The following is a 115,343-nucleotide window of genomic DNA, read 5'->3' as shown; positions in this document are numbered from 1 at the left end:
GACAATGGCCAGCTCTCACCAACTACTTTTGCATATGGAAGTGCTTGCTTTAATATAATCGTCTTTTCTCCGTCATCTAATTTAAACACGTAATTTAAATTTCCATCCCCAATTTCATGACAAACTACATTTGCTTTCTTTTCAAAATAACCGTGTTCTTTCGCATATTGTATAGCTGTTGTTTCAGTTAATGAATAATATCCCATCGTCTTCTCCCCCTTTTAATTCAGAGGTTTTTCTGACGCAGAAAAACCTCTTTCCATAAAGAAAGAGGTTTGAAGTTTATCTTCTCCCCTCTTATCTGCCAGAAAGTAAACTTTCTGCTGGAATTAGCACCGTGCCTTTTGGCGTCATAAACGCCCCATTTCACAATGGTATTACGGTCGGTTGCTGGGCTTCATCGGGCCAAATCCCTCCACCTGCTCTTGATAAGAGTTGTATAATTTTTTGAATTTTTAACTTTATGTTGAAGACTATACCAAGAATAAAAATCACTTGTCAACATTTTATTTGTATAATTCTGGACGACGATCTGCAAAAACAGGAATTCCTTTACGTACCTCGTTAATTTTCTCGAATGTAAGCTCTCCAAATAAAATTGATTCTTCTTCATTCGCTTCTACAACAACTTCGCCCCAAGGATCGGCAATTAAAGAATGACCCGCAAATTTATTATTCGGATCCTTTCCTGCCCTATTACATGCAACAACATAACACTGATTTTCAACTGCTCTTGCTTGCAATAGCAAACGCCAATGTGCTAAACGAACTAACGGCCATTCTGCTACAACAAATAAAACTTTTGCACCTTTAGCAGTATGAACGCGCATCCACTCCGGAAAACGAATGTCATAACAAATCGCGCCGGCGCACTCTACATCATCTAACTTAAATTCGCCTGTACTATTTCCAGCGATTAAATATTTATGTTCATCCATAAGCTGAAATAAATGCACTTTACTATATTCATTGACTAGCTGACCTTTATTAGTTACAACATACATTGTATTTGTAACACCTTGCTCTGTTTGCTTTGCTATGGAACCACCTACAATATGTACACCATATTGCTTCGACCATTCTTTCAACTTTTCTTTCGTCTCTACTCCATCCCTATCTGCGATTTCAGAAAGTCTGGTTAGATCATATCCTGTTGTCCATAGCTCTGGTAAGACGATAACATCTGGTCTTTCCTTCATCGCTTCACTTATTTTATTTTTAGCATTCTCAATATTTTTTTCTACATCTCCAAAGACAATATCCATTTGAATACATGCGACTTTCATTTTGTCAGCCCCATTCTTAATTTTTTTCTTTACAAAATACTGGAAAGATTATATCATTTGTCACTAGAATTGTAACAACTTTCAAAAGAGGTGGAAAGTATGAAATTATTTCAACCTTCTGAGATAGTAACATCATTGCCAACACAATTTTTCGCTTCACTTGTTGCAAAAGTTAACAAAGTCGTTGCAGCTGGTCACGATGTTATTAATCTAGGTCAAGGTAATCCAGATCAACCAACACCGCAGCATATCGTAAAAGCTTTACAAGATGCTGCAGAAAAGACCATTCATCATAAATATCCGCCATTTCGCGGACACGAAAGCTTAAAAGAAGCTGTGACAACATTCTATAAACGTGAATACGGCGTAGAATTAAATCCAAAAACCGAAGTTGCTATTTTGTTTGGCGGAAAAGCTGGATTAGTAGAATTACCAATTTGTTTTACAAACCCTGGTGATACAATTCTCGTTCCAGATCCAGGCTATCCAGATTATTTATCAGGAGTTGCTTTAGCAAAAGCACAATTTAAAACAATGCCGCTTATTGCAGAAAATAAATTTTTACCAGATTACACGAAAATTGATGATACTATCGCTGAGCGTGCAAAATTAATGTTTTTAAACTATCCAAACAATCCTACTGGTGCTACTGCATCAAAAGATTTTTTTGATGAAACCATTCGTTTTGCTAATAAACATAATATATTAGTTGTTCATGATTTTGCTTACGGTGCTATTGGGTTTGATGGTCAAAAGCCGGTTAGTTTCTTACAAGCAGACGGTGCCAAAGATACAGGAATTGAAATTTATACTTTATCAAAAACTTTCAATATGGCTGGATGGCGTATTGCTTTTGCAGTAGGGAATGAAAGTGTTATCGAAACAATTAACTTATTACAAGATCATATGTATGTTAGTATTTTTGGTGCAGTTCAAGATGCTGCCCGCGAAGCACTATTAAGTTCACAGTCTTGCGTAATAGACCTTGTAAATAGTTACGAATCTCGAAGAAACGCTCTTATTTCAGCTTGTCACTCAATTGGTTGGAATGTAGACATTCCAACAGGATCATTCTTTGCATGGCTTCCTGTACCAGAAGGTTATACATCTGAGCAATTTTCTAATATTTTACTAGAAAAAGCACACGTTGCAGTTGCTCCTGGTGTTGGATTTGGTGAGCATGGTGAAGGGTATGTCCGTGTTGGTCTCTTGCATACAGAAGATAGATTACGAGAAGCCATTAATCGAATTGATAAATTAAATTTTTTCAAAAAGTAATTGACAACATGAAAAATATCTGACAAAATTCAGTTATCTTAAAAATTTAAACATTTCTAAATACTTCTTATCAAGAGCAGGTGGAGGGACGAGCCCGACGAAGCCCGGCAACCGATCTACAATTGTAGACACGGTGCTAATTCTCGCAGCGTTACGCTGACAGATAAGGAGCTGGTTGTAAAAAAACCTCTCCTTAGCTGAGAGGTTTTTTTATTTAACTAGGAGGTTATAACAATGAGCGGAATTATAGCGACGTATTTAATCCACGATGATTCTCACAACTTAGAAAAGAAAGCGGAACAAATTGCAATTGGTTTAACAATTGGCTCGTGGACTCATTTACCACACTTACTACAAGAACAATTAAAACAACATAAAGGCAATGTCATTCACATTGAAGAGTTAGACGAACAAGAACATATTAGCTCTTACCTTGGCAAAAAAGTATCACGTGGACTCATTAAAATTCATTATCCATCGCTGAACTTTAGCCCCGACTTACCAGCCATTTTGACAACAACATTTGGAAAACTTTCGTTAGATGGGGAAATTAAACTAATTGATTTAACATTCTCAGACGAATTAAAAAAACAGTTTCCTGGACCGAAATTTGGAATTGAAGGCATCCGAAATCTTTTACAAGTTCAAGATCGCCCTCTTCTAATGAGTATTTTCAAAGGGATGATAGGACGAAATATTGGATATTTAAAAACTCAACTACGCGATCAGGCAATTGGAGGCGTAGATATTGTAAAAGATGATGAAATTTTATTCAAAAACTCATTAACACCACTTACAAAAAGAATTGAATCTGGGAAAGAAGTTTTACAATCTGTATACGAAACTTACGGACATAAAACTTTATACGCAGTAAATTTAACAGGTCGAACTTATGATTTAAAAGAGAACGCGAAACGTGCGGTGGTAGCTGGAGCAGACATTCTTTTATTTAATGTGTTTTCTTACGGATTAGATGTACTGCAAGCACTTGTAGAAGACGATGAAATTCCAATTCCTATTATGGCACACCCTGCTGTAAGTGGCGCATATTCGTCATCGAAACTATACGGGTTCTCTTCTCCATTACTACTTGGAAAATTACTACGTTACGCTGGTGCTGATTTCTCTTTATTCCCATCACCATACGGCACCGTTGCATTAGAAAAAGAGGAAACTCTTCTCATTACAGAAGCATTAACTGAGGAAGACCACTATTTCAAGAAAAGTTTTTCTGTTCCGTCTGCTGGTATTCACCCTGGTTTCGTTCCCTTTATTCTACGAGATTTCGGTAAAGATGTTGTTATTAATGCTGGCGGCGGGATACATGGACATCCGAGTGGGGCGCAGGGCGGCGGTAAAGCTTTCCGTACTGCCATTGATGCTACTTTGCAAAATACACCACTCCATGAAGTAGATGACATAAATTTACATAGCGCACTACAAATATGGGGAAATCCCTCTCATGGGGTGAAATTATGAGTATTCAAGTATTTTGTGATTTCGATGGCACGATTACAAATAATGATAACATTATGTCCATTATGGAAAAATTCGCACCACCAGAATCCGAAGAAGTAAAGAATAGAATTTTATCACAAGAGCTGTCTATTCAAGAAGGTGTTTCTCAATTATTTCAATTAATACCTACTAGTCTACACGATGATATGATTCAATTTTTAATAGAAACTGCTGAAATCCGTAGTGGTTTTCATGAATTTATACAATTTGTAAATGAAAATAACATTTCTTTTTACGTTATATCAGGTGGAATGGATTTCTTCGTATATCCACTCTTACAAGGAATCATTCCAAAAAAGCAAATTTACTGTAATGAAACAGACTTTTCAAGTGAATTCATTACAGTTAAGTGGCCTCATCCTTGTGATCATCATTGTCAAAATCATTGCGGATTATGCAAATCATCTTTAATCCGTAAATTAAGTGATACGAGTGACTTCCATATTGTGATTGGAGATTCAATTACTGATTTACAAGCTGCAAAACAAGCAGATAAAGTATTTGCCCGCGACTTCCTTATTACAAAGTGTGAAGAAAATCATATTGCTTATATACCGTTTGAAACATTTCATGATGTTCAAACTGAATTAAAACATTTGTTGGAGGTGAAATCATGAAACAACTTTTTCGTCAATGGTATGACTTAAGCGAGATAAAAAAAGAATTAACAACACGAAATTGGTTTCCAGCAACGAGTGGTAATATTTCTATAAAGGTTAGTCATGAGCCACTCACTTTTCTTATTACAGCAAGTGGTAAAGATAAAACAAAAACTACTCCTGATGATTTTCTATTAGTGGATCATCTAGGGGTTCCCGTATTAGAGACTGAATTACGCCCTTCAGCAGAAACAATATTGCATACACATATTTATAACAATACGAATGCCGGGTGCGTACTTCATGTTCATACAACTGATAATAATGTCATCACAAATTTATATAGTGATGCAGTCACCCTTCAAAATCAAGAAATTATTAAAGCTCTCGATATTTGGGAAGAAGGTGCAACAATTAACATTCCTATTATCGAAAACGATGCCCATATCCCAACGCTTGGAGAAAACTTCCGAAAGCATATACAAGGAGGTTCGGGAGCAGTATTAATCCGTAACCATGGTATTACCGTATGGGGCCGAGATAGCTTTGATGCAAAGAAAAGATTAGAAGCTTATGAGTTTTTATTCCAATTTCATATAAAACTATTATCAATTCAAGGAGGCGTTTCTAATGGCGCAAATTCGTATTCATGAAGTAAATACTCGTATCGAAAATGAAGTGGAAGTATCTAAATTTCTACAAGAGGAAGGCGTTTTATATGAGAAATGGAACATCTCTAAGCTTCCTACTCATTTAAATAAAAATTATTCGTTAACAGATGAAAACAAGGCTGAAATATTAGCTGTGTTTTCAAAAGAAATCGCTGATGTTTCAGCGCGCCGAGGTTATAAAGCACATGATGTAATTTCACTTTCAAATAGCACACCTAACCTTGACGAATTATTAATTAATTTCCAAAAAGAACACCATCATACTGACGATGAAGTTCGCTTTATTGTCAGCGGTCATGGCATCTTCGCTATTGAAGGAAAAGATGGTCGATTCTTTGACGTTGAACTTGAACCTGGTGATCTTATATCTGTACCTGAAAATGCAAGACATTATTTTACCTTACAAGATGATCGCCAAGTTGTAGCTATTCGTATTTTTGTTACAACAGAAGGTTGGGTTCCAATTTATTAAGGTAGCTAGTTGAATAAAAGATTGGAACCCCTTTTCCAATCTTTTATTCACTCTACATATATACATCCTCCTATGGAACAGGCTTATTTCATAACATTGAAGTAAGCCTGATTTTTTATTCACTAAAATAATTTGTCCCTTTCGTTTGTTCAAATCAAATATCTCAAATCACACTTCCACTTTATCAAGTACATTTCGGAACACTTTTTGAACATTTATTGAACTTTTTTTAATTTTTTCTGAAAATTCTGTTTTGTGTATGATATACTACAACTAATAAGAAGGAAAAGAATATTGCAAGCAGAGGGGGATAATCATGAGTTTACTTATCGCACTTATACTAGGAGTTTCATGTGGAGCTATTCCTGTCATTTTAGGAGCTATTATGGAAGAATTAGAAGTTGGTGTTTTAGGTTTTGTTGCATCTTGTGTAAGCGCTTTATTTTTCGGTTTGTACGGTGCTATTCCTGTTGCTATCCTGTGCGCATTTTATATAGTACGCCATGCTCGCGCGAAACAGTTTGGTCCTAATCACATTGCACAAGTTATTCCATTCCCAATTGAACGATGCCGCCGCGCTTCCAGCCTATAAATTATCCAACTTAAATATTATGCCTGCCTAAATAAATAAAAAGTCCTCAAATGAGGACTTTTTATTTATTTTCTTCTAGAAATTGAAACAATTCTTGCAAATGAAGTGCATCTTCACTATAGCTAACGGATACGTGACATGTCCCTTCAATCTCAGCATGCATATAAAGGGCAATTCCATCTCGATCATATTTCAATGCCAAATAAAACTCCATTTCCTCTAACATCTTTTTTGAAGTTCGGATAACATAATGCCCTTTCTCATCTCGTCCATATTCGAAACTTGGCTCAAAATCGTATTTTTGTTTAAAAGCTTCTTTTTGCTTATCATTAATCTGTACACAAGTTGATTGCTGCACAGCATCAATTATCTCGTCAAATTTTTGGAGATCCATCTCATTTACCCCTTTATGTATTTTTTGTATAATACTTGTGTTCCGCTATTCTCTTCTCCATCTGCGATTAGTTCCTCATACAATTCCTTCGCCAAAGTTAAACCAGGTACTGGTAATTGTAATTTTTCAGCTTCATCTAAAGCAATCTTCATATCTTTCATAAAATGCTTCACATAAAAACCAGGTTCAAAATCTTCCTTTAACATTCGAGGAGCTAAATTACTTAATGACCAGCTGCCTGCTGCGCCTGTCGAAATACTCTCTAATACTTTATCTGCATTAAGCCCAGCCTTTTTCGCATATGCCACCGCTTCACATACACCTATCATGTTAGAAGCAATTGCAATTTGATTGCACATCTTTGTATGTTGTCCACTGCCAGCAGGACCTTGCAACTGAATATTTGTTCCTAGTTTTTCAAATAGCGGTAAACAACTATCATATATTTCTTTCTCTCCACCAACCATAATTGCTAGTCTAGCTTCTTTAGCACCAACATCTCCTCCAGATACTGGTGCATCTAGTGTATATATATTCTTACTCTTCGCAAACTCATGGATACGTTTTGCCAATGTCGGTGTAGATGTTGTAAAGTCAATTGCTATCGTACCCTCATTCGCATGTTCTAAAATTCCATCTATCCCAAAATACACTTCTTCTACATCATGAGGATAACCAACCATTGTCATAACAACATCAACTTGCTTTACTAACGCTTTCGGTGTATCGCACCAATTGGCACCATCTTGCACTAAAGAAGCTGCCTTCGCTTTCGTTCTATTATATACATATACTTTATGACCGCCTTGCATTAAATGATGTACCATACTTTTTCCCATTACACCTATACCGATGAAACCTATTGATAAAGTTTTACGTTCCATTTTCTCATCCCCTTTGTTCTAATAAATCATTTACCATCTTTCGGAACTCTTTATTAAAATCATCATCCATACTATTTTTCACATTTGAAAATAAAATAACAAAAGTTCCTTTTTCTTTATTAAAATTATTGAAAGTGTTCCAACCAGATAATACACCATGATTATGAAAATAGTCCGGATATATATAAAAACTAAATGCATACTTCCGTTCTGCTGAAGGTGTAAACATCGCTTGTATACTTTGTTCAGAAAGAAGCTTTCCATTTATAATCGCTTCATCTAATTTCTTCATATCTCCTACTGTCGTATACATCTCACCAGAGCCATATAACCAGTCCATCCCTAATTTTTGCGCTGGTACAAGTTCTTGATCTTTCTTCACATAACCCTTCGTGAAGTTTTTATCTCCAGGCACCATATTTCCCATACCTGATTCATGCATCTCTGCCTTTGTAAATATATTTTCTTTTATATAATCTCCTAAAGGCTTTTTCGTTATGTTTTCTATAATATAAGCAAGTACCATATAATTATAATCCGTATACTTCCAACCTGTTCCTGGTGGAAAATCTAACTTTTGACTTCCAATCCAATTTATTAAATTGATACGTGAAGCTACATTAACCTTTCCTTTCCCATTTTCCGGTAAACCAGATGTATGCGTTAACAAGTGATATAACGTAATATTTTTATCTGCTGGAAATGAAGGAATGTATTTATTTACATTATCTTGGATATTTAACTTCCCTTGTTCTTGTAACTGTAAAACGGATGTAGCAACAACTGTTTTCGTAATAGAACCGATACGATATTTTGTTTGAGGCGTATTTTCTATTTTATTTTGAACATCAGCATATCCATATCCTTTATTCAATATAACATGCTCTTTATCTGTCACCAAAACTGTCCCATTAAATTGCTTTCCTACTAAATATTGATCTAACTTTTGAGATATACTAGCATAATCGATTTTTTGTACTTCTTCTATATTATCCTGTACCTCTGACTCAATAGCGGGAGTTACCTTTGTTGTTAATACTACTTGTTCCTTTAGATCGGGACTATAGAGAAAATAGTATACTCCGCCGCAAACTACAGCAGACAATGAAGCCATAATCATTATTTTTTTTTTCATATTGTTCCTCCATAATTACTTCGTGAAGAATGGTCCCCCACATTCTATTATCAGGCAATAAAAAAAATCGCAACAATTTGTTGCGAAAAATCACATTTTTTCCTTTCTATATATACATACTTGATTTTTTCCCATTTTTTTTTGCTTCATATAATGCAATATCCGCTCTTTGCATTAATTCCTCTTTAGTAATTCCTTGCTCATATAACGCAACTCCAAAACTCGCTGTTAATTTCGAAATTCCAGAGAATTGCTTTGTTTCAATGAAAAATCGTAACGATTCCGCAACTTGAAACGCTTCTTTTTCTACCGTATCTGTCACTAATATTATAAATTCTTCTCCTCCCCACCTTGCAAATATATGTTGATGTTCAACTTTAGATTTCATAAGATCTGCAAGTTGTACTAATGCTAAATCGCCAAAATCATGACCATGTGTGTCATTTACTGATTTAAAGTTATCTATATCAAACAAAATAAGTGCTATTTTTTTATCATTACGTATTACATTCTCCCACTCTGTCTCCAATATTTGTTGGAATTTCAAACGATTATATATTTCTGTCAATGAATCTATCATAGCCAGTCTTTCTTGCTCTTGATAGATTTCATCTAATTCTGTAATCTCTGTGCATTTTACTATAAATCGCGATAAGTCTTCTGGTAATGGTGTCGCACGTAATAAAAAGATAGAAGCTTCCCCTTCATAATTGTGCATCTTAATTCTTCTTCCATTTGATAAAGTATCATCCAGCCATGTTACATCGTGAGTCGTCGAATAATATCCGGTCTCTCTTATAAGATGTTCTGCAAACACTAAATGTTGTTCACGATAGGTAAATAAATTATCATATCCGAAAAACTCTAAAAAATTTGTATTACAATCAACAATCTCATCATCTTCTACTATAAATAATAAATCATTTTGAAAATCAAACATCGTTTGAAGTAATTCCTGTTGTAAACTTACTTGTCGCACTAAAGAAAGCTGATATAAACTCTTATTCACTTCCTCCAGTACTACTTGTGGGGTTACTGGTGCTATAACAATATTACGTATTCCTAACAGTAGTAAATCTGCAAACTCATTGTTTATCTGTTGATCCCAAATGATAATGAATGTGCTCTGTGAATTATATATATTCTTTATATATTTTATTTGAGCAAAATCTGTTACATACATAATTACAATATGCGGTCTAGTTCTATGAAACAACATTTCTCCTTCTTCAAAACTATTTGCTATAAACATACATTTTGGATGGACGTTTTCTATCGTTTGTTGATGTGTACATCCATCTTCTATATAAAGGACATTCAACTGAAGATCTTGTAATACATTTTGGAAAACAGTATTCTCTAATAAAAAATGTAGTATGTTCATCACTAGTCTTCACTCACTTCATATATCTTGTTCTACTGAATTCCTCGCAATCATTTTATAAAAAATAGTTCTCAAAAAAATCCGATTAGTGAGGAATGCATATTAACAAGCTAATTGAGAATGTTATCTTCGCTTATCTACTCTGGAAATTCCTTTTTTAGTTTATGATTATAGGAATTGTATCGTTTGTATGAATGCCCCATCTCGTTACTTAAAACTTGACAATTAAAATAAAGTTATTATATTCTTAAATTCAATAACTTACAAAATGTAAGTAGAATATATTACATTTATTTTATATTAAGTTGATATGTAATTTGGAGGATATATAATGACAAACAATGACTTTTTTAACGTTTTATATGAACGCACATCTACACGTGCATTCAACCCTGAAAAAGAAATTTCATCTACAGAATTACATGAAATTTTAAAAGCCGCTGCACAAGCACCTTCTGCTTGGAACTTGCAACACTGGAAATTCCTTGTTTTCCAAGGCGAAAACGTACAAAAACGATTACATCCAATTGCTTATAACCAACAACAAATTCTTGATGCTTCTGCCGTAGTCGCTATTTTAGGTGATTTAGAAGCATATAAAAATGTTGAACCTGTTTACGGTCCAATTGTTGAACAAGGATTTATGAAAGAAGAAGCAAAAGAGCGCTTAGCTAAAAACATTGAATCTGCATATACTCGTGAGCAATACCCACGAGATGCTGCCTTTTCAAATGCTGCTTTAGCAGCAATGCAACTTATGCTTGCTGCTAAAGCAACTGGTTGGGATACTTGCGCTATTGGTGGCTTCAACCCACAAGCACTAATGGAAGAATTTAATGTTTCATCTCGTTACGTACCAATTATGCTTATTACAATTGGTGAATCCACTTTAAAAGGTCACCCTGCACCGCGCATGAGCGTAGAACAAGTGAGTGAATGGGCGAAATAATAAAAAAACGAAGGTAATTTCATTACCTTCGTTTTTTTCAGAGTGTTGGGAAACCCTTTAGGGTTCCCAACACTCTGAAATCTTTTTGATTTTAGCAAATGAAAACAACATAAAATAATAGAATTTAGAAAAATAGCCCTCCACCAGACCCTTTTTGGTCAGATGGAGGGCTATTTTTTTCATATTTTGACAAGCTGAGGTGAGATAAGCCTGCATTTGGACAGACTTCAGCCCCCGAAACCGAGCATATCGATAGCCATGGAGTTCTTTGGCGTCCGCAAAGCTTCGCTCTATAGTTGAACAGCGTACTTTATACAACTTTTTCCCTGTAACTGTTAGCTTGTTTTTTCTAGCGATATCTTTATATTTCTCCCATACATGATGAGTGATAACTTTTTGTTTCTGTTTCTTTGAAAAGCACACCTCACGTAGCGGACAAACAGCGCAGTCTTCTGGATTCGATTTATATTGACGATATCCTTCGCGATCCGTTGTCGCATACTCTAAAATACATCCCATCGGACAAGCAAATGCATTCATTTCTTCTACATATTTAAATTGGCTTTTCGGTACTTCTTTATTTCGCTTTCCAAATCGGCGATACCCCATCACCATAAATATATTTCTTTCTGATAATTTCTTACAGATATAACCTGTAAAATAGCCTGCATCAAGAGCTACAGCTTCCACCTTAAATCCGAATTTATTAATTTGAGCTTGTAGACGTGCTAAATACGGCTCGGAATCTGCCATATTTCCAGCCGTTATATAGGTATCTGTAATGATATTGTACTTCGCATCAGTTGTACGATGATCTAAGAAATGAAAACCGTTCGGTTTTCCATCTCTCATTAAAAATCCACTATCTGGATCCGTAGTGCTTATACGAGTTTTTTTAGTAGGGGTATCACTTTCCTTTCTAGGTTTTAATTCTTTTTTCCGTGTACCTCACGATCTTCGATTACCGCAGCTTCTAGTTCATCTATATAAAACTTTGCCTTTTCTTTTTTATATTTATGTACAAATTTATTTTTATTAGCATTGGCCTTAATATGTGTAGAATCTGTCATCAGTGCACGTCCTCCCACCATCCGGTTCTCCGTCGCTTGCCTCACAATCTCATCAAAAATTTCTTCGAAAATATTTGTATGAATAAAACGGGTACGGCGATTCCAACTGATTGTAGAATGATCTGGAATAGTATCTGATAGAGAAAACCCTAAAAACCAACGGTAGGCGATATTCGTTTTAATCTCCTTTTCCAATTGACGCTCAGAACGAATACCATAAAAATATCCAATAAACATCATTTTGAATAAAACGATAGGATGGATTGACGGACGTCCATTGTTTTCACAGTAATAAGGGCGTAACTTCTCCTCAATAAAATCAAAACGAATTGTCGCTTCAATCGCACGAAGGAAATGATCTTGTGGAACTAACTCTTCTACAGAAACAGATACACGTTCATCGCGATGATTTTTTAAAGCACCCATCATAAGAAATCTCTCCTTTTCCTCTTTTTTATCAGTGTTGACACATAAAAAGAGGTTCAGACACAAAAACAGGCTGTGGAGAAGACTTTCTCCACAGCCTGAAAAAAACGAAGGTAATTTCATTACCTTCGTTTTTTTATATTCTGTTACACATCCGTAATATTACAATGTATTATTCGACATCTATACGTAGAGAAATCGTAATTTTCATGCTATCCCCATAAACAAATATGGCGTTTTGTGTCGAAATTTGTTAAACCACCGAAAGATAACCGTGTGTTTTTGTTACAATTGTGATACAATGATAACAAATAGATAACAAGAGAGGGATTTTCATTGAGTTCATACGGAAGCTTTATCGCACTTTTAAGTTACATAGTAACTGTACTACTGCTATATTTTATTGGCGATGCTGCAAACATATCAGTGTTACAATTCCCAAAAGAAGAAGTGTTCCAATTAGAAGCAGAAAAACATACTGCACGATCCATTGCACCACTACTCCTAGCTCTTCCTGTATATATCATCGTTTTATATAAAAGCAAAAAAGTGTAAAGGCTACCTAATTTATTTCATTTCGGTGGTCTTTACATTTTTTTGTGATATTCCCCCTATTTTAAACATCATTCCATACTAAATACCCATCTAGTCATTTAAAATGAGAAAATCCCCTAGAAAAATTTTCATTATCTGTCCAGTCACCGACTACCGAACTTACATAGATTATAAGTGTGAAGGGGGTGATGAGGATTATGTTTGGATCATTTGGATGCTGTGATAACTTTAGAGAATGTCATCATCGTGAAAGAGAGTGTGACCATCGCGATCATCGCGAGAAAGAGAGAGAAGAAGTTAGACCACAACGACCTGCTGTATGTCACGTACTTGCTAACATCTCAGTTGGAACAGAAATTTCTCTTTTAAGCATTAGAGGCGATGGATCATTCCGTAATTTAATTTTTGAAGGTTTCGCTAACGGTGTTGCTCTTTTCTCTGCTTTAGCTCGTAATAATAACGACAAAGATAATAATAATAATAATAATAAAGACGATAAGAACAATCAAAATCAAAATACTTTTACTGGCATTTTACGTGTATGCCCAACTGATATCGTTGCAATCGCTATCTAATTCTGTTCTTTATCCTTAATAGCCGCAAAATAAGATTTACTTTTCTCATAGAAAAAACCTGAGATCGATTTCGAATCGTCTCAGGTTTTTTTACTATTATATGCTTTTAACTAATTCAACAACTTCTTCAGCAGTTGACATTGTTAATGCTTTTTCTGCTAATGTTTCCATTTCTGCTTTTGACAACTTGCTTAGTTGTGTTCTTGCAGGAAGGATAGATGTTGCACTCATACTGAACTCATCTAAGCCTAATCCTAATAATAACGGGATAGCAAGTGAATCTCCCGCCATCTCACCACACATACCAGCCCATTTGTCCTCTTTATGAGCAGCGTCGATAACCATTTTTACAAGACGTAAAATAGATGGGTTATATGGTTGGTATAAGTAAGCTACTTGTTCGTTCATACGGTCCGCAGCCATTGTGTATTGGATTAAGTCGTTTGTTCCGATAGAGAAGAAATCAACTTCTTTTGCGAATTGATCTGCTAATACTGCTGAAGCTGGAATTTCAACCATCATACCAACTTCAATAGAATCAGAAACAGTTGTACCCGCTTCTACAAGTTTTGCTTTCTCTTCTAATAAGATCGCTTTCGCTTGACGGAACTCATCAAGAGTTGCAATCATTGGGAACATAATTTTTAAGTTACCGTATACGCTAGCACGAAGTAATGCACGAAGTTGTGTACGGAACACATCTTGCTCATCAAGACATAAGCGAATTGCACGGTATCCTAAGAATGGGTTCATTTCTTTTGGTAAATGTAAGTATGGAAGCTCTTTATCTCCACCGATGTCAAGTGTACGAACAACGACAGGTTGACCTTCTTTTACACCTTCAAGAACTGCTTTATACGCATCGAACTGCTCTTCTTCTGTTGGAAGATTGTCACGGCCCATGTATAAGAATTCTGTACGGTATAAACCAACGCCTTCTCCGCCATTATCGATAATACCTTGTACATCATTTGGTGTTCCGATATTAGCAACAAGCTCAACGTGATGTCCATCGCTTGTTACAGTAGCTTGGTCTTTTAATTTTGCCCATACAGCTTTTTGCTCTTCAAATTTCGCTTTCTTTTCTTCAAACGAACGAAGAGTTTCTTCTGATGGATTTACAATTACTTCTCCATCTAAACCGTCAATGATTACGATATCGCCGTTTTGGATTTTCTCCATAACAACTTTCGTACCAACAACAGCTGGAATTTCCATAGAACGAGCCATAATTGCAGAGTGAGATGTACGTCCACCGATATCAGTTGTGAAACCTTTTGCATACTTACGGTTTAACTGAGCTGTATCAGATGGTGTTAAATCTTCAGCAATAATGATTACTTCTTCAGAAATTGTACCAGGATTTGAGAAGTTAATTCCTAGTAAATGTGCAAGAACGCGTTTTGTTACGTCGCGAATATCCGCAGCACGTTCTTTCATATATTCGTTATCCATGTTTTCAAACATAGAAATAAACATTGATGCAACTTCATCCATTGCAAATTCAGCATTTACTTTTTCGCTATTTACTTTATCTTTTACTGGATTTACTAATTCCGGATCATTTAATACTAATAAATGTGCTTCAAAGATAGCAGCTTTATCAGCACCTAGCTCAGCAAAAGCGTGGTCCTTAATAGCTTCTAGTTCAGATTTTGCTTTCTCAAGCGCAGCGTCTAAGCGTGCAATTTCAGCAGCTTCGTTCGTAATTGATTTCTTTTCAATGTTAAATTCAGGATTCTCAAGTCTGAAAGCCTTTGCAATAGCAATCCCACTTGATGCAGCGATCCCTTGGATATTAAGAGTCATTATTCTCCTAATCCTTCGTTTTTCATAGTTTCTTCGATAGCTGCTAGTGCTTGAGCTGCATCATCACCATTTGCAGTGATCTTAATTTCCGCGCCTTGTTGAATTCCTAAAGACATAACACCCATGATTGATTTTAAGTTAACGTTTTTTCCGTTATACTCTAAGTTAATGTCAGAACCAAATTTGCTTGCAGTGTTTACAAGTAGAGTTGCTGGACGAGCATGAATTCCTGAATCGCTAGTTACTTTAAAGATTTTTTCCATGATAATTTATCTCCTTTAAATTACGTATTTTTTTAGTTGTATAGACGTGAGTACTACATCATCTATTGTATATAATAGGCGATGTTCGGTCAACCACATCGCCTATTATAATTATAAACATTTTGCGTCAAATTCCTATTGAATGTCAATAATAGCGTTTTCGCCCTTTTTAACATTTCCATCTTTTTTCAATTCGACTTGTTGCCCTTGTTGTAAATTCGTAAAGACGATTGGTGTAATAATAGATGGTGCATTTTCTTTTACAAATGCAAGGTCTACTTTTAATAATGGTTGTCCTTGCTTCACTTTATCACCTTGTGCTACAAGCGCTTCAAAGCCTTCACCATTTAATTTTACAGTATCAATACCAAAGTGGATTAAAATTTCTTTTCCACCTTCAGACTGAATACCAATCGCATGTTTTGTAGGGAATACATTTACAATCTCACCATTAACTGGAGAAACTACTGTTCCTTCTGTTGGCTCAATCGCAAATCCATCTCCCATCATTTTCCCTGAGAATACTTGGTCAGGTACTTCTGTAATCGGTAAGATTTTCCCTTCAATTGGTGAAACGATTGTTTCATTTTCATCAACTTGTTGAGGAGTTTCTTCCACTTTTACAGGCTCTTCTTTTTCAACATGAGGTGTACGACCTGACATAATATCATGAATTTGTGATTTTAATGTGTCAGATTTCGGTCCAAAAATAGCTTGAATGTTATTTCCAACTTCAAGTACACCAGCTGCTCCAAGCTCTTTTAAGCGGTCTTTATTTACATTCTTTTGTTCGTTAACTTGTACACGTAAACGAGTAATACAAGCATCTAAAGAAGCGATATTTTCTTTACCACCAAGTGCTACTAATACTTCACGTGGAAGTTCACCTGCTTCTGTTTTTCCTGCACCGTCATTCGCATTTGCTACTTCACGACCAGGTGTTTTTAAATCCCATTTACGGATTGCAAAGCGGAATCCGAAGTAATAAATAACTGCTAGTACAAGACCAACAATAATTACCCACCACCATGCTGTACGGCCTGGTAGTACACCGAATAAGATAAAGTCGATTAAACCACCAGAGAATGTCATACCAATTTTAACACCTAAAATTTGCATTGTCATAAATGATAGACCAGCGAATACTGCGTGAATTCCGAATAATACTGGTGCTACGAATAAGAATGAAAATTCAAGTGGTTCTGTAATACCTGTTAAGAAAGATGTTAATGCAGCAGATCCTAAAATACCAGCTGCTAATTTTTTATTTTCTGGACGTGCTTCATGGTACATTGCTAAAGCAGCAGCTGGAAGACCGAACATCATGAACGGATACTTACCAGTTGTAAATGTACCTGCTGTTAATTCTACACCATCTTTTAACTGTGCCATAAAGATTTTTTGGTCACCACGGATTAATTCGCCAGCTGCATTTGTATACTGACCGAATTCGAACCAGAACGGTGAATAGAAAATGTGATGTAGTCCAAATGGAATTAATGAACGTTCGATTAAACCGAATATAAATGCTGCTAACGTTCTATTTGCATCAATCATTTGATGTGAGAACGTATTTAAGCCACCTTGAATGTATGGCCAAACGAAGCACATGATAATACCTACTACTAAAGAGAATGTTGCAGTTGCGATCGGTACGAAACGCTTACCTGCAAAGAAACCTAAGTATGATGGTAATTCAATGTTGAAGTATTTATTATAGCAATATGCAGCTACTATCCCGACGATAATACCACCAAATACTCCTGTTTGTAGCGTTGGAATTCCTAATACGTTTGCATATGCTGGATCTGCAAATCCAATTTTCACTGGATCTGTTCCAGAACTTGTTACTTTCACTAGCTTATCTACTTCTAAGAACACACTCATCGTTTTGTTCATAATTAAGTAGCCGACGAATGCTGCTAAACCAGCTACTCCATCTCCACCAGCTAAACCAATTGCTACCCCAACTGCGAATAATAATGCAAGGTTAGCAAAAATAATATCACCCGATTGTTCCATAATTTTTGCAACCATTACGAACCAATCTGCTTTTAAAGCAGGAATAACATTTGTTAACTGTGGATTTTGAAATGCATTACCAAATCCAAGTAAAATACCTGCTGCCGGTAAAATCGCTACTGGAAGCATAAGCGCTTTTCCGACTTTTTGAAGAACACCAAAGATCTTCTTAAACATGGAAACCCTTCCTCTCTTATCTATATTGATACTTTTCGACAAACGCCAAAAAGGCATGAGGAAACAAAAGATAGAACGATAGCTATACAAAGGGTAGTATGTCCCTTTATTTAGCTTACATTCCCAACTTTTCTCCACTCATGCCTGATCGAATCAGTAACACGTGTCAAAAATAGGATTACGTATAAGTTCACTATAATTAAGGCAAACGTTTTCGTTACTTACCTTAATGTGTTTGTCGAATTTTGTATAACTTTGCAATAGTTATTATACATAACTATTGTAAGCGATTCAATCATTTTTTTTAACGTTTTCATTTTAGACAAAAATATATGTCTTTTTACACATGTTCTGCTTTCACTAATCGTTGTAAATGCATCGTTAAATAAATACTCTCCGCTTCATATACAGGAAGTTGCAATTCTTTCTGCATTACTTTGACTAGTTTCCACGCCAAATTATAACAAACTGGATATTCCAACTTTAATAAATCAGCAAAACTCTGTGCTTCTTCTATTTTTTCTCCTTTTTTCACCCGCTCAATAGCATATTGTAAATGGCGAATAAGGCGTAAATAATGAATGCTTTCTTGGTCTAATGTAATTTGTAGGCTTGTCTCAATTAAAGACACAAGTTGTGCAATAAGACGGGAATTTTGATTAACAGAAGATAAATCAGAGTTTGTAAGCGAGCTGTAAATGTGAAGTGCAATAAAGCCAACTTCCCCTTCTGGCAATGTAATTTGCAAACGAGAATTTAAAAGTTGCACAACGCCTTCAGCAATTTCATATTCCTCTGGATATAGCATTTTCGTTTCAACTAAAAAAGGATTATCTATTGTAAGTCCTTGTTTCAGCCTTTTAATTGCAAAAGAAATATGATCTGTTAAAGCGATATGAATATGTTCATTTAATGGAGATTCCGCTTTTTCTTGAATATATAACATAATATCATTCATCAATTCAATTAGCTTTTCACTCACATGTGGTACTAAAAGTTTGTATTGTTCTCGATCACGTTCATTTTTTAAAACAAACATTTTCTCAATTTGTTCTTGCTCCAACACATCTTCAGCCTTTTTCCCAAATCCAATTCCTTTACCGATCACTACTACTTCCTCGTGTTCAGGATGGCTAGCAATGATAACATTATTATTTAAAACTTTTTTAATTTCTAGATAATTACTCATATAACACCACCCTCGTACTTAAATAGCCTGCTTTTATGTTACAGAATATTCTTCTTTGTCGTCAATGTAAAACATCTACCATTTAATAAAAATTCATTTTTTTAGACATGTTTATATATGATGCGTATAATGTAAGAGCAACTGTACATAGAAAGGAGATAGCAACATGATTAAAATGTTTGTAAGTGATATCGATGGTACAATGATGCAACACGGAGGTCTTATCGACGAACAGGATGTTATGGCTCTACGCAGTTTAGCTGAACAAAATGTAATTCTTTGTTTCGCTTCAGGAAGACTTGATAATGAAATTGCAGATTTGATGAAAGCAGTTAATACAAATTTCCACCGCATTAGTGTGAATGGTGTATTTGTGTATACAAACGATAATAAACAACTACTATCCGCTACATTCGACTCTAGTATTTTACCTGATTTATTAGCGATGACAAAAGAAGATCCTTACTTCCGTTATGTAAGCGATGAACATAATTACTACATTGAAGAGAAGACACCTTTTATACATGAATTAGAAAAACAAATAACAATGACTTCTATTGAAGAACCAAATTTATTACAAAAAATTGATGATACCATTTATCCAAATAAAATTTCTGTCGGTGGAACGAAAGAGGATTTACAAGTTCTTCAGGAAAAGATTGACGAAAAATTCAATGGAAAAGTTAGCACTTTCATTTCAGCAGAACAATGTTTAGATGTGATGCCACCAAATATTAGTAAAGGTTCTGCTATTTCTATTTTATTAAAAGAATTTCAAATACAACCAGAGGAAGTTGCTTGTATAGGGGATTCTTATAATGATATTCCAATGTTTTCTTTAACCCCTCACAGTTTTGCTATGTCTCAAGCAGATGAGGCAGTAAAAAAGCATGCTCACTATGTAGTAGATACAGTCAAGGATGCTGTTAACCACGTGATTGCTCATAATAAAAATACGACTCGCTCCTTATAAGGATGAGTCGTATTTTTATTTCTTTACACGTTGAAAACATCAAAGTTCACTGTACTTCACAAACTGAAATATATTACTTGTTACGTGCGATGTTCGTAATAAACTTATAACGGTCACCACGATAAATACATTTCACATACTCTAACGGTAACTCACCTTCTGAATAAGACCATTGACGCATTACAAGTACAGGCGCCTTTTTAGGAATATGCAGATGTTCAGCTTCGTTATCCGTTGCAATTGAAGCCTCAATTGACTGAGTAGCGCGAACTAGCTTAAAGCCCAGTTTTTTCTCTAAATGTTCATATAAAGATTGTTGCAATATTTCTTCGTTAATATCTTTCACAAGAGTTGGCGACAAATATGTCGTCTCAAATGCAATCGGTTCGTCATCAGCTAAGCGAGTACGCCTCACCTCATAAACCGATTCTCCCTCTTGTATTCTTAGCCGGTCTGCTATTTTAGCAGTAGCTGGAACTAGGCGGAAACTTAATAACTGGCTGCTCGGTTTCATACCACGAGAAATCATATCTTCTGTGAATCCCGTCATCCCTTGCAACTTTTGCTCCACTTTCGGAAGTTGGACGAACGTTCCAATTCCACGCTTCCGGTATAAATACCCTTGTTCCACTAAGTTATTAATTGCCTGTCTGATTGTCATACGACTCACTTCGAACTTATCACAAAGTTCATTCTCAGATGGAATTTTATCTCCCGGCTTCCATTCGCCGTCCTCAATTAGCTGTTTCACCCACTCTTGAATCTGATAATAGATCGGAAATGGTGAATACTTGTCGATGTTCATCAGCAATCGCCTCACTGCATAAAGATAGAGCTTCTGGATCTGCGATTACGGTTACATTCGGATGACGTTGTAAAACTGTAGCAGGACACGCCTCACTATATTCACCTTGCAATAATTCTTTAATAGCTTCTGCCTTTTTAGATCCCATAGCAACAAGTAGAATTTGTTTCGCTTTCATAATGCTTCCAATTCCCATTGTAATCGCATGAGTCGGCACATCTTCTTCATTTTCAAAGAAGCGAAGATTTGCTTGGCGTGTAGATTCTGTTAATTCCACAATGTTAGTTGGAGAATTAAATGGTGTTCCTGGCTCATTAAATCCGATGTGACCGTTTTCACCGATTCCAAGAATCTGTAAGTCAACTGGGTTAGCTGTTAGAATGCCTTCATAACGCTTGCACTCTTCCTCTAAATCACTTGCCATCCCGTTTGGTACATAAGTTTGTTTAAATGGAAGATGATCAAACAACTGTTCTTGCATGAAATAGTGATAGCTGTTTTTATCTTCATGTGGTAAATTTACGTACTCATCTAAGTTTACAGTGGTTGCATGACTTGTATCAAGTTTATTTTTTCGCATTTCTGCATAAATACCTAATGGAGAGCTTCCTGTAGCCATTCCTAATGTTGGATTTTCTTTTGATTTTACAACCTCTTCAATTAACTTATAACCTGCTTCTGCTAATTCTTCTGGGGTTTTTACAACAAGAATATTCATTTAATTACTTCCCTTCCTTCATATGAATTCCTAAACGCACCGTATCATATACATGTAATTCTTCAGTCATAACAACAAAGTCTGCATCTTTACCTACCGCTAACGCACCTTTATTATTTAATCCAAACTCTTTTGCTTGGTTAACCGATGTCATGAGTACTGCATCCTCGATTGAACATCCTGTAAATTCAATTACATTTCGGAAAGCTTGATCCATTTTCAAAATACTACCAGCTAACGTTCCATCTTCTAATCGGGCACTACCATCTTTTACATGTACTGGCTGTCCGCCAAGCTCATATAATCCATCTTCAAGACCTTTTGCACGCATTGCATCAGTAATGACACTTACTTTTTTTGGTCCTTTTAATTTATATGCTAATTTCACCATATCAGGGTGAATATGAATACCATCTGTAATTACTTCAACCATTACATCTGGATTTAATAACACATGACCAACAACTCCTGGTTCACGGTGATGTAATCCACGCATTTGATTGTATAAATGTGTTGCATGTGTAATTTTTCTATTTTTCAGTTGTGCATCAATCGCATCTGTATGTCCCATTGTGCCAACAACGCCAGTTTCAGCAAGATACTGTTCAAACTCTAACGCACCTTCTTCTTCCGGCGCATATGTTACTAATTTAATTAGATTACCGCTTGCTTCCTGCCATTGTTTAAATTGCTCGATACTTGCAGGAACAATATGTTCAAGTGGTTGTGCACCCGCACGTTTTTTTGAAACATATGGTCCTTCTAAGTGAATATATTCGAAATGTGCTCCCTTATCTTTCGCTTCCTTGGCAGCAGTTAACGCTGCTTCAATCGCTTCTGGAGCTTGTGTCATCGTTGTTGGGAAGTAAGTTGTAACTCCTTCTTTTAACATTTCTTTACCAAGAGTTACTAATCCATCGCTATTTGCATCCATCGCATCAATATCGTATCCACCATGAATATGAACATCAATCATACCTGGAATCACAATCTTCCCTGCCGCATCTAAAACAGTTTCATTTTCTTGTGATACATATTGAGCCATCAAACCAATTTCTTTAATTGTTTCTGCGTAACGAATAAATCCGTTTTCCACTACTTCTTGACCTGTATAAATTTTGGCATTGATGACAACTTGCGTTTTCATTTTCATCGACCCTTTCCCATGAAATACCTACTTGTTATTATTACCTTATTCGCCTAATTCCATCTTAATATACACACGAGTAGTTGTCTATACATTCTAATGAAATTTCCTCTTTGTTCAGCAAAAAAGGAAATTAATTGTTTCTCTCTCAATTATAATATATGTTATTCATTTTTTTCCAAAAAGGGAAAATAACCTCTTATATAATTAGTTACTTAAGTAATGGCATCAAGCCGCTCGACCACATTGCAATATGTTCACCATCTGTTTCTATTTCTACTGTTCGTTTGTTTGTTCCATATAGCATTATACCGTGCTGTTTTAATCGTTTCACTACACTTTGGTGTGGATGCCCATACGGATTTCTACTCCCGTACGAAAGAATAGCGAATTGTGGATCTACTTTTTTCAAGAACGTTTCACTCGTTGAAGTATATGAGCCATGATGCCCCACCTTTAATACATCTGCATGTACATCAAATTGCTCTAATATTTCATTTTCCGTCCGTACATCAGCATCACCCATTAATAAAAAGTCCGCTTTACCATATCGAATCTTTAACACAATTGAAGACTCGTTATTCTCATCTTTCGATTTTCCATTGTTCAATACTTGTATAGAAACATGTGGATCTAGCGGTATGTATTGTCCTTCCTTCACTGGAATGAAAGGAATGCCCCTTTTTTTAATGTTATTTCGATACGTATGATAAGTAAATGAACTATATGTTTTTCCGCTATCTAATACGAGGGAAACTGGCATTTGCTCTACAATTGGAATAAGTCCTCCTATATGGTCCATATCAGGATGAGTACTTACAATTACATCTAAATGATTAATTCTTTTTTCAATTAGTTTTTGAATAATGACCTCTCCCGCTTCATAAGGACCCCCATCTATTAACATCGTTTGACCATTTGGCAATGTAATAAGTGTCGCATCACCTTGTCCAACTTTTAAAAAACTCACTTTCATTTTACCAAAATGTTGCCGCTGCATATGTATAGAAGACGCAGTATGAATAGACATCATATATCTTTTAGCCGATGCGCTGTTTAACGAAAAACATAATAAAACAGAAACCAACAATAGAATATTCCGTACACCTCTCATAACTCGTCTCCTTTTTTCATTTAGTATGGCACGCTCTGTAATTGATATACAAAAAAAGCTTAGCAAAATGCTAAGCTTTTATTTTGATAATTCCTGTAAAGAACCGAAGAATAAATCTGCTTCATTCATTTGTTCATTTTCTTCAGAAAGGGCTGGTAAATCATCTAACGTTTTTAATCCAAACGTGTCCAAAAACTCTTTCGTAGTTCCGTATAAGATAGGACGCCCTGGGCCTTCCGCTCTTCCCGTTTCTTTTATAAGCAAGTGCGAAACTAACGTTTGTAATGCCTTGTCTGTTTTCACTCCTCGAATCTCTTCCATTTCTGTCCTTGTAATCGGTTGACGGTACGCAACAATTGCCAACGTTTCAAGAGCTGCTTGAGAAAGTGAAGCCGCTGTTGGCGTATCTATTAATTTTTGATAGTACGAAGCATGCTCTTTCTTTGTTGCAAAACGATATACTTTTGCATATTGCACAATTTGCAAACCGCGATGCGATCCTTCACATTCCTTCTGCATTTCCTCTATACTGTTTATTACTTCTTCCACTTCAATTTCAAGAACTTTCGCTATTTGTTCTGGATAAATACCTTCGTCACCCGCAACAAATAAAAGCCCTTCAATAATCGCTTTTTGTTCTCTTCTATCCATTTTACGAACTCCTTCCTCCTATTTCCCTATAAAAATACACATAAAAAAACCGAATCACAGTAAATGCGTTCGGTTCAATATTTCTTCTCTCGTTCCAAACGATACATTAAAACCTAACATGAGATAAAATATTTCTACCCCACCTTCACATGCTGGCTCTATACGGATTTATTAGAGCTTGATACGAAAATTTCATCAAAATTATGTTCTTGCTCGATTATGATTTGTTGATTTTTCATCAGTTCAAGAACCGCTAAAAATGTTACAACCATTATTTCACGTTCTTCATCAGCAAACAAATCATAAAAGCTTTGACGACCGCCTTTTACTTCTAACTGCTGTAGTATATCAGTCATTCGCTGTGCAATTGGTATTTCTTGACGAGTAATTCGCGTCGTTACGGGGGTCTTTGCTTTTTTACGGCGCATTAGCTTTTGAAATGCCGCTAACATATCATATAACGTAACATCAAGAGGTAAGCTCGTCTCCTCTTCTTGTTGAAATGATGTAAAATCAATTGGCGGACGTGTATATAGCTGTGCTCTTTCTTGTTCTCTTTCTTTTAACTCAGTAGCAACTTGCTTATATTTCTTATATTCAATTAACCTCTCCATCAATTCTTGACGAGGGTCGTCTATAAAGTCATCACCGTTATCAGGTACATCTTCTTCTTGTTTCGGTAGCAACATTTTACTTTTAATTTGTAATAACGTTGCAGCCATTACTAAATACTCACTGGCAACATCTAATTGTAGTTCTTTCATCGTATGGACATAAGATAGATATTGCTCTGTAATTTCCGCTACAGGAATATTATATATATCAATTTCGTAACGATGTATTAAGTGTAACAATAGATCTAAAGGCCCTTCAAAAGCCTCTACTTTAAAATTATACTGCACAAAGCATCCCACCACATTTTTTCTATAACAACATAAGTATAGAGCATACTCATGTTCTATCCAACCTTTTTAAGAAATTTAATTAAAAATAGACCTATGCCCATGTCATAATGCCCACCGCTTCATATGATAACAATGTAGTAAGAACAATGTAGGAGGTCAAAAAACTATGGGTCACGTTGATTGCGGTTTTAGCGGTGGATTCGCATTACTTGTTGTACTGTTCATTTTACTAATCATTGTAGGAGCAGCTTGCTTCTGCTAATATGAAGCAATAAAGCGACTAGGGATATTTCCCTAGTCGCTTATTGTTAATATTTCTATGATACACTGTACATATAACCGTTAGACAGGAGCGAAAAAAATGTATCCTACCGAGTACATACAATTTTTAATTCATTTTCACGGAGACTATGATTATTTTGAATGTCATGAAATACTTGAAGAGTATTGGAAATTAAAGCCTAGAGGAGAACGTGACAATTACTTAGTCGGTCTCATTCAAATTGCTGTTTCCTTATACCATCATAGACGATACAATTGGAATGGTGCAGAGAAGATGATAAAAAGCGCAATAACAATTTTAGAAAAGAACAGCGCGCAATTACATCAATTCGGAATAGATCATAAACAACTTACATTCTTATTAAATGAAAGATTACAATCTATCCACAAAAAGGAAAATTTCGCCCCGTTACTTTTACCATTATTAGACGTATCGTTAGAAAAACAATGCATACAGTTATGTAAGAAACAAAACCTCTCTTGGAAAGATGCGAACGTCATTCCTGGTGAATACATCATAAATAAGCACACATTGCGTGATCGAACAGAAGTCATTTCTGAACGACACGAACAACTACAAAAAAGAAAGCAGAGATAATAAACTACTTATCCCTGCTTTCATGAATGTATATTTTGTTCAAGCTCTTTACACTTTTTGCAAAAACTTGCTGTTTGCTCATTTCCGCAAATTGTAAACTCAAGAAATTTACTCTTAAGCTCTTGAACCATCTTCGTCCCAATACCCATATGACGGTGAGACGGATTCACGCTCAAATGCTGAATTTCCAATACCTGATCTTCTTTTTTTATAATCCCCATTATCCCAACAAAATCTTCATTTTGTTTCCACAAATACAATTGCCAATCCTCTTTCGCCTCATACTCTTTCATTGTCAATTGTAATGTTTTCACATCTTTTTCAGTTGGCATAAATGAAAGAAGCCCCATTGCAATTTTTTCATAACTTTTTTAAAACGAATTAACATAACCCTTATCCCTTCTTACAAAAGTTACAAACTATTTATCCCCTCAGTCACTCTTTTCATATCACATTCATTCTACAATATTTTTAACAGAGTGAGAAGAGGCTGAAACAACTTGATAATCATACAAAGCGTTAAGAAGAAAGTCAAATATATGTTTCCACGCTATTTTTTTCTATTATACCGCTCAGAAAAGAGACAATACTGTATAGAAACTAAAAGGAGAATCCCCCTGCTCATCACATTTTATTTGAACGAAATAGTTCTATTAAAAACAATATGTTGAGAGAAATCCATTTATTGCAGCATATAATCGGTACTCCATTCTATGTATTTTGTTAAAATTGTGTTCTCCTGAACAATATATTTTAACGTTAGTAGCCGTCCTATTTGCATCATATATTTCGAAATATATACCAATTACTGTTTATACGAAATAAAAAAAGAGAGCACAATTGCTCTCTTTTTCTCGTAACTTATTCTTCCCAAACTTTAACTTCTTTCATTACATCGCCTTGACGCATGCTTAATACTGTTTCAATACCGCTTGTTGCTTTACCGAATACAGTGTGTACGCCATCTAAATGCGGTTGTGGCTCATGAACAACAAAGAATTGGCTACCGCCTGTGTTACGGCCAGCATGTGCCATAGAAAGTGAGCCAACAAGATGTCTATGAGGATTTCCATCAGTTTCACATGGAATAGAGTAACCTGGACCACCTGCTCCTGTTCCTGTTGGGTCTCCACCTTGGCTTACGAAGCCAGGAATAACGCGGTGGAATGTCACACCATCATAAAATCCTTGCTCTGCTAATTTTTTAAAGTTTTCTACTGTTTTTGGTGCCTCTTCTGGGAAAAATTCTAATTCGATTTTTTCACCATTTTCCATTAATATGTATCCTAAAGTTTTCATACGTATATGTCTCCTTTCAACTATCTCAGCACTATATTACCACATCCATGACTAGAAACAAAAAGAATCCGACAATCTACATACTTCTTTTTTGAAATGTGGAAAAAGCTAGGTGACAAATAAGAAATATATACTATAATAACTGTGTTGCCCGAAAATTTTAGAAAGAGAAAGGGAGCGATCTTTCGTGAAAACGAAATTACTAGCTCTGCTATTAGCTGTAACGGTATTTATGATGCCAACAGCTTCATTTGCAGACATCATTGAGGGAGAATCAATTGTCACACTAGGAGAAAACTTATCTGAACAACAAAAACAAGATCTGTTAAAAGAAATGAAAGCGCCAAAAGATGCTACAATTATTACTGTGTCTAATGCGGAAGAACATAAATTTCTAGAAGGAATTGTTCCAAAAGCACAAATTGGTACGAGAGCAATTTCCTCTTCTATGATTACATACACAAAGCCAGGATCTGGCCTTATTGTACGCTCAAAAAATATTAATTCGATAACAGATGCTATGTACACAAATGCACTTATTACAGCGGGTGTGAAAGATGCAGAGATTCAAATTACTGCACCTTTTAAAGTTTCAGGAACTGCTGCTTTAACAGGTTTAATGAAAGCCTATGAAACAACATCGAACAAAGAAATTCCAGAAGATGTTAAAAAAATAGCTAATGAAGAAATGGTACAAACAGCAAAACTTGGTGATAAAATCGGTGAAGAAAAAGCAGTTCAACTCGTTGCAAAAGTTAAAGAAGAAATTGCAAAAGAACAGCCAAAAACAACTGAAGATTTACGTTCATTAATTAAAAAGATCGCTGATCAACTCGGCATTACATTAACAGATGAACAGTTAGATAACTTAGTAGCGTTATTTGATAAAATGAAAAATCTTAATATTGATTGGAACCAAGTTGGTAGCCAATTAAATAAAGCAAAAGACCATGTATCTGCCTTCTTAGGATCTGAAGAAGGGCAAAGTTTCCTAGATAAAGTAAAAGATTTCTTCTCTAGTATCATTGATTTCGTTAAATCTCTATTCAAGTAAAAAGAAGCTCGCCAGTGACGAGCTTCTTTTTTATACAAGTAACGGTAATCTCATAACAGCTTCTTCAACCGAACGAACAACATGATTTGCTTTCTCCTTCACATACGGATGAGCATGATGGAGGGTGAAGGAGTGCGGGGTTACTTCAAACATAGAAATATCATTGAAAGAATCTCCAATACATGCAACTTCATTTGCTTCAATTTGCAGATGTTCCATTAATCGCTTCAGAGCGCTCCCTTTACTTACACCTCTTGGCATAATGTCAACATAGCGCTTACCCGATATAAAAACTTCCGCTTCGCTATGAAATGTATCTCGCAACTCTTGATCTAATGCTACAATTTTTTCTTCTTCTCCAAAAACAAATAATTTTGCAGGATGTACAGTTTTCCCAAATTCCTCTTCTAACGCTTCGATTTCAGCGATATGTACCCCCATATACTCTTCAAAAGTATGATGATTTTCATTCTTTCTTTTTGTATATCGCTGCTCATTTGCACAAACAATATCTGCTAGTCCCTTGTTATGTATATATCGATATATTTCCTGGGCAACTCTATCTTCAAAATTTGATTCATGAAATATTTTTCCGTTTGGCAGTAACATTGTCGCCCCATTTAAACCAGTTGTGTAATACGGGAATGAAAACCTTTTTACGACTTCATCAATTCGGTGAGTAAAGCGGCCAGAGGCAAAACAAATATTTGTCCCTTTTTCAGCCAGCCAACAAAGTGCACGTTCATCTTCTTTTTGCATATCATTCACATTGTAAACGAGCGTGTCATCTAAATCACTTACAAATAATTTAATCATGTCCTCTTCCCCTCTCATACACAATATCTACTCTAAGTGTACACAAAAAATGTTTGGTTTTTGTTAAAAAAAAATAAATTTTCAATAAAAAAATAAACGGGAGCATAATCCCGTTTATTTTTGTCTTCTTACATTTTGAGGTCGTACAATACTAGGACGCACTTTTAAACTCGACATAGTTGGGCGGAGTAAAATTTTCGTTAACGCACCCCAATCAAACGGTAAAAACGGCCATAAATACGGTGTTTGTAAACTTTTTATGGACGCTAAAAATAAAATCAACATCGTCATTCCGATTACAAATCCCATCTCATGAAAGATGCCGGTTAAAATAATGACAAATAATTTTCCTACCTTATTTCCAAGTCCAAGTTCATAACTCGGCGTTGCAAATGATCCAATCATAGAAACCGCTACATACAAAATAACTTCTGGTACAAATAAACCTACATCAATTGCAATTTGACCAATTAATATAGCTGAAATCAAACCTGCTGCTGACGACAATGGTGTCGGTGTATGAATAGCAGCCATCCTTAAAAATTCAAGTCCAATTTCAGCCATCAAAACTTGTAATAAAATAGGTAAATGTGTCATCTTATTTGGTCCAATGAAAGCGAGTTTCTCCGGTAAAAGCGTTGGATCAAATACAAACACTAGCCAAAATGGCAATAAGAATAAGGAGAATATAACACCTAGAAAACGTACCCAACGTAAAAATGTACCTACAGCTGGATTTTGTCTAAATTCTTCAGCATGTTGTAGATGGTGAAAATATGTTGTTGGCGTAATCATCGCACTCGGTGACGTATCAACGAGCACTAGCACATGCCCTTCTAATAGATGATTTGCTGCTACATCGGGCCTTTCTGTATATCGAATAAGCGGGAATGGATTATAACTTTGCTTTACAACAAATTCTTCTACCGTTTTATCCGCCATCGTAATCCCATCTACTTCAATGCTATTTAATTCTTGTTTAATAATCTTCACTAAATCCGGATTTGCAACATCTTGTACATATGTAATACAAATATCCGTTTGCGATCTATCCCCTACTCGAATCATTTCATTTCGAAGACGTGGATCGCGTATCCTTCTACGAATTAACGCTGTATTTACAACGATATTTTCAACAAAGCCATCCCTTGCACCACGTACTACCTTTTCTGTATCTGGTTCTGTCGGTGTCCGCCCCGGGTAACTACGAACATCTATTGCGAACGCTTCCGTTTCACCTTCTACAAATATAACAATAAGTCCTGATAATACTTGGAGCATTACATCATCCATCGTTTTTACTTTACTTACTTGTTGATGAATTAAACGATTTTCTAAAAGCTTTACTGTATCTTCTTCTACATCCCTTATTTCATTTGTATCCACTGCTTCTTCTAAAATAGGGATAATATAATTTGTATCACAAAGTCCATTTACAAATAACACACCAATTTCTTTATTTAAAATTTGAAATTTACGAATACCAACATCATATGTAACACCTAGTCCAACCGTTTGCTTTAAGTAATTTTCATTATCACTTAAAAAAGATGAGATCGGGATATTCACTTTTTTAGGCTTCGTCATAAAACCCACTCCTTTCCAAAATTAATTGAATTGCTTTTCTAGTAATAGGTGACCCTCTCTCCCATTCATCATTTCCACACATCTTGCCAATATCACCGACTCCCACGATAACAGGAACATTCAGACCATCTAAACAATAAATTGTATCCCCACTAATCCTGCCAATTTCACCATCTGGAAGTCCAAACTTATCAACACCGTATTCTGTTAAATTCCCATTCCGATCTACACTTACATCTACACGGGCCCATTCCCAATGATGTGTATTCGACGCTACCGCTAAAATGCCAAGTACATCAATTTGTTTATGCGTTGCCACGTACTTTAACGCTTTTTCACCTGATCCTTCTCCTATAAATCCGCTGTCATCAAACATGACAAATACAGGGTCATATGGCGTTTGCATAATAAGCTCAACAACTTTCTTCCCTGTCAATTTGGTCGGATTACTTTGCGATGCTGAAATACACCTTCCCCCAAATTCCTTTGTTAAAAGCTCAATTGTCCGCTTTGCATATTCATCTCCATCTGTGACCAAAACAACCCTTCGTCTCATTTAATTTATCCTTTCGGTTTACATATAAGTGCAACAAAAAATGAAAATAATATCGCCGCTGAAATCCCCGCTGACGTTAAGCTAAACATACCGATTCCAATCCCTAAATATCCATGTTTTTCTGCCGCATGCATTGCCCCGTGCAATAGTGAATGTCCAAAACTTGTAATAGGGACCGTTGCCCCAGCACCTGCAAATTTTATAAGCTTATCATACAATCCGAATCCGTCTAAAATAGCTCCGGCGACTACAAAAGTTGCCATTAAATGTGCCGGTGTTAATTTTGCAAAATCTAGCAACACTTGTCCAATGACACAAATAGCTCCTCCTACAAGAAATGCATATATAAAATCCACAATTCACTCCCCTTTAACTCTTTCAAACACAACACCATGCGCAATCGTTGGAATCGTTTCCTTCTGCTGCATCATCATCGGGCTTAATAAAGCTCCAGTTGCAACGACAAAAATTCGTTGTAAGTTCCCTGTTTGCATTTCACGCAATAAATGACCGTATGTTACAACAGCTGAACAAGCACAACCACTACCACCTGCAAACACTTCTTCTTGATTTGAATTGTAAATCATTAATCCACAATCGTTGTATATATGCCCAAGATCATACCCTTCCTCAAGTAAAAGTTGTTTCGCAATTGGTGTCCCCACAGCTGATAAATCACCAGTAACAATAAGGTCATAATCAGCGGCACTTCTTCTTAAATCTTCAAAATGCTGTTGAATTGTATGAGCAGCAGCTGGCGCCATTGCCGATCCCATATCTAGAGGATTAGCAATTCCTAAATCTTGTACTTTTCCGATTGTTGCTGCTGTTATTTTAATTGCACTTTCTTCATTGCTAATTAATATGGACCCTGCTCCGGTAACAGTCGAGTTTGCTGTCCCAGGCTTTTGTCCCCCGTACTCTGTTGGATTACGAAATTGTCTTTCAGCCGTCGCATTATGACTACTTACTGTCGCTAAGACACGATTCGCAAATCCACCATCTATAAATGCTGATCCAACCGCCAAAGTTTCCATTGACGTCGCACAAGCACTGAACATCCCTAAAAAAGGAATACCACAATCTCGAGCAACATAATTTGCTGTCACTGTTTGGTTTAATAAATCACCTGCTAAAAAGAAATCAATTTGTGATGGTTTTATATTTCCTTTTTGCAACGCTTGTTGAATCGAGTCTGACATTAACCTTCGTTCAGCAAGTTCCCAGTTTTCCTCTCCACAATGTAAGTCTGAATATGAAATATCAAAATCCTTTCCAAGAGGGCCTTCAGCTTCTTTCGGACCGACAGCGGTACCAGTTGCATTCACGAAGATATCATTTTGAAATACCCACGTTTGTTTTCCTGTCAATCTCATACCTATCCCTCCTTTAAGACATTAAAATTTGAAATGTATATCTTATTAATCCGATAATGTATGCACCGACCACTCCAAACACAATGACGCTTCCTGCGAGCTTAAACATATTTGTAGCGATTCCTAGAACAATCCCTTCACTCCTATGTTCTAGCGCAGCACTTGCCATAGAATTCGCAAATCCAGTAACTGGTACTGCTGATCCCGCTCCAGAAAACTGTCCGATTTTATCATAAACACCACATCCTGTTAAAATCGCTGATAGTAAAACGAGAGTTGCAACTGTAGGGTTTCCTGCCTCTTGCTCACTAAAGTGAAAGTAATGTATATAAAATTTCATCAATACTTCTCCGACGGTACAAATGAATCCCCCAACAAGAAATGCCTTCACACAATTTATTAAATAGTTCGGTTTCGGATGGTACTCTTTCACTTTATTTATGTAATCATCTTTCAGTTTTCGCCCTGCCATATATATATTGCCTCCTACTTTACGAAATAAATCCAGTGAAACAATGAGCCTATTACTTTTCCAAGTACAAGAGCAACGAGTAAAATAATAATTTTCCCCTCTACCCCTACCCGTTTCGCTAAAATAGGTAAAACGTTTAACACTTCCGTTAACGCCGCAGCTAGCATTCCAATGAATGTGCCACAAAATAACCCTAATATTACGAGCCAATATTGCGACGTTTGAAATGTAATATTCTTCAAACTACACCAAGCCCCTGTTAAAGTACCTGTAATGACTGCCCACTCAAAATATTGAATATGCTTTCCACTTCTCGTTAATTGAGCTAAACGAGGGATTATACCAAGTACAGCTAAAAACGCAACATATCCGCTACCTACTGCAATCCCTCCAGCTAAACCAATTAAAATCACGAATCCAGACTCAATCATCGGTAAGCTGTTTCATATTATCCTTGTTTTCATGAACAATTACATATTGATCAAGCGACTGTTGATATTGAAACATCTCAACTTCTAACGGACTAGGCTCTTCATTAATTCGCTTTTGAAATACATGATTAAAAAATAAAACCATACCTAACCCAAGACCTAATGAATAAGGAATTTGAAATAAAAGTGGTTGCGCCTTAAATTCTCCAGTAATCATGTAATATAACCGTTGGTGTACTTGTTGCATACTTACATCTTCATGAAAATAAATAATTGCAAGTGCTGCTCCAATGAAGAGTAACAACCATACAAGTCCGAAGAAAACCGGATGCACTTTCTTTTTTTCATATATAATTTCAACAAGAGTTTGTCCAGAACCAAGTAAATTAATTTGTAAGTGAGCCGCTTTTTGTTGAACAATCTCAATCACTTTCATAACATCAATTACAACATGTGTTTTATCATGCGCTGTTATTTTGTAAATTATCTCATTTTGTAACGACTCAACTACCAAAGAATCTCCAGCAAGTTGAGCAACATCGCTCAGTTTTACTTCATACGTAGGAGACACTTTTAATCGATTGCGCATTTTAATATAAATCGTTTGTTCCAATTTTCATTCACCCCTTCACTCTTCCTCGTAGTTGTAGTATGGTTATTGGAATTTTTTCTAATACAATTTTTTCATAAAAAAACATCTGTACCGTTTTGGTACAGATGTTTTTCTGCTAAGCCTTTTTCTTAACTAAATTTGCAATGCTTAATGCGAGCCCTCCCCAAATGACTACCATACCTATAACCATCATCATAATCGCTGATCCGCTCATCATGAAACACCTCGATCCTTCCATTCTTTTTCAAGCTGGGCAGAGTCTGAATGTATTTGTGCATTCCATTTCTTCAGACTAATGACTAGTGCAACTATAAGAAATGCTGCTGCAATTGACCAACCATACGTTACAACAAACTCGGTTGGATAATCTCCGTAGTTCTTTTTAATATTTTGGATTGTGCCATCAATTAACATATACCCTAACATAAGCGGGGTAATAACGAGTAAACTCACTCTCCAAAACGTCCCTAACTTTATATCAGATACAAAGTTTGCGTGATTTTGATAAACTGGTAAACGGCGCAATATAAGACCTATTGCAACTACTTCAGCTAGTGCAATTGTAATCAACCCAAAATTGTTAGCGAAATAATCAACAACGTCTAAGAACATAAGTCCACCACGCGTTGCAAAAACAAGAGAAACTAACACGAGAAGTGTTCCCATAATTCCAATCGTCTTTGGACGACTTAAGCTGAATTTTTCAGATACAGCAGCAAAGCATACTTCCGCAAGTGAAATGAGTGATGTAATTCCAGCAACGGTTAAAGATAAGAAAAATAATACTCCAAATAACGGTGACATCGGTAGTTCATTAATAATTTGCGGGAATACTACGAACGCAAGTCCCACACCAGCACTAGCTACTTTATCAACCGGTACCCCCATGTTATTCGCCATAAATCCAAGCGCTGCAAAGACCCCAATACCTGCTAATAATTCAAATCCTGAATTTGCAAATCCAGTAATAAAAGCATTATTTGTTGTATCTGAGTTTTTCGGTAAATAACTAGAGTACGTAATCATAATTCCGAATGCTAAAGATAAACTAAAGAAAATTTGTCCATAAGCAGCAAGCCATACTTTCCCATCAAAAATACGACTCCAATCTGGTTTAAAGAATGCATCTATCCTTGCATCGCACCTTCCATTGTCACTGCACGAACAACGATAATAAGAAACATAACAACTAATAACGGAATAAAAATGCGGTTAACAACTTCGATTCCTTTCTTAACGCCTTTAAATGCAACACCAAGTACAATAATCCAAACGAGCGCTAATGGAATTAATACTTCTGGTACAAGCCCTCCAAACTGCCCTGGCTTATCTGCAACATGTAAATATTCTTTAAATAAAAATGATTCCGTGTCTTTCCCCCATGCTCCAGTAATCGCAAAGTATGTATACGAAATAGACCAAGCAATAATTACTGCATAATATGTTGAAACGATAAATGTTACACACATTTGCCACCATCCAATAAATTCAGCACGTGGATGAATACGGAAGAATGTAAGTGGTGCCGAACCACGATGACGATGCCCAAGAGCAAACTCGAATGCTAATAATGAAATACCAGTTGTTAATAATGCGAATAAGTACGGTAAAAAGAATGCGCCTCCTCCGTTTTCATACGCTGTATAAGGAAAACGCCATATGTTTCCTAATCCAACGGCAGAGCCGATCGCTGCGAAAATAAATCCAGCCCTCGTTCCCCATTGTTGCCTCGTTTCCATGTTTCCTTCCCCCTTTGTGACAAGTTCATACTTGGATTATATTTTAAATTAACTAAATTACCAATAAATTCTGTGAATTTTTAACAATAGTTGGAATCTTTCCCTTTTCATGACAACAAAAAAAATCGAATAGATAGCTATTCATCTATTCGATCTTTCATCTGTTTCAATATTTTCTTTTCCAGTCTGGAAACTTGTACTTGCGAAATGCCTATGCGCTCCGCTACTTCTGATTGGGTTTGGTCTTTATAGTAGCGCAAATACACAATTAGACGTTCTCGTTCATCCAATTCTCTAATTGCTTCTTTTAAAGCAATTTTATCAAACCATTTCGTTTCCGATTGATCTGCAATTTGATCTAAAATAGTAATTGGATCTCCATCATTTTCATACACAGTTTCATGTATTGATGAAGGAGCACGACTCGCTTCTTGTGCCAGAACAACTTCTTCTGGTGTTAGTTCCAGAGCCTCCGCTACTTCATTAATCGTTGGAGCCCTTCCGAACTCTTTCGAAAGCTCGTCTCTCATCTTTCGAATTTTGTTTCCTGTTTCTTTTAAGGATCTGCTTACTTTCACTGATCCATCGTCACGTAAAAATCGTTGTATTTCACCAATAATCATTGGAACTGCATATGTTGAAAATTTCACGTCGAAAGATAAATCAAATTTATCTACCGATTTTAAGAGCCCAATACATCCAATTTGAAATAAATCGTCTGGTTCGTATCCTCGATTAAGAAACCGCTGCACAACCGACCATACGAGACGCATATTACTTTGAACGATTGTATCTCTCGCTTGTTGATCTCCATCTTGACTTTTTTGAATTAACGCTTTTAGCTCGTGGTCCTTTAACTGAGGTTTCTTCTTCTCTTTTCTGACCTCTATGTCCATTGGCTATTCTCCTTAATTGCATAGAGCGTTACTATTTGATAAGTACTTTGTCAAATGGATTGTTGTCCCGAAAGATTCGTTTGAAATAACTTCTACTTCATCCATAAAATTTTCCATGATAGTAAATCCCATTCCGGAACGCTCTAATTCAGGTTTAGTTGTAAAAAGGGGTTGTCTTGCTTCATCTAAGTTAAAGATACCAATCCCTTCATCTCGAATCGTGAGTTTCACCATTGCTTCTTCCAAAATCACTGAAATATAAACAACACCTTCTGCATTTCCTTCATACCCATGAATAATTGCATTTGTAACCGCTTCTGACACAACTGTTTTAATCTCTGTTAATTCTTCCATCGTCGGGTCTAATTGTGCAATAAAAGCAGCTACTGTAACACGAGCGAATGATTCATTCTGACTTAACGCTGAAAATTGAAGGTTCATTTCATTTCTCATTTATGCCACCCCCAACGTCGCGAGCGCGTGCGCTTCACTTTCTTCTAAACGAACAATTTTGAATAGGCCTGACATTTCAAATAAACGTTTAACAGGCGGTGAAATTGCACAAACAACCATCTCTCCACCTAATCCCTTTACATGTTTATATCGGCCTAATATAACACCTAAACCAGAACTATCCATAAATGATAAGTTCTCCAGGCTCAAAACAATATGATGAACACCATGTGTCTCAATCATATCTGTTACTTTCGTTCGCAACTCTTCAGCAGTATGATGATCTAATTCACCCTCCAGCCTCACACATAAGACGTCACGTTTTACTTCTAAATGCATGGAAAGACTCACACGATTTCCTCCTTATGCTCAAACTTTACTCATTAACATAAGATTTTCGTGATATAAAATAAGAATCCTTCCTACTGACAAAAGAAGAACTATTTCGTCATAATGTGAAACCGTTCAGCAATTATTACGGTACATACGAACAGAAAAGCGGCAAAATTTTTGCCGCTATTTTGATGTTGAAAACATCCCAAAACTTCTTTTAAATAACTCCCACCAACTCGCTGCAGCAACATCTTCTTTCGCTACAATAGTTTGTTTTAATAAAACATCTTTATCTTTTTTAATAACAAGTGTTCCAAGCGCGTCACCTTTTTTAATCGGTGCCTTCACTTTCTTTTCAGCGATTACTTCTTGTTTTACTTTGTCCATATTTTCGCCCTTCTTCATAAGAAGAGATACGTTGTCTGACGCAACTAAATCTACTTTTTCTTTTTTCCCTTTTCCTACTTGTACAGTCTTAATTTTTTCACCACGTGTATACAATTTCTTTGTCATATATTGTCCAAACGCATAATCAAGAAGCTTCGTCACTTGATTGTTCCGCTCTTTTGATGTAGGTGCTCCCATAACAACTGAAATAACACGCATTCCATTCTTTTCAGCTGATGCAGTTAAACAATATTTCGCTTCTGTCGTAAAGCCCGTTTTCACACCATCTACTCCAGGATAAAAACGTACTAACTTATTCGTATTAACAAGCCAAAACTTCTTATCCGTATCTTCACGTAAATAGTCTTCATATTTACCTGTGTATTTGCGAATAAGTGGATACTTCATCAATTCTCTCGCCATTATAGCCATATCATTTGCTGTAGAATAATGATCTTTGGCCGGGAGACCTGTTGGGTTTTGAAAATGTGTATTTTTCAGTCCTAAATCTTTCGCTTTTTTGTTCATCATACTTACGAATCCTTCTTCTGAACCAGCGATATGCTCAGCTACTGCAACAGATGCATCATTTCCAGATGCAATGGCAATGCCCTTTAGCATTTCATTTACGGTCATCTCTTCCCCAGGTTCTAAAAAGATTTGTGATCCACCCATTGAAGCTGCGTGTTCACTTGCTCTAACTTTATCGGTCAGTTTTAGTTTTCCTTTTTCAACTTGTTCCATAATTAATAGCATTGTCATAATCTTCGTCATACTGGCAGGTGGTAACTTTTCATTCGGATTTTTATCAAATAAAACTTTACCTGTATCTTGCTCAATTACGATTGCTGACGACGCTTGTTCCGCTAACTTCGGCGTGGTTTCTTCTGTTTTCTCCTGCTTCGTTTTCTCAGATTGTGCAAAACTAACTGAAGTACCAGAAAGAAATAACATGAAACAAACAAGTATTCCAAAAACTCGCTTCATGACTAACCCTCCATTCTATATCAGACCTATTTTTTCCAATTTATTCATTTTTAATACCATATTTTTCTATCATTTTCAGTTGACAAATAAATTCATTACTTATATTGTATTAAGTGTATTACACACAGTAGTACACTTAATACTCATCAGGAAGGAGACATTGCTCTTGCATATTCAAATTGATCCAAGAAGCAACACTCCGATATGGGAACAAATTGTTCAAAATATAAAAGAACTCGTATTAAAAAACATGTTAGCTCCAAGTGATAAACTTCCTTCTGTGCGCGAACTCGCTTCTTTACTCGTTATAAATCCAAATACAGTTAGTAAAGCGTACCAAGAGTTAGAACGCCAAGGGATTATTGAAACATTGCGAGGAAAAGGAACATTTGTATCCCAATCGATTACCCCAACATTAGACGAAAGGAAAATCGCTATGGTTGAAAAGCAGTTTCATCAATTACTATTAGAAGCCTCTTATCTCGGGATTACGAAAGATAAAATTCACGATTGGATAGATTCATACTACAAAGAGATTGGAGGAAATACAGATGCTGAAAGTGACAAGCTTGAAGAAAACAATTGATAATCAAACGATTTTAGACGATGTTTCTTTCACATTACAAAAAGGTAGTATCGTCGGATTACTCGGAAGAAACGGTGCGGGGAAAACAACTTTATTACGAACGATGGTCGGCATTTTAGACCCTGATGCAGGAACTGTTACATATGAGGATACGGATATTCATAAGCATCCTGAAATGAAGCAAAAAATCGTATATGTTCCGGATTCTACTAACATACTGAACGGATATACAGTGAAAGAAATTGTAAGGTTTTATAAAGCTGTTTATACAGCATTTGATGAACAGTATTTCTACGAATTATTAGAGCGGTTCAATTTACCAAACAAGCGAATTCGTAGTTATTCAAAAGGAATGAAAGCACTACTTGCAATCATTTTAGCCGTTGCTGCAAAAGCAGAATATATCATTTTAGATGAACCGACAAACGGATTGGATCCTATCGTTAAAAGACAAATCCTCCAATTTCTCATTGGAGAAGTTGCTGAAAAAGAGATTACTATTTTCATCTCAACTCATCATTTAGATGAAGTTGAACAAATTGCAGATACAATCATTATATTAAAAGGCCATACTATAGCTTCTATTACATCACTAGACGATGCAAAATCACGATTTGCAAAAATACAAGTAGCTTACGAACGTTCATTACCTCAAAAACTAGAAAACTTAAGCAATATTAAAATATTAAATCAAACAGGAAAAGTATATACAATCTTAATCGAAGGAAATATTGCTACAACGCTTGAGAAGTTTTATAAAGAGCAACCAATTCTCATTGAAGAATTAACAATGTCGCTTGAAGATGTCTTCGTTACGACACTTGAGGAGGATGAGTATGTTTCATAAGGCGTTGTGGATGTGGAATTGGAAACGCGGGAAATATGCTGTGTTACTCTTCTTCTTTAGTTCGCTTTACTTGTTATCTTTTGGCTACTATAAAAGTGCTCAGAGACAACTTGCTGAGTATTACGAGTTACAAGAAAAAGGTAAACAGTATTATTATTTTTATGGCTTTTCGCCAGGGGAAGGTAATAGTTTTTGGTTAACTGTTCTTATCATTGCTTTAGCCTGCTTATTGATAGGATGGGAACGTAGCAACCAATCTAATACACTACTTATGACGATGCCTTTTAAAAGAAAAGATGTCTTCTTATCTAAATGGGCTTTCGGTTCCTTTTGTATTGTAAGCGCGTTACTTATAAATTGGATTCTTATGTATGTTATTTATAGAACAACTATTCATTTTGATTATCAATCATTTAGTCCATTTCATCGATACTTTCTTTATGCAATTGTTTCTTATGTTGCAGTATATACAGCTGCACTATGCATCGGTACTTTTACTGGAAGCGTTGTTTCGCAGCTTGTTTTTTGTATTCCTTGGTTACTAATGGGGCTTACATTTATTCCACTAGTGTACACTTTTACGATAAATCACTTAGAAGCTACCGATACTAAAAATTATAAGTTATATGAACAATTTTACGAAATTAATCAAAAAACAAATATAGTTGCACCAATATATAATTTCACGATTTATTACGATTATGATCCTGAATTACGTAAAAAAGAAAAGGACTCAACTGCTTTAAGAGATCCAGCATCTTATCACTATTATTCAGCTAAATCGATGTTAGTCCCTATTTTTTATACAATAGTTAATTTACTACTTGGCGCATATTTATATACACAATCGCCAAATGAAAACACTCAAAAAATATTTATTTTCCAAAAACATTTAAAAATATGGGTATGGGGGACAACCATTTACTTTGCATTACTAGGTGGCTATAAAATAAATCAATTTAGTTTCGTATTTAGCTACTATATCGGTTTGTTTCTCGCTGGAATCATTACTTATGTTGTATTATCACGACTAACAAATTATAAAGTTTTTTAAAGGAGAGATCCTATGTTTCAAAAAGCACTATGGCTAAGAACGTATCAACAAAGTAAATATGTTGTATGGCTGTTTTGGTTCGTTAGCTTCTACAATTTGTCATACAAATACTATTTGGCATCGATTGAACAACAACACCTTCTGAAGATGCAAAAAGAAGGGGAATATGTATATCATTACAATTTTGGTTTATCACTTATGGACCCTGTCATCTTTCAAGGTGGTGCACTTATCATTCTGGCCTGTACGTTAATCGGCTGGGAAAGACAAAATAACTCTAGTGACTTGTTATGGTCTATGCCATTTAAACGTTCACACCTTTATATAACAAAATGGTTGTTTGGAATCTGTAATATCGCCACTGTTGTCGTTTTAAACTGGGGACTATTTGCTATTATGAAAAAGTTGACTTTTCATAATAAATATCAAGTATTCTCCCCATTTCCTAGTTACTTTATATACATGTTAATTGTATTAATCGCTATTTATACACTTGCCTTATGTGTAGGTACAATTACAGGGAATATTATATCGCAAGGATTTCTCACTGCAGCTATATTAATCTTCCCAGCTTTACTTCCATCACTTATCTCAGGAGTCTTTGCTGTTCACTCAAACACTGACTTTCATGAGAACAATGGCCATATACATGATGTGATGGAAAACATCCGTATCTCTAATCCAGCAGAAGGTTTCAATATTGACTTTAATTATGATCCACAAAGTCATTATACCGATTCAGATGGAGTGCGTCATAACGGACCAAACTTTACAAAGATTCCATCGGTAAAAACATTGCTTGGACCTATTGCACATGTCATTATTTTATTACCACTCGGTATATATTTATATGTTCGTTCAATCAATGAGCGGAATGGTAGTTTCTTACTATATCCAAAGCTTCAAAAAACATTTATGGTCTGCGCTATTTTCTGTATTGGAATTAGCGGCGGTTTAATAATTGGAGGGACCCATTCTTTGCTTAATTTTTACGTTGGTTTGTTCGGAACAAGCGTAATTAGCTATTTTCTTCTATCTAAAATATTGAGATTGAAGGTCTCTTGGAATTTCAAATAAAATAACCTCCTCACTAAGAGGAGGTTATTTTATATTCTCTCTCCTATCTCCATACACCATCTCTTCTTTCATCCCAAACCCATCACCATTTTGCACAATTTGCTCTGTTGGTGCGACTACACTTTCAGCAATTTTCCATTCCCCGCGCTCTTTCATAAATACTTGCAGAAAATAGTTCATGCCATTTAGCTGATATGCATTTTCTTTTTTCACATTATAGTGCACCGCAATGTAGTACACTTGAATGTTTTCTTTCCCTGCTTTTGATACGTATTGCGATAATCTTGGAATGTACATTGATGCTTTCTTAAATGGTAAGTGCTTCGCTTTAACGAGCGATGAACTTGTTACATTACGTAATGTGTCCTGATTACGAATGTTATCACTATGATGAAATAATACTGCATTTTGCATAGAACGAACCCATAATTTTGAATACAAGACAGTATTATCATTTTCAATATACTTCACTTCTTTTTGCACCACTTGAATAGGGGTATCGGCGTACATGAATGTATGAAAGCAGAAAAAGCTTCCAAGTAAAACGGTAAGTGCCGCAATATATTTCATAATCTTTCCTCCGATCTTTTTAATTAAAGTATCGGAGTTTCAAAATATTTTTATTCAAAAGAAAAAGGATAGGAAAGCTCTTGCTTCCTATCCTCATTTATTATAAGACGCGGCCAAATAGTTCTAAAACCATTTCTATCTCTTGGTCGCTCCAACCTTTAAATCTCTCTTTATAATATTCTTTACGCACAGCTTCAAGTTTTTCAGTTACTTCTCGTCCGTTTTCTGTAATTTCTAAGTATACGATACGACGGTCTGAATTTGATCTCTTTCTTTCAACAAACCCTTTTCGCACGAGACGATCTGTTACAGCTGTAATATGACTGGAGGTTACGTTTACTTCACTCGCAATTTGCGAAGCCATCTGTGGACTTTTTAAAAATAACGCACGTAATACAGAGAATTCATTATATGGCATATGCTCTGAAAAACGTGTATTAATATCATTTTGTAATAAACGTATCATCTTTCGAAATGATGCAGATAAATCTAAAATCAGTGTTTCTCTATTTTCGTTCACTAGCCTCGTCCCTTTTTTATCATATTTATACATATTATAATCTATAAATACCTATGTTGTATATGCTTTCTTCCCTTAACATTCTCATTTATGTAACTTTTTTCATACGATTTTCTTTTTTGTTCACACATATACATGTAAAAAAAGGATGGTGAACATAAATGCAAAGTGGAATGAATCCGTATTTACATAATATCCGTACGACAAATACTGGTAAAGAAGCTACTATTACTGTACAAGGAGAAGGCATTATAAAAGCCAAACCAAATGTTGTCATATTAACACTAGGCATTCGAACAGATAGTAAAAATGTAAAACAAGCGCAAGAAGAAAATGCAGTGCAATCGAAACAATTGCTTGATGCACTCAAACAGCTAGGTATTGCCGATAAAGATATAGAAACTATTTCTTATACGATTACCCCTCAATACGAATATGTAAATGATAAAGCCTTACTACAAGGCTACCGTGTGGAGCATTTGTATGAAATTACCGTTTTAAATGTACAAAAAGCAGGGGAAGTATATGATATAGCCGTGACGAATGGTGCAAACGTAGCAAAAGGGTTACGTTTTCGAATATCTCATCCAAATAAATATTATGAGCAAGCTCTCATTCAGGCTCTGCACCAAGCAGTAGAAAAAGCTCGTGCTATTGCGAGTACCTACAATTTAAACATTAATCCTGTTCCCCTCTCACTCGTTGAAGAATCTGCCCAATTACCACGGGAGGTTGCATCCTATGCTACTTTACATGCACAAGCAGCCCCGCCCATTCAATCTGGAGAACTAGAAATTATTTCAACCATACGAGCCATTTTTACGTATCTATAAATAATTTCGTTTATAAGTAAACGTTATCATTTTCGTTGTTGTAAAAACATGATGTTCTGATATAATAAAGGACGGTGAGCTCTTACAAAAGAGATATCACGGGTGGGAGAGGGATATGAAAAAGAAGGTTTAACATGAAAGGAATACTTGAAAGAACATTTAAATTAGACTTACACCAAACATCACCAAAACAAGAAGTTTTAGCTGGAGTCACGTCATTTTTCACGATCGTTTATATTATGATTGTAAATGCATCAATCTTATCAGATGCCGGCATTCCTCTTGAAGCTGGAATTTTAGCAACTGTTTTTAGTTCATTTGTCGGATGTCTACTTATGGCATTTTGGGCAAATGCACCTGCTATTCTTGTCCCAGGTATGGGTGTAAATGCATTCTTCACGTACACTGCTGTGCACACGCTCGGTCTAGCTTGGCAAGAAGCATTAGCAGCTGTTTTTATCGCCGGTATTATTTTTGCAATTGCTGCTTTTACACCGATTGCTCGCGTGCTTTCGGTATCGATTCCAAAGTCATTAAAGGAAGCGATCACTGTCGGTATCGGGTTATTTTTAGCTTTCATCGGCTTGCAAAAAGGTGGTTTAGTCGTTTCGCATCCTAATACTGCTGTTGCAATGGGGAAATTAAGTAGTCCTGTCGTTCTTGCAACACTACTTACTCTTATTGTGGCACTTGTGCTATTTGTGCGTAACGTACGTGGAAACTTTTTATGGACGATTGCAATTGGAACTGGTATTGCATGGCTATTTGGCCTTGTTGATACGAGTCAAGTGGGCAATAGTTCGTTTTCATTCGCTAATTACGGCGATGTGTTTGGAGCTATGTCATTTGGGAAACTTTCTTCCTTACCATTTTGGATTGCAACATTCTCCTTAAGCATGGTGCTTATTTTTGAGAACATGGGACTACTGCACGGTTTATTAGAAGATGACTGTAAATTCCCACGTGCTTACCAAGCAAATGCAATTTCAGCAATGACATGTGGTCTATTTGGCACAAGTCCTACCGTTTCAACAGTAGAGAGTGCCGCAGGTATTACTGCAGGTGGAAAAACAGGTCTGACGTCTATCGTTACAGGGTTGTTATTCTTCGCGTCACTGTTTGCACTTCCGTTTGTCAAACTAATTCCTGATAGTGCCATTGCACCAATCTTAATTATTATTGGCGGCCTGATGATTACAAGCATTCAACAAATTCCTCTGAACGACTTTTCAGAAGGATTTCCAGCGTTTTTAATTATCGTTATGATTCCGCTCACATATAGTATCGCTGATGGCATTGCATTCGGATTTATTGCTTATCCTATCTTGAAAGTTGCTATTGGAAAGCGTAAAGAGGTTGCACCATCCATGTATATCATTACATGCTTATTCTTAGCCATGTTCGTATTACACGCTATTGGCTAGTAAAAAACACCGAGGAAAAGCTCTCGGTGTTTTTTTACTTAAACCATCCTTTTTTATAAAACCAAGCCATCATTCCCCCGCCAATTAACGCCATTAAAAATAAACAGATAAAATAACTATACTTCCCGCCAAGCTCTGGCATATGTGAAAAGTTCATGCCGTATACCCCTGCAATAAATGTTAACGGCATGAAAATAGTTGAGAAAACAGTTAATGTTTTCATAATGTTGTTCATATGGTGGGAATTCAGTGAAAAGTAACTATCTCGAATATCTGCTGTTAATTCACGGCTTGCTTCAATCATCTCTGTCAGTTTAAGCAAATGATCATGTATATCTTTAAAATAAATTTCATGATCGCTTATACCGTAAAAACGAGTTGAATTTAAAATGCGGTACAATAAATCACGCATCGGAATAATCGTACGCCTTAGTTTAGATAAATCTGCACGAATATCAAATACCTCTTCTAGCACACTTCCTGCTGTCTCACCCGTTAAATTATCATCAATTGCATTTAAATGGTCTTCAATGTAATAAACAGGTGCGAAATAATCATCTACAATTTGGTCAATAATTGTATGTGCTACATTTAAAGGGCTCTTCTTAATACGTTTTTTCTCACCGAGCGTTTTCCATACTCTTTCAATCGCATTATTATGAGAGAAGTGGAAAGAGACTATATATCGATCACTAACAAATAAATCGATTTCATGCGGTTCTAATCCGTCTTCTCCGAATGCATGGAGAACTAAAAAGTTATATCCATCATAAAAATCTACCTTTGGCCTCTGTACATACTCTACACAATCTTCAATCGCAAGGGGATGGAACTTGAAGTGATCTTGTAAAATATATGTATACTCCTCTTTCGTCGGCTTATATAAATCAAGCCAATACCATACGATGTTTTCTTTTTTCGTGTCTTCCAGCGAAACATCATATAAAACTTCATTTTTTTTCGTTATTGCACAAATTCTAATCATAATTTCACCCATTATTATTATAAACAAAAAATAGTAAAAAAAGCCAAGGAGAAATACTCCTTGGTTCTTCTTTATTATTTAGTAACGATGCCGTGCACTAGTGTCGGCGCATCTACATGGTCTTTAGCGATTTTCATGTTCTCATAAATTTTCGCTTTTACATCTTCAACATTTTCGCGGTTTGCGTAAATTGTAACAAGAGAGTCACCTTTTTTCACGCTATCGCCTACTTTTTTGCGAAGCATTAGACCAACTGCTAAATCAATTTCAGACTCTTTCGTTGCACGCCCTGCTCCTAAAAGCATTGCTGCTGTTCCGATTTCATCTGCAACGATTTCCGATACGTAACCGTCTTCTTTTGCTTCCACTTCAATTTTAAATTGTGCTTGTGGCAATTTAGAAGGATCATCAACAACAGATGCATCGCCGCCTTGCGCTGATAAGAACGTTTTAAATGATTCTAGCGCTTTACCATTGTTCATTACTTCAATTAACTTTTCACGCGCATCTTCTAAAGATGAAGCTTGTCCAGCAAGGTACACCATCTGACTTCCAAGTGTTAAACATAACTCTTCTAAATCTTTCGGTCCCTTACCTTGTAATGTATCAATTGCTTCTTGTACTTCTAATGCGTTACCAATTGCTTCACCAAGCGGCTGACTCATATCAGAAATAACCGCCATCGTATTACGACCAACGTTATTACCGATGCGTACCATCGCTTCTGCTAAACGCTTTGCATCTTCATCCGTTTTCATAAATGCTCCTGCTCCAGTTTTTACATCAAGAACAATTGCATCTGCACCAGCAGCAATTTTTTTACTCATAATCGAGCTTGCAATAAGCGGAATTGAGTTTACTGTTGCCGTTACATCACGAAGTGCATACAATTTTTTATCAGCGGGTGTTAAGTTTCCACTTTGACCGATAACAGCAATTTTATTTTCATTTACAAGACGCATGAATTCATCATTTTCAATTTCCACATGGAATCCTGGAACTGCTTCTAATTTATCAATTGTACCACCAGTATGTCCTAAACCACGTCCAGACATTTTCGCTACTGGTACACCTAAAGCAGCTACTAATGGACCTAATACAAGTGTCGTTGTATCACCAACACCACCTGTTGAATGCTTATCTACTTTTACCCCTTCAATGGCTGATAAATCAATTGTATCACCGCTATTTACCATTGCCATCGTTAAATCTGCACGTTCTTGATCATTCATATCTTGGAAGAAAATTGCCATTGCAAGTGAACTTACTTGATAATCGGGAATATCACCATTTGTGTATCCTTCAACAATAAAGTTAATCTCTTCTGTCGTTAATGCATGTCCATCACGTTTTTTTGCAATTAGGTCCACCATTCTCATTGTGAAGTCACCCCTTCATTTGTTTTACGATTGCTTTTACTAATGCTAAGAAGTTAGCTTTAACACGTTCTGTCGTTTCAATTACTTCATCATGGTGAAGTGGCTGATCTAAAATACCAGCTGCCATATTTGAAATACAAGAAATACCAAGTACTTTCATACCAGCATGACGAGCTACAATTACTTCAGGTACTGTTGACATACCCACTGCATCTCCGCCAAGTGTACGAAGCATACGAATTTCAGCAGGTGTTTCATATACAGGACCTGTCATTCCAACATATACACCTTCTTGTACTTTAATATTTAAATCTGCTGCAACTTGTTTCGCCATTTCGCGAAGTTCTGTCGTATAAGATGTAGACATATCAGGGAAACGTACACCCATTTCAGAATCATTTGGTCCGATTAATGGATTCGTACCCATGAAGTTAATGTGGTCTGAAATTAACATAAGATCGCCTGGTTCAAATGATGTATTTACACCACCAGCTGCGTTCGTTACAACAACTGTTTCTACCCCTAGTTCTTTCATAACACGAACTGGGAATGTTACTTTTTGCATGTCATATCCTTCGTAGAAATGGAAACGTCCTTGCATTGCTACTACAGTTACACCTTGAAGTGTACCGAATACTAATTGACCTGCATGTCCTTCTACAGTTGAAACTGGGAATTCAGGGATTTCACTGTATGGTACTGTTACCGCATTCTCGATTTCATCTGCTAATACACCTAGTCCAGATCCAAGGATTAGTCCTACTTGTGGTGTTTCTTGAAATTTCTCTTTTAAGTATGAAGCTGATTTTGTAATAAGTTCACGATTCATTTGTTTATCCCCCTATTTCTTTAGCTCGTTTAAGAAGCTTGTTCCGTATTCTGGCATTTTCACACCGAAGTTTTCTGCTACAGTTGCACCAATATCAGCAAATGTTTGACGAAGTGATAATTCTTGTCCGCCTTCATTCATGCTTGGGCTATATGCTAATAACGGTACATATTCACGTGTATGATCAGTACCAGGATGTACTGGATCATTACCATGGTCTGCTGTAATTAATAATAAATCATCTTCTTTAAGTTTTTCGAATACTTCTGGAAGACGTGCATCATATTCTTGCAGAGCTTCTCCATATCCTTGTGGATCACGACGGTGACCGAATAATGCATCAAAGTCAACTAAGTTTAAGAAGCTAAGACCTGTAAAGTCCATGTTTAATGTATCTACAAGCTTATCCATTCCATCCATGTTAGACTTCGTACGAAGTGATTCCGTTACCCCTTCGCCATCATAAATGTCAGAAATTTTACCGATAGCAATAACATCGTAGTCACTATCTTTTAATTCATTCATTACTGTGCGACCAAATGGTTTTAATGCATAGTCATGACGATTTGGTGTACGTGTGAATTTTCCTGGTTCTCCAACGAACGGACGAGCGATAACACGTCCTACCATGTACTTCTCATCTAACGTTAGTTCACGGGCAATTTTACAAATTTTATATAACTCATCAAGTGGCACTACTTCTTCGTGTGCTGCAATTTGTAATACACTATCAGCAGAAGTGTAAACGATTAAAGAGCCTGTTTCCATTTGCTCTTGACCAAGCTCATCAAGAATTTCTGTTCCAGAAGCTGGCTTATTACCGATAATTTTACGGCCCGTTTTTTCTTCTAATTCATCAAGTAATTCTTTCGGGAATCCTTCAGGGAATACTTGGAATGGTGTATCAATGTAAAGGCCCATAATTTCCCAGTGACCTGTCATTGTATCTTTACCGGTAGATTTCTCTTGCATTTTTGTATAATATCCAAGCGGTTTCTCTACTTTAGAGATCCCTTTCATTTCACGAATATTACCAAGACCTAATTTCACCATGTTTGGCATGTTTAATCCATTCATATGTTCAGCGATATGACCAATTGTATCAGAACCTAAATCACCAAACTGCTCAGCATCAGGTGCCTCACCGATTCCCACAGAGTCCATCACGACTAGGAAAATACGTTTATATTTATTCATAACTGCAACCTCCTATATGTTCAGTTCTACTTCTTGTAGTATGTTCAAAACGCTATAAAGTGAAACTGTTATCAATGGGAATTATCTTTCGTCCTCATTATTAAACAGTACTGCTTTAAATCATTCTCTAACTTTTTCGTTTTACTTTCAAACGAATCAAAAAAATTTCTAATTTTTTCTAAGTCAGATGTCAGACATCTGATATTGATATCATAACATGTTTACGCTTTCTTTTTAATACATTTTCGTAGAATTTCTTATTTTATTCACACTTCTATTGTAATCCATTCTGCGAAGAAGTGCTAATTATTTTATAACATATTTCCTAATATAAAAATAAAAAGCAGCTCTAAAGAGCTGCTTTTTATTTTACTTCTACTGTTTCTTCTTTGTGTTCATGTAATTCGCCTTTTCTTACATGAACTTTCACTTTATAAGCACCATTCTCTTTGAAAGTATGCTTACTTTCATATTCGCCTTTATTCCCCTCTTTTGCTGGAATAAATTCATGCTTTTCAACGCCGTCTTTCCAAATTTCAAGTTGTACTTCAGCACCAGTTAGTGCTTCTTCTTTTTGTTTTAAATGAACTTTCATTGTTGATTCAGCATTTGCTTTTATGTCACCAGCCATAAGGTGAATCATTGTGTCACTTTTATGATCACCGTGTCCTGCACTGTGATCGCTATTTTCTTTTTTCGCATCTTCAACTTTCGCATTTCCCACAGCCACTTTTACTTCCGGCATAACATGCATTTCACGTGCATTTGTATGAGCAATAATATGATATACTCCATCAGTTTCGAACGTTTTCTCTACCGCATAAACACCTTTTCCTTTATGCTTACCATCTAACATCTCGTGTTTTTCGTCGCCTGTTTTCCAAATTTCAAACTTTACATCATCAGCATCTGTTACTTTTTCTTTTCCTTGTGTAACAAGTGCTTGTACTTCTGTTTTTTCACCAGGTTTAATTTCCTTCGGATTCGTTTGAACTGCTACTTTTACAGCTTCAAGTTTCTGTTCTTTTTTCGGTTCTTTTTTCGATTCTTCTTTGTTTGTATTACAGCCAGCCAATGCTAGCATCGCGATAAATAGCGTCATAATAAGTTTTTTCATCATCATTTCCTCCTTCATACTTTCTTTAGTATAGAGGAAATACATTGTAATATTCCAGTCTTCTGCTGAAAACAATATACGAAATGTTTGTGAAGTTTCTGTGAAACGGTTTGCTCTTCTTAATCTATGAAAAAAGAGCATAGTAACTATGCTCTCGGATGAAACTGTTTATATACATCTTTTAATCTAGTTTTTGAAACATGCGTATAAATTTGTGTCGTTGAAATATCTGCATGTCCAAGCATTTCTTGCACGGCACGTAAGTCTGCCCCATTTTCTAATAAATGCGTAGCAAACGAGTGACGCAACGTATGCGGTGTAAGCTCTTTTTCAATATTTGCTTCTTTCGCTAATCGTTTTAAAATTTTCCAAAACCCTTGTCTTGATAATCGATTACCATGATGGTTTAAAAAGAGTGCATCCACTGCTTTTTTACCCATCAGTTCTCTTCTTCCTTTTTCAATATACCTTTGAATTGCTTCCGTTGCTAAGCTTCCTAATGGAATAATTCTTTCTTTATTCCCTTTCCCTATACAGCGGACAAATCCCATAGTCAAGTGTACATCTTCTAAATTTAATGCAATTAATTCTGAAACACGAAGTCCTGTTGCATACAATAACTCCAACATTGCCTTATCACGAATCCCAAAAGCACTCACCGCTTTCGGAGTCTGAAGTAATGCTTCTACTTCGTCAATCGATAATACTTTTGGTAATTTCCGTTCCCCTTGCGGCGTTTCAATATGTACCGATGGGTCATGCTCCACCGCTCGTTCACGAAGTAAAAATTGGTGAAACGAACGAATCGATGCAATATGACGTGCCAATGTTTTTGAAGATTTTCCGTTTTCTTTTAAATACTGCAAAAAGTTAACAATGTGTATACGCGTCACTTCATGAAATGTCTTCGTCTGTTCTACATTTTGTAAATACTTCACATAGCTTTTCAAATCACGTTCATAAGATACAACTGTATTTTTCGCTAACCCTTTTTCAACAATCATATAATGAATAAAATCTTTTAATTGATCTTCCAATATACACTACTCCCCATTTTCATAGAAAAACATCATTCTATTTACGAAAGCATCCTTTGCCGGCTCCTCATTCCCTGATACTTTTTCTACAGTCTCTTCTTTTGGCTTTTCATATCGATGGTAACTTTCATATTCTTCATTTATCCATAGTATAGCGAAATAAAACAAAATCGTACAACTCGTAAATAATAAAAATACTTTCATCCCATCAAAAGTTAATTTTAAAGCTCGGCGCATTGTAAATTCCTCCAAAATATAAGTTATTACAACATATGCCAAGCTTTCACCAATTTATACCTTATTCAAATAAAAAACCTCTTCCTAGTTAAATAGGAAAAGGTTATTTTTCATCCGTTTCATTTTCTTGACAACTTTTACAAATCCCATGGAATGTTAAACGATGATCTTTCACCTTAAAGCTCCAGTCTCGTTCTACTTTATTCTCCACTTCACCAAGTAAATCTTCTTGTATTTCTTGTACAGCACCGCATTGTGTACAGATTAAATGGTGGTGGAAACGCTGTGCACCTTCTTGGCGTAAGTCATAGCGTGAAACACCGTCTCCGAAGTTAATCTTATCGACAACTTTTAACTCAGACAATAACTCTAAAGTTCTATAGACGGTTGCTAATCCGATCTCTGGCGACTTTTCTTTTACAAGGAGGTATACATCTTCTGCGCTTAAATGATCTTCTTCATTCTCTAGCAGCACACGAACTGTTGCTTCACGTTGTGGTGTCAATTTATAGCTCGCTGCATGTAATTGCTTCTTAATTCGTTCAATTCTTTCTTCCATTCGGTACTACTCCCTCCTCGCCACTCTTACACCATTATATCAGAAGAAGGGCTTCTGTCAAAAGAAAAACAATAAAAACAAATTGATAATTATTCTCAAAAAGTATTTATTGTTTATTAATAGCTTCCACGACTTCTTTCATTAAAACTGGTGATGCATATGCTTCGATACTAGAAGCAATAGCTAACACCGCTCCAATCACTAGAAAAAAGCATGTATAGCGAATTAGTAACGGTAATAGTGGCTCGGTTATTTTCCGGATAAATTGGTGCCTAATCATTCTCAAAGAAAAGCTTGCAGCAATTGTTGTCATAACGAGAAATACAGGAATTATAATTAGATTTTGTGGTAATACAGATACAAATGCTAATAATAGTCCATTCCATCCGTGCTGACTTACTAAAAAACCTACTGTAAATCCAACAACTACTCCTTTCAAAAATAGTAAAATAAAAATGAGTGGTAACCCAATAATCGAAATCCCCAAAATCCAAATAAAGCCGATGTATTTTAATTGCGAAAAGTAACTTTCTCGAAACATTTCGCCCGCAATAGCAAATTCTCCTTTAGAAACTTGTCCAAAAAAACGCTGTAAATAAAATGATAAATCTTGCTTTTGGTTTATTTGTAAACTATTCACAAGAATTGCTCCAAATATTACTCCCATCAATAATAAAACAGCATTAAATATATATAATGAAGAGTTTTCCTGTATGTGAGACATTACACGGTCTTGCCAATTTTTTCGCCACATTTTCCTTCCCTCCGTTCACACTCTTACTAAAAATGTATGAAAGAAAGAAAAAAAGTATGACGAATTAACATTGAAATTCCGCTCTACTTTGCTAAACTAAATAGTAGAGAATAGGAGGGATTTCTCTTGAAACCATTATTATTAGATTTTCCAACATTATTTCAAACTGAGCGCTTGCAAGTACGTAAGCCGTTTCCAGGTGACGGTACAGAAGTATATGAAGCAATCCAAGCTTCTCTAGAAGACTTATTACCGTGGATACCAATTACAGCTGAAACAGAAGAGAGTGCGGAAGAAATTGTTCGCGAAGCTCACGGACAGTTTTTACTTCGTGAAACACTTGATTTTCACTTATACGATAAAGTATCTGGTACATTCATCGGAGCTATTACTCTTAAGCCTGAAAACTGGGACATTCCAAAGTTTTCACTTCACTTCTGGTTACATAGCGCCTATACAAAACAAGGCTATATGACAGAAGCTGTTAAAGGTGCGATTCAGTTCGCTTTTGATAAGCTAGGTGCTAGAAGAATTGAAATTCGTACTGATGCAACAAACGTGAACGCATGTAACTTAGCAGAACGTCTAGAATTTATTTTAGAAGGTACTATGGAAAATGATTTCCTAGCACCAGATGGTAGCTTACGCGATGCACGTGTATATGCAAAAATTAATTAAAAAAACACTCGCCTAAGGCGAGTGTTTTATTTTTGTAATTGTAAATATTGCACAGCGAACATCGTCTTCGCATCATGAATGCGAAGATCTTTCATAAGATCAATTGCTTCTTCTAATGACACTTCCATTAACTCCACAAATTCATCTTCATCTAAAGCTGCTTTATTTTCTTTTTGTTTTAATCCTGTCGCCTTATATACATATAAAATCTCATCTGCAAAACCAGGTGATGTATAAAAAGATGTAATAAGCTCCATATTTTTCACATACATATCCTGTTTCTTCTTCTAATTCACGAACTGCTGTTACTTCTGGCTTTTCTCCAGGTTCTAACTTCCCAGCAGGGATTTCCACAATTGCCTTTTCAAGAGCTTTACGATACTGCTCGACAAGTACAATTTTCCCTTCATCAGTAATAGCAATAATAGCAACTGCCCCAGGGTGATTTACGATTTCACGTTTACTCATTTCTCCATTTGGTAATACTACTTCATCAACACGAACTTTTATAACTCTACCATCAAAAATCGGTTCAGTTTTTACTGTTCTTTCTGCAAGATTACTCATACTACTTCATCTCCCTGTTCTATTTCCTATTCTTTCCTCATACATTTTACCACATTGAAAGGAGCGTGATAGAAATGAAAGTTTATATTTTACCAAATCGCGTCACTTTAGTCGGAAAAGCATGGCAAATTCGTCATAAGCTAAAACAATACGGCAAAGAGTATACAACTGTACAAGAGTGGATTACAGCAAGTAAAAAGTAAACGTTTGTCAACCTCTTTTCCCTTGCGTACAATAAAGATAAGGAGGTTGACCTATGAAAAAACGTCAATTAGGAAATTCAGATTTGTTTGTTACAGAAATGGGACTTGGCTGTATGTCTCTCGGTACATCTGAGGCTGAAGCTATGCGTATTATCGATGAAGCAATCGATTTAGGAATCAATTTTTTTGATACAGCGGATTTATATGATTATGGATTAAACGAAGAATTTGTTGGAAAAGCCTTAAAAGGGAAACGAGACCAAATTGTTCTTACAACGAAGGTTGGAAATCGATGGACAGAAGAAAAAAACGGCTGGTCTTGGGATCCTTCTAAGGATTACATAAAGGCTGAAGTGAAAGAAAGTTTACGTAGACTTCAAACTGATTATATTGATCTTTATCAACTTCACGGCGGGACGATTGAAGATCCTATAGATGAAACAATTGAAGCCTTTGAAGAATTAAAAAAAGAAGGTATCATTCGCCATTACGGTATTTCTTCTATACGTCCAAATGTCATCCGTGAGTATGCCAAACGTTCAAATATCGTTAGTGTACTAATGGAATACAGCCTTTTAAATCGTCGCCCTGAAGAATGGTTCCCACTTCTAAATGAACATCAAATTAGCATTATTGCTCGTGGACCACTTGCAAAAGGAATTCTAACTGACAATAATGCAAGAAAGATAGAAAGAGTAAAAGAAAAAGATTACCTTTCTTATTCTTACGATGAATTATATACGACACTCGCGAGTGTAAAAGAAATAATTGGAGAAAGCTCTTTAACAGGAACAGCTATTCAATATTGCTTACATAACGAAACTGTTGCAGCTGTTATACCTGGTGCAAGCTCTATTCAACAATTGCAGGAAAATGTACAGGCTAGCCAACAGTTATCTTTAACAAAAGAAGAATATGTACAACTTCAAAAAATTGTTAAGTATGATTCATATGCTTTGCATCGCTAAAATATTGATACCGATAAAAGCAAAAGACTGCCCCCAACACTAGGCGGCAGTCTTTTTTTATAACGTATCATATTTATCAGGATTCGTTCCTACATGTAAATTACGATTTAACTTATTAATTTGATCCATCTCTTCTTCAGTTAATGAGAAATCAAAAATAGTAAAGTTCTCTTTAATACGAGATGGCGTAACAGATTTAGGAATAGTCACAATCCCACTTTGAATATCCCACCTTAATATAACTTGTGCAGGTGTCTTCTCATATTTTTTAGCAATATCCTGAATAATTGGATGCTGGAATACTTCGCCGCCTCTCATTAAAGGACTCCAAGCTTCCATTTGAATTTGCTCACCTTGACAGAAATCACGCAATTCAAATTGTGCTAACATTGGATGAAGTTCCACTTGGTTTACCATCGGCTTCACTTTGCAATTTGGTAATAACAGTTCTAAATGATGTCTATGAAAATTAGAAACACCAATGGCACGCACTTTCCCTTCTTCGTATAGCTTTTCTAGAGCACGGTACGTATCAACATACTTCCCTCTTATCGGCCAATGGATTAAATATAAATCTACATAGTCCATTTGTAATTTCTTTAAACTTTTTTCAAACGCCTCAAGAGTCTCCTCATACCCTTGATCGTCATTCCAAACTTTTGTTGTAATAAACAAGTCTTCGCGCGGGATTCCAGATTCACGAACTGCTTCTCCGACACCGCTTTCATTTTCATATACAGTTGCTGTATCAATCGAACGGTATCCAACTTCTAACGCTGTTTTTACTGCTTGTTTAACTTCGTCGCCTTCTTTCGCTTTATAAACGCCTAGACCAATCATCGGCATTTTCACACCATTATGAAGTGTAGTTGTTGGAATATGCACAGTCTTTCTCCCTTTCATTCTTACATTTTTATAAACCATAACTTTATTTCAACAAGATTCATTCAAAATGTCAAAACATACGTACAGTTTACATAATAATTTTATACCCCTTTAGAAAGTAACATGAACTCAGTCGTTCACGTTACTTTCTATCCATTCTTTCGCTTTTTCATCAACATCACGTACAAATTCATTTTTTCCTTCTGTATACAACGTGCCATCATATGTATATTTTTCAGCTAGTTCTTTCTTTAAAGTCGCATACGCTTCTGCTTCTTCACAATGAACCATCATATAATCACGAAATGCTAAATGCCTTGTAATCTCAGGATTTCCTTTTTCAAATACATGCAAATGATACGAGCGTTTCTCCTCAGTTCCATGAATAAAAAAACGACGACCTGAAATACCATTTTCTCCTTTCACAATGTAACCAAGCTCATCAAACTTTTCATTCCAATGATCTACTCTTTCAATACTATCTACTTCCATTATCATATCAATGATAGGCTTTGCCGCAAGTCCTGGCACTGATGTACTACCAATATGATGGATTTTCACCGTTTCTGGCATTGCCAATTTTAATCTCTCGGCCTCCATTTGAAATTTCTCACTCCAATGATTTTCATACGGAACAACTACAATTTCCCTCATTCTAACTCCCCTTTTCTTACAAACTCGTCAAAAAAATGATCAGTGGCATCTCACTGATCATTTTTTATTATTTAAAGTCTTTCCAAGTAAGGCTACTTTCACTTAACAGTTCTTCAAATGATTTATTCTTTTCACGTTCTTTTTGTTCTTTACGTTTTCTTTCTTGCTCTGCTGCCTCTTTTTTCTCTTCTCTCACTTGCAACTCTTTTTTCTTATTCTTTAATTGTTGCATTAACGAATCGTTCAATTGATCACCTAGTGTAAGCGATTCTTTCTCTGGTTGATTCATTTGAGAGTGTCTTTGCATTTGTCTTTGCTTCTTTTTCTTCATACTACTCACCTTTTACTTTTTTCTCCATTATAGAGGATACACAGTGAAATCGACAATAAAAAAGGGGTATTACTCCCCGATTCTCTATTATTCTTTTTTTGTAAATATGTTAATTTTTCGAAAAAACTAAATTTTATTGTAGATATAATCCTAGTAATCTATTAAAATTATGTCGTATGATGTCAGATTATAAAAAAAGGAGAAATTAATTATGTGGAAAAAAATTATTCCTGCTGTCACTATTTTAAGCACCATGACTTTTTCAAGCGTGTTCGCCGCTCCTCCATCTCAGACTCCTGCTGAACAAAACCGATACATAGACGTACAAATGCTTGGTATTAATGATTTCCATGGACAACTAGACACTGTAAAAAAAATTAACAATAAAGAAGCTGGCGGCGCTGATTATTTAGCTACTTATTTAAAAGAACGTAAAAAACAAAACCCTAATACACTTCTCGTACATGCCGGTGATATTGTCGGCGCCAGCCCACCAGTTTCCGCATTATTACAAGACGAACCAACAATTGAATTTTTAAATGACTTAAAGTTTGATGTTGGTACAATCGGAAACCATGAATTCGATGAAGGTATCGATGAAATGAAACGCCTCATTTACGGTGGTTACCATGAAAAAACAGGGAATTTCAAAGGAGCAAACTTCCCTTATGTCGCTGCAAACTTCTATAACAAATCAACTGGCCGCTTATTTTTACCACCATTTACTGTAAAAATGGTTGACGGAGTTCCTGTAGGATTCATTGGAGTTGTTACAACGGATACGCCAAATGTCGTTATGCCTACTATGCTTAAAAATGTAGAAATCACTGACGAAGTAGAGGCTATTAATAAATCAGCGCAACAATTAAAGCGTCTCGGCGTTAAATCTATCGTAGTCCTTGCGCATGTCGGCGGAACAACTGATGAGTCTGGTGTAACAAATGGAGACCTCACTCGAATTGCAAATGAAACAGATCCAGAAGTTGATGTTATTTTTGGTGGACATAGTCATACGTATGTAAATGGTACAGTTAATAATAAACTTATCGTCCAAGCGAACTCTTACGGAACGGCTTTCTCAGATGTAGATGTAACAATTGATCGTAAAACAAAAGATATTGTTAAGAAAAAAGCTGAAGTTATTACAACATATCATGAAGGTGTAGAGCCTGATAAACAAGTAAAACAAAAGCTAGACCAATATAAAGAAAAAATCGCACCGCTTGTAAATGAAGTTGTCGGAAAATCTACAGCAGCTATCGACCGTAAACAAAACGATGCTGGTGAGTCTACTCTTGGAAATGTAATTGCCGATGCACAGCGACAAACAATGCAAGCGCAAATCGCTCTTATGAATCCTGGCGGCATTCGTAATGACTTAGACGCTGGAGATATTACATGGGGCGAATTATACGGTATTCAGCCTTTCGGGAATCAATTAATTAAAGTAGATTTAACAGGTCAAGATATTCGCGAGATTTTAAATCAACAATGGCAAAAAGGTGCAACGAGAATGCTCCAAATCTCAGGTATTCAATATACTTGGGATGCAAATAAACCGAATGGTGAAAAGGTTACTAATATCCGTTTAACAAATGGTGAAGAATTAGTTTCCACGAAAACGTATAGCGTAGTTGCAAATGCTTTCCTAGCTTCGGGTGGTGATGGATTCGTATCATTTAAAAATGGAAAAAATGCTGAAACGGGTCCAAACGACTTTGAAGCGTTAGTCGATTATGTAAAACAATTGAAAGAACCAATTCAGCCAATTATTGATGGACGGATTCAAAAATTAAATTAAATATTTTTCAAATAACTGTATGTGCTGTAACTGGGAAATGTCGTTCCCTATAAAAGGAGCACTTTTCATTACAAATTATACGCACATACCCTTTAACTTTTTCGTAATATACATGAACCTGAAAAAGGATACTCGTTCTTACTTTGAACATAGTATCCTTTTCTTCATTTATCTAAATGTGACACCTCATTAAAATCATATCGTTGCAAAAATTCCTGTAGTGCCTCTTCTACAATTTTAGACTTTTGAATCCCTTTAACTTCGGATATAACATCTAATCTCGCTAATATTTCCGTATTAATAGAAAAGGTTCGTTTCTTTTTCTCTGAAATTCCACTTATAATCGGCACGCTTACTTCTTCTCTTTTTCTTAACAATTCATAAATACTTTGCAATTGTTCATAAATTAGTAATTGATAATCCGTTTTTGCATATTGAAGGGCAGTAGCTTCTTGGAGTTGCAAATGACGCGGTTCTTCTCCATCGCCTATAAAGACACGCTTTTTCTGCTCCCCATCATATTCATATCCAATCACCCTTAATTTTTTGGATAAAGTATAAGGGCTCATTTCAAGACGTTTCGCTATAATAGCGATTGATTCGCGTCTATTTAAAGAATCAATAATTTCTCCAATCGTCACATTCTCCCTCCTCCCTTAATTACCTAAACTTGAAATCACACCAGTATGTTATGATACAATGATTTTCTAGTAGTATATGCAACAGAAAGAGCCTGTGCGATTCATACCATTTAAGAAAAGGAGGTTTACATATGCTTTTTCGTAGCTATACACCTCAGTTTTATAACGAAAAGAAGCAATTAATCCCTAACAGTATCGCTACGATAGAAAGCGTTATGATTAATGACCGGAAACAATCTCTCCTTATACGCGGGCAAAACGTGGAACAGCCTATTTTATTATGCTGTCACGGCGGGCCTGGTATGGCACAAATTGGCTTTATTCGTCATTTTCAAAAAGAGTTAGAAAAGCACTTTATCGTTATTAATTGGGATCAACGCGGGGCTGGTAAATCCTTTTTATGGCGAGATATCCAAACAAATTTTACGATTAATCAATTTGTTTCAGATGCAAAAGAAGTCATTCAATATCTTCTTAAAAGGTTCAATAAGAAAAAATTAATTCTTGCCGGTCATTCATGGGGAAGTATTATCGGACTAAAAGTCGCTAGTCAATGCCCTGAATATATAGAAGCATACATCGGCATCGGTCAAATCGTACACATGAAGCAAAACGAAGAATTACTATATCAACATTTAATTAGCTCTGCAAAAAGACATGACCATAAAAAAGCATTAGCTTCTCTTTTAAAATTAGGGAAACCGCCCTTTTTAGATACACGACGTCTCATCATTCAAAGAAAGTGGCTTGGCACATTCGGTGGAGCAATCCAAAACGGATCTTCCTTTTCTTTCATACGAAAAGGTTTCTTTTCTCCTGAATATACGCTATTAGATTGGTTCAAATTTCTCGCAGGAAATTTAAAGTCAGGAGTTTTATGGGAAGAGATGCTAACAATCGATTTCTTTTCGTCTATTTCAAGTTTATCTGTTCCGGTTTATTTTTGTTCTGGTCGCTATGATTATCAAACTCCTTACGCACTCGTTCAACAATATTGCGATATTATTCACGCTCCGATAAAAAAAATGATTTGGTTTCCAAACTCGGCACACTCTCCAGATTTAGAAGAGCCTGAACTATTCGCTCAATCTTTACAATCAATTAAACAAGAGCTATCTTTTCAACATGCATAACGACAGGCTCTTTTACATTTCATAAAAAACATTTTATAATAATATGTCGCAAGTATATGTCACTGCAAACATTTGCTTGCCTTAACAGAATAAAAATTAGGGAGATTACATTTATTATGAACGCTGTACTCATCGCAGTAGCAGTCATGCTAGCGCTTAGTTTATTACGTGTCCAAGTCATTGTCGCCATTATCGTTGGAGCTTTAACAGGTGGACTTATCGGTGGACTCGGTATTTCAGAAACAATTAGTACTTTTACAAGCGGTCTTGGGAACAGTGCTCCTATCGCATTAAGCTACGCAATGCTCGGTGGATTTGCTATTTCACTTTCAAAAACAGGACTTCCTGATGCAATGATCCAATCAGCTTTAAAATGGATCGGCAACGAACAAGACACGAAAAAACAAGTCTATTCTAAAATACTCATATTATTTATCATTTTAACAATGGCTTGTTTCTCACAAAATATTATCCCTGTTCATATCGCCTTCATCCCAATCTTAATTCCAGCACTTTTAAAAGTATTAAATGAGCTGAAGGTGGATCGTAGGCTTGTAACATGTCTTATTACATTTGGATTAATTACCCCTTACATGTGGGTCCCAGCAGGATTCGGAAAAATTTATCATGACGTATTGCAAACAAATGCTGCGCAAAGCGGGCTTACATTTGATGTCGCTCTTATTCCAAAAGCAATGACTATTCCAGCAATCGGTATGATTATCGGATTATGTGTAGCGGTTTTCATTACATACCGAAAACCACGTACGTATGAAACGGAACAAGTTCATGCTACACAAAATGAAATCGTTCCCTATACAAAAAGAAGCATTACTTTTGGTTTATTATCAATAATCGCTACATTAACTGTTCAATTAGCAACCGAATCAATGATTTTCGGTGCTTTAGCAGGTATTATCGTCTTATCAGTTAGCGGTAGCCTCCCTCTTAAAGAAGCTGATGCTATTTTAACGAGCGGAATGCGTATGATGTCCTTTATCGGATTTGTTATGATTTCTGCCGCTGGATTTGGCGCTGTTCTTCGAAAAACTGGACATGTTGAATCTCTTGTGCAAACGAGTGCACATATAATCGGAAATAATAAACCGCTTGCTGCATTTCTTATGCTCATTATTGGACTTCTCGTTACGATGGGAATTGGTTCTTCCTTTTCAACCATCCCAATCTTAACAACAATTTTCGTACCATTATGCGTCCAGCTTGGATTTAGTCCAATGGCAACAATCGCAATTATCGGTACAGCTGGTGCACTAGGTGATGCAGGTTCTCCAGCATCTGATAGTACACTTGGACCAACGTCCGGTTTAAATGCTGATGGTCAGCACCACCATATATGGGATACGTGTGTTCCCACTTTTCTTCACTATAATATACCGTTACTTATATTCGGCTTTATTGCCGCAATTACACTATAAAAGGTGCGTTTTATCAACGCACCTTTTACTTTGTCGTTTCTCTCTCAATACATCTAAATTCTGTTTCCACTTCTTCTTGTCCCACTTGTTTCTTCTTTATTCTTCCTATTAACTGCTGAAATGCTATCTCCCCATTTTCTTCGATATAACTTCCAATCGTCGTTAATGATGGGCTTATCCATTCACCCTCTGCACTTCCGTTAAATCCAATGATTTGCAACTTATCTGGTATATGAATATTAAGCGTTTTCGCCGCCCTGATTAGCTCAATAGCGATCTTATCACTTGAAGCTACAACCCCATCTATGTATGGATGTTTTTGTAACAATTCAAGAAACTGTTGATTCGTATACCCTTGTACAATTTCCTCTCGATAAGAAAGTCCTTCTTTCCAAGCAGTATCTAAAAACCCTGCCACATGCTCCTCCATTTCTTCACTTTCTACTCCCTCGCCAATATAAGCAAGAAACTGGCAGCCTTTCTCTTTTAATAAAGAAACAGCTTTCTGCCCACTTTCATAATAACTAGTCAGAGATTGTCGTTCTTCAAGCACAGCGAAAGGCAGTGAGATTTCTCCTATACTTTGAAAAACAGATTTCGTCATTATAACGCCTGCAATGTTATTTTGCACCAACATATCTATGTATCTATTCTTATTTTCTATATTACAAACTACTACTTGATACCCTTCTTTATATGCTATTTCCTCAACGAAACGGAGCAAGGTGATGTATGATGGATTATGCAAATTATCTACCAGTAATGCAATCATCGTTGAAGGTTGCTTAAATAAAGGCTTTGCTGTAGCATTCGGTCTATATTGTAACTCTTCAATTGCTTGCTTTACTTGTTTTACCGTATCTTCATGGACATATCCTTTTTCATTAATAACTCTTGAAACGGTTGCAACTGAAACACCGGCCAATTTTGCAACATCACGTATAGTTGCCACATCGTCACCCCTTAATATGGTAATAGATTACAATTTTAAACTAAACCAAAATGTAACATTCGTCAAGGGTATTGTTTTATATTTCTGAAAATTGTTACATGACTTTCACTTTACTTACAAAGTATACTCCAACTGAATTTCATGTAAAATTGCAATATTATCATAACCAATAAACGGAATTTCTTTCTTTATTTTTCGCGCCTCCTTTACGGCATCCATGTATAAGTTCGTCATTATAAAATTACGTTTTTGGTAAAATCGGAGTGCGTTCATATTATCATTCGTCGTAATGAGCCACACTTTTTCACACTCATTTTCCCTTGCCATTTGCAATACACAATCCACCAGTTTTGTTCCAATCCCATTTCCTTCCTCAAAACTATCTAACGATACAATTTCACACATGTTTTTTAGCACTTCACACGTTATAATTCCCACTATTCTGTCATTTTTAAGTGCGATAAAACCAGGTAATTGTTCTAATTGATGTGCTCTGCCTCGCGAGACCATCACTGAACTCCCCCAGTTTTCACACATAAACCCCCGAATTGTTTCTTTCATTTCTGGTGTGATTTTTTGTATATGAACCATAGACGATTTCTCCTCTTTTTATATCATTGTGATACAATGTAAGTGTATCATATGTAGAGGTATTTGGAGGATGAGGTAAAGTATGAAACGTTTTTTTACAGCATTGTTTACTATACTAGGTGCACTAACTGCGATTGGGATTTTCTTTACAAATAAAGTTATGTACTTGAAGAAAAAAACAGAGGAAGAAGTTTTAGAACGCGAAACGAGAAAACATTTTCATTTGGACGATTTTAACGCGATTCAAAAAGAAGAGGTTCACATCCCTTCTCAATTCGGATATGAACTTCATGGATATTACATGCCAGCTGGTCATTCTAATAAATTTATGATTTTTTGCCACGGTGTGACTGTAAATAAAATGAACTCTGTTAAATATGCAAACTTATTTTTAAGCAGAGGATATAACGTATTTATTTATGATCATCGCCGTCATGGTAAAACTGGTGGTAAAACGACAAGCTACGGCTATTATGAGAAACATGATCTAAAGTCAGTAGTTGACTGGCTAAAAGATCGTTTTGGAACGAATATTACACTCGGAATTCATGGGGAATCTATGGGTGCTGCAACTCTTCTTCAATATGCGGGACTTGTAGAAGATGGTGCCGATTTTTATATTGCTGATTGTCCTTTCTCTGATTTTTATGGACAGTTACAACATCGTTTAAAGGTTGAATTTCATTTGCCAAAATGGCCTTTATTACCTTTAGCAAATGCCTTTTTAAAAGTTCGTGACGGCTATACAATTCGTGAAGTTTCACCAATTGATTGTATAAAAAACATTAATAATCCTGTTCTTTTTATACACAGTAAAGATGATGACTATATTTTATCTGATATGACGAAATCACTTTATGAAGCGAAAGAAAATAATAAACAACTTTATATTGCAGAACATGGTGCACACGCTTGCTCTTATAATGAAAATAAAGAAGAGTACGAAGCTGCCATCGATCAATTTTTAAACACCTATGTAAAAGAAACAAAAAACAGGCTTGCATAAGCCTGTTTTTTTACTGCGCTAAAACGTCTGTAACTTGTTCCATATTTTCAGAAATCCACTTTATTGCCTCATCTAGCGTCGGAAATTCCGTCGTTTGAAAGGTCACCTCATCTTGCAGTAACCAAACATCTTTCGGTTCTTGTCCTACACCTGCGATTGACCAATGAAGTAAACTATATGGATGATTATCATTCAAAAATGATGCCCACGTGCGCTCATTTGCAATATTTTGTAGTGTTCGTAATTTTTTATCCATCTTTCGTCACCTTACTCTAGTCAGTTATAAAAACTATTATAACACTCTCTTCTCTCTCAAACAAAGTGCTCTTTTTGTCCCGCTATTTGCGGGCAGTAAGACTCCCACCTCAAAATTCGGCTTAGGCAAAGAAGTAAGGTGGGAGATTAACCGCCCGTAAACGCCCGATTGGTGCGGGCTGATAATCAGTGGGGGATGCCCCCCACTGATTAAAGTTTCACTTTATATTGTCAAGTACTCTCCCTGATTATATGATAGGATTAAGCGTTTGGGAAGGAGGGATAAGGTTGGCAAAAGTACAAATTAAAATAAATGATAATGGCTCTTTTCGCGTTACAGGGGACGTGGAATTAGTTGACTCACAAGGGAATGTATTCCCAGCAAAACCAGCATTTTCTTTATGTCGTTGTGGTTTATCGAAAAACATGCCTTATTGCGATGCTTCGCATAAAGGCAAATTCGAGTCTGTTGTTAGAGCACCAGAAGCAGAATAGTTTTGTACGTAACATGCACATTTTTTTGTGCATGTTTTTTTACTATTAACACCGTATACTTACAACATTTCTACTGATTTTATCCCCGTTCCTATTACATCTATTTTCACACAATTCTTCACATTCGAATATTTTCCACTTTGCTTTTTTCTTTTTTGTGCTATAATGTGAGCAAACAACATCCTTCGGGGTCGGGTGAAATTCCCAACCGGCGGTGATGAAGCAAGAGCTTCTAAGTCCGTGACCCGTTTTCAACTCGAAAACGGTGGATCTAGTGAAACTCTAGGGCCGACAGTATAGTCTGGATGGGAGAAGGATATGTTTTCTAGTAATTTTATATGGCGAATACACTTTTATTTCAGTATGCATATTTTTAAAGTTTCATTTTGACTCTTTATATATGTTTTATTTTGTATACTTATGTTTCTATACTGAAATAAAAAGATACGACTAGCGTTTGAAAAACTCGATATTTTGCTAGGTTTTTTCCTTATGCCAAAATATCAGTCATCGTTAGGTTTCTTTCCTATACTTTCGTATTCGAACTATATTTCTAGAAATCACGTCTCCCAAACCCCAAGGATTTTATATCCTTGGGGTTTTTTGATTTTTTTCAGGAGAGGTGAAGAGAATGACAGATCAAGAATATATGAGGATTGCCTTGCAGTTAGCACAAGGTACAACCGGCCAAACAAGTCCCAATCCTATGGTTGGTGCTGTTGTTGTAAAAGATGGAAACATCATAGGAATGGGGGCTCACTTGCGTGCTGGTGAAGAACATGCTGAAGTTCATGCACTTCATATGGCTGGTGAAAAAGCAAAAGGTGCTACCGTTTATGTAACACTTGAACCGTGTAGCCATTTTGGAAAAACACCACCTTGCTGTGAATTACTCATTGAAAAAGGAGTCCAGCGGGTTGTAATTGCTACCCTTGATTGCAATCCACTCGTTTCTGGTAATGGAAAAAGGAGATTAGAAGAAGCAGGAATCGAGGTAACTACTGGTGTTCTTGAGGCGGAAGCAACTTTATTAAATCGATATTTTTTTCACTATATGAAAACGAAACGCCCCTTTGTAACAATAAAAACAGCAATGAGCTTAGATGGAAAAACAGCTACTGTAACCGGTGAAAGCCAGTGGATTACAAGTGAAGAAGCACGTGCTGATGTTCACCAATATCGTCATATGCATGATGCTATCCTAGTCGGTGTGAATACAGTTTTAACTGATAATCCACATTTAACAACAAGAATTCTAAACGGAGGTAAACATCCTATACGTGTTATTTTAGATACCCACTTACGAACGCCGCCATCTTCTCATGTCATAACAGATGGCTTAGCTCCGACATGGATTATTGTCGGCAAGGATGTAAATAAAGAGAAAATAGCGTCTTATGAATCTAACAATATAGTTGTATACCAAATGAAAACACAGCAAATTAAAATACAAGATGTCCTATCCCTACTCGGTGAGAAACAAATTCTTTCTCTGTTCGTTGAAGGTGGTCAAACGGTGCATGCAAACTTCTTAAAAACAAATAGTTTTAATGAAATTGTGACCTATATTAGCCCGAAATTAATTGGTGGAAAAGATGCACCCACCTTATTTGGCGGAGCTGGTTTTTCGAAGTTACAAGATGCACTTTCCTTAACAATTCAAGAGATGAAACAAATTGGTAATGATATAAAAATTGTTGCAACCTTAAAAAGCGAGGTGACAGAATGTTTACAGGAATCGTAGAAGAGTTAGGAACGATATCAAGCATGACTCAAAGTGGTGAAGCAATGAAGCTAACTATTAACGCAAATCAAATTTTATCAGATATCAAATTAGGTGATAGTATCGCAGTTAACGGCATTTGCTTAACAGTAACTACTTTTACGACTACTTCATTCACTGTTGATGCAATGCCTGAAACAATGAAAGCAACATCACTTCGTATGCTAAAGCCAAGTGCCAAAGTGAATTTAGAACGGGCAATGGCTGCAAACGGACGATTCGGTGGACATTTCGTCACCGGACATATCGATGGCATCGGTACGATTTTAACTAAAAAACAACATTACAATGCCATCTATTACAAAATAGCAATTTCTGATGAATTACTACGCTATTGTTTGCATAAAGGATCCGTTGCTATTGATGGCACTAGTTTAACAATATTTGATATAGACGAATCTTCAATTACAATTTCACTCATCCCCCACACAGTAAGCGAGTCTATAATCGGAGAAAAAAAAGCCGGGGACATCGTAAACATTGAGTGTGACATGATTGGAAAATATATTGAACGCTTTATTTCAAAGCCCACAAAAAGAACAGATTCAATGACCGAAAGCTTTTTACAAGAAAACGGATTTCTATAAGGGGGAAGCACAATGTTTCATCGTATTGAAGAAGCTCTAGAAGATTTAAAACAAGGAAAAGTCGTTATCGTATGTGATGATGAAAACCGAGAAAATGAAGGCGATTTTATTGCTTTAGCAGAGTACATTACACCAGAAACGATTAATTTTATGATTACACACGGTCGTGGTCTCGTTTGCGTACCGATTACGGAGCAATACGCAGAACGTCTACAGTTAGAACCAATGGTTTCTCATAATACGGATTCACATCATACTGCTTTTACAGTAAGCATCGATCACGTTTCTACAACAACAGGCATTAGTGCTCATGAGCGCGCTACGACAATACAGGAATTATTGAATCCCGCATCTAAAGGAACTGATTTTAACCGCCCTGGACATATCTTTCCATTAATTGCGAAAGAAGGTGGCGTCCTTCGCCGCGCAGGTCATACAGAAGCTGCTGTTGATTTAGCAAAACTTTGCGGAGCTGAGCCAGCTGGCGTCATTTGCGAGATTATAAATGAAGATGGGACGATGGCACGTGTACCTGATTTACTAGAGTGTGCAAAACAATTTGATATAAAAATGATTACAATTGAAGATTTAATTGCTTATCGCCGCCATCACGAAACACTTGTGACGAGGGAAGTGGAAATTACATTACCTACAGATTTCGGTACTTTTCATGCAATTGGCTATTCTAACTCATTAGATATGAAAGAACATATCGCGCTCGTAAAAGGTGATATTTCAACAGGCGAACCTGTACTTGTACGCGTTCATTCAGAATGCTTAACAGGAGATGTATTTGGTTCGTGCCGCTGTGATTGCGGACCACAGCTACATGCTGCACTTGCTCAAATTGAGCGTGAAGGAAAAGGCGTTCTTCTCTATATGAGACAGGAAGGACGAGGCATTGGCCTTCTTAATAAGCTTCGCGCTTATAAGTTACAAGAAGAAGGGTTAGATACTGTAGAAGCAAATGAAAAACTTGGGTTCCCAGCTGATCTTCGTGATTACGGTATTGGCGCTCAAATTTTAAAAGATTTAGGCTTACAAAGTTTACGATTATTAACGAATAATCCACGAAAAATTGCTGGCTTACAAGGTTACGATTTAGAAGTAACCGAGCGTGTACCGTTGCAAATGCCAACAAAAGCAGAAAATAAAACGTATTTACAAACGAAAGTAAGCAAATTAGGACATTTACTAAACTTATCCCGCATTAACGGGCAGTAAAAATCCCACCTCAAAATTCGGCTGGAGCAAAGAAGTTAGGTGGGAGATCAACTGCCCGTAAACGCCCGATTGGTTCAACTAATAATCAGCGGGGGATGAACCCCCACTGATTATAGTTTCACTTTATAATTAAGGGAGAGATAAATTATGGTATTCGAAGGTCATTTAGTTGGTACGGGATTAAAAGTTGGGGTTGTTGTTGGACGTTTTAATGAATTTATTACAAGCAAGTTACTTGGCGGTGCTTTAGATGGATTAAAGCGTCACGGTGTAGAAGAAAATGATATTGATGTTGCATGGGTTCCTGGTGCATTCGAAATTCCTTTAATCGCTAAAAAGATGGCTAATAGCGGAAAGTATGATGCTGTTATTACATTAGGTACAGTAATTCGCGGTGCTACAACGCATTACGATTACGTTTGTAATGAAGTAGCAAAAGGTGTTGCCTCTTTATCACTACAAACGGACATTCCAGTTATTTTCGGTGTATTAACGACAGAAACAATTGAACAAGCGATTGAACGTGCAGGTACAAAAGCTGGTAATAAAGGATATGAATCGGCAGTTGCTGCAATTGAAATGGCTCACTTGTCAAAACAATGGGCATAATAAAAAGAGGCTACGGCCTCTTTTTATTTCTTTACCTTTTTTCGTACATCTTTTATTAATTCATCCATCGATTTTCCTTCTGTTTTTATACGAAGAGCTTGTGCCGTTCTCCACACATTTTCTCTCTTTTTCGCTTCTTCTATAATAGAAATTTCCTTCCTCACTTCTTTTAAATCTTTTCCTTCTGTTTCAAGACCAAAATGTTCAGCTTTCGTTCGAAAATGTTGTTCAATTCTTTGTTGCATTTCTTTTTGTTCAGGATTTTCAGCCGCCTTAACTGGATCAGCACTTATCGCTTTTATTAAAATCAGACAAGTCATAATGGCTAATATGTATTTGTACATGTAAAATCCTCCGCCCCGATATAAATTACATTTTTACTATGTACAATTTGGGCTTGGAAAATTCGTCCACAAAAATTATTTTTTCCGCTCAAAAGCCACTACTATCAAGCCTCAATGGCCTTTTATTACATTTTATTTACAAAAAAAGCAAACCCTTTAAAGAGTTTGCCTTTCATCTATGTTATAGCGCACATTCTTCAATCTCAAAACCTAAATCTTCAATCATACCCCAGTCCGCAGTCGGTTCTTGTCCAGCTGTTGTTAAGTAATCCCCTACGAAAATAGAGTTTGCCGCAAATAAACCGAGTGGCTGTACAGAACGTAAATTAAGTTCTCGGCCACCTGAAATACGAATTTCTTTTGTTGGGTTTACAAAACGCATCATTGCCAGCACTTTTAAACATTCTACAGGCGTTAATTCTTTTTGTCCTTCAAGTGGCGTACCCTTTACAGCGACAAGGAAATTACATGGAATAGAATCCGCATCTAAGCGTTGTAATTCAAATGCAATTTCAGCGCGCTGTTCAATCGTTTCTCCCATTCCGAAAATCGCCCCTGAGCATGGAGAAATGCCAGCTTGCTTCGCTTTTTGGACTGTATCAACACGATCGTCATACGTATGCGTTGAACAAATGCTATCGTAATTATTTTCATGCGTATTTAAATTGTGGTTATAACGATGCACACCAGCATCTGCTAAACGCCCTGCTTGATCTTCATTTAAAAACCCTAAACAACAGCAAATTTTCAACTCTGTTGTTTCACGAATTTCCTTAACTGCTCCAATAACGTGATTTACTTCTTTATCTGTCGGACGACGACCAGATGCAACAATACAATATGTACCTGCTTTACGACGAATTGCTTCGTGTGCTCCTTCAACAATTTTCTCTTGTGTTAACCATGCATATTTATCAATCGGTGCTTCTGAAATAATAGACTGTGAACAATAACCGCAATCTTCAGGACATAATCCAGATTTCGTATTTATAATCATGTTCAACTTTACTTTCTTACCAAAATGATGATGGCGAATAATGTAAGCTGCATTCATAATTTCTAAAACTTCTGTATCATCAGCTTCTAATATTGCAATTGCATCTTCTTTCGTAATCATTTTTTCTTCTACTACGTCGTATGCAAGTTTTTTCCAATCCCTTTTTGTTTGTACTTGTTTCATTTCATCTCTTCCCCTCTTTTGTTATATACGTAAATAAAGCATGATACGTTGCCATTATCCCTTCTTTCCCCGTGAAGTCTCTTTCGTATATACGAAGCATCGTACGAAAGAGTGAAGGTTTTTGACAGTAAGACTCTTCATTACTATTGGTTGCCCCTACTTTTCGAATAGAATGTAGAAACTCCCTAACTTCTGTAAAGCTTTCTATGTAACACGTTTCAGAAACATGTACGTTTCCTAATGGATTTTTGCATATATTCACTAACTGTTCTTTCGAAACGAATCGTTGTCCAATTGAAGTACAATTGTGTATCCCCTTTTCTTTCTTAGCGCGTTGAAAAGATGTATGCAATTCTTGGAAAGTCGTATTACCAAACGTTGAAAATAATAATATGCCTTCTTCAGGCAAATAGTTAAATAAATTTTTCACTGTCGCTTTTAAATCATTAAGCCATTGAAATGTAGCATTTGAAATAATGACATCATATGAATCTTCTAATTTTAATTGTTCAATATCTTCACATCGGAACATCACATTTTCCACATTATTTCTAGTTTTCGCGACTGCAATCATCTCATCGGCAAAGTCCACAGCTGTAATATGCGCTTTCGGAAATAAATTTGATAATTGCTCTGTTACATATCCTGTCCCGCATCCAAGTTCTAAAATACGTATCGATGATGTTTCACTGTATCGTCCCTTCAATGTAGAAAGTAACGAATGCGCCATCTTTTTTTGTACATTTGCATATTGATCGTAGGATACAGCCGCCCCATTAAACCGTTTTTGCAGTAGCGTTTTGTTGATCATGTCGTATCCCCTCTACAAATTGAATAATTTCGTTTGCGCAATATTCAAAATTCGTCACGCATAAAGCATGCCCAGCCTCGCTTACTACTTTTAACCTAGCATTCGTATTCTCTGTCATACTATGAGCTGCGGATAATGGACATATCACATCCTGTTCTCCATGAAGAAGTAATAAAGGGACTTTGACACTTGTTAATTCGTTTCTCATATCTGTTTCTATTAAATAATCTAAGCCTAATTGTAAAGACTGAATCGAGTCTCCTTTAAACTTCAGCGCAATCTCTTCAAAACTCGTATTCTCCCTCAGCTCACTTTTTGTAAACATGTTTTCATAGAAACGCTTTAAAGTATCTTCTTTCTTTCTCGTTAAATTCTTTTTCATACGTTCTACATGCAAGGAATTCCATCCATTTGTATAGTCACTTGTATTGGTAAATTTAGCGGTACCACCAATTAGTACCATACCTTGGGCCTTAATCTTTTTATAAGCTTGTACTGCTGCTAACGCTCCTAGTGACCATCCAACTAAAATTACATTTTCATCCTCTGCTACATCTATTATTCGCCCCGCAAATTCACTTTGTTCTTTCACATTACGCCAATCTATACATTGAACAGAATATCCTTTAAAATACGGCAGAACTAAAGTCCAAACACCTTCTTCCATTCCCCATCCTGGAATAAAAATAAGCTTTAGCTCTTTCATACTAAAAACCCCTCTTCTTTACCAATGCGTATAATATGCTGAATAGCCCATTTTAAATCTGCTATTGTATGTTGTGACGTAACTGCAAAACGGACTCGAGAACTACCAACCGGAACAGTCGGCGGACGAATTGCAATGGCTGCGATACCTACCTCTTGTAATCTTTCACTAAACCGTAAAGTATTTTCATTTGACCCAACTACAATCGGTACAATATGAGTTGAGCTACTCCCAATATCAAAACCAGCTTCTTGTAAATGCGTCCTGAAATATGCACCATTCTCTATAAGTCGCTCTCTTCTTTCGTTATCTTCTTTCACAATTTCAATTGCTTTTCGTATCGCCCCTAATGTTCCTGGTGGTAAAGCTGTAGTAAAAATAAAGCTTCTCATCATATTTTGTAAATACTCTATATAAATTGCATCGCCTGTCAAATACGCACCATAACACCCTAAAGCCTTACTAAACGTCCCCATATGTATATCAATTTTCCGAGTAATATCTTTTTCTATATGAGCTAATCCAGCCCCGCCAATACCATATATTCCACTTGCATGTGCTTCATCAACTATAATGATTGCCCCGTATTTCTCTTTAAGCTGAACTAAGCCTCTCAAATATGCAATATCTCCATCCATACTAAAAATCGTATCTGTTACGATTAATTTTCTCTTTTCTGGTGACGCTATTTGCAACATCTTTTCTAAATGATCCAAATCATTATGACGATATCTTTTATGCTCTGCTCCGCTTAATATAATCCCATCAACGATACTTGCATGATTTAATTTGTCACTAAAAACAATATCGCGGCGACCAACTAACGAAGAAATCGCTCCAACATTCGCGGTATATCCACTATTTACAATTAAGGCTTTTTCAGTGCCTTTCCAATCGCATATACTTCTCTCAACCTCTTCATACAGTGGATAATTTCCTACAACGAGACGAGATGCTGTCGCTCCAGTTCCATATTTTCTTGTACAGGTAATAGCAGCTTCTTTCAACCTTTCATCTCCAGCTAATCCTAAATAATTATTCGATGCTAAATTTAGCATCTTTTTCTTATTTCGAATAAGCCATGTCTCTTCGGATCGCTCTGTTACATGTAAATTACGATACTGCCCTTGCTCCTTTAATTGTTCTACTTTAGATTGAAGATGCGCGCGCCACATTTGATTCATTTTGGATGAGCTCCTCTAATTTTGAAATCATAATATGCTCTTTTGCCGATTCTAATAATTCTTCCTTTGTAAACTCTCCTTCAAGGAATGGTAATAACCCTAAAACCGGCACTCCACTTAACTCCTCAATCATTATTTTATTTTCTTGCACTCTTTCTTTTTCATATTCTTTACATCCAGATAAAATTACACCTGCTACTTTTAATCCATGTGCTTTCGCATAAGAAATTGTTAAAATAGTATGATTAACTGTCCCAAGCGTAGGACGCGCTACTACAATAAGAGGAAGCTGTAATTCTTTTGCAAAATCAATCACTAAAGCATCTTCTGTATATGGGACGGCAAGCCCACCAGCCCCTTCTACAAATAGGCTATTAAACTCTTTTAATAGTTCATTATAGTGATCAGTAATTTCTTTTAACGTTACTGTCCTTCCAGCTCTTTTCATAGCAAGTCTCGGAGCAAGTGGTTCTTCAATGGAATAAGGACAAATTTTATCTTCTTTTGTCGGTACACCCGATAACGCTTTTAATCTTGCTGCATCACCCTCAGGATTTGATGCAACATGTCCACTTTGCAACGGTTTATATACACCAACATTATATCCACGCTCTCGAAATATACCTGCTAATGCTCCTGTCACTACCGTTTTACCAACTTCTGTATCCGTTGCTGTTATAAAGAAACCACTCATTACTCTCCCTCCGTAACATCCGAGATTGCTTTATATAAAATGCGTAACATCTCATCAATCTCAGCCACCGTAGATGCAAGAGGAGGCATAAATACAATGGTGTTACCAAGCGGACGTAAAATCATCCCTAACTCTCTTGAGCGTTTACACACTTGAACACCGACTCTTTCTGTCCATTCAAACGATTCTTTCATTTCCTTATTCTTCACAAGTTCAATACCAACCATTAGCCCACACTGACGAATATCTCCTACGTGCTTATATTCATTAAGGGCTTCTAATTGTGCTGCTACATATTCTGCTTTATGCGCAACATCTTCTATTAAATTAGTTTTTTCATATAGTTCTAAATTTGCAATTGCTACGGCACACCCTAACGGATTCCCTGTATAACTATGACCATGGAAAAATGTTTTTTGTTCTTCATAGCCCCCTAAAAAGGCATTATAAATTTCATCTGTCGTTACCGTAATTGCCACCGGTAAATAACCACCTGTTAAACCTTTTCCCGCAGTTAAAATATCTGGCGTCACACCCTCGTGCTCACATGCAAACATTTTTCCGGTACGCCCAAATCCAGTCGCTACCTCATCTGTAATAAATAAAACATTGTATTTTGTACATAAATCGCGAAGCCCTTTTAAGTATCCTTTTGGCATCGTAATCATCCCACCAGCACCTTGCATTAATGGCTCCACAATAATAGCTGCTACTTCTTCATGTTTTTCTTGCAGCAATTCTTCCATTTCTTCTAAATGTTTCTTTACAATTTGTTCCTTATTATCTCCATAAGGAGAACGATATGTATATGGGTACGGCATTTTAATTGCCTCAAACAATAGTGAACTATACACTTGGTGAAACAAGTCTATTGCTCCTACTGAAACAGCACCTATCGTATCACCGTGATATGCTTCTTTTAATGTAACAAATCTTTGTTTTTCGGTTTTCCTTTATGCTGCCAATATTGAAAGGCCATCTTAATTGCAATTTCAACGGCGCTAGAACCAGAGTCTGAATAGAATACTTTCTTCAAACCTTCTGGTACAACTTCAATTATTTTTTCTGCTAATAAAATAGATGGAACGTTAGCAAGTCCTAGCATAGTAGAATGAGCAATTTTATTTAATTGCTCACGAATTGCTTCATCTAGTTCCGGTACTTGATGCCCATGAACATTTAACCAAATAGATGAGACACCATCCCAATATTCATTTCCATTTACATCGTATAGCTTTCTTCCCTCTCCACGTTCAATAATGACAGGATCTTCTTCTAAATAATCTTTCATTTGTGTAAATGGATGCCATACGTAGGATTTATTTTTATCCGATAATTCTTTATATGTATAAGGCGATTTTTCAGTCGCATTACTATTAACAGTCACAATTGCCACCCCTTATGTTAACTTGTTTATAAATATAGTTAACATTAAATCTAAATGACTGTCAATTATTTTTAAACCAAATAGTTCTTAAAAAAGAACAACTTATCATAAGATAAGTTGTTCTACTTTCCATGTTGTATCTTTCCAATTTCTAAAATAATCTCTTCATCTTTTTTTCCTTCTGTATCAATTCCAAGTTGCTTAGCATGCTCAATTAACAAATTATGGCGCTGCTCAAATCTAGCGGTATCTACTTCTTTCGTAACCTCTTCTTTTGTTTTCCCATCGGTAGAAACTCCTAGTTTCGCAGCTGCTTTTTCCATCGATTTCTTCTCTTCAGTTTCTTTCACTTTCTTCACTTCTGACTGCTGTATTTGCTTTTGTTTCGACTGCTCTGATTCAGCTGCAAAAGCTGTGTAAATTCCAGCACTTCCGCCAACGACTAGTAAGGTGGTAAAAAGAATTATTTTTTTCTTCACTCTTTCCTCCCCTTTCAAATTCATTATAACGCACGTTTTTACAGTATTAAAAACATTTCTCCTTTATTTCCCTAAAAAAATATTTAACATTTTTATTGACATGTAAGACGAATATATGATAAAAATTTAACTAACATCATATGAATCGGCGTTGATAGGATTTAGTAGTATTTCGATTTCTGATTTCAGAGAGCTGGTGGTCGGTGCGAACCAGTACAGAGCGATTTATGAATTACCCCCTGGAGCTTCTTTTACGAAACGTAAGGAGTAGTGAAAGACGGTTATAGACCGTTATGTCTAAAGAGTGGTGAAACGATACTGTTTCACAATTTAGGGTGGTACCGCGAATTTTTCGTCCCTGCATATATTGCAGGGACGTTTTTATTTTATTAGCATGTATCATATGACCCTTTATTTTGTGATACATTCCTTTCACAAGCTAGGGTGGTACCGCGATTTCTTCGTCCCTGCATAATTATATGCAGGGACGTTTTTTTATCCAATCATTTCCGTATCATATTAAGATGTTGACAATTACCGGTAATTTGTCGCAAAATTCTAAATTTTAGAAGGAAATATACGATATTGGCGAATTTTATATAAAAAAGGCTATTTTAAATTACTTAGGAGGGGAAAACAATGGTTTCAAAAATTGAATCTATTCTTTTAACATTTTTTATCTTTTTCTGTATTGGCTTTAGTGTTATTCAATTAGAAGTTTCACCACATATCCCAATTTTATTCGGCATCGTTATTTTATTAGCTTTTGGATTTATGAAAAAAATCTCTTGGTCTACTATGGAAAAAGGGATGATCAGTAGTATTTCAGCTGGTATTCCATCTATTTTTATTTTCTTACTTGTAGGAGTATTAATTAGTGTTTGGATCGCAGCTGGAACAATTCCAACTTTAATGGTATACGGTTTCCAACTTGTATCTCCAAAAATTTTCGTTCCAACTGTTTTTGTTGTTTGTGCAATTGTTGGAACAAGTATCGGTAGTGCCTTTACAACTGCCGCAACTGTAGGACTTGCCTTTATGGGCATGGGTAGTGCTCTCGGATACGATCCAGCTCTAATCGCTGGTGCAATTATTTCTGGTGCATTCTTTGGAGATAAAATGTCTCCTTTATCTGATACAACAAACTTAGCTCCTGCTGTAACGGGTGTAGATTTATTTGAGCATATTCGTAACATGCTTTGGACAACAGTTCCAGCTTTCATTATTGCTTTTATCGCATTTTTCATTTTAGGAAGCGGCACTAGTGGAGACGTTGACTTCACAAACTTTATTAGCACGTTAGAAAAAAACACAACGATTTCTATCGTTACACTTATTCCAATTTTATTACTGTTCCTATTCGCATTTAAAAAAGTTCCAGCAGTTCCAACATTGCTTGCAGGAATTGTGGTAGGAATTATTATTCTCTTTATTTTTAATCCTAGCACTTCTTTAGCTGATTTAATGAAAATTATGCAAGACGGCTACGTTTCTAAAACTGGTATTAAAGACATTGATAGCTTGCTATCTCGCGGTGGTCTACAAAGTATGATGATGTCGATTGCACTTATTTTCCTAGCTCTTTGTATGGGAGGTTTATTACAAGGAATGGGTATTATAGCGCAGCTGATGAATATCATCTCTAGCTTTGTAAAAAATAGTACACGCTTAATTATTTCTACTGCTTCAACTGCAATTGGTGTAAACTTCTTACTTGGTGAGCAGTACTTATCCATCGTTTTAACAGGACAAGCATTTGCTAACAAATACGATGAAGTCGGTCTAGAACGTCGTAATTTATCACGAGTATTAGAAGATGCAGGTACAGTTATTAACCCACTCGTACCATGGGGTGTAAGTGGCGTATTCTTAACAAACGTCCTTAGTGTTCCAACATTCGATTACCTGCCATACGCAATCTTCTGTTTAGCTTGTCCAGTCTTAACAATTATTGTTGGTTTCACTGGGTTTGGCCTTTCATGGAAGAAAGAAAAAGCAGTACCAGTTTCATAATGTATACGTGAAAAAAGGATTACCGATTACGGTAATCCTTTTTTACAATACTTTACTATCTATTTGCTTTCTTTCTTCTAAATAACATAAGTAATCCCGCTCCAACAAACGCTAGACCAGCTCCAATTGTAGAAGCAACACTTGCGCCTGTTTTCGGTAAATCACGTTCTTCTTTATTTTCACTTACAGTTGTTTCTTTTGTATTTTGATTGTCCTTTATAGTTTGTCCAGATTCTGTTTTGTTTCCATTATTATCTTCACCTGTTGGTGGCGTCGTTGGATTTCCTCCATTATTGCCTTCACCTGTTGGCGGTGTCGTTGGGTTTCCTCCATTATTGCCTTCACCTGTTGGCGGTGTCGTTGGGTTTCCTCCATTATTGCCTTCACCTGTTGGCGGTGTCGTTGGGTTTCCTCCATTATTGCCTTCACCTGTTGGTGGCGTCGTTGGATTTCCTCCATTATTGCCTTCACCTGTTGGCGGTGTCGTTGGGTTTCCTCCATTATTGCCTTCACCTGTTGGTGGCGTCGTTGGATTCTCTCCACCAGTTTCCTTATCATCATTCTTCTTCGTTATATCAATTGCATATTTAGCAAATTCATTTTCAGATGGTCCCACATATGATATTTTCCCATCTTTCTTTATATGCTTTTGTGCATTTGGTGAAGAGTCAAATGTTGTATTTAATTTATCTGCAACAATTGGTTTAAATGTCCAATTTTGATCAGCTGCTGGATCAATAACTGGTGTTTCTTGCATATACTTCACAATGATTTGACGTGTTTCATCTTGTGATTGATATACAACTTCCCCTTTACTTACACCCGGGAACGTTTGGCTACTTCCACGATAGTTATTTGTAGCAACGATGAACTCTTGATTATCAGCTACTGGTTTACCTTCATATGTCATATTTACAATACGATTCGTATTTGCATTTACAACTTTTCCATCTTTATCATATTTCGCCGGCTGTGTCACGTCAATTTCGTATTTTAAGCCATCTAAAATATCAAAATTATATGTAGGATAGCCTATATTTACTAATGGTTGTTCTTCTGTTTTCGCTGCATCAATTTGATTAAACTGACCTGCAGACATTTCAAGCCATTCTTTCACTTGTGCCCCATTTACTTTTACAGCATACAACGTATTTGGATATACGTATAAATCCGCTACGTTTTTAATCGCTAAAGTTCCAGCTGGAATATCAGTATAATATGTAGCACCGTTTCGGCCACCCGCTTTAAATGGTGCCCCGGCAGATAAAACTGGAATTCCTTTATATTTACTGTATTGTCCATTTTCAGCAAATAATTTCTCAACGTACCATTTTTGTGCATTTGTCACAAGTTGTACGGAAGGATCATCTTGTACTAATGAAAAATAACTATTAATTGGTGCTGTCGTTTTACCTACAGCTGTATTTACATAATCGATTGTCGCTTGATGATCATCTTTAATTTCATTAACTAATTTTTGATCAGATTCTACTAATGGGTTGCCTTTACTATCAGCAATCGGACGAAGTTGTGGCTTAGACTGATCTTTTTGCACTTCCCATTTTCCGTTTACCTTTTTCAATTGCATATCAATAATACCTAAGTTACTACCAAAAACACCAGGCATTACAACTGGAACACCATTAAATATATCCTTCACTTCAGTATGTGAATGTCCCATTAATACTGCATCAACACCAGCAACTCCTGTTAAATAATATGATGCGTTTTCCATTCCAACATTGTATCCACTCTTATCAACACCTGAATGAGCTAGTGCAACGATAACGTCCGCACCTTTTGCTTTCATTTCTGGAACTAACTTTTCCGCTGTTTGAACAATATCTTTCGCTTTTACTTTTCCTTCTAAATTCGCTTTATCCCAGTTCATAACTTGCGGTGGAACAAATCCCATTACACCAATTTTCACTTTTTGTTTTTGGCCAGATTCATCCTCTACTTCTTTTTCAAAAATATGATATGGTTCAAAGTAATGCTTGTCATTCTCTTCAATACCATCATGATCATCTGTATAAACATTCGAGTTAATAACTGGGAATTCTGTTTTACTAATCACTTTGTTTAAATAATCTAAACCGTAGTTAAATTCATGATTTCCAAGAGAGATGACGTCATACTTCATTAAATTCATTAAACGATATAATGGATGTGTATAACTAGGATCCACAGGATTTTTCGGATCATTTATTTTATTCGCTACGTAATCTCCAAGCGGTGTCCCTTGTAATGCATCCCCATCATCAAATAGGACAGAGTTCTTCGCTTCTTCACGCGCTTTATTAACAAGTGTTGCAGTTTGCACAAGACCTACTTTATTATCTGTTTTCGTTTGATAATAATCGTAATTCATTAAGTTAACGTGAATATCTGATGTTTCTAAAATTCGTAAGTTAACTGTACTCTCCCCAGCTTTTTCCTCTGCTTGAGCTGTTGTTGGCAACACTTGCGGTGCTATAACGCCAATAGCAAGTGTTGCTCCAGCTAGCATTTTTTTTGACTTTTTCACAAAAAATCCCCCTTATACAATTACCAGAAATAATGAAATGAATCCCTATCTGTCTCTAACCACATACCTTTTTTCTTCTATTAGAGACACAATTTTCATTTCACCCTGCGCTAACGAGTAGTCCCCTTAAACGCCCGATTGATGAAGACTAACAATTAATAGGAAATAAAGCTCCCACTAATTAAAGTTTCACCTTATCTGACATTATCATATCTAAAGTTCTTTCATACCGTCAATATTTTTTGACATACTTCTACAAATTTTCTGTAAAGTCATTGTGAATTTTTCATAAATATATAATATGCCCTTACATTGCTTATACTGCTGAATATGATACAATTACCAATTACAAGGAGGATGAATTTATGAAAAAAGTCATCTTAACAATTGTTTGTCTCCTCCTTCTAATCATTTCTTGTTCTAATTTTGAAAAGAACGATGAAATAGAACAAAAAGAAACTGAAGGAAAAGCAGAAAAAACATCTGCTCCAAGTTGGATTGATAAGCAAACGAACGACTCCTTTTATCATCTAGTATTAGGTGATTCACTCGCCAAAGGATATGGATCTACACAAGGGGGATTTGCCGAATTAGCTTCTAAGCAAATAGAAGGACAAATTCATAAACCAATTACGGTAGAAAATCTCGGTGTAAACGGTCTCACTACAGGTCGTCTCGTAAAAAAAGTTCAGTTAGAAGAAGTACAACAAAAAATTAGGGAAGCCAATATCATTACTATTAATATTGGCGGAAACAATTTATTTCGCTTAAATCGTGATGTAGGTGTTATAGATGGTATTAAAATGTTAAATAAAGAAAAAACTCGTTTTGAAACGGATGTAAAAACTATTGTAAAGACCGTTCGAGATCAAAATCCGAATGCTTTACTCATTCTCTCTGAACTCTATAACCCTTTACAACTCGATGACTCCATCGCAAGTTATGCAGATAGGTTTTTAGATGGCTGGAATGATTCTATTTATTCTATTTCAAAAGCACATCAACCGTCGATTGTTTTACCAATTCGCAAATTAATATCGAATGATAAAAAAGATTTACTATTTGACCAAGTACACCCAAATGATAACGGTTATGCGATTATTGCCAATACATTTACAAAGCAAGTGTTATCCTACAAATATTAAGGCTACCATGAAACAATTCTATTTTTATACCTTGTCTTTTTTGTTACAATGATAGTGGAAGGGGGCCGTTATATGGAATCACGCGAGTGGGAACGTATTGTTGATCATCTTCTTTCGCTAGTGCCTCTTTTTTATCGCAAATTTATGCTTCCTGGAGAGTTTTCTTCTCAAAGACATATGCCGCCATCACATACGCAAGTGTTACTGCTTTTGCATGAAAATGGTACATTAGCAGTTTCAGAAATTGGCAAGCGGCTAGCGATTTCACGGCCTAACATGACCCCTCTATTAAACAAACTTATTCAAGAAGAACTAATAGAGCGTCATTATAGCGAAAAAGATCGACGGGTCATTTTAATTTCCCTGACAACTGAAGGGAAATTACTAGTAAATCAGTATCAGCAATTCATTTTAGACAAACTAAAAGAAAATTTTCAAACATTATCTGAGGAAGAGCGTGAAAAGCTCATTCATTCTCTTAAAACCATTCAAAATTTAATTTTGAAAACAAACGCATAAAGCTGCTTCTAAATAGAAGCAGCTTTATGATTCGTAATAATTACCATAGTATACATTTGAATACGGCCATGTCGTTAAATATGGTTTTTTCTCTTGATTAACCTGTTGCTCAGGTTGTTGTAGTTGCTGCACTTGCTGTGGTTGCTGATACACTCCGAATTGTCTCCTCATATCATGTATCGGATAATATGTTGGATACGAGTATACTTGAGGTACGTAATAATAATACATTCATTCTCTCCCCCTTTTTCTTAAACATATTCAAAGGAGAAAATGAATGTGACATTCTTTATATTTGCACGAGTGGTTCTCTCACCCGTTTCTTTCTTTTCTTCAAACGTAACTTACGATTCTTTTCATATAAATAATGCACAACGAAATATGAAATTACCCCAAACACAACTCCTATTATCGTCATACCAATTAATACATACACTTCACTCTGTAATAAGCTCTTTAACATTGTGAAAATATGGCTCGAAAACAAATCCGATATCGTAAATGGTTCATGGTGTATTTTTTTCACATGAAATGGATAAATCATTTTCCCTAACGCATAAGCAAACGGAAATAAAAATACCGGTAGAAACGATATTTTCCCAATAATATTACCAATAACTGCGGCTGGAAAAGACCCCTTTGCTAACCTGACAATTGGATAAAATATTAAATATACGAGCGATGCCGTATAAATTACTAACATTTCTAACCCAAATCCAATAGCAAAACCTAATGATACTTTTTTTGCTCCTTCTGGTGATCGAAGCAACTTAAAATATTGAAACTTTAATATTCTCCACATCCGCTGAAAAAACGAATATGTCTTCTTAGTTGTCTTCACAATTATCATCTCTTTAACTATATTTTTTCTATTTAGTATGTCCTTACATCATATGAAAAACAAATTTAGTTTTCTCTTGTTATTATAAATGATATAGAGATGATTAACCAAATATACATCCGACATTTCGATATAAAAAAACCTTCCTTTTTAGGAAGGTTTTCCAGTAGTTTGAAACAAACTCACTAATAACGCTTTTTGAGCGTGCAATCGGTTACCAGCTTGCTCAAAAACGATAGACTGTGGTCCGTCTATAATCTCTCCAGTTACTTCTTCTTCACGATGTGCAGGTAAGCAGTGTAAGAAACGATATGTTTGCTTCGCATTTATAACAAGCTCTTTATTTACTTGGAACGGCTGGAATAAAGTATATTTCTCTTCTTCTCCTTCTTGCCCCATACTCATCCAAACGTCAGTATATATAAAATCCGCTTCACTTACTGCTAATTTAGGGTTATGCAAAATTTCAATTTCAGCCCCTGTTTCACCTGCAATCGCTAACGCTTTTTTTACAATTTCTTCATTCGGCTCATACCCTACGGGAGTTGCAACAGTCATATTCATTCCTACTTTTGCACTCGCTAACAATAGCGAATGACATACATTATTCCCATCACCTACGTAAGCTAATTTAATCCCTTTAAACGTATGAACTTCTTCATATATCGTCATTAAATCAGCCAATGCTTGGCAAGGATGATGATCATCAGTTAAACCGTTAATAACTGGGATACTGGACTCTTTCGCAAGCTCTTCTACATCCGCATGTGAAAATGTGCGTATCATAATTCCATCAATATAATGAGACAGTACTTTCGCAGTATCTGAAACCGTCTCTCCTCTTCCGATTTGCATCTCTTTCCCACTTAAAAACATTCCATGTCCTCCGAGCTGTACCATTCCTGCTTCAAAAGAAACACGGGTACGAGTTGAATGCTTATCAAAAATGAGACCTAATATTTTCCCTTCTAATAATGGTTCATTCTTATTCTTCTTTAAATATATAGCGAATTCAATTAAAGAAATGATTTCTTCTTGCGTCAGTTCCTCTAATGTTAAAAGATCTTTCGTATTTAATTTCGGTACTTGTACAGTTGACATGAAATCTCCCCCTTATATAATTGATACATTTTTTGTACAAACTACTTTTTTTATCATATATACTGCTTGTTCTAGCTCTTCATTCGTTACAATAAGTGGTGGTAATAGTCTTATAACATTAGGCCCTGCTTGTAATACGAGAAGCCCCTCCTTTTCTAATTGTTCTATGAACTTCGAAACTTCATGCTTGCATTCGATTCCTATCATAAGTCCCTTACCACGAATATCTTGAATACATTCGACATATTGCAATTCATCTTGCAATTTCTTTAATACGTTCTCGCCCTTTTCCTTTACTTCTTTTAAAAACGATGGTTCCTTAATTAATTGCAATACTTCTTTCGCTGCAGTCATGGCAATATAATTCCCACCGAAAGTTGAACCGTGTGATCCAGCAGTAAAAGATGTGCCGAATTCTTTCCGGCCAATCATCGCTCCAACTGGAATGCCATTTCCTAGTGCTTTTGCAACTGTAACGATATCCGGTTGTATTCCCATTTGCTCATATGCAAATAGCGTTCCGGTTCTTCCTATCCCCGTTTGTACTTCGTCTATAATAAAAAGAGCATTGTACTCATTACATAGCTTTTCAATTTCTTTCAAAAAGGATGGATTAGCTAATATTACCCCACCCTCACCTTGAACAACCTCCACCATTATTGCGGCAACTTCTTCAGTCATCACTTCTTTTAATGCTTGTATATCGTTAAAAGGGGTATGTAAAAAAGACGGAAGTAATGGACCAAATCCTTCTTTCACTTTATCTTGACCTGTTGCACTCATCGTTCCAAATGTTCTGCCGTGGAAAGATTGTTGACATGTTACGACGAGAGATTTCCCAGTATGTTTACGGGCTAGCTTTAAAGCTGCTTCATTCGCCTCCGCCCCGCTATTACAACAAAACACATAATCCAATGCTGTGTCTTCTGTTAATAACGATGCAACCTCTTCTTGTAAGGAGTTCGCGAATAAGTTAGATATATGCCATATGTTTCCGAGTTGTATTTCTACTGCCTTTACAACAGTAGGATGACAATGTCCTAAGTTACATACTCCAATACCAGAAGTGAAATCTAAATATTGCTCACCATTTTTATCAATAACTTTCGCCCCATTGCCCTCTACAAACTCAATATTTCTTCTCCCATACGTTTGAAAAAGATGACTCGTCATACGATACTCACGCCTTTCGTTACCGTCGTTCCGATACACTCTCCCGTAACCTCAGTAAAATCTTTTGTACCATTCACAATACTTACCTTTTGCACTCCCATTTTTAATGATGCCAGTGCCGCCTGTACTTTCGGAATCATCCCACCTGTAATAACTCCTTTTTCTATAAAAGTAGCAATTTCAAATTCATCCGTTTTCTTTACTAAATTCCCTTCATGTAATATCCCATCTACATCCGTAATAAAAATGAGTTCTTTTGCGGATAGCGCAGCCGCAATCCCAGCTGCAGCAGTATCTGCATTTATGTTATAAATTTCATTACCATTTACCCCTATTGGAGCAATAACAGGAATATACTCCATATTTATTAGTCCTTTTAATAAGGCTGTTTCTACATACCTTACTTCTCCCACATATCCTATTTCTTCGCAGATAGGTTGAACTTGAAGTAACTTACCGTCACACCCTGAAAGCCCAACTGCAAGTAAATGATGTTTTTGTAAATTCATTACGAGTTTTTTATTCGTACTTCCGCATAGCACCATTTGAACAATATCCATAACTTCTTTTGGCGTTACTCGTAATCCATGTTTCTTTTCTACCTTGATATTAGAGTTTTCTAACTTGGCATCAATTTCTGGGCCACCGCCATGGACAATAATAACCTTATACTTATTTTGTAATTTCTTTATGCACTCAAAAAACACACTATTTAATCGATTCAACATGCTACCGCCGCATTTAACTACAATATAATCGCTCATCTTCTCTCTCCTTATGTACGATAACAAGCATTTATTTTCACATAGTCATAACTTAAGTCGCAGCCCCAAGCTGATCCTGTTTCATCGCCTAAATGCAAATACACATCAATTTTTATTTCGTGTTCTTGTAATTTCTTTGTCATTTCCTCTTCAGAAAACATTTGAGGCTCACTATTTTTTAATACCTCGATAGATTGAAGAGTTATATCAATTGTATTTGGGTTAATAGTTACTTCACTCTGCCCAATACTACTAATAATTCGTCCCCAATTTGGATCCTCGCCGTATATTGCTGTTTTTACAAGACTCGAACCGATTATTTGCTTTGCAATCTTATTTGCCTCTTCATTTGTTTTAGCACCTTGCACATTTACTTCTATTAACTTCGTAGCCCCTTCACCATCTTGCGCAATTTTTTTTGCTAAATCTTCACATACCTTCTGTAAAGCGAATACGAAAGTTTCCCAGTCTTTATGTTCCATATTCATCGTTTTCGTTTCTGATAATCCACTTGCCATAACGATGACCATATCATTCGTAGAAGTATCTCCATCCACCGTAATTTGATTAAACGTATGATTCGTAACCTGTGATAATACTATTTGCAATACATCATGCTCTATATTGATATCTGTTGTAATAAAACTAAGCATCGTTGCCATATTCGGATGAATCATCCCTGAACCTTTAGCAACACCAGCAATCGTCACTTCTTTCCCATCAATGATCATCTCATAGCAAGTTTCTTTCGTTATAAGATCCGTCGTTAAAATCGCTTCCGAAAAAGAATGTGCTTCACTTACTTCCTTCGTCAGTACAAGAGATCCAACTCCCTTTCGGATTATATCCATCGGTAAAGGGACACCAATTACACCTGTTGAGGCTACTGCAACATAGTTTTCTTTCACTCCAAAATGTTCCGCCCCTAATGCGCGCATCTCGTATGCATCTTGTAACCCTTTCATTCCAGTACAAGCATTTGCATTTCCGCTATTGACGATAATTGCTTGTAATTTCCCCTCAGCCGCTATACTATCTTTCGTTACTTGCAGCGGGGCTGCTTGTATTTGATTTGTTGTATAAACAGCGGCGCATGATGCTGGCACTTCACAAATAATTGCACCTACATCCTTTTTCTCCTTTTTCAAACCATTTGCAGTACCGATTGCCGAAAAGCCTTTCGGCGTTACAATTGAACCATTTTCTAATTTTGTAATAGACTCTACTTTAATCATCACGTCCTCCTTATGGATAAAGCGGCATATGCTGTAAACCCGTTGTTTCTTCTAGTCCCGCTAATAAATTTACATTTTGAATCGCTTGCCCAGCCGCGCCTTTCATCATATTGTCTATAACAGAAACGACCGTAACTCTTTCTGTTCTTTCATCATAAGCCACCCCAATATCACAATAATTTGAGCCTCTTACTTCTTTCGGACTCGGAAATTCTCCTTGAGAACGAATTCGAACGAAAGCTGAGTTATGATACGTTTCTTCATACAACTTTTGAAGTTGCCCTATTTCCATTTCCTTTTTCACTTTCGCATAAAGTGTAATCATAATCCCCCGTGATATCGGTATTAAATGTGTACTAAACGTGATTGGCTTCATTTCACTATTCCACTCTACAAGCATTTGCTCAATCTCAGGAATATGCTGGTGCTGATTTACTTTATAAATGTGAAGATTATCATATAGCTCCGGAAAGTGAGTCATTGTTGTTGGAGTTTTGCCCGCTCCAGATACACCTGATTTTGCATCAATGATAATCGAATCTGCTTCAATCATTCCGCTACGTACTAACGGTGCTATCGCTAATAATGCAGCTGTCGCAAAACATCCTGGGTTTGCAATTAAATTTGCATTTTGAATCTCAGGTCTTTTCCATTCACTTAATCCATATACTGCTTTCCTAAGGATTTCTGCTTCTGCAGCTGGCCGCTTATACCACATTTCATATGACGAAGGATCTATCATCCGAAAGTCACCAGATAGGTCAATCACTTTTAAACCTACTTCTAATAATTGTGGCGCTAGCTCTGCCGATACTCCTGCGGGTGTTGCTAAAAACACCACCTCTGCTACCTTCCTTATTTCATCCACATCAATTTCTTGCAACTTATGAACGAGAATATTTCGCAAATGCGGATATGCATTTGCTATGCACTCACCAACTTGCGAAAAAGAGTGAAGAGATGCTATTGAGAAGTATGGGTGTTGCTCTAATAACCTAATTAATTCAATACCCCCATATCCAGTTGCTCCAATAATTGCGACTTTCATAAGCTCCTCCTCATATCGATTCTTTAAATTAAGTATGATTATAATATTGTATAATTATAGAGTCAATTAAATATTTATTAATTTTTAAAACTTTAAAAACTTAATTTTACTAGAAAAACAATATAAACAATTGAATTTTTATACAAAAACAGTGTATATTAGTATTTTCATTTCACTTCAAGTACAATAAAACAATACATGTATACATACAGGCGGGGGAAAACATGAATGAAAAATTAATTGAGAAAATGATTACAAAAAGTTTTCGGCAATATCAATGTAATCCTGTTTCAAAAGAGGATCAGGAAATGCTAATTAAACATATTCAAATGTTAATTCATTCAAATATCAAAATTGATTTATACGAGGCAGTTGAGGATGTCGTTTACGATTATGTGACTGGAAAATAAAAAAATAGGAGATTTCCATATGGAAATCTCCTCAGAGTGTTGGGAAACCCTTTAGGGTTCCCAACACTCTGAAATCTTTTTGATTTTAGCAAATGAAAACAACATAAAATAATAGAATTTAGAAAAATAGCCCTCCACCAGACCCTTTTTGGTCAGATGGAGGGCTATTTTTTTCATATTTTGACAAGCTGAGGTGAGATAAGCCTGCATTTGGACAGACTTCAGCCCCCGAAACCGAGCATATCGATAGCCATGGAGTTCTTTGGCGTCCGCAAAGCTTCGCTCTATAGTTGAACAGCGTACTTTATACAACTTTTTCCCTGTAACTGTTAGCTTGTTTTTTCTAGCGATATCTTTATATTTCTCCCATACATGATGAGTGATAACTTTTTGTTTCTGTTTCTTTGAAAAGCACACCTCACGTAGCGGACAAACAGCGCAGTCTTCTGGATTCGATTTATATTGACGATATCCTTCGCGATCCGTTGTCGCATACTCTAAAATACATCCCATCGGACAAGCAAATGCATTCATTTCTTCTACATATTTAAATTGGCTTTTCGGTACTTCTTTATTTCGCTTTCCAAATCGGCGATACCCCATCACCATAAATATATTTCTTTCTGATAATTTCTTACAGATATAACCTGTAAAATAGCCTGCATCAAGAGCTACAGCTTCCACCTTAAATCCGAATTTATTAATTTGAGCTTGTAGACGTGCTAAATACGGCTCGGAATCTGCCATATTTCCAGCCGTTATATAGGTATCTGTAATGATATTGTACTTCGCATCAGTTGTACGATGATCTAAGAAATGAAAACCGTTCGGTTTTCCATCTCTCATTAAAAATCCACTATCTGGATCCGTAGTGCTTATACGAGTTTTTTTAGTAGGGGTATCACTTTCCTTTCTAGGTTTTAATTCTTTTTTCCGTGTACCTCACGATCTTCGATTACCGCAGCTTCTAGTTCATCTATATAAAACTTTGCCTTTTCTTTTTTATATTTATGTACAAATTTATTTTTATTAGCATTGGCCTTAATATGTGTAGAATCTGTCATCAGTGCACGTCCTCCCACCATCCGGTTCTCCGTCGCTTGCCTCACAATCTCATCAAAAATTTCTTCGAAAATATTTGTATGAATAAAACGGGTACGGCGATTCCAACTGATTGTAGAATGATCTGGAATAGTATCTGATAGAGAAAACCCTAAAAACCAACGGTAGGCGATATTCGTTTTAATCTCCTTTTCCAATTGACGCTCAGAACGAATACCATAAAAATATCCAATAAACATCATTTTGAATAAAACGATAGGATGGATTGACGGACGTCCATTGTTTTCACAGTAATAAGGGCGTAACTTCTCCTCAATAAAATCAAAACGAATTGTCGCTTCAATCGCACGAAGGAAATGATCTTGTGGAACTAACTCTTCTACAGAAACAGATACACGTTCATCGCGATGATTTTTTAAAGCACCCATCATAAGAAATCTCTCCTTTTCCTCTTTTTTATCAGTGTTGACACATAAAAAGAGGTTCAGACACAAAAACAGGCTGTGGAGAAGACTTTCTCCACAGCCTGAGGAGATTTCCATATGGAAATCTCCTATTTTTTACTTAATGATTTGCCTGCAACACGTTCAAATAAACCCGGGAATAATGCATAGAGCTTTGGCCCCATTCCCATCCACTTCGGCAAGTTTACTTCACGTTTTTTCGTTTGCATCACCTTTACGATTTGTTCTGCTACATATGTTGGTTTTAACATGTAACGTCCCATATTTTTTACATATGTACCTGATTGATCGGCTATTTCAAAAAAGTTCGTATCTATCGGTCCTGGATTAATTGCTGTTACAAAAACATTTGTATTAGATAACTCCATGCGTAAACTATTTGTAAATCCTAATACAGCATGTTTCGTTGCAGCATAAGCACTAGACTTCGGAGTTGCAATTTTTCCAGCTAATGAAGCAATATTAATAATTTGCCCTTCGTTCTTTTTTACCATATAAGGTAATACCGCTTTCGTACAAGCTACTAATCCAAATACATTTACTTGAAACATATCCTTTACTTCATCCATTGATGCATCTTCAAACGTTTTAAAGATACCAAATCCCGCATTGTTTACCAATATATCAATACGTCCTACTTCTTGTAATACCTTTGAAAAAACAGATTGTACTTTCGTTTCTTCACTTACATCTAATACATAATAATAGCAAGGCGTATTATAAGTTGCTTTAATTTTTTCTGCTAATGCTTGTAGCTTCTCTTCTGTTCGAGCCATTAATACTGGCGTCGCCCCTTGCTCCGCAACCTGCATTGCAACTTGCTCCCCAATTCCACTAGAAGCACCTGTAATGACGATTACCTTTTCTTGTAAACGTCCAGTCATTGCTGTCACCTACTTTGCATAATAAATCCATTGTTGTGAAGATTCATCAATCATCACTTGTTGATTATATGCTAAAAAGTCTAATTGTCCAACAGTTTCTGAGATAGTAAGTGGCAATTGCTCTTTATATAATACCGGAAATAATTTTACACATACTTCAAATGCTGTCATTGGCTTTTCCTTTAATAGCTCCAGCACTTTAAAAGCACGTGTCTCTTGCTTTTGTAATCTTGTTTCAATAAGTTGTTTCACATTCAGAACATCTTCCCCATGCCCGGATAAAATACGTGAAATATCCATTTCACTTAAACGTTTTAACGTTTGATTGTACTGCAATAAAGGACGTGCTCTTTCTGTTTGCCCTTCATATGGTGGTTCTAATATTGGATTTGAAGAAATATGACTAATGAGAGCATCCCCACCAATTAATATTCCATCTGATTCTCTATATAATGAAATATGAGTGGAAGCATGACCTGGGGTTTCAATCACTGTAAATCCAGGTAACGAATCTATACGATCTCCCTCTCTCACAGTATGTGTTAACGACCTATTACAAGAATATTTAAGTGTCTTCGTCGTCAATAACGCCTCACCATTCAAAAATGCTGCTGGAACGCCGAACTGCAAAGCCGTCTCTTTAAAAAATTCATGATACCTCTTTAAAAATTCGGCATTCTGCGTGATCCACGGTTCATTCCAAGGATGTCCAATAATCTTTGCTTTTTCAGAAAATGTATTTAAAAGTCCACAATGATCCGCATGGTGATGCGTAATCACTACCGTTTCAATATCTTCTATCTTATACCCTAATACACCTAATTGACTTTCTAGTGCCTTCTTTGCTTCTTCTGTATTTGTCCCTGTATCAATTAACGTTAATGTTTCTCCCTCAACTAAAAACACGTTCACTGTCTCAACTGCAAATGGAACAGGAATCTCCATTCGATGAATCGCCGTCATGCTTAGCCCCCCTGTCTTTTTCCGGTTCAAAAATGAATACCTCTTCAGTTTACAACTTCCCTATAAATTTGTCATTATTTTCAGATAAAAAGAGGTGTTTTCCATAAAAAAACGAATGTATGTACATTTATAAGCATTTCTAACCAAATTTAAAGGAGGAACATCATGTCTATTCAAAACATTTCCTTTCTCGGTGCAGGCTCTATTGCCGAAGCGATTATTGGTGGTTTATTAAACGCAAATGTTGTTAAAGGGGAACATATTACTGTAAGTAATCGTTCTAACGAGACAAGATTACAGGAGTTACATACAAAATACGGTGTCAAAGGTACACATAATAAAAAGGAATTACTTGCTGATGCAAATATTCTTTTTCTAGCCATGAAGCCAAAAGATGTCGCAGAAGCGATGATTCCTCTTAAAGAATACATACATAATGACTTGCTTATTATTTCGTTATTAGCAGGTGTTTCTACTCATTCAATTAGAAACCTACTTCAAAAAGACGTTCCGATTATCCGTGCGATGCCAAATACATCTGCGGCTATTTTAAAATCCGCTACCGCTATCTCACCTTCAGAACACACAACGGAGGAACATATTCGCATTGCAACATCGTTATTTGAAACGATTGGTCTCGTCTCTGTTGTAGAAGAAGAAGATATGCATGCTGTCACTGCATTATCCGGGAGTGGACCAGCTTATATTTATTACGTGGTAGAGGCAATGGAAGAGGCAGCAAAAAAAATTGGTTTAAAGGAAGATGTTGCAAAATCACTTATTCTTCAGACGATGATTGGTGCTGCTGAAATGCTAAAAGCAAGCGAAAAACACCCTTCTATTTTGCGAAAAGAAATTACTTCTCCTGGAGGGACAACTGAAGCAGGTATTGAAGTGTTACAGGAGCATAATTTTCAACAAGCATTAATCTCATGTATTACACAAGCAACGAAACGATCACACGATCTCGGAAAAACATTAGAAAAAATAGCAAAAGAAAAATAAAAAACGGAGCTCAACTTTATTTGAGCTCCGTTTTTACTTTAATCATATGATATGCTTTTAGTTATTACTCTTACCAAAAATCTCTTCTTGCAGACGGCGACCAGTCGGTGTTGCTGCAAGTCCGCCTTCAGCTGTTTCACGAAGTGCTACTGGCATCGTTTGTCCGATTCTAAACATTGCCTCAATTACTTCATCACATGGAATTGTACTCGTTACACCAGCTAATGATAAATCAGCTGAAATCATCGCATTTGCAGCTCCTGCTGCATTACGTTTTACACAAGGTACTTCTACAAGCCCTGCAACAGGATCACATACTAAACCAAGCATATTCTTTAATGAAATCGCCATCGCTGTAGCTGCTTGATCTTGTGTTCCACCAGCCATTTCAACTGCAGCCGCAGCCGCCATTCCACTTGCTGAACCAACTTCAGCTTGACATCCTCCCGCTGCACCAGAAATACAAGCGTTATTCGCAACAACCATACCGAAAGCTCCTGCTGTAAATAAGAATTCAATCATTTCTTCACGTGTAGGATGCAATTTTTCTCTTAGTGCAAATAGTACACCCGGCACTGTTCCAGCAGACCCTGCTGTTGGTGTTGCACAAATAATTCCCATCGCTGCGTTTACTTCATTTGTTGCAACAGCTTTACTCACTGCGTCCAAAATCGTATCTCCAGATAAGCCTTTTCCGCTCTCCATATACGCCTGAACTTTTACAGCATCTCCACCAGTTAAACCGGTTGGTGATTTCACACCGCGAATACCACGTTCTACTGCTTGCTCCATCACGACTAAGTTCTTTTCCATACCAGCAATTACTTCTTCACGTGAAATACTTCTAGTTTCCATTTCACATTGAATCATAATTTCTGAGATTTTTACATTTTGTTCTTTAGCTTGCGCCACTAGTTCCGCTGCGTTCCGAAACATGGTGTGTCCCCCCTGCAATTATTCCATAATAGTTACTTGACAAATATTTTGTTGCGCGTTTATTTCTTCAATCACTTCATCTGCTAATAATTCGTCTGTTTCAATGACCATAAGTGCTCTTCTTCCTTTTTCTTTACGAGAAACACTCATTGTACTAATGTTAATCTCATGCTTAGCAAGAATTGAAGCTACTGCTGCAATAGCACCAAAGCGATCGTTATTTACAATAAGTAGTGCTGGACTCGTACCTGATAATTGAAGATCGAATCCGTTTAATTCTACAACTTCAATTTTACCGCCACCAATTGAGCAAGCAACAACTTCAATTTCTTCCTCACCTTTATACAAACGAATTCTCGCTGTATTTGGATGAGGTGCATTTGCATCTTCTTCAATGAATTCCACTTCAATTTTGCGCTCTTTTGCTATGTCTAGCGCCTCTGGAATACGTAAGTCATCTGTTTCAAATCCTAATATCCCACCTATTAGCGCTACATCTGTACCATGCCCACGATACGTCTTTGCAAATGATCCATATAATGAAATGCTTACTCTTTCTGGTTCATGACGAAACAGCTGGCGAGCAACTTGCCCCATTCTTGCTGCGCCTGCTGTATGTGAACTTGATGGACCAATCATAACTGGACCAATAATATCAAATACTGAGCGATACTTCATCATAACTCCCCCTAAACCTCTATGAAAAAAATTTTTACTATTCTATTAAGCTACCGAATCGGTTGCCGTTCCATTCGTACCACGAATTTGTTCCGCTGTACGAATTGAATCGTTTTTGAATAACAGTGAAGCAATATATCCTGAAATAATACTAGTTATCATAATAAATAAGAAACTTAGCATTACCTTCATTTAAAAATAATATAAGCTAATCCACAATAAAGTCTGGTAGCAATCCAAAGTTTAACACAGAACCCCTTACAAGGATAGCATAAACAAGTGAAACTCCCATTGCTTTTATACCTTTTGATGCTTTAAAGCTAAAACGTGAAAAAAGACTTAGTACAAATAATAGTAGTATCCTTCCTATTATAATTTCCCTGTTGCTCTCTCACGATTTAGTCAACTTCACTTGTTACGACAAATGGCTAAAACGCATGTAGCCTACAATAAATTATAATCTGCCCTCATTATAGCTTGTTTTTAATAAAACGCTTACTTTTAATGAATTTTAAAAGTTCTGAATAACAATCTATTTTTGCTATTTGTACCACTCGTATGTCGTCTGACTTATATAACAGTTTTTCTAAATAATCGGTACTATGTATTTTTATCCTATATCTTCACATCATTAAAACTTTCTGTTTCATCCAATATAAACATAAAATGATAACAGTTTTATTTTAATTTTTTTTTAGAAATAAAAAAATGGCAACTTTTCGTCACCATTTTTTCACACCATTATTATCTTTCTACTGGAAATGATTTCAAATCCATAGCTATTTCTGTATTTGAAAATAGCTCTCTTGCCTCTTTCAATAATTCCTTATATGTATCCCCTTGATAACGAGAACTAATATGAGTCAATATTAATCGTTTTGCATTTGCCTGAAGTGCAATACTCGCAGCTTGCTTAGATGTGGAATGAAAATAATCATACGCTTGTTGTTCATCTTCTGCAGCAAAAGTTGCTTCATGAACAAGTACGTCAGCGTCTTGTGCCAGCTCTCTACTCGCTTCACAATATCTTGTATCACCTAAAATAGTAATGATTCTTCCCTTTTGAGGCGGACCAATAAAATCTTTTCCATTTAGTATCGTACCATTTTCTAATTCAACTACTTCTCCATCTTTTAAACGTTTAAAGAGTGGACCGGGTTTCACACCCATCTCCAGCAATTTATCAACTAAAAGAGCACCCTGTATATCTTTCTCTACAATACGATACCCAAAACATTCAATACCATGTGACAATCTTTTCGTTTCCACATAAAATTCATTATCTTCAAACACAGTACCTTCTTCTGTTATCTCAACAACTTCAAGTGGGTATTTCACATGTGTCGTACTTACTGATAATGCCACTTCAATAAATTGTTTAATTCCTTTTGGCCCATACACTGTTAAAGGTGTAGTCCCTCCTTGAAACGAACGGCTTCCTAATAAACCAGGCAATCCAAAAATATGATCACCATGTAAATGCGTAATAAATATTTTTTCAATGCGGCGTGGACGTACTGATGTATGTAATATTTGATGTTGCGTCGCCTCGCCACAATCAAATAACCAAGTCTGTCCTCGTTCTTCTAGCAATTGCAGAGCAATCGCTGAAACATTCCTTCCTTTCGAAGGAACACCTGCACCAGTTCCTAAAAATACAAATTCCACTTTCTTTCCTCCAGCTCTTTATATAATCTACCTTTCATCTTACGGAATGTTATTTCAAATGGCAAATTGAATTTACATAACCAATCATCTAGACAACTATATAACACGAACGTTATGCACGAAAAACTTAGCAATTGTTCGTGTTTTATGTTAAAATGATTATACTACATTTTAAGGGAGCGTTTTATTATGAAAGAAGCATTTCGTTTACAAACTGATTTTTCATCTTCATTTGATCGCTGGGTAAGTTCTTTCGTGTCTGATCACCCAGCACAATTAGAATGGACGACTTTGAAAGAATTAATCCATGAATATACAACAACACATACAAATGATTCGTTACCAACATATATTTCTTCAGCTTTAACATATTACGCACAACGCGTTTCAACTACAAACAGTTCAGAGATTGTTATTTTTGAAAACCCTACAATCTCGTAATCTATTATAAAAAGCACTGTAATCAGTGCTTTTTTATTTATGTTCATTAAAATATTTATTTTCCCGCCTTATTTCAAAAAAACTCCTCTTATTTCCTACTATATAGCCATCATAAATCTATTTAATTTTTCAAAAAAACAGATTAAAAAGATATTGACACTATGATTTTACAGTGCTAACATTCAACTTGTAATTGAATATGGTCTCTGTTAGGTGAGGCTCCTGTATAGAGAAACGCTGCTGCCCAAAAATGTCGAGAGACGCCAATGGGTCAACAGGAAAGGTCGGAATGAAGGCCTTTCTTAACGTAGCTGGTTTCAGTACCTATGCTATACAGTGCTAAAACTCAACGAGGGAGAGGTGCGTATGTTTTGTCATACACAAAAACTGTTTTTATCTATGCTTACTAACAGTCTTTGTTGTTGACTCTTTTTGACTACGAATTCAGACCTTTACTCGTTTTGAGTAAAGGTCTTTTTTATATCTTTATGCACCTTACTATGAAACAAACATAGCATATTCAGAAACTACTAATTGTACGGAGGTGAGGAACAGTGGCAAGTGATGATTCGGCCCAGATACCCATATGTTTTACGTTAATATTTCACCATGTAGGTAGGAAAGAAGCTGTTCCTCCCAATTTTAAATAGTCGAGTAACAGATTGTTTCCTCCTTCATGAAAAGGAGGAACTACCGATGTTAAATTTACAAAGACAAGAAACGAAGCATGCTTACGATCAAGATAGCATGAAAGCAAATAACGAATTATTAGTGGAAGTTGCAACACAGGATGTATACTCTGCGTTAAAACTCTTAGAAACAACACAAGATGGACTCTCTAAACAAGAAGCGTCTCATAGACTTTCTTTATATGGTCCGAACGAAATCGCTCATAATAAAACATTGCCGTGGTACATTCAATTTCTGCTGGCATTTAAAAATCCATTTATTTTTGTTTTATTAGCTCTTGGAGCACTCTCTTTTTTCACAGATGACATACAAGGAACAATTGTCGTATCTGTAATGGTACTGCTAAGTGCAACGATTCGCTTTCTACAAGAATTCCGCTCTCAGAAAGCGGCAGATAAGTTAAAGGCTATGGTTCGAACAACCGCGAGTGTCTTTAGAATAGATGGATTTATACATGAAACAAAAAACGTAACCAATTTAAACCGTAATCATACAATGGAAATTCCAATTGAAGAACTTGTTCCTGGCGATATTATTTCACTTTCAGCCGGTGATATCGTTCCAGCTGATGTGCGGATTTTATCCGCTAAAGATTTATTTGTTAATCAATCTTCTTTAACAGGGGAAGCACTTCCTGTAGAAAAATACGAGAACTGCTACCATACGGAAAATAAACATATATTACCGAAAAACATGAAAAAAAATTACAATCCGCTCGATATGGAAAACCTTTGCTTTATGGGTACAAATATTGTTAGCGGTAGCGCAAAAGCTGTTGTTGTTTCAACTAGTACGGATACGTATTTCGGCTCTTTAGCAAATAAGGTTATCGGAAAACGTGCAGAAACAAGCTTTGATAAAGGCGTGAACAAAGTAAGTTGGCTCTTAATCACATTTATGCTTATTATGGCACCCATTGTCCTTCTCATTAATGGATTTACAAAAGGAGATTGGCAAGAAGCTTTCTTCTTTGCTATTGCCGTTGCAGTTGGTCTTACACCTGAAATGTTACCAATGATTGTAACTGCTAATTTAGCTAAAGGTGCCGTGAACATGTCTAAACAAAAAGTAATTGTAAAACAGCTAAACTCAATTCAAAACTTAGGTGCTATGAACATCCTTTGCACGGATAAAACTGGAACTTTAACAGAAGATAAAGTCGTCCTTGTTCGTCATTTAGATCCTAACGGAAATGAATGCAATCGCGTCTTACAATTTGCGTATTTAAATAGCTTCTACCAAACTGGATTGAAAAATTTAATAGATAAAGCTGTCATTGAACATACAGAGGAAAACCATAAGTTTGATCCATCAACTTTTCAAAAGCTAGATGAAATTCCATTCGATTTCGCTCGTCGCCGCATGTCTGTTATCGTGAAAGATATTTCAGGTGAACAGACAATGGTTTGTAAAGGTGCCGTAGAAGAAATTTTATCAATTTGTAATTACACTGAAGTGGATGGGCAAATTGTCCCTCTTACTGAAGAAATGAGAGCAAATGTAAAACATCTTAGCGAAACTTTAAATAGTGAAGGAATGCGTGTCATCGCTGTAGCATACAAGAAAGATAACAAACCTTATCATAAAGCTTATGCAGTACAAGATGAATCCGCTATGATCCTTACTGGATATATCGGCTTTTTAGATCCGCCTAAACCATCTGCTGCTTCTGCAATTCAAGCATTGCATAAACACGGCGTACAAGTAAAAATCTTAACGGGCGATAACGAAATTGTTACAAGAAAAGTTTGTAAAGAAGTGGGATTAAATATAGGTGAGCCTGTCCTCGGTTACGAAATTGATTCTTTACCAGATAAAGCATTAGCGAAACTAGCAGAAGAAACAACAGTGTTCGCAAAACTAAATCCAATGCAAAAGTCCCGCATCATTCGTGTATTGCAAGGTAATGGTCATACTGTAGGTTATATGGGGGATGGTATTAACGATGCCGTTGCACTACGTGATGCTGATGTTGGAATATCTGTTGATACTGCTACTGACATTGCAAAAGAATCTTCCGATATTATTCTACTTGAAAAAAGTTTAACTATATTAGAAGCAGGTATTTTAGAAGGACGCACTACTTTCGGCAATATTTTAAAATATATAAAAATGACAGCTAGCTCTAACTTCGGAAATGTATTTAGTGTATTAGTGGCAAGTGCTTTCATTCCATTCTTACCGATGCTTGCAATTCATCTATTAATTCAAAACTTACTTTATGATATTTCACAGCTTTCAATTCCATGGGATAAAATGGATAAGGAATTTTTAGAGAAGCCCAGAAAATGGGATACTGCAAACTTGCGTAACTTCATTATTTGCATCGGTCCAATTAGCTCTATATTCGATATTGTCACATTCGTTGTCATGTGGAATGTATTCGGTGCAAATACACCTGGAGAACAATCACTATTCCAATCAGGTTGGTTTGTCGTTGGGCTACTAACTCAAACATTAATTGTCCATATGATTAGAACACAGAAAATTCCGTTCATTCAAAGTACAGCATCAATACCAGTTCTTTTATTAACCGCTTGTATTATGGCAATCGGAATTTATATTCCATTCTCACCACTTGGTGCAGCAATTGGTTTACAAGCATTACCACTAAGCTACTTCCCGTGGCTCATAGGAATATTATTAGGTTATGCTTTCTTAACACAATTCCTGAAAAAACTTTATATTAAAAAATTTCATAGCTGGTTGTAAAAATGAGAATGAGTGGGGATTCCCCTCTCATTCTTAAAAAATATAACATGTACTTATATGTATGGAGGTGACCATGATGATATGGTATGACATCGTATTAAGGTTATTTATAGCAATTATTGTAGGAGCTTGCATCGGAATGGAAAGACAATGGAGACATCGAATGGCTGGTTTGCGGACAAATGCTCTCGTATCACTTGGCGCCTGTATATTTGTTTTATTATCCGTCATGCTTGATCATGATGCTAGTCCATCACGCATCGCCGCTCAAGTTGTTAGTGGTATTGGCTTTTTAGGAGGCGGTGTTATTATTCGTGACGGTTTTAGTATTAGAGGGTTAAATACAGCAGCAACTTTATGGTGCGCAGCTGCTGTTGGTACTCTTACAGGTGCTGGCTTCCTCGTTGCAGCTATATTAGGTGCAGCCGGCGTTTTACTAGCAAATATACTGCTTCGCCCAATCGCTCTATTTATGAATAAAAAATCAAAAGACGAATCACCTGAACAAACAAACTACTTCCTTTCTCTTACTTGTTCAGAAGAAAATGAAGCACATATTCGTTTTTTACTTATGCATATGGTAAGTACAGAAGGTCTCGGTTTAAAAGAGTTATATAGTGAAGATGTAGATTCTAATCAAAAAGTCTGTATACAGGCTACATTACATTGCAAGACAAATGCGGCTATCTTAATTGAAAAAATAGTAAGTAGAATGTTATTAGAATCTGGCGTTACTGCTGCTGGGTGGAAGACTTCTTTAGATTTAGAAGCGAGTTAAATATGAAAGGTGCCATGATATTTACTGCTTCATGACACCTTCTACATAAACTTATTTTCTAACTTTTGTTGAAACGACTTCTCTTGCTTACGTAGTAGTTGACTACCTCTCTGTAAAAGCGGTGTCCCATACTTATCATTAATTTGATCAATGACAGCAAGTAGCGGTTCTTTTTTCGCATCCTCTTCAAATGAAAACAAATCTAATTGTTTCACCGATTCTGTCTTCCACTCTATTTCAGTAGCTGTAACACCTAGTAAACGAACGGAATCACCGTCCCAATGTTGCTTCCACAAACGGGATGCAGCTTGAAAAATATCACATTCTTCCCAAATCGCATTTTTCAATTGCTTACTCCGTGTTACTGTTCGCCTATCATGGTATTTAATCATAATTTGTATATTATAGCTGACAAGGGTTCGCTTTTGTAACCTTTTACTCACTGACTTTGATAAACGTTCTAACATATCAAGTAATTCTTTCTCTTCATCCATATCCTTTGAAAAGGTCATCGAATTACCGACACTTTTATGCTGTCCCATTTGACTCGGATCAACTTCCCTATCATCCATACCTTTTGCACGTCTTTGTAAATCAACACCGTGCTTTCCAATTTTAGCGCGAATGATATGCTCGTCTCCCTTTGCCAACTGTTCAATTGTCTGTATATGAATATCATTTAATTTTTCAGCTGTTTTCTCACCAATTCCATGCATGGCTCCAACTGGAAGTGGCCAAATCAATTCTGGAATGTCGCGTTTTCGAAGCACAGTAATACCAAGTGGTTTTTTCATATCTGAAGCGGTCTTTGCTAGAAAAAGATTTGGAGCAATTCCAATACTACACGGAAGCTGTAACTCTGTTAATAACGCTTGTTGAATCATCTTTGCTATTTCAAGAGGCGAACCTAGTGCATAGCAATCTGTAATATCTAAATACCCTTCATCTATAGAAACTGGTTGTATCTTTTCTGTAAAACGGGAAAGAATTTGAAACATTTGAAATGAGGCTTCGCGATATAATGTAAAATTAGGACGCCTCACAACTAATTGCGGGCATAATCGCTTTGCTTCCCAAAGGGGCATCGTCGTACGTATTCCATATGCTCTCGCTTCATAACTACATGTTATGATAATCCCTTTTCTCTCTTTTTCATTCCCGGCAATCGCTAATGGCTTTCCTTGTAATGATGGGTCATGAGCAATTTCAACAGATGCGAAAAAACAATTCATATCTACATGTAAAATAACACGACCATTTTTCGGATACATTTCTCGCATAATACTCATCTCCTCCAAAGAACATCCGTTCCTTTATTATATCAAATTCATGTACAATATAATAATCACTTATTCTTTTTATCCTTATTTTTGCTATACTTAATACGAAGGATGGATATTATTGTAAAAGGAGTGACTTATTATGAAACCAAATAGTAAGCTCAACTATACATTCGTTATTATTATTTTAATTATCTTAATCAATTATTTGCTACTTCCGATGTTCAATATTAATGTGGCTGGACTCCTTCCTCGTTTACTTAGCATCGCAACAACTTATGTACTCCCATGGATTTTCTTATACTGGCTTATCCGTCTTGTGAAAGCAATTGAATCAAAATAAAAAAGCATGTAAATCACAATTGATTTACATGCTTTTTCTAGTTAATTACTTCGCTACTTCTTCAATAATAGCTACAACTAATTCTGCTGTTTTCGCTAATTCTTCAACAGGAATTTTTTCATTTGTTGTATGAATTTCTTCATAACCAACTGCTAAGTTAACTGTTGGAATACCGTGTCCTGCGATTACGTTCGCATCACTTCCGCCACCACTTTGGTGAAGAGAAGGTGTACGGCCAATGTTTTCAGCAGCGCGTTTCGCAACTTCTACAACGTGATCTCCATCAGCAAACTTAAAACCTGGGTACATAACATTTACTTCAACGTCTGCATGACCACCCATTTCTTTTGCAGTTGTTTCAAATGCTTCTTTCATTTTTGCAACTTGTGCTTCCATTTTCTCATTGATTAAAGAACGAGCTTCTGCAAAAATTTGAACATGATCGCAAACGATATTTGTTTGTGTGCCACCTTCAAAACGCCCAATATTTGCAGTTGTTTCAGAATCGATACGACCAAGTGGCATCTTTGCAATTGCTTTTGCTGCGATAGTAATTGCAGATACACCTTTTTCCGGTGCTACGCCAGCGTGCGCTGTTTTCCCACGAATAATCGCATTCACTTTCGCTTGTGTTGGAGCTGCAACAACGATTTCACCAACTTTTCCATCGCTATCTAATGCATAACCATACTTCGCTGTAATACGCTCACGGTCTAACGCTTTTGCACCAATAAGACCAGATTCTTCTCCAACTGTAATAATAAATTCAATTTTACCATGAGGGATGTTTTTCTCTTTTAAAACACGAATTGCTTCAAACATTGATGCTAATCCCGCTTTATCATCCGCTCCTAAAATTGTAGTACCATCTGATACGATATATCCATCTTTAATAGAAGGCTTAATTCCATTACCAGGAACTACTGTATCCATATGAGAAGTGAAATAAATTGTATCAACACCGTCTTTTGTTGCTGGTAAAGTACAAATTAAGTTACCTGCACCATGACCAGTCACGCCCATCGTGTCATCCTCAAATACTTCTACACCTAAAGCAGTAAATTTCTCTGTTAACACTTTGCAAATTTCTGCTTCAAATTTTGTTTCAGAATCTACTTGTACTAACTCCATGAATTCATTTACTAAACGTTCTTGATTAATCATAAGACTGCGCCTCCTGCACTACCATTATGTATGTAACAATATTAATTATAACAGAATTTCGCAAAAGTTTCGAAATACAAGACAAAAAACAGATGGTTCATACATCTAGATACCCATCTGCTTTCTATTACTCGTTTAACAACACCCAGCGCATATGATCTTCCCAAACACCATTAACCATTAGCATTTTTCGAGATACACCTTCATATTGAAATCCTATTTTCGTCACTACTTGTATAGATGCTAAATTTCGTGGCATAATCGGCGCTTCTATACGATGTAAATGAAATTCTTTAAAGGTAACTTGAATTGCTTTTCTAAGCGCTTCTGTTGTGTAACCTTTATTCAATTCTTCCCTATCTAATTTATAACCAAGTACACAAGATTGATAAATTCCGCGAACAATTAGATTAAATGAAATACATCCAATAATTTTTGTATCATCACCCTTTTTAAAAATCCACAGCCTGATGATCTTACCTTCCGCGAACTCTTTTCTATCCTTTTGTAACTTTTTCTTTTGATAATCTAGCGTGAAAAAATCCTCCGGTCTATACTCTTCCCACGCTTTTAAAAACTCACGATTTTTGTCGTAATATTGAAGAACTTTTTCCGCATACGACTCATCAATTTCTCTTAAATGTAAACGCTCTGTTTCGTATATTTTCATCATCGTATCTCCATTCTTCATACTTGCATAACAAAAACTAATAATCTACCTTTTAACATATTCTCTACGTATGCTCAAATTTCCTGTTATATTTTGCACCCCCTTCCCGAATTTTGTCCTTTCTCTCCCCTTGTCCACAATTTCATTTCTCGTTACAATGAAATTGTACTGATTTGCAAGGAGGTTTAACGATGCATAAAAAAGCTCAAAAAATTATGGTTTATATAATGCTAATTTCTATGCTTGTAACAACACTACTTACTGGCGCAAGTATGTTTTGGTAAAAAGGACGATTCACTCGTCCTTTTTTTACTGTTTACACATACAAAATAGACCATCTCGAAGTCGAGATAGTCTACCTTCCAATGAATATTTTATTTTATATATAGTACAACTGCTACAATACTAAAGGAAAAAGCCATTACAAGCGCTATTACAAAGCTTGTATATTGTTTCTGCTGAAATGCCCCAATAACAAAAGTAAGATTGAGTAATGCCATAAATACAATCGCTACAACGTAAGAACATATATTAAAAGTTGCCAATATGAATGTAATAACAAATAGAAAACCCACAAAAAACTGCATATAAGAAATTTTCGGATTCAAGTACATATGAGCAACCCCTTTACCTATTTTTATCTTTCTATATTTTCATTAACGCATGGTTATGTACACATGTCAAGACAACGTATAATAAAAGAAAAAGCCAACTTTTGTGTCGGCTTTTTCATATGCAATGGCACCTTTTTCTTTTGCTAATTGCTGAAATGATTTTTTCGATTTCACAATCCATACTTTCGTTCCAATTGGAATACGATCAAATAAATATTCCACATCGTTTTTCTTCATTCTTATACATCCTTGTGAAATATACTTTCCAATTGAACTAGGTTGGTTTGTTCCATGTATTCCATATTTACTCCCATCAGTTCCTCTTGCATTAAATCCCATCCACCTTGACCCAAGTGGATTTTTTGGTGATCCACCTGGAATATCCTTTGCAATATAGTACGGATCCTTCGCTTTCATTACAATATCAAAAGTTCCTTCTGGGGTTAATTCATTCGTTTTTCCTGTCGCTACTGGAAAAACCTTTTGGATTTTCCCATCGTCAATATAAGCTAATTTATTCGTCGCTTTATTTACAATAATAAAAGGATCTCCGGTACGCGGATTATCACCAAGAGGCCAGATCGGTGATAAAGAAAGACATAATATGAAAGAGAGAAGATACGGCATATGTAATTCCTACCTTCTATATAAGTTCTTTTATATTATCCTTTCCCTTAAAGCGACTTTTAATGAGTAAATATTGCTCCATTTCATACACAAGTTGAACAAGTTTCGCACGTATTTCAAATTCTTCTCGCGAGACGGGTAAAGGCATTTCTCTAAATACTTCTCGCATTTCTTGAAGTTGCCTTAACGAAATGACCCCTGTACTTTCAGGACGAATAGAGTTCCCTATATTTTCAATTACATCTGCAATCATATCGGCTTGTTCATACGTCCAAGATAGTGACGCAGCTAATGGTATCATGCGCTCCAAAATTTCAAATTGTTGCATGCGCATATCAAAATAACGATAATAATAGTCATCTTCACGCATAAACTCATTCTCAAGTTTTTTAAATGATAAATCTTTTGCTTCTTTCAGCATCCTTTCTGTTTCAATTAATTCGGCTCCACTCCAATTACTATCTCGATTTCGTAAATAAACGACCATTTCAAACAAGATTGTTCTGAAATGCTCTTCTATTTTTTCTTGATACTCTTTCAGTTTATTCTCACTGCTTGGCATGTACATGTTTACTAATAAAGCGACGCTAATTCCAATCGTTAATATAGCAATTTCATTACCAACTATAGACCATGTAATTTGCTTTAATGAATACAGATGCATAACGATAACCGAACTCGTGACAATGCCTTCTTGAATTTTGCACATAACTGCAGTTGGAATAAAGGTAAGCAGTAATACGCTAATCGCAAGTGGTGTATAACCAATCGTTTCAAAAATACAAAACGCAAATACCATTGATAATACACAAGCTAAAAAACGGTGCAACGATACTTGAACGGATTTTCGTTTCGTATTTTGCACGCATAAAATGACTAAAATACCAGCTGAACTATAAAATTCTAATCCTAATAACTGAGCAATAAAAACTGCCGCCCCCGTTCCGAGCGCTGTTTTCACTGTACGGTATCCAATTTTAAACATATCATTACTCCTATATGTATAAATGTATTTAAAGTTAGTATAAAAAAAGGATGACGCGATGTCATCCTTTTCTACTTATTATTCACGTAACCTTTACATATTACAATATCTTTTGCAAAAATTCTTTTGCACGGTCACTTTTTGGTGCTGTGAAAAACTCTTCCGGATTGCTATCTTCTACAAGCTTTCCACCATCTAAAAAGAGAACGCGGTCTGCTACTTCTTTTGCAAATCCCATTTCATGCGTAACGATTGCCATCGTCATTCCTGTCGTAACTAATGATTTCATAACTTCTAATACTTCTTTCACCATTTCTGGATCTAGCGCAGATGTTGGTTCATCAAATAGCATAACTTCCGGTTCCATCGCTAATGCTCTCGCTATTGCTACACGTTGCTTTTGTCCCCCTGAAAGACGATTTGGATATGAATCTTTCTTATCAAGCAGTCCTACTTTATCCAAAAGCTCCTGAGCCTTTTTCTCAGCCACTTGCTTCGTTACTCCTTTTACATTGATAGGAGCATACGTAATATTTTCTAATACAGTCATATGAGGGAATAAGTGAAAATGTTGAAATACCATTCCGACATTTTCACGAACGTGCATAATATTTGTTTTCGGATTCGTTACTTCTTCCGTTCCAATCCAAATGTGACCATTTGTCGGTGCTTCTAGTACATTCATACAGCGTAAAAACGTTGACTTTCCAGATCCAGACGGTCCAATAATTGCAACAACTTCTCCTTTTTCAATCGTTGTCGTAATTCCTTTTAATACTTCATTTTTTCCAAATGACTTATGAAGGTTTTCAACTTTAATCACTTTTCTTCATTCTCCCTTCAATGGCTTTCCCGACTAATGTAAGAATAATTACTAATATATAATAAATAAGTCCAACAAACAGTAATGGTTCAAGATATTTAAATGTTTCACCGCCTACAATATAAGCACGGCGCATTAAATCTGTTGCACCAATTACAGTTACTACAGCCGATTCTTTCGTAAGAGTCGCAAATTCATTTACAAGTGCTGGTAAAATATTTTTTAAAGCTTGAGGAAAAATAATATTTCTCATCATTTTCCCGTAAGGAATCCCTAAAGCCATAGCTGCTTCTGTTTGTCCTTTATCAACCGCTTGAATGCCGGCACGAATTACTTCTGACATATATGCACCTGAATTTAAACTAAATGCAAGTACAGCTGCTAAAAAGGCTGGTATCTCATATCCAATCATTTGTGGAACACCGAAATAAATAATCATTAATTGCAATACTAGCGGTGTACCACGAAATATTGAAGTATATATATCTGCTGCAATATTTAATGCTCGTATTCTAGCAATTTTGCAAAGTGCTAATAACGTCCCTAAAATAAATCCTGCTAAAGCTGATGCAGCTACAATTTTCAATGTAACTTCTAAGCCCTTTAATATATATGGTATTGAAGGCGTAATTGCCGAAAAATCTAAATTCATCCTTTTCATTCCCCTCACAGAAAAGTGAAAGGCAGCTTATTTTCCGCTGCCAAACCATTTCTTCACTAATTTATCCATTTCTCCATTTTCTTGCATTTTCTTAATTACTTTATTAAATTCTTCTGTTTTATCACTATTTTTTGGAAGAGCAATCGCTGCACCTACTTCTTCTGGTGCTTCTTGAATTTCAATCCCTTGTAGTTCTTTCATTTTTTCTAAATAATTTTTTGCAACCGTGTCTTCTATAATTGCAGCGTCAAAACGACCAGCTTTAATTTCTTGTACGATTTCTGGTATACGGTCACGTCCCTCAGCTTTGAAATCGACTTGTTTCTGAAATTCTTTTGCCTTTTCTTCTTGAATTGACCCTGTTTGTACCCCTACTTTTTTCCCTTTTAAATCTTCTAACGATTTAATATTAGAGCCCTTTTTTGAAACAATCATATTTTTAGCAACAAAATATATATCTGTGAAATCAGCATTATTTTTACGCTCTGCAGTTGGCGTCATACCCGCCATAACGAAATCAACTTTTCCTGAATTAAGAGATGCTAATAATCCGCCAAAATCCATGTCTTTCACTTTCACTTCGTACCCAAGTTCTTTTCCGATATATTTGGCAATATCAACATCAAAGCCGATAATTTCATCACTTTTTGAAGCTTCCACGTATTCATACGGTTTATAGTCTGCTGAAGTCCCCATAACGAGTACTTTTTTATTTTTGACATTCGCCTTTTCTTCCCCATTACTACAAGCACTGAACATACTTACAATTAAAATAAGTGCAAATGATATTGATAGTAACTTCTTCATCTTTCTTCCCCCTAATGATGTATATTTAAAAGTTTAATAGTATATTTATTCGTTGTTTGTATTGTATCAGCACTTTTATTTTTATGCAACATTTAAAATAAAAATAAACAAAAAAACATTATTAAGTTCGTTTTATATGCATAAAAACATGCATAAAATAACATTCCTATGCATGTCTAATCATTATAAAAACTAAATAAAAAAGCGGTACGTCCACTTGTTCGTGAACGTACCGCTTTTTCTCTTCCTTATAGTTCTTCGCAATTGTCTTCGAAGTAAGATTGTAGTTTTGCAATTACTTGCATTGGTTCATGACCTTCAATTTCATGACGTTCTACCATCGTTACAATTTTTCCATCTTTCAATAAAGCAAATGATGGAGATGAAGGTGGATACCCTTCAAAATATTCACGAGCTCTTGCTGTTGCTTCTTTATCTTGCCCCGCAAATACCGTTACAAGGTGGTTAGGACGTTTATCATAATGTACGGAATGTGCAGCAGCAGGGCGAGCAATGCCACCTGCACAGCCACATACAGAGTTTACCATTACAAGTGTTGTACCATTTCTTTTAAATGCTTCTTCAACTGCTTCTGGTGTCGTCAATTCTGTATATCCTGCAGATACAATCTCCTCACGCGCTTGACGGACAACATCATTCATAAAAAAGTTAAAGTTAATCAATCTTTTCCCTCCTCTAATTCTACCTATTTGTATCTTACCAGTTAATGTTTAGAGAATACAAGTAAGTTTACTTGTATTTCAGTATAGAAAAGGTGTTAGAGCTCTTGCTCTAACACCTTTTCTTAATGACCTCGATGTTTTTGCTTTGCCTTTTGTACTTTTATTAAACGTCTTCTTTGCTTTTCAGCTTCTCGTTTCTCTTTAGATTGCACTCGCTTTTCTTGTTTATGCAACTCGTAAGATAAACTAATTGCCTCCTGCGCCTTTGTAAAACGTTTTACAGTTACTTCTTTTGCTGCTTGTCGTATGATACGCTTTATACTTTTTGGACGCTGTTTTTCTTTAACTTCCACACCACATCTTGCAAAGTGCTGAAAATATGCTAACAGTGGACCATTTACAAATATAAGCACTTCTTCGTCTGACGGTTCCGTTCCAAAAGTATACCTCGCACCATACAATTTACCTTTTTCTTTACATGTAATAATTCCTACAAAAAATTGACCATCATGATATACTGTCAACTCCATCGACAGCCCCTCCTAAAAAATATTAGAAATACTGGACATCCCGGAGGGGGAAGGTTACTGACATGAGATCATGCGTCTGGACTACCAACCAGAACTGTGTTTTTGTATTTCTTCTACTATTGTATCTTACTTTTCCATAATTTTCATATATTCAACAATCATTTTTTTATGCGATCCTACAATATAGTCGGGTAGTTCTGTTACTGGGAAGAATTTAAGCTGAACTGCTTCTTCTTTATTCATAACAAAGTTCCCTTCATATTCATCGGTATAATAAGCTGTCGTTACAGATTGAAATTCATCACCGTTTGCTAACTTTGTAAAATAGTTCGCTCCAGAAAATACATTGATTAATCGAAGGTTCTTTACTTCTATTCCTGTCTCTTCGTATACTTCACGGTAAGCTGTTTCCTCTGGTGATTCACCAAGCTCCATTAACCCCCCAGGCAACCCCCATTTTCCGTACGGCTCTGTTCTTTGCTGTAATAATACATATCCGCTTTCATCGATAACGAGTACAACAGCACCAACTAAAATTAAAGGGCGATGACCAACTATTTTTCGTAATTCTTCTACATATCCCATCGAATCGAATCGCCTCCTTTTTCGTTGTCCACACTATTGTATCATATGTATGAAACGACAAAATGCGTATATTTTTCATTTTTTTAACAAAATATTTATTTTATGAGCTTCATCTACTGTAGCTAACATAATGGATTCGACTTCTGCACTCTTCTCTAGAAATTCTCTCGCCCAATCTTCTGTTTTTCCTACTAAAGCAAGAACATCTTGCTGAATCCTCCCATCCTTTACTAGCACAAAAGAAACTGGAGATCTTCTTCCTGCCACTTTAAGATCACGCCGAGAAACTGCTTCGTATTCTGGATACTGAAATATAGAAACAACACCACTCGCTTCCCATAATGCTAATTTAATCGTTTGCATATCGCTCACATTTCGCATGCGAAGTTCTGAAAATAAATATTCCACCGTAATTCTCGCTTTTTTTAAATTGCTAAAATCAATGGAACCATTATGTATAAGAATAATAGGTGCTGGCTCTAAAAAGCGTCTCCATCTATCCCATTTCAACATTAAAACAGAGCTTATTATGTGAAGTACAACGAGTATGAACGTTGTGATCATCGAACCGAGTAATCCGACCTTTTCGTCAGATAGCGCATTAGAAATATTCCCGCCAAGCAATAACACTAATACAACATCTAAAAAGCGAAGTTGTGCGATAGATCTTTGCCCCATCGCTTTCGCAACTAATATTAAAAATATGTACGCTATAATAGCCCGAGCAACCCATTCACTATTAGAAAGATGCCGTGCCCCTTCAAAAATATGCATATGCATAACTTTGCACTCCTTACCCGTCTCAAACTGCTATTCTGTTTTAGTTTGCAACGTTTAAGAGCATATATGTAAAAAAAGCTGATTCGTTTAAAAACGAACCAGCTTTTTTTACTTAACTGAAAACATATATTTTTTATACGTTTTCCGTACCGATAATATGAGCCCCATCATAATCATATTCGAAAATAAGGAACTTCCCCCATATGATAAGAAAGGTAATGCGATACCTTTTACAGGCATTAATCCAACGATCATACCAATATTTTGGAATATTTGAACCGTTAGTATTCCTATTGATCCAGCACATAATAATGTACCAAATAAATTATCAGCAGAATAACCGATAATAATTGTTCGATATAGTAGTAATAGGAACAAGAACACAACTAACGCCGCTACTATAAATCCACCTTCTTCGGCAATTGTAGCGAAAATAAAGTCAGTGTGTTTCTCTGGAATATAGACGTTCCCTTCACCGAATCCTTTCCCTTCCATACCTCCACTACCTACAGCTAAAATCGATTGCTGTGTTTGATAGCCTTCATTTGCATTCTCAAATGGATTTAGCCAACCTATAATACGTGATTGTTGGTGAGGTTTTAACAAAGTAACTAATTTATTAAAGAAGAAATCTGGATATTTTACAAATATAAATATTAATGTAGACAATATGGTCACCGGAATGACTGTACATAACGCAATTAATTTCTTTTGAATTCCTGACATAAATAAAATACATGCGATAGCTGCTGCATATAAGAACACCATACCTGTATCCGGTTGGCTATATACAACGGCCATAGGCGGGAGGGATACTAGCATAATTTTACCTACTAATTTTAAATCCGTTTGGAATGTCCTTGCCATATACTGTGCATTATGCTTCACTGCTATACTTGCTACTACAAGAAGCAATGCGATTTTGAAAAACTCAGATGGCTGAATTTGTCCAAGTACTGGAAAAACGAACCACCTTTTTGCCCCTAACTTTTCAGGTGTGAAACCTGATGGTGGTAATACTTTCAAAAGAATAAGTGAAGCAAACCCGGCAATATAAAGCGGCCAAGACAATTTTTGCAACTGATCTAAGTCGATGCTAGCAACAAGAAGTAACAATACAACCCCAATTATGTAGTTAACTCCCTGCTTCATAGCAAAGTTTGCATCTCCATACTGCCCGGTTTGCTGACTGCTATATATAGCAGTTATACTTATAACACAAAATGCACACAAAATTAAAATTAATTTTACATCTAAACTTTTTAGAAACTCGGTACTTCTTTTCATGACATCCTCCTGAAACATTGTTACAGCAAAATAAAAAACCAGGAGTCAACATTCTTCATGTTTTGACGACTGATTACACATTATCTATAAAACACTTATATAGAATAACTCTCTTTTTCATACAATACAATATATTATACTACAGTTTCGTCAGTAAGATTTGCCAAAAAATTATTCTTTTCTTATTTTATATCTATATACCATATATCAGCAATGTATTTTCGTAAATTCCTAATACATAATCGTTCATTGTAAGATTACTGGGAAAATTTTTGTACATATAGTAGGATGCAGATGAAGAAATAAGATAATAAAAAGNTCGCATAGACGAGACGTTACGTTATTATTACTACGTATAGTATTATTTACTTTGTTACGTACTAGTTTCTTAACGTTTAACTTTTAACTTTAACGTTTA

General features: G+C 36.1%; 124 protein-coding genes, 5 pseudogenes, 4 riboswitches and 1 other annotated feature (1 of these 134 running past the window's edge). Of the genes and pseudogenes, 41 read left to right on the top strand and 88 right to left on the bottom strand.

Annotation, left to right across the window (positions count from 1 at the left end; translation table 11 throughout):
* Both mtnK and CDB3_RS04005 read right to left on the bottom strand, forming a co-directional pair.
* On the bottom strand, positions 1-206 hold the 5' end (the start) of the coding sequence (gene mtnK, locus CDB3_RS04010) for an S-methyl-5-thioribose kinase (protein ID WP_128853544.1). The gene continues 973 nt to the left of window position 1, outside the view; the window shows 206 of its 1,179 coding nt (coding positions 1-206); the start codon lies at positions 204-206; its stop codon lies beyond the left edge, outside the window.
* An 88-nt stretch (positions 207-294) separates the two neighbouring features.
* A riboswitch (SAM riboswitch) is annotated at positions 295-435 on the bottom strand.
* A gap of 71 nt (positions 436-506) precedes the next feature.
* On the bottom strand, positions 507-1,286 hold the full coding sequence (locus CDB3_RS04005; RefSeq protein WP_128853543.1) for a carbon-nitrogen family hydrolase: 780 nt from the start codon (positions 1,284-1,286) through the stop codon (positions 507-509).
* A gap of 99 nt (positions 1,287-1,385) precedes the next feature.
* On the opposite strand from CDB3_RS04005, the gene CDB3_RS04000 reads away from it, so the two are divergent.
* The 6 genes from CDB3_RS04000 (at position 1,386) to CDB3_RS03975 (ending at position 6,416) form a co-directional block, all read left to right on the top strand.
* A complete protein-coding gene (locus CDB3_RS04000; protein WP_128853542.1) occupies positions 1,386-2,564 on the top strand; it encodes a pyridoxal phosphate-dependent aminotransferase in 1,179 nt (392 codons plus the stop codon).
* A gap of 64 nt (positions 2,565-2,628) precedes the next feature.
* Positions 2,629-2,734, top strand: a riboswitch (SAM riboswitch).
* A gap of 64 nt (positions 2,735-2,798) precedes the next feature.
* A complete protein-coding gene (gene mtnW, locus CDB3_RS03995; protein ID WP_128853541.1) occupies positions 2,799-4,043 on the top strand; it encodes a 2,3-diketo-5-methylthiopentyl-1-phosphate enolase in 1,245 nt (414 codons plus the stop codon).
* Complete coding sequence (locus CDB3_RS03990) at positions 4,040-4,699, top strand: 2-hydroxy-3-keto-5-methylthiopentenyl-1-phosphate phosphatase (RefSeq protein WP_128853540.1); 660 nt, start codon at positions 4,040-4,042, stop codon at positions 4,697-4,699. The genes mtnW and CDB3_RS03990 overlap by 4 nt, the downstream gene beginning before the upstream one ends.
* Entirely contained in the window at positions 4,696-5,334 is a 639-nt protein-coding gene (locus tag CDB3_RS03985; protein WP_128853539.1) for a methylthioribulose 1-phosphate dehydratase, read from the top strand. The genes CDB3_RS03990 and CDB3_RS03985 overlap by 4 nt, the downstream gene beginning before the upstream one ends.
* Entirely contained in the window at positions 5,312-5,824 is a 513-nt protein-coding gene (locus CDB3_RS03980) for a 1,2-dihydroxy-3-keto-5-methylthiopentene dioxygenase (protein ID WP_128853538.1), read from the top strand. The genes CDB3_RS03985 and CDB3_RS03980 overlap by 23 nt, the downstream gene beginning before the upstream one ends.
* Before the next feature lie 316 nt (positions 5,825-6,140).
* Positions 6,141-6,416 (top strand): hypothetical protein, encoded by a 276-nt coding sequence (locus CDB3_RS03975; RefSeq protein ID WP_128853537.1) that lies wholly within the window; start codon positions 6,141-6,143, stop codon positions 6,414-6,416.
* Between the two features lie 61 nt (positions 6,417-6,477).
* On the opposite strand, the gene CDB3_RS03970 is transcribed toward CDB3_RS03975, so the two are convergent.
* From CDB3_RS03970 to CDB3_RS03955, 4 genes and pseudogenes are all read right to left on the bottom strand, one after another.
* A complete protein-coding gene (locus tag CDB3_RS03970; protein ID WP_128853536.1) occupies positions 6,478-6,810 on the bottom strand; it encodes a DUF3909 family protein in 333 nt (110 codons plus the stop codon).
* A gap of 5 nt (positions 6,811-6,815) precedes the next feature.
* Positions 6,816-7,694, bottom strand: coding sequence for an NAD(P)-dependent oxidoreductase (locus tag CDB3_RS03965; protein WP_128853535.1), 879 nt, complete (start codon positions 7,692-7,694; stop codon positions 6,816-6,818).
* A 4-nt stretch (positions 7,695-7,698) separates the two neighbouring features.
* Positions 7,699-8,829 (bottom strand): serine hydrolase domain-containing protein, encoded by a 1,131-nt coding sequence (locus CDB3_RS03960; protein WP_128853534.1) that lies wholly within the window; start codon positions 8,827-8,829, stop codon positions 7,699-7,701.
* Between the two features lie 90 nt (positions 8,830-8,919).
* Positions 8,920-10,213, bottom strand: a pseudogene (locus CDB3_RS03955) (GGDEF domain-containing protein).
* A 331-nt stretch (positions 10,214-10,544) separates the two neighbouring features.
* Between CDB3_RS03955 and CDB3_RS03950 the strand changes: the two are divergent.
* On the top strand, positions 10,545-11,162 hold the full coding sequence (locus CDB3_RS03950) for a nitroreductase family protein (protein ID WP_071746939.1): 618 nt from the start codon (positions 10,545-10,547) through the stop codon (positions 11,160-11,162).
* Between the two features lie 57 nt (positions 11,163-11,219).
* Here the strand turns inward: CDB3_RS03950 and CDB3_RS03945 are convergent.
* Positions 11,220-12,661, bottom strand: a protein-coding gene (locus CDB3_RS03945; protein WP_372708522.1) for an IS1182 family transposase whose coding sequence is annotated in 2 segments (ribosomal slippage) — positions 11,220-12,100 and positions 12,100-12,661 — 1,443 coding nt in all. Because the reading frame shifts where the segments join, the coding sequence is not laid out codon by codon here.
* Positions 12,662-12,994: 333 nt separating this feature from the next.
* Here CDB3_RS03945 and CDB3_RS03940 point away from each other — a divergent pair.
* Both CDB3_RS03940 and CDB3_RS03935 read left to right on the top strand, forming a co-directional pair.
* Complete coding sequence (locus CDB3_RS03940) at positions 12,995-13,213, top strand: hypothetical protein (protein ID WP_071746940.1); 219 nt, start codon at positions 12,995-12,997, stop codon at positions 13,211-13,213.
* A gap of 197 nt (positions 13,214-13,410) precedes the next feature.
* The gene (locus CDB3_RS03935; protein WP_128853533.1) at positions 13,411-13,788 is read left to right on the top strand and encodes a DUF3915 domain-containing protein; all 378 of its coding nucleotides are present in this window, start codon (positions 13,411-13,413) and stop codon (positions 13,786-13,788) included.
* 96 nt (positions 13,789-13,884) lie between these two features.
* Here the strand turns inward: CDB3_RS03935 and ptsP are convergent, their stop codons facing one another.
* The 4 genes from ptsP to glcT all read right to left on the bottom strand — a co-directional run bounded on the left by ptsP (position 13,885) and on the right by glcT (position 19,248).
* On the bottom strand, positions 13,885-15,597 hold the full coding sequence (gene ptsP / locus CDB3_RS03930; protein ID WP_128853532.1) for a phosphoenolpyruvate--protein phosphotransferase: 1,713 nt from the start codon (positions 15,595-15,597) through the stop codon (positions 13,885-13,887).
* Positions 15,597-15,860, bottom strand: a complete 264-nt coding sequence (gene ptsH, locus CDB3_RS03925) for a phosphocarrier protein HPr (protein WP_000411079.1) — start codon at positions 15,858-15,860, stop codon at positions 15,597-15,599. The genes ptsP and ptsH overlap by 1 nt, the downstream gene beginning before the upstream one ends.
* A gap of 135 nt (positions 15,861-15,995) precedes the next feature.
* Positions 15,996-18,059 (bottom strand): PTS glucose transporter subunit IIABC, encoded by a 2,064-nt coding sequence (ptsG, locus tag CDB3_RS03920; RefSeq protein ID WP_071746943.1) that lies wholly within the window; start codon positions 18,057-18,059, stop codon positions 15,996-15,998.
* Positions 18,060-18,399: 340 nt separating this feature from the next.
* The gene (gene glcT, locus CDB3_RS03915) at positions 18,400-19,248 is read right to left on the bottom strand and encodes a glucose PTS transporter transcription antiterminator GlcT (RefSeq protein WP_128853531.1); all 849 of its coding nucleotides are present in this window, start codon (positions 19,246-19,248) and stop codon (positions 18,400-18,402) included.
* A gap of 166 nt (positions 19,249-19,414) precedes the next feature.
* Between glcT and CDB3_RS03910 the strand changes: the two genes are divergently transcribed.
* Positions 19,415-20,221 (top strand): HAD family hydrolase, encoded by an 807-nt coding sequence (locus tag CDB3_RS03910; protein ID WP_128853530.1) that lies wholly within the window; start codon positions 19,415-19,417, stop codon positions 20,219-20,221.
* 73 nt (positions 20,222-20,294) lie between these two features.
* Here CDB3_RS03910 and phnF read toward each other — a convergent pair whose 3' ends face one another.
* The 6 genes from phnF to scpA form a co-directional block, all read right to left on the bottom strand.
* Positions 20,295-21,026 (bottom strand): phosphonate metabolism transcriptional regulator PhnF, encoded by a 732-nt coding sequence (gene phnF / locus CDB3_RS03905; protein WP_071746946.1) that lies wholly within the window; start codon positions 21,024-21,026, stop codon positions 20,295-20,297.
* Positions 20,956-21,744, bottom strand: a complete 789-nt coding sequence (nagB, locus tag CDB3_RS03900) for a glucosamine-6-phosphate deaminase (RefSeq protein WP_128853529.1) — start codon at positions 21,742-21,744, stop codon at positions 20,956-20,958. The genes phnF and nagB overlap by 71 nt, the downstream gene beginning before the upstream one ends.
* Positions 21,745-21,748: 4 nt before the next feature.
* Positions 21,749-22,891, bottom strand: a complete 1,143-nt coding sequence (nagA, locus tag CDB3_RS03895) for an N-acetylglucosamine-6-phosphate deacetylase (RefSeq protein ID WP_097831048.1) — start codon at positions 22,889-22,891, stop codon at positions 21,749-21,751.
* Between the two features lie 211 nt (positions 22,892-23,102).
* Entirely contained in the window at positions 23,103-24,005 is a 903-nt protein-coding gene (locus CDB3_RS03890) for a ComEC/Rec2 family competence protein (protein ID WP_097830816.1), read from the bottom strand.
* Between the two features lie 78 nt (positions 24,006-24,083).
* On the bottom strand, positions 24,084-24,656 hold the full coding sequence (gene scpB / locus CDB3_RS03885; RefSeq protein ID WP_097830815.1) for an SMC-Scp complex subunit ScpB: 573 nt from the start codon (positions 24,654-24,656) through the stop codon (positions 24,084-24,086).
* Positions 24,657-24,814: 158 nt separating this feature from the next.
* Positions 24,815-25,558, bottom strand: a complete 744-nt coding sequence (gene scpA / locus CDB3_RS03875; protein WP_128853528.1) for a segregation/condensation protein A — start codon at positions 25,556-25,558, stop codon at positions 24,815-24,817.
* Between the two features lie 169 nt (positions 25,559-25,727).
* Between scpA and CDB3_RS03870 the strand changes: the two genes are divergently transcribed.
* Together CDB3_RS03870 and CDB3_RS03865 are read left to right on the top strand one after the other, a co-directional pair.
* Entirely contained in the window at positions 25,728-25,823 is a 96-nt protein-coding gene (locus CDB3_RS03870) for a YjcZ family sporulation protein (protein ID WP_000510194.1), read from the top strand.
* A gap of 99 nt (positions 25,824-25,922) precedes the next feature.
* The gene (locus CDB3_RS03865) at positions 25,923-26,441 is read left to right on the top strand and encodes a DUF309 domain-containing protein (protein WP_128853527.1); all 519 of its coding nucleotides are present in this window, start codon (positions 25,923-25,925) and stop codon (positions 26,439-26,441) included.
* 20 nt (positions 26,442-26,461) lie between these two features.
* Here CDB3_RS03865 and ribT read toward each other — a convergent pair.
* Positions 26,462-26,829 (bottom strand): annotated as a pseudogene (gene ribT, locus CDB3_RS03860) (GNAT family N-acetyltransferase RibT).
* A gap of 473 nt (positions 26,830-27,302) precedes the next feature.
* Positions 27,303-27,740 (bottom strand): peptidylprolyl isomerase, encoded by a 438-nt coding sequence (locus CDB3_RS03855; RefSeq protein ID WP_128853525.1) that lies wholly within the window; start codon positions 27,738-27,740, stop codon positions 27,303-27,305.
* A gap of 187 nt (positions 27,741-27,927) precedes the next feature.
* Here CDB3_RS03855 and CDB3_RS03850 point away from each other — a divergent pair, with 187 nt between their 5' ends.
* Positions 27,928-28,794 carry a DUF1002 domain-containing protein gene (locus CDB3_RS03850; RefSeq protein WP_128853524.1) on the top strand — a complete coding sequence of 289 codons (867 nt, stop codon included), beginning with the start codon at positions 27,928-27,930 and terminating at the stop codon, positions 28,792-28,794.
* A 30-nt stretch (positions 28,795-28,824) separates the two neighbouring features.
* On the opposite strand, the gene CDB3_RS03845 is transcribed toward CDB3_RS03850, so the two are convergent.
* The 14 genes and pseudogenes from CDB3_RS03845 to dacF form a co-directional block, all read right to left on the bottom strand.
* Positions 28,825-29,628, bottom strand: a complete 804-nt coding sequence (locus tag CDB3_RS03845) for an HAD family hydrolase (protein ID WP_128853523.1) — start codon at positions 29,626-29,628, stop codon at positions 28,825-28,827.
* A gap of 96 nt (positions 29,629-29,724) precedes the next feature.
* Complete coding sequence (spoVAF, locus tag CDB3_RS03840; protein ID WP_128853522.1) at positions 29,725-31,197, bottom strand: spore germination protein SpoVAF; 1,473 nt, start codon at positions 31,195-31,197, stop codon at positions 29,725-29,727.
* Complete coding sequence (gene spoVAEA, locus CDB3_RS03835) at positions 31,184-31,753, bottom strand: stage V sporulation protein SpoVABEA (protein WP_088097629.1); 570 nt, start codon at positions 31,751-31,753, stop codon at positions 31,184-31,186. Before spoVAEA ends, spoVAF begins: the two co-directional genes overlap by 14 nt.
* A gap of 5 nt (positions 31,754-31,758) precedes the next feature.
* On the bottom strand, positions 31,759-32,109 hold the full coding sequence (gene spoVAE / locus CDB3_RS03830; RefSeq protein WP_002014916.1) for a stage V sporulation protein AE: 351 nt from the start codon (positions 32,107-32,109) through the stop codon (positions 31,759-31,761).
* A gap of 3 nt (positions 32,110-32,112) precedes the next feature.
* Positions 32,113-33,129, bottom strand: a complete 1,017-nt coding sequence (gene spoVAD, locus CDB3_RS03825; protein WP_128853521.1) for a stage V sporulation protein AD — start codon at positions 33,127-33,129, stop codon at positions 32,113-32,115.
* A gap of 13 nt (positions 33,130-33,142) precedes the next feature.
* Entirely contained in the window at positions 33,143-33,601 is a 459-nt protein-coding gene (gene spoVAC / locus CDB3_RS03820; RefSeq protein WP_000918878.1) for a stage V sporulation protein AC, read from the bottom strand.
* 14 nt (positions 33,602-33,615) lie between these two features.
* The gene (gene spoVAB / locus CDB3_RS03815) at positions 33,616-34,032 is read right to left on the bottom strand and encodes a stage V sporulation protein SpoVAB (RefSeq protein WP_097830809.1); all 417 of its coding nucleotides are present in this window, start codon (positions 34,030-34,032) and stop codon (positions 33,616-33,618) included.
* Entirely contained in the window at positions 34,025-34,645 is a 621-nt protein-coding gene (gene spoVAA, locus CDB3_RS03810) for a stage V sporulation protein SpoVAA (protein ID WP_128853520.1), read from the bottom strand. Before spoVAA ends, spoVAB begins: the two co-directional genes overlap by 8 nt.
* 115 nt (positions 34,646-34,760) lie before the next feature.
* Positions 34,761-34,859, bottom strand: coding sequence for a methionine/alanine import family NSS transporter small subunit (locus CDB3_RS03805; RefSeq protein WP_128853578.1), 99 nt, complete (start codon positions 34,857-34,859; stop codon positions 34,761-34,763).
* Positions 34,859-36,384: pseudogene (locus CDB3_RS03800) on the bottom strand (sodium-dependent transporter). Before CDB3_RS03800 ends, CDB3_RS03805 begins: the two are co-directional and overlap by 1 nt.
* A gap of 137 nt (positions 36,385-36,521) precedes the next feature.
* A complete protein-coding gene (sigF, locus tag CDB3_RS03795; RefSeq protein ID WP_071746962.1) occupies positions 36,522-37,280 on the bottom strand; it encodes an RNA polymerase sporulation sigma factor SigF in 759 nt (252 codons plus the stop codon).
* A 12-nt stretch (positions 37,281-37,292) separates the two neighbouring features.
* Positions 37,293-37,733, bottom strand: coding sequence for an anti-sigma F factor (gene spoIIAB, locus CDB3_RS03790; protein ID WP_001243400.1), 441 nt, complete (start codon positions 37,731-37,733; stop codon positions 37,293-37,295).
* Positions 37,734-38,084 carry an anti-sigma F factor antagonist gene (gene spoIIAA / locus CDB3_RS03785; protein WP_000059128.1) on the bottom strand — a complete coding sequence of 117 codons (351 nt, stop codon included), beginning with the start codon at positions 38,082-38,084 and terminating at the stop codon, positions 37,734-37,736.
* 165 nt (positions 38,085-38,249) lie between these two features.
* Positions 38,250-39,440 (bottom strand): serine-type D-Ala-D-Ala carboxypeptidase DacF, encoded by a 1,191-nt coding sequence (dacF, locus tag CDB3_RS03780; protein WP_128853519.1) that lies wholly within the window; start codon positions 39,438-39,440, stop codon positions 38,250-38,252.
* A gap of 166 nt (positions 39,441-39,606) precedes the next feature.
* Between dacF and CDB3_RS03770 the strand changes: the two genes are divergently transcribed.
* Genes CDB3_RS03770 through CDB3_RS03755 form a run of 4 tightly spaced genes read left to right on the top strand, consistent with a single transcriptional unit; the run spans position 39,607 to position 43,004 of the window.
* Positions 39,607-40,026: a GntR family transcriptional regulator gene (locus CDB3_RS03770; protein ID WP_128853518.1), complete on the top strand. Its 420-nt coding sequence runs from the start codon at positions 39,607-39,609 to the stop codon at positions 40,024-40,026.
* Positions 39,992-40,873 (top strand): ABC transporter ATP-binding protein, encoded by an 882-nt coding sequence (locus CDB3_RS03765; protein ID WP_128853517.1) that lies wholly within the window; start codon positions 39,992-39,994, stop codon positions 40,871-40,873. Before CDB3_RS03770 ends, CDB3_RS03765 begins: the two co-directional genes overlap by 35 nt.
* Positions 40,863-41,927 (top strand): ABC transporter permease, encoded by a 1,065-nt coding sequence (locus CDB3_RS03760; protein WP_128853516.1) that lies wholly within the window; start codon positions 40,863-40,865, stop codon positions 41,925-41,927. Before CDB3_RS03765 ends, CDB3_RS03760 begins: the two co-directional genes overlap by 11 nt.
* A 12-nt stretch (positions 41,928-41,939) precedes the next feature.
* Positions 41,940-43,004 (top strand): ABC-2 transporter permease, encoded by a 1,065-nt coding sequence (locus CDB3_RS03755; RefSeq protein ID WP_128853515.1) that lies wholly within the window; start codon positions 41,940-41,942, stop codon positions 43,002-43,004.
* Positions 43,005-43,028: 24 nt separating this feature from the next.
* Here CDB3_RS03755 and CDB3_RS03750 read toward each other — a convergent pair whose 3' ends face one another.
* Positions 43,029-43,574 carry a hypothetical protein gene (locus CDB3_RS03750; RefSeq protein ID WP_128853514.1) on the bottom strand — a complete coding sequence of 182 codons (546 nt, stop codon included), beginning with the start codon at positions 43,572-43,574 and terminating at the stop codon, positions 43,029-43,031.
* A 100-nt stretch (positions 43,575-43,674) separates the two neighbouring features.
* Positions 43,675-44,094, bottom strand: a complete 420-nt coding sequence (locus tag CDB3_RS03745) for a MarR family winged helix-turn-helix transcriptional regulator (protein ID WP_001004995.1) — start codon at positions 44,092-44,094, stop codon at positions 43,675-43,677.
* Positions 44,095-44,255: 161 nt separating this feature from the next.
* On the opposite strand from CDB3_RS03745, the gene CDB3_RS03740 reads away from it, so the two are divergent.
* Together CDB3_RS03740 and CDB3_RS03735 are read left to right on the top strand one after the other, a co-directional pair.
* Positions 44,256-44,927 (top strand): SIMPL domain-containing protein, encoded by a 672-nt coding sequence (locus tag CDB3_RS03740; protein ID WP_071746969.1) that lies wholly within the window; start codon positions 44,256-44,258, stop codon positions 44,925-44,927.
* A gap of 134 nt (positions 44,928-45,061) precedes the next feature.
* Positions 45,062-46,351: an NCS2 family permease gene (locus CDB3_RS03735; RefSeq protein ID WP_128853513.1), complete on the top strand. Its 1,290-nt coding sequence runs from the start codon at positions 45,062-45,064 to the stop codon at positions 46,349-46,351.
* A 34-nt stretch (positions 46,352-46,385) separates the two neighbouring features.
* On the opposite strand, the gene corA is transcribed toward CDB3_RS03735, so the two are convergent.
* The 9 genes from corA to spoIIM all read right to left on the bottom strand — a co-directional run bounded on the left by corA (position 46,386) and on the right by spoIIM (position 54,445).
* A complete protein-coding gene (gene corA / locus CDB3_RS03730) occupies positions 46,386-47,348 on the bottom strand; it encodes a magnesium/cobalt transporter CorA (protein WP_128853512.1) in 963 nt (320 codons plus the stop codon).
* Positions 47,349-47,410: 62 nt separating this feature from the next.
* Positions 47,411-48,715 carry a pyrimidine-nucleoside phosphorylase gene (locus CDB3_RS03725; RefSeq protein ID WP_002173315.1) on the bottom strand — a complete coding sequence of 435 codons (1,305 nt, stop codon included), beginning with the start codon at positions 48,713-48,715 and terminating at the stop codon, positions 47,411-47,413.
* 7 nt (positions 48,716-48,722) lie between these two features.
* A complete protein-coding gene (locus tag CDB3_RS03720) occupies positions 48,723-49,544 on the bottom strand; it encodes a purine-nucleoside phosphorylase (RefSeq protein WP_001078444.1) in 822 nt (273 codons plus the stop codon).
* Positions 49,545-49,556: 12 nt separating this feature from the next.
* Entirely contained in the window at positions 49,557-50,741 is a 1,185-nt protein-coding gene (gene deoB, locus CDB3_RS03715) for a phosphopentomutase (RefSeq protein ID WP_128853511.1), read from the bottom strand.
* A 364-nt stretch (positions 50,742-51,105) separates the two neighbouring features.
* A complete protein-coding gene (locus CDB3_RS03710) occupies positions 51,106-51,861 on the bottom strand; it encodes a FixH family protein (RefSeq protein ID WP_128853510.1) in 756 nt (251 codons plus the stop codon).
* 143 nt (positions 51,862-52,004) lie between these two features.
* Positions 52,005-52,895 (bottom strand): site-specific tyrosine recombinase XerD, encoded by an 891-nt coding sequence (gene xerD / locus CDB3_RS03705; protein ID WP_097830795.1) that lies wholly within the window; start codon positions 52,893-52,895, stop codon positions 52,005-52,007.
* 6 nt (positions 52,896-52,901) lie between these two features.
* Positions 52,902-53,132: a YqzK family protein gene (locus CDB3_RS03700; RefSeq protein ID WP_001250436.1), complete on the bottom strand. Its 231-nt coding sequence runs from the start codon at positions 53,130-53,132 to the stop codon at positions 52,902-52,904.
* Positions 53,133-53,235: 103 nt separating this feature from the next.
* Positions 53,236-53,691, bottom strand: coding sequence for a ferric iron uptake transcriptional regulator (gene fur, locus CDB3_RS03695; protein WP_097830794.1), 456 nt, complete (start codon positions 53,689-53,691; stop codon positions 53,236-53,238).
* A 106-nt stretch (positions 53,692-53,797) separates the two neighbouring features.
* Positions 53,798-54,445 carry a stage II sporulation protein M gene (spoIIM, locus tag CDB3_RS03690; protein WP_128853509.1) on the bottom strand — a complete coding sequence of 216 codons (648 nt, stop codon included), beginning with the start codon at positions 54,443-54,445 and terminating at the stop codon, positions 53,798-53,800.
* A 126-nt stretch (positions 54,446-54,571) separates the two neighbouring features.
* Here spoIIM and CDB3_RS03685 point away from each other — a divergent pair, with 126 nt between their 5' ends.
* Positions 54,572-55,123, top strand: a complete 552-nt coding sequence (locus CDB3_RS03685) for a GNAT family N-acetyltransferase (protein ID WP_128853508.1) — start codon at positions 54,572-54,574, stop codon at positions 55,121-55,123.
* Positions 55,124-55,149: 26 nt separating this feature from the next.
* Here the strand turns inward: CDB3_RS03685 and CDB3_RS03680 are convergent.
* A pseudogene (locus CDB3_RS03680) lies at positions 55,150-55,690 on the bottom strand (NUDIX hydrolase).
* A 74-nt stretch (positions 55,691-55,764) separates the two neighbouring features.
* Here CDB3_RS03680 and mciZ point away from each other — a divergent pair.
* Both mciZ and lolS read left to right on the top strand, forming a co-directional pair.
* Positions 55,765-55,893, top strand: a complete 129-nt coding sequence (gene mciZ, locus CDB3_RS03675; RefSeq protein ID WP_000870298.1) for a Z-ring formation inhibitor MciZ — start codon at positions 55,765-55,767, stop codon at positions 55,891-55,893.
* Positions 55,894-55,946: 53 nt separating this feature from the next.
* Entirely contained in the window at positions 55,947-56,861 is a 915-nt protein-coding gene (lolS, locus tag CDB3_RS03670) for an aldo/keto reductase (RefSeq protein WP_128853507.1), read from the top strand.
* Positions 56,862-56,918: 57 nt separating this feature from the next.
* On the opposite strand, the gene CDB3_RS03665 is transcribed toward lolS, so the two are convergent.
* The 3 genes from CDB3_RS03665 to CDB3_RS03655 form a co-directional block, all read right to left on the bottom strand.
* Positions 56,919-57,746, bottom strand: a complete 828-nt coding sequence (locus tag CDB3_RS03665; RefSeq protein WP_128853506.1) for an aldo/keto reductase — start codon at positions 57,744-57,746, stop codon at positions 56,919-56,921.
* A 129-nt stretch (positions 57,747-57,875) separates the two neighbouring features.
* A complete protein-coding gene (locus CDB3_RS03660) occupies positions 57,876-58,400 on the bottom strand; it encodes a GrpB family protein (protein WP_128853505.1) in 525 nt (174 codons plus the stop codon).
* A gap of 67 nt (positions 58,401-58,467) precedes the next feature.
* Entirely contained in the window at positions 58,468-58,731 is a 264-nt protein-coding gene (locus CDB3_RS03655) for a YqkE family protein (RefSeq protein WP_002190580.1), read from the bottom strand.
* 211 nt (positions 58,732-58,942) lie between these two features.
* Here CDB3_RS03655 and CDB3_RS03650 point away from each other — a divergent pair, with 211 nt between their 5' ends.
* The gene (locus CDB3_RS03650) at positions 58,943-60,532 is read left to right on the top strand and encodes a bifunctional metallophosphatase/5'-nucleotidase (RefSeq protein WP_128853504.1); all 1,590 of its coding nucleotides are present in this window, start codon (positions 58,943-58,945) and stop codon (positions 60,530-60,532) included.
* Between the two features lie 164 nt (positions 60,533-60,696).
* Here CDB3_RS03650 and CDB3_RS03645 read toward each other — a convergent pair whose 3' ends face one another.
* On the bottom strand, positions 60,697-61,173 hold the full coding sequence (locus CDB3_RS03645) for a ribbon-helix-helix domain-containing protein (protein WP_128853503.1): 477 nt from the start codon (positions 61,171-61,173) through the stop codon (positions 60,697-60,699).
* A gap of 131 nt (positions 61,174-61,304) precedes the next feature.
* Here CDB3_RS03645 and CDB3_RS03640 point away from each other — a divergent pair, with 131 nt between their 5' ends.
* On the top strand, positions 61,305-62,306 hold the full coding sequence (locus CDB3_RS03640) for an alpha/beta fold hydrolase (RefSeq protein WP_128853502.1): 1,002 nt from the start codon (positions 61,305-61,307) through the stop codon (positions 62,304-62,306).
* Positions 62,307-62,422: 116 nt separating this feature from the next.
* Entirely contained in the window at positions 62,423-63,742 is a 1,320-nt protein-coding gene (locus tag CDB3_RS03635; protein WP_128853501.1) for a Na+/H+ antiporter family protein, read from the top strand.
* Between the two features lie 25 nt (positions 63,743-63,767).
* Here CDB3_RS03635 and CDB3_RS03630 read toward each other — a convergent pair whose 3' ends face one another.
* Positions 63,768-64,694 (bottom strand): LacI family DNA-binding transcriptional regulator, encoded by a 927-nt coding sequence (locus CDB3_RS03630; protein ID WP_128853500.1) that lies wholly within the window; start codon positions 64,692-64,694, stop codon positions 63,768-63,770.
* A gap of 114 nt (positions 64,695-64,808) precedes the next feature.
* Positions 64,809-65,285, bottom strand: a complete 477-nt coding sequence (locus CDB3_RS03625) for a GNAT family N-acetyltransferase (protein WP_128853499.1) — start codon at positions 65,283-65,285, stop codon at positions 64,809-64,811.
* 82 nt (positions 65,286-65,367) lie between these two features.
* On the opposite strand from CDB3_RS03625, the gene CDB3_RS03620 reads away from it, so the two are divergent.
* Positions 65,368-66,291: an alpha/beta hydrolase gene (locus CDB3_RS03620; protein ID WP_071746985.1), complete on the top strand. Its 924-nt coding sequence runs from the start codon at positions 65,368-65,370 to the stop codon at positions 66,289-66,291.
* Positions 66,292-66,301: 10 nt separating this feature from the next.
* On the opposite strand, the gene CDB3_RS03615 is transcribed toward CDB3_RS03620, so the two are convergent.
* Positions 66,302-66,547: a YqkC family protein gene (locus CDB3_RS03615; RefSeq protein ID WP_000358701.1), complete on the bottom strand. Its 246-nt coding sequence runs from the start codon at positions 66,545-66,547 to the stop codon at positions 66,302-66,304.
* 287 nt (positions 66,548-66,834) lie between these two features.
* On the opposite strand from CDB3_RS03615, the gene CDB3_RS03605 reads away from it, so the two are divergent.
* From CDB3_RS03605 to ribH, 5 genes are all read left to right on the top strand, one after another.
* Complete coding sequence (locus tag CDB3_RS03605; protein WP_128853498.1) at positions 66,835-67,041, top strand: CDGSH iron-sulfur domain-containing protein; 207 nt, start codon at positions 66,835-66,837, stop codon at positions 67,039-67,041.
* A 177-nt stretch (positions 67,042-67,218) separates the two neighbouring features.
* Positions 67,219-67,362: riboswitch (FMN riboswitch) on the top strand.
* Between the two features lie 310 nt (positions 67,363-67,672).
* Complete coding sequence (gene ribD, locus CDB3_RS03600; protein ID WP_097830782.1) at positions 67,673-68,785, top strand: bifunctional diaminohydroxyphosphoribosylaminopyrimidine deaminase/5-amino-6-(5-phosphoribosylamino)uracil reductase RibD; 1,113 nt, start codon at positions 67,673-67,675, stop codon at positions 68,783-68,785.
* The gene (ribE, locus tag CDB3_RS03595; protein ID WP_097830781.1) at positions 68,767-69,411 is read left to right on the top strand and encodes a riboflavin synthase; all 645 of its coding nucleotides are present in this window, start codon (positions 68,767-68,769) and stop codon (positions 69,409-69,411) included. Before ribD ends, ribE begins: the two co-directional genes overlap by 19 nt.
* Before the next feature lie 12 nt (positions 69,412-69,423).
* Complete coding sequence (gene ribBA, locus CDB3_RS03590) at positions 69,424-70,635, top strand: bifunctional 3,4-dihydroxy-2-butanone 4-phosphate synthase/GTP cyclohydrolase II (RefSeq protein WP_128853497.1); 1,212 nt, start codon at positions 69,424-69,426, stop codon at positions 70,633-70,635.
* A gap of 147 nt (positions 70,636-70,782) precedes the next feature.
* Complete coding sequence (gene ribH / locus CDB3_RS03585; protein ID WP_000230892.1) at positions 70,783-71,244, top strand: 6,7-dimethyl-8-ribityllumazine synthase; 462 nt, start codon at positions 70,783-70,785, stop codon at positions 71,242-71,244.
* Positions 71,245-71,267: 23 nt separating this feature from the next.
* On the opposite strand, the gene CDB3_RS03580 is transcribed toward ribH, so the two are convergent.
* The 8 genes and pseudogenes from CDB3_RS03580 to CDB3_RS03545 all read right to left on the bottom strand — a co-directional run bounded on the left by CDB3_RS03580 (position 71,268) and on the right by CDB3_RS03545 (position 78,029).
* Positions 71,268-71,588, bottom strand: a complete 321-nt coding sequence (locus CDB3_RS03580) for a hypothetical protein (RefSeq protein ID WP_000280031.1) — start codon at positions 71,586-71,588, stop codon at positions 71,268-71,270.
* 181 nt (positions 71,589-71,769) lie between these two features.
* A complete protein-coding gene (bioB, locus tag CDB3_RS03575) occupies positions 71,770-72,768 on the bottom strand; it encodes a biotin synthase (protein WP_097830779.1) in 999 nt (332 codons plus the stop codon).
* Position 72,769: 1 nt separating this feature from the next.
* A complete protein-coding gene (gene bioC / locus CDB3_RS03570; RefSeq protein WP_128853496.1) occupies positions 72,770-73,579 on the bottom strand; it encodes a malonyl-ACP O-methyltransferase BioC in 810 nt (269 codons plus the stop codon).
* Positions 73,545-74,285 (bottom strand): alpha/beta fold hydrolase, encoded by a 741-nt coding sequence (locus CDB3_RS03565; protein WP_128853495.1) that lies wholly within the window; start codon positions 74,283-74,285, stop codon positions 73,545-73,547. Before CDB3_RS03565 ends, bioC begins: the two co-directional genes overlap by 35 nt.
* Positions 74,282-75,469 carry an 8-amino-7-oxononanoate synthase gene (gene bioF, locus CDB3_RS03560; protein WP_128853494.1) on the bottom strand — a complete coding sequence of 396 codons (1,188 nt, stop codon included), beginning with the start codon at positions 75,467-75,469 and terminating at the stop codon, positions 74,282-74,284. The genes CDB3_RS03565 and bioF overlap by 4 nt, the downstream gene beginning before the upstream one ends.
* Entirely contained in the window at positions 75,435-76,163 is a 729-nt protein-coding gene (gene bioD, locus CDB3_RS03555; RefSeq protein ID WP_128853493.1) for a dethiobiotin synthase, read from the bottom strand. Before bioD ends, bioF begins: the two co-directional genes overlap by 35 nt.
* Positions 76,163-77,454 (bottom strand): annotated as a pseudogene (bioA, locus tag CDB3_RS03550) (adenosylmethionine--8-amino-7-oxononanoate transaminase). The gene bioD and the pseudogene bioA overlap by 1 nt, the downstream one beginning before the upstream one ends.
* A gap of 218 nt (positions 77,455-77,672) precedes the next feature.
* Entirely contained in the window at positions 77,673-78,029 is a 357-nt protein-coding gene (locus CDB3_RS03545) for a hypothetical protein (RefSeq protein ID WP_128853492.1), read from the bottom strand.
* Between the two features lie 142 nt (positions 78,030-78,171).
* Positions 78,172-78,392, top strand: a binding site (T-box leader).
* Positions 78,393-78,668: 276 nt separating this feature from the next.
* Here CDB3_RS03545 and nhaC point away from each other — a divergent pair.
* On the top strand, positions 78,669-80,042 hold the full coding sequence (nhaC, locus tag CDB3_RS03540; RefSeq protein WP_128853491.1) for a Na+/H+ antiporter NhaC: 1,374 nt from the start codon (positions 78,669-78,671) through the stop codon (positions 80,040-80,042).
* A 55-nt stretch (positions 80,043-80,097) separates the two neighbouring features.
* On the opposite strand, the gene cpdB is transcribed toward nhaC, so the two are convergent.
* Positions 80,098-82,569, bottom strand: a complete 2,472-nt coding sequence (gene cpdB, locus CDB3_RS03535; RefSeq protein ID WP_128853490.1) for a bifunctional 2',3'-cyclic-nucleotide 2'-phosphodiesterase/3'-nucleotidase — start codon at positions 82,567-82,569, stop codon at positions 80,098-80,100.
* Positions 82,570-82,934: 365 nt separating this feature from the next.
* Here cpdB and CDB3_RS03530 point away from each other — a divergent pair, with 365 nt between their 5' ends.
* Entirely contained in the window at positions 82,935-83,714 is a 780-nt protein-coding gene (locus CDB3_RS03530; RefSeq protein ID WP_128853489.1) for a GDSL-type esterase/lipase family protein, read from the top strand.
* A gap of 72 nt (positions 83,715-83,786) precedes the next feature.
* Positions 83,787-84,233: a MarR family winged helix-turn-helix transcriptional regulator gene (locus CDB3_RS03525; RefSeq protein WP_002111682.1), complete on the top strand. Its 447-nt coding sequence runs from the start codon at positions 83,787-83,789 to the stop codon at positions 84,231-84,233.
* 24 nt (positions 84,234-84,257) lie between these two features.
* Here CDB3_RS03525 and CDB3_RS03520 read toward each other — a convergent pair whose 3' ends face one another.
* From CDB3_RS03520 to argC, 7 genes are all read right to left on the bottom strand, one after another.
* Positions 84,258-84,464, bottom strand: a complete 207-nt coding sequence (locus CDB3_RS03520) for a hypothetical protein (RefSeq protein WP_128853488.1) — start codon at positions 84,462-84,464, stop codon at positions 84,258-84,260.
* Between the two features lie 58 nt (positions 84,465-84,522).
* Positions 84,523-85,074 (bottom strand): DUF2062 domain-containing protein, encoded by a 552-nt coding sequence (locus tag CDB3_RS03515; RefSeq protein WP_128853487.1) that lies wholly within the window; start codon positions 85,072-85,074, stop codon positions 84,523-84,525.
* A 150-nt stretch (positions 85,075-85,224) separates the two neighbouring features.
* The gene (gene argF / locus CDB3_RS03510; RefSeq protein ID WP_128853486.1) at positions 85,225-86,175 is read right to left on the bottom strand and encodes an ornithine carbamoyltransferase; all 951 of its coding nucleotides are present in this window, start codon (positions 86,173-86,175) and stop codon (positions 85,225-85,227) included.
* A 12-nt stretch (positions 86,176-86,187) separates the two neighbouring features.
* Positions 86,188-87,348: an acetylornithine transaminase gene (locus CDB3_RS03505; RefSeq protein ID WP_128853485.1), complete on the bottom strand. Its 1,161-nt coding sequence runs from the start codon at positions 87,346-87,348 to the stop codon at positions 86,188-86,190.
* Positions 87,345-88,112 (bottom strand): acetylglutamate kinase, encoded by a 768-nt coding sequence (gene argB / locus CDB3_RS03500; RefSeq protein WP_128853484.1) that lies wholly within the window; start codon positions 88,110-88,112, stop codon positions 87,345-87,347. The genes CDB3_RS03505 and argB overlap by 4 nt, the downstream gene beginning before the upstream one ends.
* 11 nt (positions 88,113-88,123) lie before the next feature.
* Positions 88,124-89,347 carry a bifunctional glutamate N-acetyltransferase/amino-acid acetyltransferase ArgJ gene (argJ, locus tag CDB3_RS03495; protein WP_128853483.1) on the bottom strand — a complete coding sequence of 408 codons (1,224 nt, stop codon included), beginning with the start codon at positions 89,345-89,347 and terminating at the stop codon, positions 88,124-88,126.
* A 10-nt stretch (positions 89,348-89,357) separates the two neighbouring features.
* On the bottom strand, positions 89,358-90,395 hold the full coding sequence (gene argC, locus CDB3_RS03490; protein WP_128853482.1) for an N-acetyl-gamma-glutamyl-phosphate reductase: 1,038 nt from the start codon (positions 90,393-90,395) through the stop codon (positions 89,358-89,360).
* 224 nt (positions 90,396-90,619) lie between these two features.
* On the opposite strand from argC, the gene CDB3_RS03485 reads away from it, so the two are divergent.
* The gene (locus tag CDB3_RS03485) at positions 90,620-90,805 is read left to right on the top strand and encodes a YqzH family protein (RefSeq protein ID WP_097830763.1); all 186 of its coding nucleotides are present in this window, start codon (positions 90,620-90,622) and stop codon (positions 90,803-90,805) included.
* A gap of 51 nt (positions 90,806-90,856) precedes the next feature.
* Here CDB3_RS03485 and CDB3_RS03480 read toward each other — a convergent pair.
* From CDB3_RS03480 to CDB3_RS03470, 3 genes are all read right to left on the bottom strand, one after another.
* A protein-coding gene (locus tag CDB3_RS03480; protein ID WP_372708522.1) for an IS1182 family transposase occupies positions 90,857-92,298 on the bottom strand; the annotation gives its coding sequence in 2 pieces (ribosomal slippage) (positions 90,857-91,737 and positions 91,737-92,298; 1,443 coding nt in all).
* Positions 92,299-92,420: 122 nt separating this feature from the next.
* A complete protein-coding gene (locus CDB3_RS03475) occupies positions 92,421-93,215 on the bottom strand; it encodes an SDR family oxidoreductase (RefSeq protein ID WP_128853481.1) in 795 nt (264 codons plus the stop codon).
* Positions 93,216-93,224: 9 nt separating this feature from the next.
* Positions 93,225-94,178, bottom strand: coding sequence for an MBL fold metallo-hydrolase (locus CDB3_RS03470; protein ID WP_128853480.1), 954 nt, complete (start codon positions 94,176-94,178; stop codon positions 93,225-93,227).
* A gap of 165 nt (positions 94,179-94,343) precedes the next feature.
* Between CDB3_RS03470 and proI the strand changes: the two genes are divergently transcribed.
* Positions 94,344-95,183, top strand: coding sequence for a pyrroline-5-carboxylate reductase ProI (gene proI, locus CDB3_RS03465; RefSeq protein WP_128853479.1), 840 nt, complete (start codon positions 94,344-94,346; stop codon positions 95,181-95,183).
* A 57-nt stretch (positions 95,184-95,240) separates the two neighbouring features.
* Here proI and sdaAA read toward each other — a convergent pair whose 3' ends face one another.
* The 3 genes from sdaAA to rnz form a co-directional block, all read right to left on the bottom strand.
* Positions 95,241-96,119, bottom strand: a complete 879-nt coding sequence (gene sdaAA / locus CDB3_RS03460; protein WP_128853478.1) for an L-serine ammonia-lyase, iron-sulfur-dependent, subunit alpha — start codon at positions 96,117-96,119, stop codon at positions 95,241-95,243.
* An 18-nt stretch (positions 96,120-96,137) separates the two neighbouring features.
* On the bottom strand, positions 96,138-96,797 hold the full coding sequence (gene sdaAB, locus CDB3_RS03455; protein WP_087966079.1) for an L-serine ammonia-lyase, iron-sulfur-dependent subunit beta: 660 nt from the start codon (positions 96,795-96,797) through the stop codon (positions 96,138-96,140).
* Positions 96,798-97,541: 744 nt separating this feature from the next.
* The gene (gene rnz / locus CDB3_RS03445) at positions 97,542-98,465 is read right to left on the bottom strand and encodes a ribonuclease Z (RefSeq protein WP_128853477.1); all 924 of its coding nucleotides are present in this window, start codon (positions 98,463-98,465) and stop codon (positions 97,542-97,544) included.
* A 189-nt stretch (positions 98,466-98,654) separates the two neighbouring features.
* Here rnz and CDB3_RS03440 point away from each other — a divergent pair, with 189 nt between their 5' ends.
* The 3 genes from CDB3_RS03440 (at position 98,655) to CDB3_RS03430 (ending at position 103,086) form a co-directional block, all read left to right on the top strand.
* Complete coding sequence (locus tag CDB3_RS03440; RefSeq protein WP_044442673.1) at positions 98,655-98,906, top strand: DUF3932 family protein; 252 nt, start codon at positions 98,655-98,657, stop codon at positions 98,904-98,906.
* 198 nt (positions 98,907-99,104) lie between these two features.
* Positions 99,105-99,272: riboswitch (M-box (ykoK) riboswitch) on the top strand.
* A 330-nt stretch (positions 99,273-99,602) separates the two neighbouring features.
* A complete protein-coding gene (gene mgtA, locus CDB3_RS03435) occupies positions 99,603-102,308 on the top strand; it encodes a magnesium-translocating P-type ATPase (protein ID WP_128853476.1) in 2,706 nt (901 codons plus the stop codon).
* Between the two features lie 76 nt (positions 102,309-102,384).
* Positions 102,385-103,086 (top strand): MgtC/SapB family protein, encoded by a 702-nt coding sequence (locus tag CDB3_RS03430; protein ID WP_128853576.1) that lies wholly within the window; start codon positions 102,385-102,387, stop codon positions 103,084-103,086.
* A 41-nt stretch (positions 103,087-103,127) separates the two neighbouring features.
* Here CDB3_RS03430 and CDB3_RS03425 read toward each other — a convergent pair whose 3' ends face one another.
* Entirely contained in the window at positions 103,128-104,366 is a 1,239-nt protein-coding gene (locus tag CDB3_RS03425) for a DNA polymerase IV (protein WP_128853475.1), read from the bottom strand.
* A 142-nt stretch (positions 104,367-104,508) separates the two neighbouring features.
* Here CDB3_RS03425 and CDB3_RS03420 point away from each other — a divergent pair, with 142 nt between their 5' ends.
* Positions 104,509-104,709: a hypothetical protein gene (locus tag CDB3_RS03420; RefSeq protein ID WP_097830755.1), complete on the top strand. Its 201-nt coding sequence runs from the start codon at positions 104,509-104,511 to the stop codon at positions 104,707-104,709.
* Between the two features lie 45 nt (positions 104,710-104,754).
* On the opposite strand, the gene CDB3_RS03415 is transcribed toward CDB3_RS03420, so the two are convergent.
* Both CDB3_RS03415 and CDB3_RS03410 read right to left on the bottom strand, forming a co-directional pair.
* Positions 104,755-105,873 (bottom strand): tripeptidase T, encoded by a 1,119-nt coding sequence (locus tag CDB3_RS03415; protein WP_097830754.1) that lies wholly within the window; start codon positions 105,871-105,873, stop codon positions 104,755-104,757.
* A gap of 127 nt (positions 105,874-106,000) precedes the next feature.
* On the bottom strand, positions 106,001-106,546 hold the full coding sequence (locus CDB3_RS03410; protein ID WP_128853575.1) for a GNAT family N-acetyltransferase: 546 nt from the start codon (positions 106,544-106,546) through the stop codon (positions 106,001-106,003).
* Positions 106,547-106,734: 188 nt separating this feature from the next.
* Here CDB3_RS03410 and prli42 point away from each other — a divergent pair, with 188 nt between their 5' ends.
* Complete coding sequence (prli42, locus tag CDB3_RS31540; RefSeq protein WP_000549036.1) at positions 106,735-106,827, top strand: stressosome-associated protein Prli42; 93 nt, start codon at positions 106,735-106,737, stop codon at positions 106,825-106,827.
* Between the two features lie 90 nt (positions 106,828-106,917).
* Here prli42 and CDB3_RS03405 read toward each other — a convergent pair whose 3' ends face one another.
* The 11 genes from CDB3_RS03405 to CDB3_RS03355 all read right to left on the bottom strand — a co-directional run bounded on the left by CDB3_RS03405 (position 106,918) and on the right by CDB3_RS03355 (position 114,925).
* Positions 106,918-107,157: a DUF3894 domain-containing protein gene (locus CDB3_RS03405; protein WP_071747057.1), complete on the bottom strand. Its 240-nt coding sequence runs from the start codon at positions 107,155-107,157 to the stop codon at positions 106,918-106,920.
* 66 nt (positions 107,158-107,223) lie between these two features.
* Positions 107,224-107,784, bottom strand: a complete 561-nt coding sequence (locus tag CDB3_RS03400) for a L,D-transpeptidase (protein ID WP_128853474.1) — start codon at positions 107,782-107,784, stop codon at positions 107,224-107,226.
* A 16-nt stretch (positions 107,785-107,800) separates the two neighbouring features.
* A complete protein-coding gene (locus CDB3_RS03395; protein WP_097830750.1) occupies positions 107,801-108,769 on the bottom strand; it encodes an aromatic acid exporter family protein in 969 nt (322 codons plus the stop codon).
* Positions 108,770-108,869: 100 nt separating this feature from the next.
* Complete coding sequence (locus CDB3_RS03390; RefSeq protein ID WP_098498701.1) at positions 108,870-109,592, bottom strand: amino acid ABC transporter ATP-binding protein; 723 nt, start codon at positions 109,590-109,592, stop codon at positions 108,870-108,872.
* Positions 109,585-110,244 (bottom strand): amino acid ABC transporter permease, encoded by a 660-nt coding sequence (locus CDB3_RS03385; protein ID WP_001046912.1) that lies wholly within the window; start codon positions 110,242-110,244, stop codon positions 109,585-109,587. Before CDB3_RS03385 ends, CDB3_RS03390 begins: the two co-directional genes overlap by 8 nt.
* 36 nt (positions 110,245-110,280) lie before the next feature.
* Positions 110,281-111,060 (bottom strand): transporter substrate-binding domain-containing protein, encoded by a 780-nt coding sequence (locus CDB3_RS03380; RefSeq protein ID WP_128853473.1) that lies wholly within the window; start codon positions 111,058-111,060, stop codon positions 110,281-110,283.
* A 248-nt stretch (positions 111,061-111,308) separates the two neighbouring features.
* Positions 111,309-111,722: a BrxA/BrxB family bacilliredoxin gene (locus CDB3_RS03375; protein WP_002015097.1), complete on the bottom strand. Its 414-nt coding sequence runs from the start codon at positions 111,720-111,722 to the stop codon at positions 111,309-111,311.
* Positions 111,723-111,865: 143 nt separating this feature from the next.
* Positions 111,866-112,273, bottom strand: a complete 408-nt coding sequence (locus CDB3_RS03370) for a YjdF family protein (RefSeq protein ID WP_097830747.1) — start codon at positions 112,271-112,273, stop codon at positions 111,866-111,868.
* A 126-nt stretch (positions 112,274-112,399) separates the two neighbouring features.
* Positions 112,400-112,858, bottom strand: a complete 459-nt coding sequence (locus CDB3_RS03365) for an NUDIX hydrolase (protein WP_128853472.1) — start codon at positions 112,856-112,858, stop codon at positions 112,400-112,402.
* Between the two features lie 75 nt (positions 112,859-112,933).
* On the bottom strand, positions 112,934-113,638 hold the full coding sequence (locus CDB3_RS03360) for a DUF421 domain-containing protein (RefSeq protein ID WP_128853471.1): 705 nt from the start codon (positions 113,636-113,638) through the stop codon (positions 112,934-112,936).
* Between the two features lie 108 nt (positions 113,639-113,746).
* The gene (locus tag CDB3_RS03355) at positions 113,747-114,925 is read right to left on the bottom strand and encodes an FtsW/RodA/SpoVE family cell cycle protein (protein WP_000831174.1); all 1,179 of its coding nucleotides are present in this window, start codon (positions 114,923-114,925) and stop codon (positions 113,747-113,749) included.
* Positions 114,926-115,343 lie beyond the last annotated feature (418 nt).

This window comes from Bacillus sp. CDB3 (assembly GCF_002081505.1).
GTDB lineage: Bacteria > Bacillota > Bacilli > Bacillales > Bacillaceae_G > Bacillus_A > Bacillus_A cereus_AT.
The sequence above is the reverse complement of the archived record's forward strand: the minus strand, read 5'-3'. Positions and strand labels throughout refer to the sequence as shown.

Coding starts and splice junctions, on each gene's coding strand:
- CDB3_RS04005 (WP_128853543.1), bottom strand. CDS start 1,286: ATGAAAGTCGCATGTATTCAAATGGATATTGTCTTTGGAGATGTAGAA.
- CDB3_RS04000 (WP_128853542.1), top strand. CDS start 1,386: ATGAAATTATTTCAACCTTCTGAGATAGTAACATCATTGCCAACACAA.
- mtnW (WP_128853541.1), top strand. CDS start 2,799: ATGAGCGGAATTATAGCGACGTATTTAATCCACGATGATTCTCACAAC.
- CDB3_RS03990 (WP_128853540.1), top strand. CDS start 4,040: ATGAGTATTCAAGTATTTTGTGATTTCGATGGCACGATTACAAATAAT.
- CDB3_RS03985 (WP_128853539.1), top strand. CDS start 4,696: ATGAAACAACTTTTTCGTCAATGGTATGACTTAAGCGAGATAAAAAAA.
- CDB3_RS03980 (WP_128853538.1), top strand. CDS start 5,312: ATGGCGCAAATTCGTATTCATGAAGTAAATACTCGTATCGAAAATGAA.
- CDB3_RS03975 (WP_128853537.1), top strand. CDS start 6,141: ATGAGTTTACTTATCGCACTTATACTAGGAGTTTCATGTGGAGCTATT.
- CDB3_RS03970 (WP_128853536.1), bottom strand. CDS start 6,810: ATGGATCTCCAAAAATTTGACGAGATAATTGATGCTGTGCAGCAATCA.
- CDB3_RS03965 (WP_128853535.1), bottom strand. CDS start 7,694: ATGGAACGTAAAACTTTATCAATAGGTTTCATCGGTATAGGTGTAATG.
- CDB3_RS03960 (WP_128853534.1), bottom strand. CDS start 8,829: ATGAAAAAAAAAATAATGATTATGGCTTCATTGTCTGCTGTAGTTTGC.
- CDB3_RS03950 (WP_071746939.1), top strand. CDS start 10,545: ATGACAAACAATGACTTTTTTAACGTTTTATATGAACGCACATCTACA.
- CDB3_RS03935 (WP_128853533.1), top strand. CDS start 13,411: ATGTTTGGATCATTTGGATGCTGTGATAACTTTAGAGAATGTCATCAT.
- ptsP (WP_128853532.1), bottom strand. CDS start 15,597: ATGACTCTTAATATCCAAGGGATCGCTGCATCAAGTGGGATTGCTATT.
- ptsH (WP_000411079.1), bottom strand. CDS start 15,860: ATGGAAAAAATCTTTAAAGTAACTAGCGATTCAGGAATTCATGCTCGT.
- ptsG (WP_071746943.1), bottom strand. CDS start 18,059: ATGTTTAAGAAGATCTTTGGTGTTCTTCAAAAAGTCGGAAAAGCGCTT.
- glcT (WP_128853531.1), bottom strand. CDS start 19,248: ATGAGTAATTATCTAGAAATTAAAAAAGTTTTAAATAATAATGTTATC.
- CDB3_RS03910 (WP_128853530.1), top strand. CDS start 19,415: ATGATTAAAATGTTTGTAAGTGATATCGATGGTACAATGATGCAACAC.
- phnF (WP_071746946.1), bottom strand. CDS start 21,026: ATGAACATCGACAAGTATTCACCATTTCCGATCTATTATCAGATTCAA.
- nagB (WP_128853529.1), bottom strand. CDS start 21,744: ATGAATATTCTTGTTGTAAAAACCCCAGAAGAATTAGCAGAAGCAGGT.
- nagA (WP_097831048.1), bottom strand. CDS start 22,891: ATGAAAACGCAAGTTGTCATCAATGCCAAAATTTATACAGGTCAAGAA.
- CDB3_RS03890 (WP_097830816.1), bottom strand. CDS start 24,005: ATGAGAGGTGTACGGAATATTCTATTGTTGGTTTCTGTTTTATTATGT.
- scpB (WP_097830815.1), bottom strand. CDS start 24,656: ATGGATAGAAGAGAACAAAAAGCGATTATTGAAGGGCTTTTATTTGTT.
- CDB3_RS03870 (WP_000510194.1), top strand. CDS start 25,728: ATGGGTCACGTTGATTGCGGTTTTAGCGGTGGATTCGCATTACTTGTT.
- CDB3_RS03865 (WP_128853527.1), top strand. CDS start 25,923: ATGTATCCTACCGAGTACATACAATTTTTAATTCATTTTCACGGAGAC.
- CDB3_RS03855 (WP_128853525.1), bottom strand. CDS start 27,740: ATGAAAACTTTAGGATACATATTAATGGAAAATGGTGAAAAAATCGAA.
- CDB3_RS03845 (WP_128853523.1), bottom strand. CDS start 29,628: ATGAGAGGGGAAGAGGACATGATTAAATTATTTGTAAGTGATTTAGAT.
- spoVAF (WP_128853522.1), bottom strand. CDS start 31,197: ATGACGAAGCCTAAAAAAGTGAATATCCCGATCTCATCTTTTTTAAGT.
- spoVAEA (WP_088097629.1), bottom strand. CDS start 31,753: ATGAGACGAAGGGTTGTTTTGGTCACAGATGGAGATGAATATGCAAAG.
- spoVAD (WP_128853521.1), bottom strand. CDS start 33,129: ATGAGATTGACAGGAAAACAAACGTGGGTATTTCAAAATGATATCTTC.
- spoVAC (WP_000918878.1), bottom strand. CDS start 33,601: ATGGCAGGGCGAAAACTGAAAGATGATTACATAAATAAAGTGAAAGAG.
- spoVAB (WP_097830809.1), bottom strand. CDS start 34,032: ATGATTGAGTCTGGATTCGTGATTTTAATTGGTTTAGCTGGAGGGATT.
- CDB3_RS03805 (WP_128853578.1), bottom strand. CDS start 34,859: ATGAGCGGATCAGCGATTATGATGATGGTTATAGGTATGGTAGTCATT.
- sigF (WP_071746962.1), bottom strand. CDS start 37,280: ATGGACATAGAGGTCAGAAAAGAGAAGAAGAAACCTCAGTTAAAGGAC.
- spoIIAB (WP_001243400.1), bottom strand. CDS start 37,733: ATGAGAAATGAAATGAACCTTCAATTTTCAGCGTTAAGTCAGAATGAA.
- dacF (WP_128853519.1), bottom strand. CDS start 39,440: ATGAAGCGAGTTTTTGGAATACTTGTTTGTTTCATGTTATTTCTTTCT.
- CDB3_RS03765 (WP_128853517.1), top strand. CDS start 39,992: ATGCTGAAAGTGACAAGCTTGAAGAAAACAATTGATAATCAAACGATT.
- CDB3_RS03760 (WP_128853516.1), top strand. CDS start 40,863: ATGTTTCATAAGGCGTTGTGGATGTGGAATTGGAAACGCGGGAAATAT.
- CDB3_RS03755 (WP_128853515.1), top strand. CDS start 41,940: ATGTTTCAAAAAGCACTATGGCTAAGAACGTATCAACAAAGTAAATAT.
- CDB3_RS03750 (WP_128853514.1), bottom strand. CDS start 43,574: ATGAAATATATTGCGGCACTTACCGTTTTACTTGGAAGCTTTTTCTGC.
- CDB3_RS03740 (WP_071746969.1), top strand. CDS start 44,256: ATGCAAAGTGGAATGAATCCGTATTTACATAATATCCGTACGACAAAT.
- CDB3_RS03735 (WP_128853513.1), top strand. CDS start 45,062: ATGAAAGGAATACTTGAAAGAACATTTAAATTAGACTTACACCAAACA.
- corA (WP_128853512.1), bottom strand. CDS start 47,348: ATGGGTGAAATTATGATTAGAATTTGTGCAATAACGAAAAAAAATGAA.
- CDB3_RS03725 (WP_002173315.1), bottom strand. CDS start 48,715: ATGAGAATGGTGGACCTAATTGCAAAAAAACGTGATGGACATGCATTA.
- CDB3_RS03720 (WP_001078444.1), bottom strand. CDS start 49,544: ATGAATCGTGAACTTATTACAAAATCAGCTTCATACTTAAAAGAGAAA.
- deoB (WP_128853511.1), bottom strand. CDS start 50,741: ATGAATAAATATAAACGTATTTTCCTAGTCGTGATGGACTCTGTGGGA.
- CDB3_RS03710 (WP_128853510.1), bottom strand. CDS start 51,861: ATGATGAAAAAACTTATTATGACGCTATTTATCGCGATGCTAGCATTG.
- CDB3_RS03700 (WP_001250436.1), bottom strand. CDS start 53,132: ATGCGCCGAGCTTTAAAATTAACTTTTGATGGGATGAAAGTATTTTTA.
- fur (WP_097830794.1), bottom strand. CDS start 53,691: ATGGAAGAAAGAATTGAACGAATTAAGAAGCAATTACATGCAGCGAGC.
- spoIIM (WP_128853509.1), bottom strand. CDS start 54,445: ATGTGGCGAAAAAATTGGCAAGACCGTGTAATGTCTCACATACAGGAA.
- mciZ (WP_000870298.1), top strand. CDS start 55,765: ATGAAAGTTTATATTTTACCAAATCGCGTCACTTTAGTCGGAAAAGCA.
- lolS (WP_128853507.1), top strand. CDS start 55,947: ATGAAAAAACGTCAATTAGGAAATTCAGATTTGTTTGTTACAGAAATG.
- CDB3_RS03660 (WP_128853505.1), bottom strand. CDS start 58,400: ATGAGGGAAATTGTAGTTGTTCCGTATGAAAATCATTGGAGTGAGAAA.
- CDB3_RS03655 (WP_002190580.1), bottom strand. CDS start 58,731: ATGAAGAAAAAGAAGCAAAGACAAATGCAAAGACACTCTCAAATGAAT.
- CDB3_RS03650 (WP_128853504.1), top strand. CDS start 58,943: ATGTGGAAAAAAATTATTCCTGCTGTCACTATTTTAAGCACCATGACT.
- CDB3_RS03640 (WP_128853502.1), top strand. CDS start 61,305: ATGCTTTTTCGTAGCTATACACCTCAGTTTTATAACGAAAAGAAGCAA.
- CDB3_RS03635 (WP_128853501.1), top strand. CDS start 62,423: ATGAACGCTGTACTCATCGCAGTAGCAGTCATGCTAGCGCTTAGTTTA.
- CDB3_RS03625 (WP_128853499.1), bottom strand. CDS start 65,285: ATGGTTCATATACAAAAAATCACACCAGAAATGAAAGAAACAATTCGG.
- CDB3_RS03620 (WP_071746985.1), top strand. CDS start 65,368: ATGAAACGTTTTTTTACAGCATTGTTTACTATACTAGGTGCACTAACT.
- CDB3_RS03615 (WP_000358701.1), bottom strand. CDS start 66,547: ATGGATAAAAAATTACGAACACTACAAAATATTGCAAATGAGCGCACG.
- ribD (WP_097830782.1), top strand. CDS start 67,673: ATGACAGATCAAGAATATATGAGGATTGCCTTGCAGTTAGCACAAGGT.
- ribE (WP_097830781.1), top strand. CDS start 68,767: ATGTTTACAGGAATCGTAGAAGAGTTAGGAACGATATCAAGCATGACT.
- ribBA (WP_128853497.1), top strand. CDS start 69,424: ATGTTTCATCGTATTGAAGAAGCTCTAGAAGATTTAAAACAAGGAAAA.
- ribH (WP_000230892.1), top strand. CDS start 70,783: ATGGTATTCGAAGGTCATTTAGTTGGTACGGGATTAAAAGTTGGGGTT.
- CDB3_RS03580 (WP_000280031.1), bottom strand. CDS start 71,588: ATGTACAAATACATATTAGCCATTATGACTTGTCTGATTTTAATAAAA.
- bioB (WP_097830779.1), bottom strand. CDS start 72,768: ATGAAACAAGTACAAACAAAAAGGGATTGGAAAAAACTTGCATACGAC.
- bioC (WP_128853496.1), bottom strand. CDS start 73,579: ATGATCAACAAAACGCTACTGCAAAAACGGTTTAATGGGGCGGCTGTA.
- CDB3_RS03565 (WP_128853495.1), bottom strand. CDS start 74,285: ATGAAAGAGCTAAAGCTTATTTTTATTCCAGGATGGGGAATGGAAGAA.
- bioF (WP_128853494.1), bottom strand. CDS start 75,469: ATGAATCAAATGTGGCGCGCGCATCTTCAATCTAAAGTAGAACAATTA.
- bioD (WP_128853493.1), bottom strand. CDS start 76,163: ATGAGTGGTTTCTTTATAACAGCAACGGATACAGAAGTTGGTAAAACG.
- nhaC (WP_128853491.1), top strand. CDS start 78,669: ATGGTTTCAAAAATTGAATCTATTCTTTTAACATTTTTTATCTTTTTC.
- CDB3_RS03530 (WP_128853489.1), top strand. CDS start 82,935: ATGAAAAAAGTCATCTTAACAATTGTTTGTCTCCTCCTTCTAATCATT.
- CDB3_RS03525 (WP_002111682.1), top strand. CDS start 83,787: ATGGAATCACGCGAGTGGGAACGTATTGTTGATCATCTTCTTTCGCTA.
- CDB3_RS03520 (WP_128853488.1), bottom strand. CDS start 84,464: ATGTATTATTATTACGTACCTCAAGTATACTCGTATCCAACATATTAT.
- argF (WP_128853486.1), bottom strand. CDS start 86,175: ATGTCAACTGTACAAGTACCGAAATTAAATACGAAAGATCTTTTAACA.
- CDB3_RS03505 (WP_128853485.1), bottom strand. CDS start 87,348: ATGACGAGTCATCTTTTTCAAACGTATGGGAGAAGAAATATTGAGTTT.
- argB (WP_128853484.1), bottom strand. CDS start 88,112: ATGAGCGATTATATTGTAGTTAAATGCGGCGGTAGCATGTTGAATCGA.
- argJ (WP_128853483.1), bottom strand. CDS start 89,347: ATGATTAAAGTAGAGTCTATTACAAAATTAGAAAATGGTTCAATTGTA.
- argC (WP_128853482.1), bottom strand. CDS start 90,395: ATGAAAGTCGCAATTATTGGAGCAACTGGATATGGGGGTATTGAATTA.
- CDB3_RS03485 (WP_097830763.1), top strand. CDS start 90,620: ATGAATGAAAAATTAATTGAGAAAATGATTACAAAAAGTTTTCGGCAA.
- CDB3_RS03475 (WP_128853481.1), bottom strand. CDS start 93,215: ATGACTGGACGTTTACAAGAAAAGGTAATCGTCATTACAGGTGCTTCT.
- CDB3_RS03470 (WP_128853480.1), bottom strand. CDS start 94,178: ATGACGGCGATTCATCGAATGGAGATTCCTGTTCCATTTGCAGTTGAG.
- proI (WP_128853479.1), top strand. CDS start 94,344: ATGTCTATTCAAAACATTTCCTTTCTCGGTGCAGGCTCTATTGCCGAA.
- sdaAA (WP_128853478.1), bottom strand. CDS start 96,119: ATGTTTCGGAACGCAGCGGAACTAGTGGCGCAAGCTAAAGAACAAAAT.
- sdaAB (WP_087966079.1), bottom strand. CDS start 96,797: ATGAAGTATCGCTCAGTATTTGATATTATTGGTCCAGTTATGATTGGT.
- CDB3_RS03440 (WP_044442673.1), top strand. CDS start 98,655: ATGAAAGAAGCATTTCGTTTACAAACTGATTTTTCATCTTCATTTGAT.
- mgtA (WP_128853476.1), top strand. CDS start 99,603: ATGTTAAATTTACAAAGACAAGAAACGAAGCATGCTTACGATCAAGAT.
- CDB3_RS03430 (WP_128853576.1), top strand. CDS start 102,385: ATGATATGGTATGACATCGTATTAAGGTTATTTATAGCAATTATTGTA.
- CDB3_RS03425 (WP_128853475.1), bottom strand. CDS start 104,366: ATGCGAGAAATGTATCCGAAAAATGGTCGTGTTATTTTACATGTAGAT.
- CDB3_RS03420 (WP_097830755.1), top strand. CDS start 104,509: ATGAAACCAAATAGTAAGCTCAACTATACATTCGTTATTATTATTTTA.
- CDB3_RS03415 (WP_097830754.1), bottom strand. CDS start 105,873: ATGATTAATCAAGAACGTTTAGTAAATGAATTCATGGAGTTAGTACAA.
- CDB3_RS03410 (WP_128853575.1), bottom strand. CDS start 106,546: ATGATGAAAATATACGAAACAGAGCGTTTACATTTAAGAGAAATTGAT.
- prli42 (WP_000549036.1), top strand. CDS start 106,735: ATGCATAAAAAAGCTCAAAAAATTATGGTTTATATAATGCTAATTTCT.
- CDB3_RS03405 (WP_071747057.1), bottom strand. CDS start 107,157: ATGTACTTGAATCCGAAAATTTCTTATATGCAGTTTTTTGTGGGTTTT.
- CDB3_RS03400 (WP_128853474.1), bottom strand. CDS start 107,784: ATGCCGTATCTTCTCTCTTTCATATTATGTCTTTCTTTATCACCGATC.
- CDB3_RS03395 (WP_097830750.1), bottom strand. CDS start 108,769: ATGTTTAAAATTGGATACCGTACAGTGAAAACAGCGCTCGGAACGGGG.
- CDB3_RS03385 (WP_001046912.1), bottom strand. CDS start 110,244: ATGAATTTAGATTTTTCGGCAATTACGCCTTCAATACCATATATATTA.
- CDB3_RS03380 (WP_128853473.1), bottom strand. CDS start 111,060: ATGAAGAAGTTACTATCAATATCATTTGCACTTATTTTAATTGTAAGT.
- CDB3_RS03375 (WP_002015097.1), bottom strand. CDS start 111,722: ATGAATGATGTTGTCCGTCAAGCGCGTGAGGAGATTGTATCTGCAGGA.
- CDB3_RS03370 (WP_097830747.1), bottom strand. CDS start 112,273: ATGGAGTTGACAGTATATCATGATGGTCAATTTTTTGTAGGAATTATT.
- CDB3_RS03365 (WP_128853472.1), bottom strand. CDS start 112,858: ATGGGATATGTAGAAGAATTACGAAAAATAGTTGGTCATCGCCCTTTA.
- CDB3_RS03360 (WP_128853471.1), bottom strand. CDS start 113,638: ATGCATATGCATATTTTTGAAGGGGCACGGCATCTTTCTAATAGTGAA.
- CDB3_RS03355 (WP_000831174.1), bottom strand. CDS start 114,925: ATGAAAAGAAGTACCGAGTTTCTAAAAAGTTTAGATGTAAAATTAATT.